General features: G+C 69.2%; 95 protein-coding genes and 4 tRNA genes (2 of these 99 cut by a window edge). 78 read left to right on the top strand and 21 right to left on the bottom strand.

Going from position 1 to position 115,343, the window contains the following annotated elements; all coding sequences use genetic code 11:
• Positions 1 to 147, top strand: the end of a protein-coding gene (locus tag MYK68_RS17905; RefSeq protein ID WP_247865094.1) for a DUF3592 domain-containing protein. It extends 342 nt beyond the left edge of the window; only the last 147 of its 489 coding nucleotides appear in the window; its start codon lies beyond the left edge, outside the window; the stop codon is at positions 145 to 147.
• Positions 144 to 851: a demethylmenaquinone methyltransferase gene (locus tag MYK68_RS17900; protein WP_247865093.1), complete on the top strand. Its 708-nt coding sequence runs from the start codon at positions 144 to 146 to the stop codon at positions 849 to 851. The genes MYK68_RS17905 and MYK68_RS17900 overlap by 4 nt, the downstream gene beginning before the upstream one ends.
• Before the next feature lie 284 nt (positions 852 to 1,135).
• Here MYK68_RS17900 and MYK68_RS17895 read toward each other — a convergent pair whose 3' ends face one another.
• Entirely contained in the window at positions 1,136 to 2,176 is a 1,041-nt protein-coding gene (locus MYK68_RS17895) for an Lrp/AsnC family transcriptional regulator (RefSeq protein WP_247865092.1), read from the bottom strand.
• Between the two features lie 98 nt (positions 2,177 to 2,274).
• On the opposite strand from MYK68_RS17895, the gene MYK68_RS17890 reads away from it, so the two are divergent.
• A complete protein-coding gene (locus MYK68_RS17890; protein ID WP_247865091.1) occupies positions 2,275 to 3,825 on the top strand; it encodes an MFS transporter in 1,551 nt (516 codons plus the stop codon).
• 121 nt (positions 3,826 to 3,946) lie between these two features.
• Here the strand turns inward: MYK68_RS17890 and MYK68_RS17885 are convergent, their stop codons facing one another.
• The gene (locus MYK68_RS17885; RefSeq protein ID WP_247865090.1) at positions 3,947 to 5,221 is read right to left on the bottom strand and encodes a geranylgeranyl reductase family protein; all 1,275 of its coding nucleotides are present in this window, start codon (positions 5,219 to 5,221) and stop codon (positions 3,947 to 3,949) included.
• A 122-nt stretch (positions 5,222 to 5,343) separates the two neighbouring features.
• Here MYK68_RS17885 and MYK68_RS17880 point away from each other — a divergent pair, with 122 nt between their 5' ends.
• The 3 genes from MYK68_RS17880 to MYK68_RS17870 all read left to right on the top strand — a co-directional run bounded on the left by MYK68_RS17880 (position 5,344) and on the right by MYK68_RS17870 (position 7,586).
• The gene (locus MYK68_RS17880) at positions 5,344 to 6,360 is read left to right on the top strand and encodes a polyprenyl synthetase family protein (protein ID WP_247865089.1); all 1,017 of its coding nucleotides are present in this window, start codon (positions 5,344 to 5,346) and stop codon (positions 6,358 to 6,360) included.
• Between the two features lie 103 nt (positions 6,361 to 6,463).
• Positions 6,464 to 7,339 (top strand): zinc metalloprotease HtpX, encoded by an 876-nt coding sequence (htpX, locus tag MYK68_RS17875; protein ID WP_247865088.1) that lies wholly within the window; start codon positions 6,464 to 6,466, stop codon positions 7,337 to 7,339.
• 103 nt (positions 7,340 to 7,442) lie between these two features.
• Complete coding sequence (locus tag MYK68_RS17870) at positions 7,443 to 7,586, top strand: hypothetical protein (protein WP_247865087.1); 144 nt, start codon at positions 7,443 to 7,445, stop codon at positions 7,584 to 7,586.
• Between the two features lie 1,228 nt (positions 7,587 to 8,814).
• On the opposite strand, the gene MYK68_RS17865 is transcribed toward MYK68_RS17870, so the two are convergent.
• Positions 8,815 to 9,306, bottom strand: coding sequence for a YajQ family cyclic di-GMP-binding protein (locus MYK68_RS17865; RefSeq protein ID WP_247865086.1), 492 nt, complete (start codon positions 9,304 to 9,306; stop codon positions 8,815 to 8,817).
• Positions 9,307 to 9,447: 141 nt separating this feature from the next.
• On the opposite strand from MYK68_RS17865, the gene MYK68_RS17860 reads away from it, so the two are divergent.
• The 10 genes from MYK68_RS17860 (at position 9,448) to rplA (ending at position 14,508) form a co-directional block, all read left to right on the top strand.
• Positions 9,448 to 9,531: transfer RNA gene (locus MYK68_RS17860), tRNA-Tyr, on the top strand.
• A gap of 112 nt (positions 9,532 to 9,643) precedes the next feature.
• Positions 9,644 to 9,716 (top strand) — tRNA-Thr (locus MYK68_RS17855).
• A 43-nt stretch (positions 9,717 to 9,759) separates the two neighbouring features.
• Positions 9,760 to 9,833: transfer RNA gene (locus tag MYK68_RS17850), tRNA-Met, on the top strand.
• Positions 9,834 to 9,924: 91 nt separating this feature from the next.
• Positions 9,925 to 10,092 (top strand): 50S ribosomal protein L33, encoded by a 168-nt coding sequence (rpmG, locus tag MYK68_RS17845; protein ID WP_246992217.1) that lies wholly within the window; start codon positions 9,925 to 9,927, stop codon positions 10,090 to 10,092.
• Positions 10,093 to 10,284: 192 nt separating this feature from the next.
• Positions 10,285 to 11,379, top strand: coding sequence for a fused (3R)-hydroxyacyl-ACP dehydratase subunits HadA/HadB (locus MYK68_RS17840; protein ID WP_247865085.1), 1,095 nt, complete (start codon positions 10,285 to 10,287; stop codon positions 11,377 to 11,379).
• Positions 11,380 to 11,698: 319 nt separating this feature from the next.
• Positions 11,699 to 11,771 (top strand) — tRNA-Trp (locus MYK68_RS17835).
• A gap of 71 nt (positions 11,772 to 11,842) precedes the next feature.
• Entirely contained in the window at positions 11,843 to 12,256 is a 414-nt protein-coding gene (secE, locus tag MYK68_RS17830) for a preprotein translocase subunit SecE (RefSeq protein ID WP_247865084.1), read from the top strand.
• Between the two features lie 70 nt (positions 12,257 to 12,326).
• Positions 12,327 to 13,133: a transcription termination/antitermination protein NusG gene (gene nusG, locus MYK68_RS17825; RefSeq protein WP_247865083.1), complete on the top strand. Its 807-nt coding sequence runs from the start codon at positions 12,327 to 12,329 to the stop codon at positions 13,131 to 13,133.
• A gap of 80 nt (positions 13,134 to 13,213) precedes the next feature.
• Positions 13,214 to 13,648, top strand: a complete 435-nt coding sequence (rplK, locus tag MYK68_RS17820) for a 50S ribosomal protein L11 (protein WP_247865082.1) — start codon at positions 13,214 to 13,216, stop codon at positions 13,646 to 13,648.
• A 143-nt stretch (positions 13,649 to 13,791) separates the two neighbouring features.
• Positions 13,792 to 14,508, top strand: coding sequence for a 50S ribosomal protein L1 (rplA, locus tag MYK68_RS17815; protein WP_247865081.1), 717 nt, complete (start codon positions 13,792 to 13,794; stop codon positions 14,506 to 14,508).
• Here the strand turns inward: rplA and MYK68_RS17810 are convergent.
• On the bottom strand, positions 14,412 to 15,176 hold the full coding sequence (locus MYK68_RS17810; protein ID WP_247865080.1) for a hypothetical protein: 765 nt from the start codon (positions 15,174 to 15,176) through the stop codon (positions 14,412 to 14,414). The genes rplA and MYK68_RS17810 overlap by 97 nt on opposite strands.
• A 66-nt stretch (positions 15,177 to 15,242) precedes the next feature.
• Here MYK68_RS17810 and MYK68_RS17805 point away from each other — a divergent pair, with 66 nt between their 5' ends.
• The 7 genes from MYK68_RS17805 to MYK68_RS17775 all read left to right on the top strand — a co-directional run bounded on the left by MYK68_RS17805 (position 15,243) and on the right by MYK68_RS17775 (position 20,370).
• Entirely contained in the window at positions 15,243 to 15,842 is a 600-nt protein-coding gene (locus MYK68_RS17805) for a TetR/AcrR family transcriptional regulator (protein WP_247865079.1), read from the top strand.
• A 26-nt stretch (positions 15,843 to 15,868) separates the two neighbouring features.
• Positions 15,869 to 16,588 carry an AzlC family ABC transporter permease gene (locus MYK68_RS17800; RefSeq protein WP_247865078.1) on the top strand — a complete coding sequence of 240 codons (720 nt, stop codon included), beginning with the start codon at positions 15,869 to 15,871 and terminating at the stop codon, positions 16,586 to 16,588.
• The gene (locus MYK68_RS17795; protein ID WP_247865077.1) at positions 16,581 to 16,904 is read left to right on the top strand and encodes a branched-chain amino acid transporter permease; all 324 of its coding nucleotides are present in this window, start codon (positions 16,581 to 16,583) and stop codon (positions 16,902 to 16,904) included. Before MYK68_RS17800 ends, MYK68_RS17795 begins: the two co-directional genes overlap by 8 nt.
• Positions 16,905 to 16,981: 77 nt before the next feature.
• Complete coding sequence (locus tag MYK68_RS17790; protein WP_247865076.1) at positions 16,982 to 17,938, top strand: L-lactate dehydrogenase; 957 nt, start codon at positions 16,982 to 16,984, stop codon at positions 17,936 to 17,938.
• Between the two features lie 122 nt (positions 17,939 to 18,060).
• Positions 18,061 to 18,888, top strand: a complete 828-nt coding sequence (locus MYK68_RS17785; protein WP_247865075.1) for a DUF2786 domain-containing protein — start codon at positions 18,061 to 18,063, stop codon at positions 18,886 to 18,888.
• A complete protein-coding gene (locus tag MYK68_RS17780) occupies positions 18,885 to 19,376 on the top strand; it encodes a TIGR04338 family metallohydrolase (protein ID WP_247865074.1) in 492 nt (163 codons plus the stop codon). The genes MYK68_RS17785 and MYK68_RS17780 overlap by 4 nt, the downstream gene beginning before the upstream one ends.
• Positions 19,377 to 19,401: 25 nt before the next feature.
• Complete coding sequence (locus MYK68_RS17775; RefSeq protein ID WP_247865073.1) at positions 19,402 to 20,370, top strand: alpha/beta hydrolase; 969 nt, start codon at positions 19,402 to 19,404, stop codon at positions 20,368 to 20,370.
• 74 nt (positions 20,371 to 20,444) lie between these two features.
• Here the strand turns inward: MYK68_RS17775 and MYK68_RS17770 are convergent, their stop codons facing one another.
• A complete protein-coding gene (locus tag MYK68_RS17770; RefSeq protein WP_502798339.1) occupies positions 20,445 to 22,478 on the bottom strand; it encodes a CocE/NonD family hydrolase in 2,034 nt (677 codons plus the stop codon).
• 545 nt (positions 22,479 to 23,023) lie between these two features.
• Here MYK68_RS17770 and rplJ point away from each other — a divergent pair.
• The 16 genes from rplJ (at position 23,024) to MYK68_RS17690 (ending at position 46,665) form a co-directional block, all read left to right on the top strand.
• Entirely contained in the window at positions 23,024 to 23,548 is a 525-nt protein-coding gene (gene rplJ / locus MYK68_RS17765; RefSeq protein ID WP_247865072.1) for a 50S ribosomal protein L10, read from the top strand.
• A gap of 99 nt (positions 23,549 to 23,647) precedes the next feature.
• Complete coding sequence (gene rplL, locus MYK68_RS17760) at positions 23,648 to 24,037, top strand: 50S ribosomal protein L7/L12 (RefSeq protein ID WP_247865071.1); 390 nt, start codon at positions 23,648 to 23,650, stop codon at positions 24,035 to 24,037.
• Positions 24,038 to 25,273: 1,236 nt separating this feature from the next.
• Positions 25,274 to 26,530, top strand: coding sequence for an ABC transporter ATP-binding protein (locus MYK68_RS17755; RefSeq protein ID WP_247865070.1), 1,257 nt, complete (start codon positions 25,274 to 25,276; stop codon positions 26,528 to 26,530).
• Entirely contained in the window at positions 26,527 to 27,333 is an 807-nt protein-coding gene (locus tag MYK68_RS17750; protein WP_247865069.1) for an MlaE family ABC transporter permease, read from the top strand. The genes MYK68_RS17755 and MYK68_RS17750 overlap by 4 nt, the downstream gene beginning before the upstream one ends.
• A 2-nt stretch (positions 27,334 to 27,335) precedes the next feature.
• Positions 27,336 to 28,208 carry an MlaE family ABC transporter permease gene (locus MYK68_RS17745; protein ID WP_247865068.1) on the top strand — a complete coding sequence of 291 codons (873 nt, stop codon included), beginning with the start codon at positions 27,336 to 27,338 and terminating at the stop codon, positions 28,206 to 28,208.
• A gap of 6 nt (positions 28,209 to 28,214) precedes the next feature.
• Positions 28,215 to 29,534, top strand: coding sequence for an MCE family protein (locus MYK68_RS17740; protein ID WP_247865067.1), 1,320 nt, complete (start codon positions 28,215 to 28,217; stop codon positions 29,532 to 29,534).
• Positions 29,531 to 30,640 carry an MCE family protein gene (locus tag MYK68_RS17735; protein ID WP_247865066.1) on the top strand — a complete coding sequence of 370 codons (1,110 nt, stop codon included), beginning with the start codon at positions 29,531 to 29,533 and terminating at the stop codon, positions 30,638 to 30,640. Before MYK68_RS17740 ends, MYK68_RS17735 begins: the two co-directional genes overlap by 4 nt.
• Before the next feature lie 3 nt (positions 30,641 to 30,643).
• Positions 30,644 to 31,726, top strand: coding sequence for an MlaD family protein (locus MYK68_RS17730; RefSeq protein WP_502798264.1), 1,083 nt, complete (start codon positions 30,644 to 30,646; stop codon positions 31,724 to 31,726).
• 20 nt (positions 31,727 to 31,746) lie between these two features.
• Positions 31,747 to 32,985, top strand: a complete 1,239-nt coding sequence (locus tag MYK68_RS17725) for an MCE family protein (protein WP_247865065.1) — start codon at positions 31,747 to 31,749, stop codon at positions 32,983 to 32,985.
• Positions 32,985 to 34,334, top strand: coding sequence for an MCE family protein (locus MYK68_RS17720; protein ID WP_247865064.1), 1,350 nt, complete (start codon positions 32,985 to 32,987; stop codon positions 34,332 to 34,334). The genes MYK68_RS17725 and MYK68_RS17720 overlap by 1 nt, the downstream gene beginning before the upstream one ends.
• Positions 34,324 to 35,577, top strand: coding sequence for an MlaD family protein (locus MYK68_RS17715; protein ID WP_247865063.1), 1,254 nt, complete (start codon positions 34,324 to 34,326; stop codon positions 35,575 to 35,577). Before MYK68_RS17720 ends, MYK68_RS17715 begins: the two co-directional genes overlap by 11 nt.
• A 102-nt stretch (positions 35,578 to 35,679) precedes the next feature.
• Positions 35,680 to 36,510 (top strand): Rv1363c family protein, encoded by an 831-nt coding sequence (locus MYK68_RS17710; protein WP_247865062.1) that lies wholly within the window; start codon positions 35,680 to 35,682, stop codon positions 36,508 to 36,510.
• Positions 36,510 to 37,496 carry a hypothetical protein gene (locus MYK68_RS17705; RefSeq protein ID WP_247865061.1) on the top strand — a complete coding sequence of 329 codons (987 nt, stop codon included), beginning with the start codon at positions 36,510 to 36,512 and terminating at the stop codon, positions 37,494 to 37,496. Before MYK68_RS17710 ends, MYK68_RS17705 begins: the two co-directional genes overlap by 1 nt.
• Positions 37,497 to 37,864: 368 nt before the next feature.
• The gene (rpoB, locus tag MYK68_RS17700) at positions 37,865 to 41,374 is read left to right on the top strand and encodes a DNA-directed RNA polymerase subunit beta (protein WP_247865060.1); all 3,510 of its coding nucleotides are present in this window, start codon (positions 37,865 to 37,867) and stop codon (positions 41,372 to 41,374) included.
• A 75-nt stretch (positions 41,375 to 41,449) separates the two neighbouring features.
• Complete coding sequence (locus MYK68_RS17695) at positions 41,450 to 45,403, top strand: DNA-directed RNA polymerase subunit beta' (protein WP_247865059.1); 3,954 nt, start codon at positions 41,450 to 41,452, stop codon at positions 45,401 to 45,403.
• A gap of 293 nt (positions 45,404 to 45,696) precedes the next feature.
• The gene (locus MYK68_RS17690; RefSeq protein ID WP_247865058.1) at positions 45,697 to 46,665 is read left to right on the top strand and encodes a type IV toxin-antitoxin system AbiEi family antitoxin domain-containing protein; all 969 of its coding nucleotides are present in this window, start codon (positions 45,697 to 45,699) and stop codon (positions 46,663 to 46,665) included.
• An 83-nt stretch (positions 46,666 to 46,748) separates the two neighbouring features.
• Here the strand turns inward: MYK68_RS17690 and MYK68_RS17685 are convergent, their stop codons facing one another.
• Entirely contained in the window at positions 46,749 to 47,723 is a 975-nt protein-coding gene (locus tag MYK68_RS17685; RefSeq protein ID WP_247865057.1) for an alpha/beta hydrolase, read from the bottom strand.
• A gap of 80 nt (positions 47,724 to 47,803) precedes the next feature.
• Here MYK68_RS17685 and MYK68_RS17680 point away from each other — a divergent pair, with 80 nt between their 5' ends.
• The 3 genes from MYK68_RS17680 (at position 47,804) to MYK68_RS17670 (ending at position 51,535) form a co-directional block, all read left to right on the top strand.
• Positions 47,804 to 48,913, top strand: a complete 1,110-nt coding sequence (locus MYK68_RS17680; protein WP_349306142.1) for a DNA polymerase IV — start codon at positions 47,804 to 47,806, stop codon at positions 48,911 to 48,913.
• Between the two features lie 307 nt (positions 48,914 to 49,220).
• Positions 49,221 to 50,057, top strand: a complete 837-nt coding sequence (locus MYK68_RS17675) for a hypothetical protein (RefSeq protein ID WP_247865055.1) — start codon at positions 49,221 to 49,223, stop codon at positions 50,055 to 50,057.
• Positions 50,054 to 51,535: a hypothetical protein gene (locus MYK68_RS17670; protein ID WP_247865054.1), complete on the top strand. Its 1,482-nt coding sequence runs from the start codon at positions 50,054 to 50,056 to the stop codon at positions 51,533 to 51,535. Before MYK68_RS17675 ends, MYK68_RS17670 begins: the two co-directional genes overlap by 4 nt.
• Positions 51,536 to 51,945: 410 nt before the next feature.
• Here the strand turns inward: MYK68_RS17670 and MYK68_RS17665 are convergent, their stop codons facing one another.
• The 3 genes from MYK68_RS17665 to MYK68_RS17655 form a co-directional block, all read right to left on the bottom strand.
• Positions 51,946 to 52,446: a SixA phosphatase family protein gene (locus MYK68_RS17665; RefSeq protein ID WP_247865053.1), complete on the bottom strand. Its 501-nt coding sequence runs from the start codon at positions 52,444 to 52,446 to the stop codon at positions 51,946 to 51,948.
• On the bottom strand, positions 52,443 to 52,679 hold the full coding sequence (locus MYK68_RS17660; RefSeq protein WP_247865052.1) for a hypothetical protein: 237 nt from the start codon (positions 52,677 to 52,679) through the stop codon (positions 52,443 to 52,445). Before MYK68_RS17660 ends, MYK68_RS17665 begins: the two co-directional genes overlap by 4 nt.
• A 432-nt stretch (positions 52,680 to 53,111) precedes the next feature.
• A complete protein-coding gene (locus MYK68_RS17655; protein WP_502798338.1) occupies positions 53,112 to 54,617 on the bottom strand; it encodes an IS1634 family transposase in 1,506 nt (501 codons plus the stop codon).
• A gap of 138 nt (positions 54,618 to 54,755) precedes the next feature.
• On the opposite strand from MYK68_RS17655, the gene MYK68_RS17650 reads away from it, so the two are divergent.
• Both MYK68_RS17650 and MYK68_RS20815 read left to right on the top strand, forming a co-directional pair.
• The gene (locus MYK68_RS17650) at positions 54,756 to 57,167 is read left to right on the top strand and encodes a hypothetical protein (RefSeq protein ID WP_247865050.1); all 2,412 of its coding nucleotides are present in this window, start codon (positions 54,756 to 54,758) and stop codon (positions 57,165 to 57,167) included.
• Positions 57,168 to 58,122: 955 nt separating this feature from the next.
• Positions 58,123 to 64,785: a beta strand repeat-containing protein gene (locus tag MYK68_RS20815; protein ID WP_283255245.1), complete on the top strand. Its 6,663-nt coding sequence runs from the start codon at positions 58,123 to 58,125 to the stop codon at positions 64,783 to 64,785.
• 26 nt (positions 64,786 to 64,811) lie between these two features.
• Here the strand turns inward: MYK68_RS20815 and MYK68_RS17630 are convergent, their stop codons facing one another.
• Complete coding sequence (locus MYK68_RS17630; RefSeq protein ID WP_247865048.1) at positions 64,812 to 65,306, bottom strand: nucleoside deaminase; 495 nt, start codon at positions 65,304 to 65,306, stop codon at positions 64,812 to 64,814.
• An 85-nt stretch (positions 65,307 to 65,391) separates the two neighbouring features.
• Between MYK68_RS17630 and MYK68_RS17625 the strand changes: the two genes are divergently transcribed.
• A complete protein-coding gene (locus tag MYK68_RS17625) occupies positions 65,392 to 66,276 on the top strand; it encodes a DMT family transporter (protein ID WP_247865047.1) in 885 nt (294 codons plus the stop codon).
• 17 nt (positions 66,277 to 66,293) lie between these two features.
• On the opposite strand, the gene MYK68_RS17620 is transcribed toward MYK68_RS17625, so the two are convergent.
• Entirely contained in the window at positions 66,294 to 66,746 is a 453-nt protein-coding gene (locus MYK68_RS17620) for a flavodoxin domain-containing protein (RefSeq protein WP_247865046.1), read from the bottom strand.
• Between the two features lie 360 nt (positions 66,747 to 67,106).
• On the opposite strand from MYK68_RS17620, the gene MYK68_RS17615 reads away from it, so the two are divergent.
• From MYK68_RS17615 to MYK68_RS17600, 4 genes are all read left to right on the top strand, one after another.
• The gene (locus tag MYK68_RS17615; RefSeq protein ID WP_247865045.1) at positions 67,107 to 67,493 is read left to right on the top strand and encodes an SHOCT domain-containing protein; all 387 of its coding nucleotides are present in this window, start codon (positions 67,107 to 67,109) and stop codon (positions 67,491 to 67,493) included.
• A gap of 193 nt (positions 67,494 to 67,686) precedes the next feature.
• Entirely contained in the window at positions 67,687 to 69,006 is a 1,320-nt protein-coding gene (locus tag MYK68_RS17610; RefSeq protein WP_247865044.1) for a hypothetical protein, read from the top strand.
• A 179-nt stretch (positions 69,007 to 69,185) separates the two neighbouring features.
• The gene (locus MYK68_RS17605; RefSeq protein WP_247865043.1) at positions 69,186 to 70,067 is read left to right on the top strand and encodes a DUF3558 family protein; all 882 of its coding nucleotides are present in this window, start codon (positions 69,186 to 69,188) and stop codon (positions 70,065 to 70,067) included.
• Positions 70,064 to 70,615, top strand: coding sequence for a DUF3558 domain-containing protein (locus MYK68_RS17600; RefSeq protein WP_247865042.1), 552 nt, complete (start codon positions 70,064 to 70,066; stop codon positions 70,613 to 70,615). Before MYK68_RS17605 ends, MYK68_RS17600 begins: the two co-directional genes overlap by 4 nt.
• A 15-nt stretch (positions 70,616 to 70,630) precedes the next feature.
• Here MYK68_RS17600 and MYK68_RS17595 read toward each other — a convergent pair whose 3' ends face one another.
• Positions 70,631 to 71,470 (bottom strand): acyl-[acyl-carrier-protein] thioesterase, encoded by an 840-nt coding sequence (locus MYK68_RS17595; protein ID WP_247865041.1) that lies wholly within the window; start codon positions 71,468 to 71,470, stop codon positions 70,631 to 70,633.
• 99 nt (positions 71,471 to 71,569) lie between these two features.
• On the opposite strand from MYK68_RS17595, the gene MYK68_RS17590 reads away from it, so the two are divergent.
• The 3 genes from MYK68_RS17590 to MYK68_RS17580 all read left to right on the top strand — a co-directional run bounded on the left by MYK68_RS17590 (position 71,570) and on the right by MYK68_RS17580 (position 75,219).
• Positions 71,570 to 73,246, top strand: coding sequence for an FAD-dependent oxidoreductase (locus MYK68_RS17590; protein ID WP_247865040.1), 1,677 nt, complete (start codon positions 71,570 to 71,572; stop codon positions 73,244 to 73,246).
• A gap of 36 nt (positions 73,247 to 73,282) precedes the next feature.
• Positions 73,283 to 74,125, top strand: coding sequence for an LLM class F420-dependent oxidoreductase (locus MYK68_RS17585; RefSeq protein WP_247865039.1), 843 nt, complete (start codon positions 73,283 to 73,285; stop codon positions 74,123 to 74,125).
• Positions 74,126 to 74,250: 125 nt separating this feature from the next.
• Positions 74,251 to 75,219, top strand: coding sequence for an NADPH:quinone oxidoreductase family protein (locus MYK68_RS17580; protein WP_247865038.1), 969 nt, complete (start codon positions 74,251 to 74,253; stop codon positions 75,217 to 75,219).
• Between the two features lie 695 nt (positions 75,220 to 75,914).
• Here MYK68_RS17580 and MYK68_RS17575 read toward each other — a convergent pair.
• Positions 75,915 to 76,823 carry an amidohydrolase family protein gene (locus MYK68_RS17575; protein ID WP_247865037.1) on the bottom strand — a complete coding sequence of 303 codons (909 nt, stop codon included), beginning with the start codon at positions 76,821 to 76,823 and terminating at the stop codon, positions 75,915 to 75,917.
• An 86-nt stretch (positions 76,824 to 76,909) separates the two neighbouring features.
• Here MYK68_RS17575 and MYK68_RS17570 point away from each other — a divergent pair, with 86 nt between their 5' ends.
• From MYK68_RS17570 to MYK68_RS17525, 10 genes are all read left to right on the top strand, one after another.
• The gene (locus MYK68_RS17570) at positions 76,910 to 77,812 is read left to right on the top strand and encodes a PaaI family thioesterase (protein WP_247865036.1); all 903 of its coding nucleotides are present in this window, start codon (positions 76,910 to 76,912) and stop codon (positions 77,810 to 77,812) included.
• Positions 77,813 to 77,864: 52 nt separating this feature from the next.
• The gene (locus MYK68_RS17565; RefSeq protein ID WP_247865035.1) at positions 77,865 to 78,671 is read left to right on the top strand and encodes a TIGR03084 family metal-binding protein; all 807 of its coding nucleotides are present in this window, start codon (positions 77,865 to 77,867) and stop codon (positions 78,669 to 78,671) included.
• Entirely contained in the window at positions 78,668 to 80,368 is a 1,701-nt protein-coding gene (locus MYK68_RS17560; protein ID WP_247865034.1) for an acyclic terpene utilization AtuA family protein, read from the top strand. The genes MYK68_RS17565 and MYK68_RS17560 overlap by 4 nt, the downstream gene beginning before the upstream one ends.
• 251 nt (positions 80,369 to 80,619) lie before the next feature.
• Positions 80,620 to 81,780, top strand: coding sequence for an acyl-CoA dehydrogenase family protein (locus MYK68_RS17555; RefSeq protein ID WP_247865033.1), 1,161 nt, complete (start codon positions 80,620 to 80,622; stop codon positions 81,778 to 81,780).
• Entirely contained in the window at positions 81,777 to 83,375 is a 1,599-nt protein-coding gene (locus MYK68_RS17550; protein WP_247865032.1) for an acyl-CoA carboxylase subunit beta, read from the top strand. Before MYK68_RS17555 ends, MYK68_RS17550 begins: the two co-directional genes overlap by 4 nt.
• Positions 83,376 to 83,382: 7 nt before the next feature.
• Positions 83,383 to 85,629: an acetyl/propionyl/methylcrotonyl-CoA carboxylase subunit alpha gene (locus MYK68_RS17545; RefSeq protein WP_502798260.1), complete on the top strand. Its 2,247-nt coding sequence runs from the start codon at positions 83,383 to 83,385 to the stop codon at positions 85,627 to 85,629.
• Positions 85,630 to 85,640: 11 nt separating this feature from the next.
• On the top strand, positions 85,641 to 86,798 hold the full coding sequence (locus tag MYK68_RS17540) for an acyl-CoA dehydrogenase family protein (protein ID WP_247865030.1): 1,158 nt from the start codon (positions 85,641 to 85,643) through the stop codon (positions 86,796 to 86,798).
• A 16-nt stretch (positions 86,799 to 86,814) separates the two neighbouring features.
• Complete coding sequence (locus tag MYK68_RS17535) at positions 86,815 to 87,615, top strand: enoyl-CoA hydratase family protein (protein WP_247865029.1); 801 nt, start codon at positions 86,815 to 86,817, stop codon at positions 87,613 to 87,615.
• Complete coding sequence (locus MYK68_RS17530; RefSeq protein WP_247865028.1) at positions 87,612 to 88,211, top strand: TetR/AcrR family transcriptional regulator; 600 nt, start codon at positions 87,612 to 87,614, stop codon at positions 88,209 to 88,211. The genes MYK68_RS17535 and MYK68_RS17530 overlap by 4 nt, the downstream gene beginning before the upstream one ends.
• 96 nt (positions 88,212 to 88,307) lie before the next feature.
• Positions 88,308 to 89,804, top strand: coding sequence for an acyl-CoA carboxylase subunit beta (locus MYK68_RS17525; protein ID WP_247865027.1), 1,497 nt, complete (start codon positions 88,308 to 88,310; stop codon positions 89,802 to 89,804).
• A gap of 7 nt (positions 89,805 to 89,811) precedes the next feature.
• Here MYK68_RS17525 and MYK68_RS17520 read toward each other — a convergent pair whose 3' ends face one another.
• A complete protein-coding gene (locus tag MYK68_RS17520) occupies positions 89,812 to 90,240 on the bottom strand; it encodes a hypothetical protein (RefSeq protein WP_247865026.1) in 429 nt (142 codons plus the stop codon).
• A gap of 157 nt (positions 90,241 to 90,397) precedes the next feature.
• On the opposite strand from MYK68_RS17520, the gene MYK68_RS17515 reads away from it, so the two are divergent.
• Together MYK68_RS17515 and MYK68_RS17510 are read left to right on the top strand one after the other, a co-directional pair.
• Positions 90,398 to 91,282 (top strand): exodeoxyribonuclease III, encoded by an 885-nt coding sequence (locus tag MYK68_RS17515; RefSeq protein WP_247865025.1) that lies wholly within the window; start codon positions 90,398 to 90,400, stop codon positions 91,280 to 91,282.
• 164 nt (positions 91,283 to 91,446) lie between these two features.
• A complete protein-coding gene (locus MYK68_RS17510) occupies positions 91,447 to 92,193 on the top strand; it encodes an SH3 domain-containing protein (protein ID WP_247865024.1) in 747 nt (248 codons plus the stop codon).
• 93 nt (positions 92,194 to 92,286) lie between these two features.
• Here the strand turns inward: MYK68_RS17510 and MYK68_RS17505 are convergent, their stop codons facing one another.
• The 5 genes from MYK68_RS17505 to MYK68_RS17485 form a co-directional block, all read right to left on the bottom strand.
• Positions 92,287 to 93,408, bottom strand: a complete 1,122-nt coding sequence (locus MYK68_RS17505; RefSeq protein ID WP_247865023.1) for an NDMA-dependent alcohol dehydrogenase — start codon at positions 93,406 to 93,408, stop codon at positions 92,287 to 92,289.
• Between the two features lie 33 nt (positions 93,409 to 93,441).
• Positions 93,442 to 94,938, bottom strand: coding sequence for an aldehyde dehydrogenase family protein (locus MYK68_RS17500; RefSeq protein ID WP_247865022.1), 1,497 nt, complete (start codon positions 94,936 to 94,938; stop codon positions 93,442 to 93,444).
• A gap of 172 nt (positions 94,939 to 95,110) precedes the next feature.
• The gene (locus tag MYK68_RS17495) at positions 95,111 to 96,715 is read right to left on the bottom strand and encodes a sigma-54-dependent Fis family transcriptional regulator (RefSeq protein ID WP_247865021.1); all 1,605 of its coding nucleotides are present in this window, start codon (positions 96,713 to 96,715) and stop codon (positions 95,111 to 95,113) included.
• Between the two features lie 240 nt (positions 96,716 to 96,955).
• The gene (locus MYK68_RS17490; RefSeq protein ID WP_247865020.1) at positions 96,956 to 98,203 is read right to left on the bottom strand and encodes an MFS transporter; all 1,248 of its coding nucleotides are present in this window, start codon (positions 98,201 to 98,203) and stop codon (positions 96,956 to 96,958) included.
• Between the two features lie 68 nt (positions 98,204 to 98,271).
• The gene (locus MYK68_RS17485) at positions 98,272 to 99,519 is read right to left on the bottom strand and encodes an MFS transporter (protein WP_247865019.1); all 1,248 of its coding nucleotides are present in this window, start codon (positions 99,517 to 99,519) and stop codon (positions 98,272 to 98,274) included.
• Positions 99,520 to 99,584: 65 nt separating this feature from the next.
• Between MYK68_RS17485 and MYK68_RS17480 the strand changes: the two genes are divergently transcribed.
• From MYK68_RS17480 to MYK68_RS17455, 6 genes are all read left to right on the top strand, one after another.
• Positions 99,585 to 100,250, top strand: coding sequence for a FadR/GntR family transcriptional regulator (locus MYK68_RS17480; protein ID WP_247865018.1), 666 nt, complete (start codon positions 99,585 to 99,587; stop codon positions 100,248 to 100,250).
• Positions 100,251 to 100,611: 361 nt separating this feature from the next.
• Positions 100,612 to 100,983, top strand: a complete 372-nt coding sequence (rpsL, locus tag MYK68_RS17475) for a 30S ribosomal protein S12 (protein ID WP_247865017.1) — start codon at positions 100,612 to 100,614, stop codon at positions 100,981 to 100,983.
• Positions 100,984 to 100,989: 6 nt separating this feature from the next.
• Positions 100,990 to 101,460, top strand: a complete 471-nt coding sequence (gene rpsG, locus MYK68_RS17470; protein ID WP_105943289.1) for a 30S ribosomal protein S7 — start codon at positions 100,990 to 100,992, stop codon at positions 101,458 to 101,460.
• Positions 101,461 to 101,596: 136 nt separating this feature from the next.
• Positions 101,597 to 103,714, top strand: coding sequence for an elongation factor G (fusA, locus tag MYK68_RS17465; protein ID WP_247865016.1), 2,118 nt, complete (start codon positions 101,597 to 101,599; stop codon positions 103,712 to 103,714).
• A gap of 104 nt (positions 103,715 to 103,818) precedes the next feature.
• Positions 103,819 to 105,009, top strand: a complete 1,191-nt coding sequence (gene tuf / locus MYK68_RS17460; protein ID WP_247865015.1) for an elongation factor Tu — start codon at positions 103,819 to 103,821, stop codon at positions 105,007 to 105,009.
• Positions 105,010 to 105,297: 288 nt separating this feature from the next.
• Positions 105,298 to 106,122, top strand: a complete 825-nt coding sequence (locus MYK68_RS17455; protein WP_247865014.1) for an SHOCT domain-containing protein — start codon at positions 105,298 to 105,300, stop codon at positions 106,120 to 106,122.
• Positions 106,123 to 106,128: 6 nt separating this feature from the next.
• Here the strand turns inward: MYK68_RS17455 and MYK68_RS17450 are convergent, their stop codons facing one another.
• Positions 106,129 to 107,079 (bottom strand): EamA family transporter, encoded by a 951-nt coding sequence (locus tag MYK68_RS17450; protein ID WP_247865013.1) that lies wholly within the window; start codon positions 107,077 to 107,079, stop codon positions 106,129 to 106,131.
• 37 nt (positions 107,080 to 107,116) lie between these two features.
• Here MYK68_RS17450 and MYK68_RS17445 point away from each other — a divergent pair, with 37 nt between their 5' ends.
• Together MYK68_RS17445 and MYK68_RS17440 are read left to right on the top strand one after the other, a co-directional pair.
• Positions 107,117 to 107,872, top strand: a complete 756-nt coding sequence (locus MYK68_RS17445) for an alpha/beta fold hydrolase (protein WP_247865012.1) — start codon at positions 107,117 to 107,119, stop codon at positions 107,870 to 107,872.
• Between the two features lie 139 nt (positions 107,873 to 108,011).
• The gene (locus MYK68_RS17440; protein ID WP_247865011.1) at positions 108,012 to 108,236 is read left to right on the top strand and encodes an endonuclease domain-containing protein; all 225 of its coding nucleotides are present in this window, start codon (positions 108,012 to 108,014) and stop codon (positions 108,234 to 108,236) included.
• A 50-nt stretch (positions 108,237 to 108,286) separates the two neighbouring features.
• Here the strand turns inward: MYK68_RS17440 and MYK68_RS17435 are convergent, their stop codons facing one another.
• Entirely contained in the window at positions 108,287 to 109,189 is a 903-nt protein-coding gene (locus MYK68_RS17435) for an oxygenase MpaB family protein (protein WP_247865010.1), read from the bottom strand.
• Between the two features lie 151 nt (positions 109,190 to 109,340).
• On the opposite strand from MYK68_RS17435, the gene MYK68_RS17430 reads away from it, so the two are divergent.
• The 6 genes from MYK68_RS17430 to MYK68_RS17405 form a co-directional block, all read left to right on the top strand.
• Entirely contained in the window at positions 109,341 to 110,324 is a 984-nt protein-coding gene (locus MYK68_RS17430; RefSeq protein ID WP_247865009.1) for a hypothetical protein, read from the top strand.
• An 8-nt stretch (positions 110,325 to 110,332) separates the two neighbouring features.
• Positions 110,333 to 111,286, top strand: a complete 954-nt coding sequence (locus MYK68_RS17425) for an esterase/lipase family protein (RefSeq protein ID WP_247865008.1) — start codon at positions 110,333 to 110,335, stop codon at positions 111,284 to 111,286.
• 94 nt (positions 111,287 to 111,380) lie between these two features.
• On the top strand, positions 111,381 to 112,418 hold the full coding sequence (locus MYK68_RS17420) for an o-succinylbenzoate synthase (protein ID WP_371307120.1): 1,038 nt from the start codon (positions 111,381 to 111,383) through the stop codon (positions 112,416 to 112,418).
• Positions 112,419 to 112,503: 85 nt separating this feature from the next.
• Positions 112,504 to 113,877 carry a cytochrome P450 gene (locus MYK68_RS17415; protein WP_247865007.1) on the top strand — a complete coding sequence of 458 codons (1,374 nt, stop codon included), beginning with the start codon at positions 112,504 to 112,506 and terminating at the stop codon, positions 113,875 to 113,877.
• A complete protein-coding gene (locus MYK68_RS17410; RefSeq protein WP_247865006.1) occupies positions 113,877 to 114,467 on the top strand; it encodes a TetR/AcrR family transcriptional regulator in 591 nt (196 codons plus the stop codon). The genes MYK68_RS17415 and MYK68_RS17410 overlap by 1 nt, the downstream gene beginning before the upstream one ends.
• Positions 114,468 to 114,471: 4 nt before the next feature.
• A protein-coding gene (locus tag MYK68_RS17405) for an SDR family oxidoreductase (RefSeq protein ID WP_247865005.1) crosses the window boundary here: on the top strand, positions 114,472 to 115,343 show its 5' portion. 1 nt of this gene lie beyond the right edge of the window; only the first 872 of its 873 coding nucleotides appear in the window; it begins with the start codon at positions 114,472 to 114,474; the stop codon is cut by the window's right edge — 2 of its three bases fall inside, at positions 115,342 to 115,343.

Raw genomic sequence — 115,343 nt, 5'->3', positions numbered from 1 at the left:
CTGTCGATCGTGGTGGCCGGCTGGGGTGTCGCGATCATCGCGATGGTCCTGGTCGCACAGGTCAGCAACCGGATCCGCCGTCGCCGGGAAGGCGAGCCAGAGCCCGGATCGGTCCGCGAGGGCGATGCCCTAAGCTCGGAACCATGACCTCGAGCGCCGATCACGGCTCCCGCGCCTCCCTGGAGAAGGACCCGTCCGAGGTCGCCGAGATGTTCGACGGCGTCGCCAAGCGCTACGACCTCACCAACACCGTGCTGTCGTTCGCGCAGGACCGGCGCTGGCGCAAGGCCACCCGCAAGGCGCTGGCGTTACGGCCCCGCGACGTCGTCCTCGACCTGGCCGCGGGCACCGCCGTCTCATCCGAGGAGCTGGCGTCGTCCGGTGCCGTCGTGATCGCCGCCGACTTCTCGCGCGGCATGCTCCGGGCCGGCGCCGAGCGCCCGGTGCCGAAGGTCGCCGCGGATGCGCTGCACCTGCCGTTCGCCGACGACAGCTTCGACGCCGCCACGATCAGCTTCGGCCTCCGCAACGTGAACGACGTGCCGCTCGCGCTGTCGGAGCTGCGCCGCGTGCTGAAGCCGGGCGGCCGCCTCGCGGTCTGCGAGTTCTCCACGCCGACCGCCCGCGCCTTCCGCACGGTGTACATGGAGTACCTGATGAAGGCGCTGCCCACGGTGGCGACCCGGGTGTCGTCGAACCCCGCGGCCTACGTCTATCTCGCCGAGTCGATCCGTGCCTGGCCCGACCAGGCCGGCCTCGCCGCACTGATCCGCGAGGCCGGGTTCGACGACGTCGCCTGGCAGAACCTCACCGGTGGCATCGCCGCGATCCACACCAGTATCGCGACGTAGTCGCTGGTCGAGCGTGTCGTTTCGACACGGTCTCGGCTAGCGCCTCGACCGGCTCAACGGGCTATCGGGGCTCGGATCGACTCGATGGGCGGCACACAGCTCGTTGAGCCGGACGGGCCCGCAGGGCCCGGCCGAGTCGAAACGACTTTCACGGCGAGGAGAGTTTCGACGGCGGCTGGCGCCTCGCCCGCTCAACGGGCGGTGGCACACAGCCCGTTGAGCCGGACGGGCCCGCAGGGCCCGGCCGAGTCGAAACGACCTTCCGCAACGGGCATGTTGCGGGCTCAGGGGAGGGGTGCGGGCGGGGCCAGGCGGTCGCCGACGGTCAGCGCGGACGCGTACTTCACCCGCCGCCAGTGCGGCACCAGCTCGTATCCGGTGATGCCGTCGATCGGGCCCAGCGTGCGGGTCAGGAAGGCGTAGATGCCGCCCTGGTTCGGCGTGATGATGGTGGCGACCAGGTTGGCCGATCCGGTGATCGCCGCGCTGAACGGGACCGCCGGATGCGCGGCGAGGGCCTCGCCGACGGCGGTCAGCCGGTCCGGCCGCACGGTCATCCAGAAGGTGGCCGCGGTTCCGGTGCCGCTGAGCGCCGGGGCGATGTCGACGTCCAGGTAGACCGCGCCGGACCGCAGCAGCGCCTCGAATCGCCGGGTCACCCGGCCCACGCTCATCCCGGTGGAGCGGGCGAGCGACGCGAACGACGTCCGGCCGTCGCGGGCCAGTTCGGCGACCAGCCGGCGGTCCGCGGCGGTCAGCGGTCGGGCCGGGCTGCCGTCGGGCACCGGCAGATCGTCGGCGTCGCGCAGCGCGCAGACCTGTGTCGGCGTCAGCGGCTCGTCGATCCAGCCCTTCCAGAAGTCGCCGGTCGAGCCGCCGGCGAAGACGTGCAGCACCTGGTACGCCGAGACGTCGAGCACGGGTGCGGCCTTCGGCAGCAGCCGCCCGAGGAGTTCGTCGGCGTGGGCGTCGTCGGTGGCCCGCAGACCGAAGCTGACCTCGGATCCGGCGTTCTGGATCACCACCCACGACACGTCCTGGCGGCGGCTGAGCGCCTCGGCGATCGACGCGGCACCCTCCGGCCGGCAGTGCACGCGGATCTGCCACGACGTCGAGTTCGCCGCCGTGGGTTCGTAGACCATCGTCACGCGCAGGAGACCCTCGCGGCGCAGTCGCCGGTACCGCCGGGCGACGGTCTGTTCGGCGAGACCCAATACGTCGCCGAGTTCGCTGAACGACGCCCGCGGCCGCACCTGCAGCGCCTGAGCGATCCGCCTGTCGATCGCGTCGGGAAAGGGGGAATCCTGTGTGAAGTCGGAATCCATGGGAGGAATCATACGGATCTGGTGCACGGAGGTGCGTGAAAGTCTCGCCAGGAGGAAGCTGTATCGCGGAATCTCGCACAGTGAAAGAGGGGTATCTCGTGGCGAAGAAATGGTGGACGCTGATCGCGGTCAGCACCGCGACCTTCATGCTGCTGCTCGACGTGACGATCGTGTCGGTGGCGCTTCCGGACATCCAGCGTGAGCTGGGGGCGTCGTTCAGTCAGCTGCAATGGGTGGCCGACATCTACGCGCTGGCGCTGGCCTCGCTGCTGCTGACCTCGGGCGCGCTGTCCGACCGGCTCGGCCGCCGCCGGGTGTTCCTGGCCGGTCTGACGCTGTTCACGGCCGCGTCGCTGCTGTGCGGCGTCGCACAGGACCCGGTGATGCTGATCGTCAGCCGGGGCATTCAGGGCATCGGCGGCGCCATGCTGTTCGCGACCTCCCTCGCGCTGCTCGCCAGCACGTTCCACGGCCGCGAGCGCGGGATGGCGTTCGGCGTCTGGGGCGCCGTCACCGGTATCGCGACGGCGCTGGGTCCGATCCTCGGCGGTCTCATCACCACCGGAATCAGCTGGCGCGGGATCTTCATGGTCAACGTGCCGATCGGGGTGATCGCCATCATCCTGACCCTGATGAAGGTCGACGAATCGCGCGCCCCGCACGCCCGCCGGATCGACTGGCTCGGCATGATCACCTTCACCCTCGGGCTCGCGGCGCTGGTGTACGGCCTCACCGAGGCGGGCGAGAAGTCGTGGGGCGACGGGCTGGTGATCGGCGCCTTCGTCGTGGCCGCGGTGCTGCTGGTCGCGTTCGTCGCCGTCGAGCTGATGATCGACGAGCCCATGTTCGACCTCTCGCTGCTGCGCGTACCCACCTTCCTGGGCGGCAGCGTCGCCGCGTTCGCGATGAACGGTTCGCTGTTCGCGATGCTCATCTACCTGGTGATCTACCTGCAGGATTCGCTCGGCTACTCGGCGATGGAGACCGGTCTGCGGCTGCTGGTGATGTCCGGCACCACGATGGTGGTCGCAACCGTGGCCGGCCGGGCGTCGAGCCACGTCCCGGTGCGCTGGCTGATCGGCCCGGGACTGCTGCTGGTCGGCGTCTCGCTGATCCTGATGGCCGGCCTGTCAGCGGACTCGTCGTGGACGCACCTGATCCCCGGGCTGATCGTCGCAGGTATCGGCAGCGGCCTGGTGAACCCGCCGCTCGCGTCGACCGCCGTCGGCGTGGTCCCGATCCACCAGTCGGGCATGGCGTCCGGCGCCAACAACACCTTCCGCCAGGTCGGCATCGCGGTCGGTATCGCCGTGTACGGGTCGATCTTCTCGTCGCGGATGAGTTCGTCCATGTCCGACGCCCTCGCGGGCTCGCCGCTCGCCGGTCGCGCGAACGAACTGAGCGGCGCGGTCCGCAGCGGCAGGATCGGCGACGTGATGGCGGCGCTCGCCCCCGCCGACCGCGGATTGCTCGCCCACGCGACGCACACCGCGATGGCGGATTCGATGAACCTGCTGCTGGTCGTGAGCGCGGTCGTCGCCCTGGTCGGCGGCGTCCTCGCGGCGGCGCTGATCCGCGGTAAGGACTTCATCGACACCACCCCGGCCCCGGCCGGCCAGACCCCGCGCACCGAACCGGCGGCGGTCTGAGCGCCGCTTCGCGGTCGGTCGAGTCGGCTTCATGCTGGTCGAGCGGAGTCGAGACCGTCCTCTTGTCATGGCGGGTGATCTCGACTTCGCTCGATCATCGTGGTGCTCCGACTCCGCGCGATCAGCTGAACGGCGGGCGCGACTCGAAACGACGCAGCCCAAGCCCCGCCGAGCGCCAGGCCCGGGCGACCAGGTCGGCGTCGTCGTCGGTCAGCAGATTGCCCATCACGCGCACGACCACTCCCATCAGCGCCGACGACCGGATTCCGGGCCGGCCGAGGACGGGGACGGTGCGCGGCATGGTGAGCAGGCCGGCGGCGCGTCGTGCGGCGGCGAACGCCGTCCCGTATTCGGCGCGCAGCAGCGCGGGCCACGCGGCGGTGTGATCCCGGCTCTCGGCCAGCAGCTCGACGGCCATGCGGCCCGTCTCCAGCGCGTAGTCGATGCCCTCGCCGTTGAGCGGGTTGACGCACGCGGCGGCGTCGCCGATCAGCATCCAGTTCGGTCCGGCCACCTGCGACACGGCGCCGCCCATCGGCAGCAGCGCCGACGCGATGTCGCGGGGCGGCGAGGTGAGCCGCCACTCGTCGCGCACCATCGCCGCGTAGTGCTCGAGTACCGGCCGCAGTTGCAGCGCGGCGGGCCGTTTGGCGGTCGCCAGCGCCCCGACGCCGACGTTGACGGTGCCGTCGCCGAGCGGGAACACCCAGCCGTAGCCGGGCAGCAGCTCGCCGTCCGGGTCGCGCAGTTCCAGGTGCGAGCCCATCCATTCGGAGTCGGCGAGGCCGGAGCCGGCGTAGCTGCGGCCGGCCACCCCGTACGCGGTGTCCCGGTGCCACTGCCGTCCCAGCACCTTCCCGAGCGTCGATCGCACCCCGTCGGCGACGATCACCTGGCCGGCCCGGATCGATCCCGTCTCGCCGCCCCGCCGCACCGTCACCGACTCGATGCGGCCGGCGGAGTCGCGCACGACGTCGACCGCCTTGGTGCCTGCGGCCATCACCGCGCCCCGCTCCAGCGCGAAGCGACGGATCGCGTCGTCCAGCTCGGTCCTGGCCACGGCACTGCCGAACGGACCGAACCGCGACGCCGGCCAGGGCACCTGCGTCGTCGCGCCCCAGCCGTGCAGGGCAAGTCCCCGGATCCGCGGTCGGCCGTCCAGGTAGGACGTCATGCCGAGCGCGCGCAGGGCGCTCACCGCTCGCGGCGTGAGACCGTCGCCACAGGTCTTGTCGCGCGGGAACTCGGCGGCGTCGAGCAGTACCGTCGACGCCCCGGAGGCCGCGGCGTGCGCGGCCGCGGCGGCGCCCGCCGGGCCCGCTCCGACCACCAGGACGTCGGCCGCGCGCGGGAACGCGGCGTCGTCGGAGAGCCGGGGGCCTGTTGGACTGGTCACCCGTCGATTATGTCCAGCCGCACTTGCCGCTACGCTTCTGGTGTCGCCGGAACACGGTGTTCGTGAGCGCCGGTGCAAGACGGTCCGCAGGTCGCGGCCCACGCAGAGACGGGATGCCACACGTGAAGTCGACATTCGCCGGACTGGACCTCGGAGACGAAGCCTTCGCCACCGATGTCGCCGACGCACTCGGACGCGTGGAGGACCTGCTGCTGGCCGAGCTGTCCTCCGGCGACGAGATCCTCACCGAGGCCGCCACCCACCTGGCGAAGGCCGGTGGCAAGCGTTTCCGCCCGATGTTCGCGATCCTGGCGTCGTACTTCGGCCCGGATCCCGCGGGGGAGGACGTGATCACCGCGGCGACCGTCGTGGAGATGATCCACCTGGCCACGCTCTACCACGACGACGTCATGGACGAGGCCCCGCTGCGCCGCGGTGCGCAGAGCGCGAACTCCCGGTGGACCAACTCGATCGCGATCCTGGCCGGCGACTTCCTGTTCGCCCGCGCCTCGCGCCTGGTGTCGACCCTCGGTCCGGACTCGGTGCGGATCATCGCCGAGACCTTCGCCGAACTGGTCACCGGCCAGATGCGGGAGACCGTCGGGGCCCGCGGCGGCGACGCCGTCGACCACTACCTGCGCGTGGTCTGGGAGAAGACCGGGTCGCTGATCGCCGCGGCCGGCCGATTCGGGTCCATGACCTCCGGCGCCGACACGGTCACCGTCGAGACCCTCGCGAAGATCGGCGACATCGTGGGCGTGGCCTTCCAGGTCTCCGACGACATCATCGACATCGCCTCGGTCACCGGCGACAGCGGCAAGACGCCCGGCACCGACCTGCGCGAGGGCGTGCACACCCTCCCGGTCCTCTACGCGCTGGCCGGCGACGGCCCCGACATGGTGCGGTTGCGCGAGCTGCTGCTCGATCCGGCCACCGGCGAGGCCCGCCCGCTCACCGACGACGCCGAGGTCGACGAGGCCCTGCACCTGCTGGTGGCCTCCGACGGGATGGCGCGCGCGCAGACCCGGCTGGCCCAGATGGCCGACGACGCGCACGCCGCACTGGCGACGCTGCCGGAGTGCCCGGCGCGCGCGGCGTTCGCCTCACTGGTCGACTACACCGTCGCCCGCGTCGGCTGACGACTGGCGCGGCTCCCCTCGGCGTGGAACCTTTCGGGTGGTTCCGGTCGTTGATGCTGCAAGATGGTCGAGCGGAGTCGAGACCACGCCACGGAGAGGTGACATGCATTCGTTCAACGGGTTGAAGACCGCGGCCCTGATGGGACTGATGTCGGCGATCATCGTCGGCATCGGTGCGGCGTTCCAGAACACGACGATCCTGGTGATCTCGGTCCTGATCGCGATCGCCACCAACGCCTACGCGTACTTCAACAGCGCCAAGCTGTCGCTGAAGGCCATGCACGCGCAGCCGGTCACCGAGGTGCAGGCGCCGCAGCTCTACGCGATGGTGCGTGAACTCGCGACCCGCGCCCAGCAGCCGATGCCCGCGCTGTACATTAGCCCCACCGAGTCGCCGAACGCCTTCGCGACCGGCCGCAACCCGAAGAACGCGGCGGTCTGCTGCACCAGCGGCATCATGGAACTGCTCGACGAGCGCGAGCTGCGCGCGGTGATCGGCCACGAACTCAGCCACGTCTACAACCGCGACATCCTGATCAGCTCCGTCGCCGGTGCGATGGCCGCGGTGATCTCCGGCCTGGCCAACTTCGCGATGTTCGCCGGCATGTTCGGCGGCGGCAACCGCGACGGCGGCGTCAACCCGCTCGCGATGATCCTGATCGCGATCCTCGGCCCGCTGTCGGCGACCGTGATCCAGATGTCGGTGTCCCGGTCGCGGGAGTACCAGGCCGACGCCTCCGGTGCCGAGCTCAGCGGCGACCCGCTCGCTCTCGCGTCCGCGCTCAACAAGATCTCCGGCGGGATCGCGATGGCGCCCCTGCCGCCGACCCCCGAGCTCACCACGCAGTCGCACATGATGATCGAGAGCCCGTTCCGCGCCGGAGAGAAGATGAGCAAGCTCTTCTCCACCCACCCGCCGACGGCCGACCGCATAGCCCGCCTGCAGGAGATGGCCCGCAACGGCGGCCAGAAGTTCTGACGTCGCCGAGACTGTCCACAACCGGCCGGTAAGGGCTTGTCCGCGCCGACCGCCGCGCGTTGAGTGATGGTCATGGGGGAGGGGCGAACTTAAGATGGCCGCTATGACCAGCGAGATCCTCGGTCTGCCGCCGGGGCCGATCACCCGCGAGACGTTCGACGCGCTGCCCGACGACGGGCACCACGCGATCCTCACGGTGGCCGCGCCTTTCCCGGTCACCGTCCCCCTGTCCGCCCTCATCCTCTGATCCGTCCCGCATACGGGCCCGGCGCGATCTGTCGCGGATCGTGCCGCCGGTCAACAGATGTCGCGGATCCTGTCGGATCCGTCGGTGTGTCCGCTACAGGTTTCAGCCCCGACACGATCCGCGACAGATCGCTCACCGCCGGCTGAGCCGTCGACGAGCCCGCCGGTGCGAGGCGAGGTATCGAAGCCGCCCTTCTCGTGTCCCGTGCTGTTCGTCGGTGGTCAGGTGGCGTGCAGTCACCGGATCCGGCTCTCATCGATTCTCGGGCACGCAGCAGCGGGTTGATACAGAAGCAGCGCGCTCGCGAGCGCTGCCTTTGCGTCTGAACGCTGCCACGCCCACCGCCGGCGGCGCTGTATCGATGCCTTCGTCTCTAGAGGCTTGGTTTCGAGGCTCCTCGCCCTAGCGGGCTCGTCGCACCTCAACCAGCGTGCGGAGCGGTCGCTTCGTCAGGTGTCGGCGACGCGGCCGCTGGCCCCCGGGTGGGTCGGCCGGGAGAGTTTTCGTCGCAGCGCCCCGGTAGCCGTAGTCTCGAAGCCCGGTCACTTCGCTGAGCGTCCACGAAGCGGACGCTGCTACGCCCACCGCCGGCGGCGTTGTATCGGCGCCGTCGTCTCTAGAGGCTTGGTTTCGAGGCTCCTCGCCCTGTGGGCTCGTCGCACCTCAACCAGCGTGCGGAGCGGTCGCTTCGTCAGGTGTCCGCGACGCGGCCGCCGGCCCTCAGGTGGGTCGGTCGGGAGAATTTTTCGTCGCAGCGCCCCGGTAGCCGCAGTCTCGAAGCCCGGTCACATCGCTGAGCGTCCACGAAGCGGACGCTGCCACGCCCGTCGCCGGCTGTGCTGTATCGGCGCCCTCGTCTCTAGAGGCTTGGTTTCGAGGCTCCTCGCCCCAGCGGGCTCGTCGCACCTCAACCAGCGTGCGGAGCGGGGTCACTTCGCCGGGCGTCCACGAAGCGGACTCTGGTCCTTGATCGGGAGGGTGGGCCGCGGAAATCTCGTCGCAGCGCCCTCCGCAGCCGCGGTCTCGAACCCCGGTCACTTCGACAGGCGTCCGCGAAGCGGCCTCTGGCCCTTGCGTGAGGGCAGGCCGGGAGAATTTTCGTCGCAGCGCCCCCCGCAGCCGCTTGTCTGGAGTCTGGCGTGCTCGCTCGCGGCGAGCGTCGTGGCGGCGAGGACAAGCAAGACAAAATTCTCCCGGCCTGCCCGCCGAACACAGGGGCAGCCGCGACCTATCGATAGTTCACGAACTGCAGAGCGATCCCGAAGTCCTCGCCCTTGAGCAGCGCGATCACGGCCTGCAGGTCGTCGCGCTTCTTGGACGAGACGCGCAGTTCGTCGCCCTGGATCTGCGCCTTGACGCCCTTGGGGCCCTCGTCGCGGATCTTCTTCGAGATCTTCTTGGCGTGCTCGGAGTCGATGCCCTGGACCAGTTCGCCGGTGATCTTGAAGGTCTTGCCGGAGGCGACGGGCTCACCGGCGTCGAACGCCTTGAGTGAGATGTCCCGGCGGATCAGCTTCTCCTTGAACACCTCGAGGCCGGCGAGCGCGCGCTCCTCGGCGTCGGAGGTGATCACGATCTTCTCCTCGCCGGACCACTCGATCCCGGTGTTGGTGCCGCGGAAGTCGTAGCGCTGCGAGAGTTCCTTGCCCGCCTGGTTGAGGGCGTTGTCGACCTCCTGGCGGTCGATCTTGCTCACCACGTCAAACGAAGAATCAGCCATGCGCCCAGCCTAGGCCATCGACGCCACCGCTCCGCACGAGGCGCCGGTCCGGTCGCCGAATGGGAGGGCCCTGACCTGCCGGTTTGGATGCACCCCGGGATCTCGTTGTATTCTGTCTCCCGTTGCCTTCACCGGCGACACGGCAGATTGCCCGAGCGGCCAAAGGGAGCGGATTGTAAATCCGTCGCGCAAGCTACGTAGGTTCGAATCCTACATCTGCCACCACGCGAAGACAGATGCGAATACCGGTCACGACCAGCGGTTTTGGTCATCCGGGGAGAGCGTGTGTAATCTCGTGAAGGCTTCTCGCCCACACCGATCGGTGCGGGAGGGATACGCCCCCTTAGCTCAGTCGGCAGAGCGTTTCCATGGTAAGGAAAAGGTCGACGGTTCGATTCCGTCAGGGGGCTCGCTTGGTGCGGGTGGTTCGCGAGGACGACCGGCACCGAACAGGGCGGTGTAGCTCAGCTGGTTAGAGCGCACGACTCATAATCGTGAGGTCCGGGGATCGAGTCCCCGCACCGCTACACAATGCGGCAGCTCCCGCGAGTCCGCCCTTGATCGGGCCGACGTGAGCAGCGGCCGTAGACAGAGTAAGACGCGAAAGAAGGCAAGGACATGGCTTCCTCAACCGACGTGCGGCCGAAGATCACCCTGGCCTGCGAGGTGTGCAAGCACCGCAACTACATCACCAAGAAGAATCGTCGCAACGATCCTGATCGCCTCGAGCTGAAGAAGTTCTGCCCGAATTGCGGTACGCACCAGGCGCACAAGGAATCGCGCTGACGCGTTCTCCCTGGTGAACGGCGCCTTCGGGCGACCGATGAACCACGATCAGCGGGCCGTCTCCCATCCGGAGACGGCCCGCTGATTTGTTTCCGGCGTCGTCCCGGTAGCAGAATCTGGCAGGCTTCGTTGCCACCAGCCGGGGCGTGAGCACAGCCCGCTCCCGCCCGGCGTCGAGCGTGAGGAGAGATGATGACCGAGCTGAACGACGAGCAGATCAAGAGCTCACTGGACGCGCTGGGATCGGGTGAGCTGACACCCGACGAGATCGCCGAGCACACGGCCTCGGTGGTGGGCTACCACTACACCGTCGACGACTACTACGAGGTCGGCCGCGAAGAGGTCCGCAAGCACGCGCTCGCCGTGCAAGACGCGCATCCCACGCATTGGAGCGAAGCCGGCGCCGCCGAGTACGGGCACGACACGCTCGTGGCTCATCCGACCTTCGTCTCGGTGATGGGCATCATCGCCCAGCGGAAGCTCTTCGAGGAGGTCGTGACCGGTTACGACCTGTGGCAGATCATGCAGACCGATCAGCGCCTCGTCTACCACCGCCCGATGAAGGTCGGCGACCGGCTGATCTGCGACGTGTCGCTGGACTCGTTCCGGCACATCACCAGCCCGGAGGTCATCGACCTCATGGTCACCAAGAACATCATCTGCGATCAGCACGACGAGCCGATCATGACGACGTACACGTCGATCGCCGCCCGCCCCGGCCTCAAGGTGCCCGAGGAACTGGAGGAGTCGATCGAGCACGTGATGATGAAGGTCGACGCCGCGGGTGACCCCGGCAAGACCGTCGACCGCGAGGGCGGCCTCTACGAAACGGCCGATCCGGCGGACCGCCCGGCCGCGTACGCCGCGATCGACTTCGACACGCTCACCGTCGGACAGGAACTGCCGGCCAAGACCTTCCTGCTGACCCGCGGCAACCTCGTCAACTATGCCGGGGTGGCCGGCGACCCGAATCCGATCCACTTCTCCGACCACGTCATCAAGGCGTCCGGCGGTATGGACGACGTCGTCGCGCACGGCATGCAGACCATGGGTCTCGGTGCCACCTACGTGTCCGAGTTCGTCGGCGATCCGGCCGCGTTCTGCGAGTACAACGTGCGGTTCACCAGCCCGGTCTACGTTCCCGAGGACCACAGTGCGACGGTCGAGTTCACCGGCAAGGTCCGTGCCCTGGACCCGGAGACGCGCCGCGGCACCATCGCGCTGACCGCCAAGCAGGGCGACCGCAAGATCTTCGGGCGAGCCACCGTCGTCGTGCAGTTCAATTAGTGTCGCGTGTCGAAAATTCATTGACGGTATGCCGCGGCCAGATGAACGCCTGGCGGCGTTGTCGTCGGTCAGGATACCTACCGGTATCCCTCCCTCCCCCGCCTTGCCAGCCGCCCATCTGACGCACGGCAACCATTCAACAATTTTCGACACGCGACACAAGGCGACGACCGCGGAGCCTCCCGGCCGTTTTGGCCTGCGCGCCGGGAGTGCTCTACACTAATCGAGTCGAGGGTTTACCTAGGCTTGCGCGCTGCCCATAGGGTGGCGCGTTGGTGTTGTTAGGCTCGAGACAGTGCCGGTCTCCGGACCGGTGCCAAGGGGCGTAGCTCAACTGGCAGAGCAGCGGTCTCCAAAACCGCAGGTTGCAGGTTCAAGTCCTGTCGCCCCTGCAACCCGACATCCGCATAGACCACGCGGACCCCCGCCTGGGGCGGAGGTAGACGAAGGGATCGGTGAGTACGTGGCCAAGCGCGATCGCAAGGCTCCGGAGAACGACGCGGAGCCGACGACCGGCGGCGACGTCGACACCACCGGTATCGACGTCGATGTGATCGAGGCCGACGAGATGCGGCCGCGCGGCAAGCGCCGCGCGCGGGAGCGCCGGACCGCCGGTGGCGACACGCTGCCGGGCAAGGTGGGCGTGGTCGACGTCGCCGCCGAAGAGGGTGACGCCGATGGCGGCCGGAACCCGTTCGTGCGGATCTGGATCTTCCTGCGGCAGGTCGTCGCCGAGCTGAAGAAGGTCATCTGGCCCACGCGGCGCGAGATGGTCGTGTACGCGATCGCCGTGCTGATCTTCGTGGCGCTGGTGACCGCGGTCATCTCGGGCCTGGACATCGGCTTCGCGAAGCTGGCGCTGCTGGTCTTCGGTTGACCGGCGCCGGTGGGCGTGAGCCCCGCGGGAACAAGGTAAGAACAGTGGCAATGAAGGAGCGTGGGCGCGCATGAGCACCCCGGAGAACGAGATCGAATCGCCGGAGACGGTTGACGCGACGGTCGAGGCCGCCCAGGCCGACGACGTCGTGGCGGACGCGGCGCCGGTCGACGTCGACGCTCCCGAGGCCGAGGAGACCCCGGCCGAGGAGGCCGCCCCGGCGGCTGAGCCCGAGGTCGAGGAAGACCCGATCGAGGCCAAGAAGCGTGAGCTGCGTCGTCAGCCCGGCGACTGGTACGTGATCCACTCGTACGCCGGCTACGAGAACAAGGTGAAGGCCAACCTCGAGACCCGTGTCCAGAACCTGGACGTGGGCGACTACATCTTCGAGGTCGTCGTGCCTGCCGAAGAGGTCACCGAGATCAAGAACGGTCAGCCCAAGAAGGTCAACCGCAAGGTGCTGCCCGGCTACATCCTGGTGCGCATGGACCTGAACGACGAGTCGTGGGGCGCGGTGCGCAACACGCCCGGCGTTACCGGCTTCGTCGGGGTGACCCCGAACGTGCCGTCGGCGCTGTCGATCAAGGAGGTGCTCCAGTTCCTGGTGCCGCGCTCCGAGGTCCGCAAGGCCGAGAAGGCCGCCGCGGCCGCCGCCGTCGGCGGGAGTGTCGAGGCCGCCGCGGCCGCCGCGTCGAACCTGGTCGAGGTCGACTTCGAGATCGGCGAGTCGGTCACCGTCATGGACGGTCCGTTCGCGACCCTGCCGGCGTCGATCAGCGAGATCAACACCGAGCAGCGCAAGGTCAAGGTCCTCGTCTCGATCTTCGGTCGCGAGACCCCGGTCGAGCTGGGCTTCAACCAGGTGGAGAAGCTGTAGCCGTTCCGGCCACCGCCGCCCACTAAGAGACTTCCGCGTATCCAGCGTGCGCGGAGTGTGAAGAAAAAGGACAAAGAGAGATGCCTCCCAAGAAGAAGAAGATCGCCGGGATCATCAAGCTCCAGATCCAGGCCGGTGCGGCCAACCCCGCCCCGCCCGTGGGTCCGGCGCTCGGTCAGCACGGCGTGAACATCATGGAGTTCTGCAAGGCGTACAACGCCGCGACCGAGAGCCAGCGCGGCAACGTGATCCCGGTCGAGATCTTCGTGTACGAAGACCGCTCGTTCGACTTCAAGCTGAAGACGCCCCCGGCTGCCAAGCTGCTGCTCAAGGCCGCGGGTCTGCAGAAGGGTTCGGGCGAGCCGCACACCAACAAGGTCGGCAAGGTCACCATGGACCAGCTTCGCGAGATCGCGAAGACCAAGGCCGAGGACCTCAACGCCAACGACGTCGAGGCCGGAGCCCGGATCATCGCCGGTACCGCCCGCTCGATGGGTATCACCGTCGAGGGCTGACCTGTCGTCGCTCCCTGCCCTTTCGCTCCCTGAGCTTGTCGAAGGGCGAAGGGCGAAGGGCGAAATCACCCGTGGGAGGGCCGCGCTCGGCCCACTAACCACTCACTCCCGGCCGGCACGGCCGAGAAGAAGGAACAGAGCACATGAGCAAGAAGAGCAAGGCCTACCAGGCCGCCGCCGAGAAGATCGATCGCGACGCGCTGTACAGCCCGCTGGAGGCTGTGACCCTCGCGAAGGAGACCTCCTCGAAGAACACCGATTCGACCGTCGAGGTCGCCGTCCGCCTGGGCGTCGATCCCCGCAAGGCCGATCAGATGGTCCGCGGCACCGTCAACCTGCCGAACGGCACCGGTAAGACCGCCAAGGTCATCGTCTTCGCCGCCGGCGACAAGGCCAATGAGGCCCTCGCCGCGGGTGCCGACGAGGTCGGCGCCGAGGATCTGATCGAGAAGATCCAGGGCGGCTGGCTCGATTTCGACGCCGCGATCGCCACCCCGGACCAGATGGCCAAGGTCGGCCGTATCGCGCGTGTCCTCGGCCCGCGCGGCCTGATGCCGAACCCGAAGACCGGCACCGTGACCGTCGACGTCACCAAGGCCGTCAACGACATCAAGGGCGGCAAGATCAACTTCCGCGTCGACAAGGCCGCGAACCTGCACTTCGTGATCGGCAAGGCCTCGTTCTCGCCGGAGCAGCTGGCCGAGAACTACGGCGCCGCGTACGACGAGATCATGCGCGCCAAGCCGTCGGCCGCCAAGGGCCGCTACCTGAAGAAGATCACGGTCTCGACCAACACGGGCCCGGGCATCCCGGTCGACCCGTCCGTGTCGCGCAACTTCACGGACGCTGAGCAGGGCTGATTTTCACCGCTCCCTGAGCCCCGTTGACGGGCCGGGAGAGACGACGAGGGGCGCCACCGCGAGGTGGTGCCCCTCGTCGTCTGTCTGGCGGTCGCCCCCGGCGGCTCCCGAGGGCAGATCGTCGGCGTGGTCTGCCGTGGCCGACGGCCCGCGACGCTCAGCGCGCGGCCGGACGCGTCCCTCGCCGCCCACAGGGTGTCGATGACCAGCACGATCCCGAATATGCGGTACGTGGACTCCAGGGCCTGTGTCGGTCCGGTGGCCACGACGGTGAGCAGCCACAGGATGCCGGAGCCGAGGGCGGCGGCGATCGCGGTGCGGCCGACGTCCTTCCAGCACGCCGTCGCGTAGGCGGTGCCGTAGAGCTTGACCGGTGGGGGACCGCTGTCGAAGCGATATGCGAACCGGACGTCGGCCCACTGGATCATCCGGTGGCCGTACGCCACCGAGAACCCGAGGTACACGGCGGCGAGGCCGTGGCTGAATTCGGCGGGGGCGCCCCGATGCAGGTCGAGGCCGGCCGCGATCAGCAGCACCAGGTCGACCACCGGTGTCAGCGCCAGCAGGGCGAGGCCGAGGCGCCGTTTCCGGAGGAGATAGCGGGTGCTCAGTCCGGCGACTATCACCATCCAGAAGGTGATCTCGCAGCCGAGGATCAGGCCGACCATGAGGACTCCTTTGATAGTACGGTCGTGCTAAATAGGAAACTAGCACGACCGTGCTAACTTGTCTTCATGCCAAGACGGATCGACCTCGATCGCCGGCGCGAGGAACTCGCGGCTGCCGTGTGGTCGGTGGTGCGCGAACGGGGCATCGGGGCGCTCTCGGTGCGGACGGTGGCCGCGCAGGCCGGTGTCGCTGTCGGGTCGCTGCGGCACGTCTTCCCGACCCGCAGCGAACTGGTCGTCTTCTCCGCGGAGCTGATGCTCCGGCGTGCGCGCGAGCGGATCGACGCGGTGGTGCGCACCGGTGACCTCGAGCACGACTACCTGGCGATCCTCTCCGAACTCCTGCCGCTCTCCCCGGATCCGCGGGCCGAACTCGAGGTGAATCTGGCGCTCATCGCGGAGGCCCCCGCGGTGCCCGAGCTGATCCCGGTGCGCGACCGGGCGACGCGGGAACTCGCCGATTTCTGCACCGCGATCGCGTCGAGCCTGGAGGCCGACGCGCGCGGCGTGGCGCAGGACGAGGTCGATGCCGTGGCGGCCGGCCGGCGCCTCCACGCACTGGTCGACGGCCTCGCTCTCCACCTGCTCGCCGACCCGGACGGCGGGGACGCCGACTGGGCCCTGGACATCCTCCGCGGAGAGATCGCCGCCCTGCATTCGGTGTGAGCGGCGAGACGTGCGAGTCTCGACGGGTGACCACCTCGCCTGTCCCGGAACGCGGTGACGCGGCCGTGCGCTCGGAGATTCTCACCGGGCTTCGGCTGTCGCTGCCCGCGGGTCTGGGCATGTTCCCGCTGGGTGTCGCCTTCGGACTGCTCGTGGTGCAGCACGGACTGTCCTGGTGGGTGGCGCCCGCGCTGTCTATCGCGGCGTACGCCGGCTCGCTCGAACTGCTGCTCGTCGGCATGATCGCGGCCCTGGCGCCGATCGCCACCATCGCGCTGACCACCCTGCTGGTGAACTTCCGGCACGTCTTCTACGCCTTCTCGTTCCCGCTGCGGGTGGTGCGCGGTCGGCTGCGACGGCTCTACTCCATGTACGCGATGACCGATGAGGCGTACGCGATCACCGCGGCGGCGCCGGGGACGTGGACGTCGCCGCGGCTGCTGGCGACCCAGGTCGCGTTCCAGTCGTACTGGGTCGGCGGCGGGCTCGCCGGTGTCCTGATCGGGAATCTGCTGCCCGGACCGATCGACGGTCTCGGCTTCGCGCTGTGCGCACTGTTCGTCACGCTGACGCTCGACGCCTGCCGCACCCGCGGACAGGTGCCCTCGCTGGTGCTGGCGGGTGCCGCTTTCGCGGTGGCCGTCGTCGCGACGCCGGGCGCGGTGCTGTTCACGGCACTGCTGGTGTTCGTCGGGTTGCTCGTCGTCCGGTACGCCCTGTCGCGGAGGGGGCCGTCCGATGCCTGAGACCGGCTATCTGATCGCGGTGCTCGCGACGGTCTTCGCGATCACCTTCGCGCTGCGCGCGCTGCCCTTCGCGGTCCTCGGGCGACTCCGACAGTCCCGGTTCGTCCTCACCCTGGCCGCATGGATGCCGGCCGGCATCCTGGCGATCCTCGCGGCCACCACGTTCTCCTCCTCGATCGACGACGACGGCCGCGTGGCGCCCGCGGTACTCGCCCTCGCAGTGACCGTCGGCGTCCATCTCGGTGCCGGACGACGCACCCTTCTCAGCGTCGGGCTGGGCACGCTCACCTACATCGCGCTCCTCGCGGTGCTCTGATGGCGGCTCGGTGAACGACCGCCCGCGGACGGTCGTATACCGGGCGCGGGCGGGTCGAGCGCGCTAGCGTCGTGGCCATGGAACCCACGGGGAGCAAGATCAGCATCATCGGCGCCGGCGCAGTCGGTACCGCCATCGCCTACGCTGCGCTGATCCGCGGGGTCGCGCGGACCGTCGCGCTGATGGACGTCAACGCCGAGAAGGTCGCGGCCGAGGTGCTCGACCTCTCGCACGGCCTCGAATTCCTGCCTCGGGCGGCGGTGATCGGCGGGGCGGATCCGTCGATCTGCGCGGACTCGGACGTGGTCATCTTCACCGCGGGCGCCAAGCAGAAGCCCGGCCAGACCCGGCTCGAACTGGCCGAGGCCACCATCGAACTGACTAAGCGGGCGCTGCCGCCGATCGTCGAGGCCGCCCCGGACGCCTGTTTCGTGATGGTCACCAATCCCGTGGACGTCATCACGTACGCCGCTCTGAAGTTCACCGGTCTGCCCCGCAACCAGCTGTTCGGATCGGGCACCGTGCTCGACTCCTCCCGTCTGCGGTTCCTGGTGTCCGAGCACTGCGGCGTCGCGGTGCAGAACGTCCACGCCTACATAGCCGGTGAGCACGGCGACTCGGAGATCCCGCTCTGGTCCTCGGCCAGCATCGGCGGCGTCCCGCTCCTCGACTGGGAGCCGATCGAGGGTTTCGACCTGCTCGACGCGCGGGCGCGTGAACGGATCCACTCCGAGGTGGTCGGCTCGGCGTACCGGATCATCCAGGGCAAGGGGGCCACCAACTACGCGATCGGGCTCGCGTCGGCGCGCATCACCGAGGCGATCATCAACGACGAGCACCGCATCCTGCCGGTCTCCTCGCTGATCGAGGACGACCTTCACGGCATCTCCGACGTGTGTCTCTCGCTGCCGACCCGGGTCGATGCGCGGGGCGCCGGGGAACGTCTCCCGATCGCGATGTCCGCCGACGAGATCGCCGGGCTGCGCGCCTCCGCCGAGACGCTGCGGGAGATGCAGGCCAAGTTCGGTCTCTGACGGCGCCGGTCGTGCCGCCGCTGTCAAGACGGCGGGCGCCGGTGCTGTGGACAACCGTCGGACCCGTCCGGCCCTGTGGACGGGGCATCGAGCGGGCCGGCGACCGCCGATACCCTGGGATCATGCGCGACGACAAGCTCCTCACCCGAATCGCCGGACTGCTGCGGCAGGCCGAGGGCACCGACAACGAGCACGAGGCGGAGGCGTTCATGGCCGCCGCCCAGCGACTCGCGACCGCATCGTCGATCGACCTGGCGGTGGCGCGCGACCACGACCCGGCACTCAAGAAGCGGTCGGCGCCGATCACCCGGCAGATCGCCATCGGGACCGCCGGTAAGCGCGGCCTCCGGACCTACGTGCAACTCTTCGTGCAGATCGGCCGCGCCAACGACCTGACCTGCGATGTCGCCGCCAACTCGACCTACGTGATCGCATACGGCTTCGCCGGTGACATCGATGCGACGGAGGCGCTGTACGCGTCGCTCGTGGTGCAGATGGTCGCGGCCAGCGACGCGTACCTGAAATCCGGGGCCTACAAGAATCAGACCGCGCGCCGAGTGGTGACGCGCGACCGCGGCCCGTGGCGGCAGCGCGTGGTCGAGGAGAAGGCGCTGTCTCCGATCACCGCGCGTCTGAATTTCCAGTCGGCCTTCGCCGAACGCATCGGCGCACGACTCGCACAGGCCCGCGACGACCAGCGGCGCAGCGCCGTCGAGGTGGAGAACGGGTCCGGTGGGCCGTCGTCGACCGCGCTGGCGCTGCGTCACAAGGAACTGGAAGTGTCCGAATTCCACCGGCGGGAGTCGACGGCGCGTGGCACCTGGCGGCCGAGCCGTGCGTCGGCCGGCTATTCGTCGGCCGCACGACAGGCCGGTGACCGCGCCGGCCGCCGCGCGAAGATCGGTGCCGACCGGGAGTTCGGCGCGCCCCGCGGGGCTCTGGAGGGATGACGCGGGATGCGCGCCGCGCCCGGTGCTACGACGCGGAGCGCCTGATCTTCCGGCTGATGGAACGGCCGGGCGGTGGCGCGCACACCGTCGAACTGGCCGGCACCACCCTCACCCTGCCCGGGGAGGCGCACTTCGGGTCCGTCGAGTCGGTCCAGCGCTACGTCGACGAGGTGCTGGCGCTGCCCGCCGTCCGGGAACGCTTCGCACGGGCGGCCCGGCCGGTCCGCGTGCGGGACCGCCGGTCGGCGGCGGCCGCCCACTATTCTCGCGACGACGCGACCATCGCCCTTCCCGCCGGGCACCCGGACCGGTGGGCGATGCGCGAACTCGCCGTCCTGCACGAGCTCGCCCACCACCTCGACGATGACGGCGTTCCCGCGCACGGGCTCGGGTTCACCGGCACCCTCACCGAACTCGCGGGCCTGGTCCTGGGGCCGGAGACCGGGCTGGTGTACCGGGTGATTCTGGGGGACGCCGGGCTGCTCTGAAATGTCCCTGTGTCAAACTGCGTACATGACCGAATCGAACGTCGTGAAGGTGGAGCGGGTCGAGTACTCGCAGCGCAGCGTCCGGAGCCGGATGGCCTGGGTCGGGCTGCGCGTCGGCGCGTACCCGGTGATCGCCGCCTGGTCGCGCCGCCCCGGGGTCGACTGGCCGTACGACCTGTTCGACAACGTCGCGGGCAAGGTGGTTCCGCCGCTGCCGAGCAACTTCCGCGAGCCGGTGCAGCTCCCGAACTGTGGTGCTGAGCTGCAGATTCCGGTCGGCGCACGACCGGACCGGGCGATCCTGTATCTGCACGGCGGCGCCTTCGTGGTCGGCGGCGTCAAGTCGCACCGCAGGCTGGCCGGATCGATCGCCGCTAAATCGCACGCCCAGGTGCTGGCCGTGGGCTACCGCAAGCTGCCCGAGCATCCGCCGTCGGTCTCCATCGAGGACTGTCTGGACGGTTACCGCTGGCTCCTCGGCCGCGGCTACACCCCCGGCCAGATCGTGATCGCGGGTGACTCGGCCGGCGGATTCCTGACCGCGATGACCGCGGTCCGGCTCCGCGACGCGGGGGAGGAGCTGCCCGCCGGGCTGATCCTGGAGAACCCGCTGATCGACCCGACGCCGTCGCGCCGCCGCGAGGGCGCCTATCGCACCGCCGATCCGCTGTTCCCGCACCGGGCGTTCAGCGAGTTCGACCGGATGATCCGGGAGAGCGAACCGGCCGGTGACACCGTCGCGCCGCTCGACGGCGACCTGAGCGATCTGCCGCCCACGCTGATCCAGGTCGGCTCGCACGAGATGCTGCGGGTGGACGCCGAGGACTTCGCGGCGGCGCTGGCCCGCGCCGGCGTGCCGGTCCGGCTGGAGATCTTCCGCGGTGCCGTCCACGTGTTCCAGGCCTTCATCGATCTGCTGCCCGAGTCCCGCCTGGCGATCGTGCGGATGGCGCGCTTCGCCGAGAAGTGCTGGGCGGCCCGGAACCCGGACTGATCCGCCGGTCGGGGGCGTGGCTTCGACACCGTCTCGCCCCTGCGGGGCTCGACGGGCTCAGCCGGCTGGGCGGGCTACTCGACGACGGCCAGCGGTGCCATCGGGTGCAGCTGCGACCGGGTGGGGACCGGGTCGGTGCCGAGCTCGCCGTCGGCCAGGAACGTCAGGTAGCTCGGCTTGTTCGGATCGAGAACCAGCTGCTGGCGGCGGCCGCGCGCCTTGATCAGGTCGGGCACGATGGTCAGGTACCGGGGCAGGCTCGCGGCGTAGACGTCGACCCGCAACCGGTGGCCCGGCGCCAGTACCGCGTCGGTCGGCACCAGATCGACGTCGATGCGCACCGGCTCGTCCGCCGGGACCGGCAGGCGCCGTTCCCGGGAGAGGAAGTGCACCGCGTCGACCAGAGTGCCGCCCTCGGCGTACGTCGACCGGGTGGTGTCCAGCGCCCGGTTCGACGCGGTCAGCGCGCCGTTGGTCAGCACCGTCGAGGTGCCGTCCGGGGCGACGTCGTTCACGGTGACCGCCCAGATCCCCTCGTGGGCCGTGGTGGAGACGTTGAGCCGCAGGTTCATCTGGCCGGAGATCTGGGTGGCCTGCGTGACCGGCTCGCTGGTGAAGCTCAGCGCGCCCTTCTCCTGGTACGACGCATCGCTGGAGAAGTGCTTGCCCAGCGCGATCGGCAGGCCGGCGAACACCTGTGAGGCATCCCGCGAGACGACGCCGCGCAGGTCGGGGCTGATGCGCAGCGACCGGCGCCGGTGCGCGGGCACCACGCTCAGCGAGCCGTCGTGCCGGGTATGCGGCGCGGTCTCCGAGGGGTCCTCGGTGAGGAAGAGGCGCTGGGGTCGCACCCCGGGCCGCGGGAACGACGGCCCGCACGACCAGCCGCCACCCTGCTGCTCCATGGTCACCGGCCCGTACTCCTCGATGCCGTTGCGGATCCCCTTGAGCCAGCGGTCGAACCAGGCGCGTTCGAGGACGTCGAGCTGCGGCGGACGGTGCTCGCGGCCGTGGTCGCAGCCGGGATCGAGGTGGTACCCGTCGGCGATGAGCGACTGTTTGCGGCCCGGCTCCATCTGCAACTGGTCGTAGACCCGGGTGGCGCTGCGGCCGAACAGGTCGTGCCATGCGCCGACGGTGAAGGTGGCGGCGGTGATGTCCTCGACCCGCGGTGAGCGCTCGTTGAAGTACGGATGATCGAAGATGCGGTGGTCGTTGGCGGTGAGGAAACCCCAGAACAGCGACGGCATCTCGGTGGCCGGGCTCTTGAGGCGGTCGCGCAGCCAGCGGTACTCGTCGCCGGTGAACAGGTCGCCGAGAAGGGTGGCCGGATTGGGCACCCACTTGGCCAGGTTCACCAGCGCCAGCCACATCGGGATGAACGCGGACGGCATGCCGCCGGTGATGTAGATGTCGCGGACGACGTCCTCGCTGCCCTCCACCGCGAACACGGCCTTGAGCGCCTCCGGCCGCAGGGCCGCGGCCTGCAGGGAGTTGATCGCCGAATAGCTCCAGCCGGCCATGCCGACCGAGCCGTCGCACCACGACTGGCGTGTCATCCACTCGATGATCTCCACCGAGTCCTGCTGCTCGCGGCGGCTGAGGATGCCCCACTTGCCGTGCGATGCCCCGGTGCCGCGGACGTCGACCAGCACCTGCACGTAGCCGGACTGCACCAGATTCCGGTTGATGCCGAAGACGTCGAACAGGCCCACACCGAAGGTGCGGGTGAGCCGGGCGGCGCCGGTCAGCGGGCCCGGACCGCGCGTCATGGTGCGCGCGGCCGTCTGCACGGTGCGGCCGATGACCGGGGCGTGCAGCAGATGGTCGAAGCCGTCGATCAGCGTGCGGTTGTACGGATTGACGTTGAGGATCGCCGGGAACGGCGCCTTGCTCGGCTGGCCGACGCGGTTGGCCGGGCGGACCACGGTCGCGCGCAGCCGCACGCCGTCGCTCATCGTGACGGTGACATTGCGGCTGATGTGCACGCGCGGGTACGGCTTGCGCCCGTAGACGGCCTCGTGCCAGGCCGCGGCCCGGTGGCCGCCGTCGGCATCGCGATAACCGCCCGGTTCGGAGGCGCGGTGCGCCCGCTCCAGGCCGTGCAGATCGAGTGGCACGCTCACGTGTCGATCCCTCGCTTCCCGCCGCGGACGCGGCGATGATCCCAGGGATTCACCGGACTGTGATCCATCCCACGGGAAAAGTCTTACGAACAATTAAGCACGGCGACGTTCCTGATCGCCACTCGTGTCCGGGATCCGTACAGTCGATCACACCGAACCGGTGTGATCGGGAGACCTCGCCGTGACCTGTCGCGCCTGGGCGACGACGGCCGATTCGACTTCGCCGGGGTGCCCGGCTACTCTGGTCTGCGGTTCAGCGGACCCCGTGCGGGTCCGAGGGAATCGAGTTCAACCAGAGACCGTCGGTCGTCGGGAGTGATCCCGATCGAAGGCCCGAGAACATCTCGGCGGCCCACGCAGGATGAACGAGGAGACTTCGCCGTGGTTCGCCGCGGCCATTCGCCCCGTGCTTCCTGCACGGGGCGTTCGTGTTTCTCCGGCCGGAACGTCGTGAACCCCTCGCGGGCGACGGGTACTGGGTCGCGACACCCACAGGGTGTCAGAGAAGACACGAGAGGAGGCGAAGTATGGCTAACCAGGAAAAGATCGATGCGGTCGCAGAGATCACCGGGCTGTTCGAGGGTGCCAATGCGGCGGTCATCACGGAATACCGTGGGCTGTCCGTTCCGCAGATCTCGGCACTCCGTCGCTCGCTCGGCGAAGGCGCGACGTACTCCGTCGCCAAGAACACCCTCGTCAAGCGTGCTGCTGCCGAAGCAGGCGTTGAGGGGCTCGACGAGCTGTTCGTGGGTCCGACCGCGATCGCCTTCATCGAAGGTGAGCCGGTCGTGGCCGCCAAGGCGATCAAGACGTTCGCCAAGGACAACAAGGCCCTGGTCATCAAGGGCGGTTACATGGACGGCCGTGTGCTGTCCATCGCCGAGGTTGAGGCCATCGCCGACCTGGAGACCCGTGAGGTCCTCCTGGCCAAGCTCGCCGGTGCCATGAAGGGCAACTTGGCAAAGGCCGCAGGGCTGTTCACCCAGCCCGCCTCGCAGGTCGCGCGTCTCGCCGCGGCCCTCGAGGAGAAGAAGGGCTCCGAAGCCGCCTGAGGCCCGGACCCGATCGCGGCCGGCACCGTCGGCCGTACCCACCGACATGGCCTGCACCGCAGGCCTCCCCCGCATAGGGATTAGAGGAAGGACGCCATCATGGCGAAGCTCACCGCTGACGAGCTCATCGAGCAGTTCAAGGAACTGACCCTGCTGGAGCTCAGCGAGTTCGTGAAGAAGTTCGAAGAGGTCTTCGAGGTCACCGCTGCCGCTCCGGTCGCCGTCGCCGCTGCCGGTGCTCCGGCCGCCGGTGGCGCCGAGGCCGCCGCCGAGCAGGACGAGTTCGACGTCGTGCTCGAGTCGGCCGGCGACAAGAAGATCCAGGTCATCAAGGTCGTCCGCGAGGTCGTCTCGGGCCTGGGCCTGAAGGAAGCCAAGGACCTCGTCGAGAGCGCTCCGAAGGCCCTCCTGGAGAAGGTCAGCAAGGAAGACGCCGAGGCCGCCAAGGCCAAGCTGGAAGAGGCCGGCGCCTCCATCTCGCTCAAGTGAGACGGGCTCGCCTCGTGCGAGCAGCCGCCTGAATCAGGCTGATCGAAGACCCGCAGGGATCTCCCTGCGGGTCTTCGTCGTCGTATCGGCCGGAGGCGAGTCCGGTCAGTCGGCGATCGCCCAGCTACGTCTTTCGTAGCGACGGGTGTCGTTTCGACTCGGTCTCGCCCTTGCGGGCTCGACCGGCTCAACGGGCTGCTGGGGGTCTCACCGCCCGTTGGACCCGGTGAGGTGGTTGGCACATAGCTCGTTGAGCCCGGCGAGGCGCTAGCCGAGTCGGTGTCGAAACGCCGTTCTGGAGTTCGGGTGTGACGCCTGGCGCGGAGCTCTTGTGGGCTTGATGGGTGAGGTCGTTTCGACTCGGTCTCGCCCTTGCGGGCTCGACTGGCTCAACGGGTTGTTGGGGGTCTCACCGCCCGTTTGACCCGGTGAGGTGGTTGGCACATAGCTCGTTGAGCCCGGCGAGGCGCTAGCCGAGTCGGTGTCGAAACGCCGTTCTGGAGTTCGGGTGTGACGCCTGGCGCGGAGCTCTTGTGGGCTCGATGGGTGAGGTCGTTTCGACTCGGTCTCGCCCTTGCGGGCTCGACCGGCTCAACGGGCTGCTGGGGGGTCTCACCGCCCGTTGGACCCGGCGAGGTGGTTCCCACACCGCCCGTTGAGCCCGGCGAGACGCTAGCCGAGTCGGTGTCGAAACTCCGTTCTGGAGTTCGTGCGCCGCGGACGGCCCCGATTCTGTCGGCGCGGCCGGGCTATTCCGGGTGTCGCCCGCACTTTCTTCTCCGGGTCGTGCCGGGCCGATTCGAGGCCCGCGGGAACGGGTGTTCACCTGGGATTTCCCCGAGTGATCGCTCGGTCACTACCCGACGCGGTACCGGCGACCAGCGTCGATCGGCGTTCATCGCACCGGCTCACCGGCCGGGACTAAAGTCCCTGCCCGGGTATGGCCCGATGGCACTGTGCGGTACGTCACGGTGGGCCGTCGATGTGGACCCGGATCTCACTTTGTGGCGGCCGTGTTCTTTGGGTATTCTCAGCGAACCGGGAAGTTACCAATAGGTAAGTTCGCAGGACGACTACGACTTCGCATCCATCGAGGTCGAGGTGTTTGCAGATGGTGCGGTGGGTTAGGGTGACCCCAGCCACAATTGGCGGCACCGCGTGGGGGGTTCCTCCGCGAAGTGGTCGGGACCGGCGCGACGACGTCTCGGTGCGGAAGAATACGTCTGGAGGGACGCAGTGGGAGTTGAGGTTGCAGTCGAGGGCTTGACCAAGTCTTTCGGCTCACAGAACATCTGGCGCGACGTGACGCTCACCCTGCCGGCAGGCGAGGTGAACGCGCTTCTCGGCCCGTCGGGCACCGGTAAGTCGGTGTTCCTGAAGACACTGATCGGTCTGCTCCATCCGGAGCAGGGCTCGGTGATCATCGACGGCACCGACATCACCCAGTGCTCGGCCAAGGAACTCTATGAGATCCGTAAGCTCTTCGGCGTCCTCTTTCAGGACGGTGCGCTCTTCGGCTCGATGAGCCTCTACGACAACATCGCCTTCCCGCTTCGTGAGCACACGAAGAAGAAGGAAGACGAGATCCGCCGCATCGTCATGGACAAGGTGGAGCTGGTCGGTCTGGCCGGCGCCGAGGACAAGCTCCCCGGCGAGATCTCCGGCGGTATGCGCAAGCGCGCCGGCCTGGCCCGCGCCCTGGTGCTCGACCCCGAGATCATCCTCTGCGACGAGCCGGACTCCGGTCTGGACCCGGTCCGTACCGCGTACATCTCGCAGCTGCTGATCGACATCAACGCCGAGATCGACGCCACGATCCTGATCGTGACGCACAACATCAACATCGCCCGCACCATCCCGGACAACATCGGCATGCTCTTCCGCAAGGAACTGGTCATGTTCGGCCCGCGCGAAGTGCTGCTGACCTCCGAGCAGCCCGTCGTCAAGCAGTTCCTGTCGGGCGATCGTTTCGGCCCCATCGGCATGTCCGAGGAGAAGGACGAGGCCGTCGCCGCGCAGGAGGCCGCCATGCAGGCCGCCGGTATCTCCGGCGGTGGCACCAAGGACGACTTCAGCGAGATCATCCCGCAGGTCCAGCCGAACCCGGGCATGCCGGTCCGGCAGGCGGCGATCCGCCACCGGCAGAACGTCCTCAACATCATCAACGACCTCCCGCCGAACGCGCAGGCCGCGATCCGCGCCTCGATCGCCGAGGAGGACCGCCGCGCGGCGGAGAGCCCGGACACCTCCGCCACGCTCGTCGCGATGTCGAACCACCAGTTCGAGTACCCGACCGGGGTCGCGCAGCGCTACGACGGTGCCACCGAGGTCATCACCTCGGCCGGCGGCGTCACCGAGGTCATCGAATCGCCCACCCAGACGATCACCCTCGACGACGGCGCCGAGGGCGTCACCGAGACGATCCGCACCGTGGGTGAGGACACCGAAGAGATCACCGTCGTTCGCGACGGGCAGGGGAGCACCCGAGAATGACCAGTGCCACTCAGCGTGGCGTCGCGAAGATTCAGAAGGCCGGCGACGGGGCTCTCACCCAGACCGGCAACATCGTTCAACTCTTCGTCGACGTCGCACGCCAGCTGTTCGTACGCCCGTTCCAATGGCGCGAATTCATCCAGCAAGCCTGGTTCATCGCCAGCGTCACGATCCTGCCGACCGCGCTCATCGCGATCCCGTTCGGCGCGATCGTCTCGATGCAGACCGGTTCGCTGATCAAGCAGCTCGGCGCTGAGTCGTTCACAGGCGCGGCGAGCGTGCTCGTCGTCGTCCAGCAGGGTTCTCCGTTGGTGACCTCGCTGCTGGTGGCCGGCGCGGCCGGATCGGCGGTCGCCGCCGACCTGGGCTCGCGCACCATCCGCGAGGAGATCGACGCGATGGAGGTGCTGGGCATCAACCCGGTGCAGCGCCTCGTCGTGCCCCGCGTGCTCGCCATGGTGCTGGTCGCCATGCTGCTCAACGGCCTGGTCGCCGTCGTCGGCATCGTCGGCGGCTACTTCTTCAACGTGATCGTGCAGGGCGGAACGCCCGGTGCGTATCTGGCCTCGTTCGGCGCCCTCGCGCAGCTCCCCGACCTGTACGTCTCGACGTTCAAGGCCGCGATCTTCGGCATCATCGCCGGTGTGATCGCCGCCTACAAGGGCCTCAACCCGAAGGGCGGCCCGAAGGGCGTCGGTGACGCGGTCAACCAGTCCGTGGTCGTGACGTTCCTGCTGCTGTTCTTCGCGAACCTGATCATCACGGCGGTCTTCATCCAGATCGTCCCGCCGAAGGTAGGTTAGTCGTGACCCGTGGTGTGACGATCGCCAAGAGCCGTCCCGAATACCTGGCCTACGAGGCCAAGAAGATCGCGGGCAAGCCGCTCAAGCTGCTCGACGGCGCCGGCGAGCAGATGTCCTTCTACGCCCGCACGATGGCGTGGATTCCGAAGACGCTGGTCCACTACCAGCGCGAGGTCCTCCGGATCCTCGCCGAGGTGGCCTTCGGCTCCGGCGGCCTCGCCGTGATCGCCGGCACGGTCGGCGTCATGGTCCTGATGTCCGGCTTCACCGGCGTCGTCGTCGGCATGCAGGGTTACGCGGCTCTGAGCCAGATCGGCGCCGAGGCGCTCTCCGGCTTCCTATCGGCCTACGTCAACACCCGCGAGGTGGCGCCCCTGGTGGCCGGCCTCGCACTCAGCGCGACGGTCGGCTGCGGCTTCACCGCGCAGCTCGGCGCCATGCGGATCTCCGAGGAGATCGACGCCCTCGAGGTGATGGCGGTCCCGTCGGTGCCGTTCCTGGTGTCGACCCGCGTGATCGCCGGCTTCGTCGCCGTCATCCCGCTGTACGTGCTCGGCCTGATGGCCGCGTATCTGGCGTCACGGTTCATCAACACCGTGTTCAATGGTCAGTCGTCCGGCTCGTACGACCACTACTTCAATCTGTTCCTGCCGCCGGTGGACGTGCTCTGGAGCTTCCTGAAGGTGCTGATATTCGCCTTCGTGATCATCCTGGTCCACTGCTATTACGGCTACTTCGCCAGCGGCGGTCCCGCCGGTGTGGGCGTGGCCGTGGGACACGCCGTTCGCGCCGCACTGGTGCTGATCGCGGTTCTGGACTTCTTCCTGAGCCTGGCCATCTGGGGCACCAGCACGTCGATCCGGGTCGGAGGTTAGCCGCACGTGAATGCGACTCTTAAACGCCGTTTGCTGGGTCTGGTCTTTTACGTCGTCGTCATCGGACTGCTCGCGACGTCGGTCCTGATCTTCATGGGCACCTTCAAGTCGACGACCGATGTGACCCTCGAGGCCAGCAGCGTCGGCAACGCACTGACGCAGCACTCCGACGTCAAGGCGCGCGGCGTCGTCGTCGGTTCGGTCGACAAGGTCAACGTGCACAGCGACGGCACCGTCGCCGTCACGCTGGCCCTCGATCCGAAGCTTGCCGACCAGCTGCCCGCCAACAGCACCGCCCGGATCCTGCCGAAGACCCTCTTCGGCGAGCGCTACGTCGCGCTGCAGATTCCGGACGACCCCGAGGGCAACCTCGGCAAGGGCGGCACCATCCACATCGACGCCAAGGGCAACGCCCCCGAGGTCGAGGATCTGTTCGACGCGTTGCTGCCGATTCTGCAGGCCGTGCCGCCGGAGGATCTGAACGCCACCCTGACGTCGATCAACTCGGCGCTCGCCGGGCGTGGTCCGCAGCTGAAGAAGGCCATCGAGCAGCTCAACGACATCTTCGGTGCGCTGAACAAGAACATGCCCGCGCTGCAGGGGACGCTCGAGGGGCTCGCCAGCTTCTCGCAGACCTACTCCCAGGCGCTGCCGGACGTGATCGACGCGCTGGACAACTTCCGGGTGACCAACCGGACGATCGTCGATCGCCAGGGCGACCTGCGAAACACCATCGCGACGCTGGGCGTGGCCTCGGTCGACGCCACCAAGTTCCTCAAGACCAACAAGAAGGACGTGGTGAACCTGTTCGTCGACTCGGAGACGCTGCTGGTCCAGCTGGCCCGCCAGTCTCCGGTGTTCGGGTGCACGTTCAAGAACTTCGCCGAGATCGTCCCGAAGGTGGGTCCGATCGTCGGCAAGGGCACCGAGAACCCGGGCGTGCACGTGAACGTGCAGTTCGTGAACCCGCGGGGCCGCTACCTGCCGAACCAGGACGAGCCGCGCATGTGGTGGCGCGATCCGCCTGCCCGCTGCTATGACAAGGCGACCAACGGCCGCCCGTTCGGGCAGTACCCGGGCGGCAGCGTCCCGGACGGCTCCTACCAGCCGCCGTCGCGCAACCCCGGTCCGGCCACCATCAAGGACCTGCCGCAGCCGCAGTTCAGCGCGCAGCCGCAGGGCGCCGGGATGACCGATAGCGAGTATGTGACCAAGATGAAGATGATCTACGGCGCCGACAGCGGCCAGTACCCGGCGCAGGTCCCGACCTGGGTCACCTACATCGGTGGCGGCGCGGTCAAGGGAGCGGAGGTGACCATCAAGTGAGAGGCATGTGGGCACCCCTGATCAAGCTGATCGTGTTCGCCGTGGTCACCATCCTGGCGACCACCGTCCTGGCCCTGCTGATCGGCAACGCCGGTGCGTCGGGCAAGGACAGCTACAAGGCCATCTTCACTGACGCGGCCATGCTGAACCCGGGCGACGACGTCCGGATCGCCGGCGTGCGCGTCGGCCAGGTGGAGTCGGTCGAGATCGTCGACCACAACCGCGCGGAGGTCTCGTTCAACGTCAACCGCGCCCGGCTCCCCAAGAGCACCCAGGTCTACATCCGCTACCGCAATCTCGCGGGCCTGCGGTACGTGGCGCTGGAGCGGGGACCGGCCGACGACACCCAGATGGTCTCCCCGGGGCACGTGTTCCCGTACAACGAGAACCGTTTCCTGTCGAACACCCATCCGGCGGTGAACCTGACCGAGCTGTTCAACGGCTTCCGGCCGCTGTTCCGTCAGATCACGCCGGACGACATGAACAAGCTGGCGGAGACGGTGATCAACGTCTTCCAGAACGGTGACGGCACCGACATGGGCCAGACGATCCAGTCGTTGCTGACCCAAACTGCGCAGCTGACCAACACCATCGCGGACAAGGACCAGGTGATCGGCGAGATGATCACCAACCTGACCAAGGTGCTGGAGACGGTGAACAAGAACGACAAGCAGTTCACCGCGCTCCTGGACAACACCGAGAAGCTGGTGGTCGGTCTGGCCGCCCAGCGTGACTCGGTGGGCTCGGCCATCACCTCGGTGTCGAACCTGACCACCCTGACCGGCGAGGTACTGAGCAAGACGCGCCCGTCCATCCAGGGTTCGCTGGCCAACCTCAAGGTGCTGTCGGACAAGATCGACGCCCGCAGCGCCGACGTGGAGAAGGCGCTGACCAATCTCCCGGTGAAACTGGAGAAGCTGGGCCGCTCGGCCACCTTCGGCTCGTGGTTCCAGTTCTACCTGTGCGGTATCGACATCACCGCGGGTAACGGCAAGTCGACGCTGCTGACGCAGCCGCTGGTGCCGCTGCCCGACATCAATCACGTGCTCTACACCAGCGCGGCGACGCGCTGCTGGGCCGACGGCAAGATCAACGGGGAGGGGTGAGCCGTGTCCAATCCACAGAACACCCCCGCGGGTGACGAGATCGACGTCACCAAGCTGCCGCCGAAGAAGTCGCGCCGGTTCGCCGGCAAGCGCAGCGCGCGCAGCGTTGGCGTGCTCGGCATCGTCGTGCTCCTGATGCTGACCCTGTCGGCCTTCTACCTGAAGGACCTGCCGATGGTCGGTGCGGCACCGCAGTACACGGTGCAGTTCTCCGAGGCGGCGGGCGTCAAGGCCGGCAACGAGGTCCGGGTCGCCGGCGTGAAGGTCGGCGAGGTGACCGACGTCCGGCTCGACGGCGACAAGGTCCTCATGCGGATGCGCGTCGAGAACACCTGGATCGGCGACAAGACCCAGGCCACCATCCAGATCAAGACCGTCCTGGGCCAGAAGTACATCGCGCTGAACCCGAAGGGCACCAAGCTCGCCAATCCGCGCGACACCCTCACCGACACGGTGGCCCCGTACGACGTCCTCGAGGCGTTCGGCGATGCCGCCAATCAGATCGAGAACGTCAACACCGATCAGGTGGCGAAGGCGCTCGGTCAGCTGTCCGATGTGTTCACCGCGAACGCCGACGACATCGGGCCGGCCATGGACGGGATCTCCCGGCTGTCGAAGACCATCGCCAGCCGCGACGACGAGGTCCAGCGGCTGCTCGAGGCGACCAAGGGCAGCTCCAAGATCCTCGCCGATCGCAACGACGAGTTCGTGAAGCTGATCGCCGGCGCCGGGGTGCTGCTCAAGGAGCTGAACACGCGCCAGCAGAGCATTTCGGCGCTCCTCGCCAGCACCGAGACGCTGTCGACCTCGCTGACCGGCATCGTCCGTGACAACGAGAAGCAGATCGGCCCGGTGCTCGACTCACTGTCCAAGGTGACGGCCCTGCTGACCAGGCAGAACTCGAATCTGCGTAAGTCGATCCAGAACCTGGCGCCGTTCTACAAGCTGTACGCCAACGTGCTGGGCAACGGTCGCTGGTTCGAGGCGACGGTCACCAACCTGCTGCCGCCGGCGCTGCCCGCGCAGAACACGCACCGACCGCCCAATATGCAAAAGAACCTGACTAACGGCGGGACGGGCGGCTGATGACGACTCCGGATACGACTGTGAACGAGACGAAGTTCTTCAACGCCAAGAACAATCTGATCATCGCCGTGGTGGTGATCGTCGCCGTGATCCTCGGCATCATCGGCTGGTGGGCCTTCAACGTCCTCACCGCGACCACAGTGAAGGCGCGATTCACCAGCGCGGTGGGCATCTACGAGGGCTCCAACGTCAAGATCCTCGGCGTGGACGTCGGCAAGGTCACCAAGGTCACCCCGCGAGGCAAGACCGTCGAGGTGGACATGCGGGTGAACCGCGGGGTCAAGCTGCCGGCCGATGTGCAGGCCGTGCAGATCATCCCGTCGCTGGTCGCCGACCGCTTCGTGCAGTTGGTGCCCGCCTATTCCGGTGGTCCCAAGGCCGGTTCGAACGTGACGCTGGGCACCGATCGCACCGGGGTTCCGGTGGAGATCGACGCGATCTACGCCAACCTGCAGAAGCTGTCGAAGTCGCTGGGCCCGGGCACCGACGAGGTGAATGAGAAGGGCGCGCTGAGTAACTTCGTGTCCGCAGGCGCCAAGGCGCTCGACGGCAACGGTGAGAAGCTCGGCAACGCGATCACCAACCTGTCGCAGGCGGCGTCGACGCTGGCGAACTCCCGCGGCGACATCGCCAGCACCATCGCGAACCTCGACGTGTTCGTCGGGGCGCTGAAGGAGAACGACGCGCAGGTGCGCCAGTTCAACACGCAGATGGCGTCGTTCAACACCTTCCTGGCCGGGGAGCGCGACCAACTCGGAAAGGCGCTCGACACCCTGTCGTACGCGCTGGGCGACGTCGCCGGCTTCCTCGCCGACAACGAGGACAAGCTCGGCAAGGCGGTGCGCGACCTGGAACCGACGGCCGACGCGCTGTACGACAACAAGAAGGATCTCCTGGAGATCCTGACCGTGTTGCCGGTGACGGTCAGCAACCTGATCAACGCCTACGACGCGGAGTCGGGCACGGTCGACATGCGCGTGAACATCACGCAGCTGCAGAACCCGGCCGGCGCGCTGTGCAAGATGCTCGACCTGGGCAAGCTCCTGCCGGGCAACCCGCAGGCCGTCCAGTTCAGCAAGATCATGGCTCCGCTGGTCAACAACTGCACCGAGGTCGGTGAGCAGATCCAGAACAACGTGCTGGAGCCGCTGCTGCCGATCCTGCCGTTCGGCATCATGAGCGGCAAGAAGCTGCAGGACATGTACCACCCGGGCCAGAACGCCGGTAACCCCGATCCTGCACTCCCGGGAGGCAACTGATGAACCTCAGCAGGTCAGGCCGCATCAAGGCGGCCGGCGTGGCCGTGGCGATGAGCGCGGTGATGGTCGGCGTGTCGGGCTGCGGGATCAACGTTCAGCAGATGCCGTTGCCCGGTGGTGTCGACCTGGGCGACCATCCGCGCGAATACATGATCGAGTTCGCGAACATCCTCGACCTGGTGCCGCAGTCCGTCGTCAAGATGGACGGCACTCCGGTGGGCAAGGTCACCAAGATCGAGGTGCCCGCCGACTCGTGGAACGCGCGCGTCCACATCAAGGTGAAGAACCAGGTCGATCTCTCCGATGAGTCCCGGGCTGCGGTCCAGCAGACCAACCTGCTGGGTGAGAAGTTCGTCAGCCTGAGCGACCCGAAGGACGCGGCCGGCGCCCCACGGCAGAATCCGAAGGTGCCGATCCCGACCGATCGGACCAAGACCACGACGGACATCGAGGAACTCCTCGGCGCGCTGTCGCTGCTGCTCAACGGCGGCGGAATCAACCAGCTAGAGCCGATCGTCACCGCCCTGAACGAGTCGATGGGCGGTACCGAGGGCAGCAAGCAGACCCGAGAGTTGCTGATCAACTCCGAGAAGCTGATCCGCGGTCTCAACCAGCAGCGCGACAACATCGTGCGTGCGGTCGACGGCGTCGCGGTGCTGTCGGACCGGGCCGCTCAGCAGACCCAACAGATCGACCGGATCCTCGACGAGTTGCCGGCCGGTATCGCGGTGCTCGAACAGCAGCGTCCGCAGTTCGTCGACCTGCTGACCAAGCTCGACCAGCTGGGTCAGGTGGGCACCGACATCCTGGCGAAGTCGCACACGCAGATGATCAACGATCTGAAGGCGCTGCGGCCGATCCTCACGGAGCTGGCGAAGTCGGTCGACGACGCCATCACGGCGACGCCGCTGATGCTGACCCATCCGTTCCCGGACGACATCCTGCCCGCCGTGCACGGCGACTCGACCAACCTGTTCCTGAACGTCGACCTGCGGCTGCTCAACCAGCTCGAGGCACTCGGCGTCGGACAGGGCACCCCGCACTACCGGGCGCCGTCGGTCAACCCGCCGCCGATCTACAAGGGCAATCCGTACGTCAACGGCAACGGCCCGCGCTGGGGCTGGCCGACGATCTCGTTGCTGCCGCCGGCACCGAACTCGAAGCTGGGGCCGAACACTCCGCCGTCGGGTGGCACGTACCCGATGAACCCGACTCCGCCGGCCAAGAAGAAGCCGGCCAAGAAGAAGCCGGCCGGCGGCAACCAGTACGGTCCGCTGCCCGCCGACGCGAAGAGCACCAACTTCCTGGACGCTTCGCTCGCATTCCCGGGAGGCTCCGATGCTCAGTAGGCTCGTCAAGATTCAGCTGGTGGTCTTCGCGATAATCGGTGTGGCCGCGATCGTCTTCGTGGGTGCCAACTACGCGCAGCTCGACAAGATGGTCGGTCTGTCGCAGTACAAGGTGACCCTCCGGATGGGGGAGAGCGCGGGCGGCATCTTCCAGAATGCCGAGGTCACCTACCGGGGCGTGCCGGTGGGCCGCGTCGGCACCATGAAACTGACCGAAAAGGGCGTCGACGTCGAGCTGCGGCTGGACTCGCGCGGCCCGAAGATCCCGGAGTCGGCCACCGCGGTGATCGCCAACCGGTCGGCCATCGGTGAGCAGTTCGTGGATCTGCAGCCGACGACCGGTGCGGGTCCGTACCTGAAAAAGGGCGACGTGATCACCAAGTACACGCTGCCCCCGGTGCTGCAAGACGTCATGACCGACACCATCAAGCTCACCGAGGCGGTACCGGTCAAGGACCTGACCACTGTCGTCCACGAGCTCGGTCTGGCCTTCAACGGGCAGTCGGAGAACATGAACCGGCTGGTCGACTCGCTGACCAAGCTCGCGCAGACCGGGCACGACAATCTGGGCCAGACCATCTCGCTGATCCAGAACGCGGACGTCGTCCTCGGCACGCAGGCCGACCAGTCCGATGAGATCCTGGCCTGGTCCAAGAGCCTCGATCAGATCACCGCGACGCTTGCGTCGTCGGACCCGGCCGTCCGCCGGATCCTGACCAACGCGCCGATGACGGCGACGCAGCTCTCGTCGTTCATTCAGAAGAACGGCACGGACGCCACCACGCTGATCCACAAGCTCGGCGACACCATGGACACGATCGAGCCGGCCACCTTCTCGACCGGTGCCCTGTTAGCCATGCTGTCGGCGCTATCGGCAGGCTCGCACACGCCGGCGCCGGGTGACGGGCAGATCCACTTCGGTATCGTCCTGGAGACCGAGAACCCGCCGGCCTGCACCGTGGGTTACGAGAGCACCCAGAAGATGATCGCGGACATCAAGAAGAAGAACCCGTCCTTCGACATCAACTACGACGACTTCCCGTTCAACAAGGACGCGAACTGTGATGTCGCCGTGGGCAATCCGACCGGTGTCCGAAGCGCGAACCGCGCTGCGCTGGCCAATCCGGACTTCCCGCAGCCGTGGGACAAGACCCCGAAGAAGATGCCGGACACTCTCAACCTGAACCCGCTGGCCACCCAGCTGGCGTGGCTCATGGGAGTGCACCCGACGAAGTACAACTAGCCGCAGTGCGCTGCCGCCGCCGGCGGTCCCTGAGCGATGACGCAGGGCACCACTGACGGCGGCAGTCGCATGTGCGGCCCCGAGTAGATACAGTGGCGCCCGATGACTTCTGAGCAGAACTCCGCGACCGACGAGCCCGAGGGCGCGGCGGACGGGAACGACACTACGCCGATCGAATCCGACACCGCAGACACAGTGGTCGAAGAGCCTGAAACGGCGGTGAAGGACACCGAATCCGCGGGGATCGATACCGATTCCCCGGACGCGGCGGCGTCGGAGTCGAAGGCCGACCGCAAGGCTGCGCGGAAGGCGGAGAAGGCGGCCGCCCGCGCCGCCCGCTCCGGCGGATCGGCGCCGGGGGAGTCGCGGCACTGGCTCGCCTCACTGCTGCTGTCCACCGGTGTGGCCGCTCTCGCCGCAGCGGTGGCCTGCCTCGGCTACTTCGGCTACGTCGGCATCCACGCCTACCTCAGTGATGACGGCTCGATCACCGCGCTGCGCGATGATTCGGTCGACGCCGCCGAACAGGCGGTGGTGAACGTGACCACGATCGATCCGAACGATCTCGACGGCTGGGACAAGCGGGTCAAGGACACGCTGACCGGGGATGCGCTCAAGCAGGCCAACGGGAGTGACCTGCGGAAGATGGTCGAGCAGGCCAAGCAGGCCAGTAACGGGTCGGCCGGTTTCACTATCACCTCGCGGATCACCGGTGCGGCGCCGACCGAAGTCGACCTCGGCGGCGACACTGCCAAGGTTCTCGTCTTCGGTATCGCGACTCAGGCGATCAAGGCGAACAACCAGCAGCAGGCGAAGCCCATTGCCTTCCTGGTGACCGTGGTGAAGGCGGACGGTAAGCGGAAGGCCTCGGTGATGGTGCCCCTCGACGGGATCCAGTATTCGGACGACGGTTCGCAGGGAGGCGGCAACTGATGAGCGACGAGCAGATGAGTGACAGGACGCCCACCGATCCGGCCCCGGCCGACCAGGATACCGCGGACGACGTGACCGTCGCGGCGAGCGGTGCCGAGCCGCGCGACGACGCCGCGGGTGTGGCGACCGTCGTGGTGAGCGCTGCCTCGAACGTGCCGAAGATGGTGATCCGGCGATCCGGCGACCCGCTTCCCGAGGACGCCCCGTCCGCCGGTGCCGCGAACGGTCCGGCCCCGGCCGGCGCAGACACCGCGATCGTGGAGACCGCCGTCTCGCTCACTCGGCCCGGCGGCGACGACACCGCGTCGCCGGACGCCAAGCGGGATTCGGCGGCCGCCACCGCGAAGATCCGCGAGGCCCGGGGCAGCAACGCGCCGACGTCGCGGATCCGCGAGGAGACCGTGGATCTGACGGCGGCCCGCGCCGAGGCCCGCGACGCGGCGGACCAGGCCGCCGAGCGCGCGGCGAAGCAGCCGCCGACCCGTGACAACGAGAAGTCGGTGTCGCTCGCCGTCACGTTCTGGCTGGTCGCGGCCGTGGTCGGGGCGATCGCGGCGGTACTGGCGTTCCATCCGGGCTCGCCGCCGGTCAACAGCAACAAGGCGTTCCTCGACAACGGCGAGACCAGTGAGCTGATGTCGCAGGCCGCGAAACGTGCCTGCGCCCCGTTCACCTATCAGTGGGACAAGTACGACGACAGCCTGAAGAACGCGCGCGCCGCGCTCACCGGGACCGCACTGAAGAACCTGAACGACTACGCGGCCACCAGCCGCAAGCTGGTGACCCAGGGCAAGGCGGGCATGGACTGCCATGCCGACACCCTCGGCGTCGAGAACCTGTCCGGGGACAAGGCGACGGTTCTGATCGGCTTCATCATGAGCAGTACGTCCGACGGCACGCCGACCGGCAGCGACACGCCGCGCATGCGGATGAACTTCGTGAAGCACGGCGATCAGTGGCTGATCAGCGAGTACGACACGGTCTGACGGGTGCCGCGCGGGCGCCGAACTCGATGTGATTCGGCGCCAAAGTGCGCGTTCTGCTTGACGAGCGCGCCTCGGCGGTACAGTCTGGTCCCAATGAAAACCTCATCCGGCACCAGCGCCGAGGTTTTCCCGGGGCGCCGTCACGCACCGTCGATTTGACGGGGTTGACACATGCTGCCCATCTTCTGATACAGTAGGACGTTGCGCTGGCTGCACCCTGTCCACTGATCGTCCTTTCCGAGCGAGCATCACTATCGTGCCGTGGGAAAACCGCAGGTGAACTCAGGTATTCCAGTCCACGCAGCGGCCCCAAGGCCAAATGGCTAAAAACGCCACATAGTGAACACCACGCGAGAGAAGGACGCATCTTGGCACTCGACCGCCAGTCCACCTCAACCACCTCGACCGGCAGCATCCCCGGAGCCCCGCGCCGCGTCTCTTTTGCCAAGATCGACGAGCCGCTGGAAGTACCCGGCCTCCTGGATCTGCAGCTGGACTCGTTCGAGTGGCTGATCGGCTCGCCGGAATGGCGGGCGAAGGCGATCGCCCGGGGCGAGGAGAACCCCGCCGGCGGACTCGAAGAGGTCCTCCGCGAACTGTCTCCCATCGAGGACTTCTCGTCGTCGATGTCTCTGTCGTTCTCCGAGCCGCACTTCGACGAGGTCAAGGCCTCGATCGATGAGTGCAAGGACAAGGACATGACCTACTCGGCGCCGCTGTTCGTCACCGCCGAGTTCATCAACAACAACACCGGTGAGATCAAGTCTCAGACGGTCTTCATGGGCGAGTTCCCGATGATGACCGACAAGGGCAGCTTCATCATCAACGGCACCGAGCGCGTCGTGGTCAGCCAGTTGGTCCGCAGCCCGGGCGTCTACTTCGACGAGACCATCGACAAGGCCACCGAGAAGACCCTGCACGCGGTCAAGGTGATCCCGAGCCGCGGTGCGTGGCTCGAGTTCGACATCGACAAGCGCGATTCGGTCGGTGTCCGCATCGACCGCAAGCGCCGCCAGTCGGTCACCATGCTGCTGCAGGCCCTCGGCCTCACCCGCGAGGAGATCACCGAGCGCTTCGGCTTCTCCGAGATCATGATGTCGACCCTGGAGAAGGATCACACCAACAACCAGGACGAGGCGCTGCTGGAGGTCTACCGCAAGCTGCGTCCGGGCGAGCCGCCGACCAAGGAGTCCGCCGAGAGCCTCCTGGAGAACATGTTCTTCAAGGAGAAGCGCTACGACCTGGCGCGCGTCGGCCGCTACAAGATCAACAAGAAGCTCGGTCTCACCGACAACCCGATGTTCGGCGAGTCGGTGCTGACCCGCGAGGACATCGTCGCGACCGTCGAGTACCTGGTGCGCCTGCACGAGACCGACCCGCGCAGCGCCACCGTGCCGATGATGATGGGCCCGGGCGGCGTCGAGGTGCCGGTCGAGGTCGACGACATCGACCACTTCGGCAACCGTCGCCTGCGTACCGTCGGCGAGCTGATCCAGAACCAGATCCGGCTGGGTCTCTCGCGCATGGAGCGCGTCGTCCGCGAGCGGATGACCACCCAGGACGCCGAGGCCATCACCCCGCAGACCCTGATCAACATCCGTCCCGTCGTGGCGGCGATCAAGGAGTTCTTCGGCACCAGCCAGCTGTCGCAGTTCATGGACCAGAACAACCCGCTGTCGGGTCTCACCCACAAGCGCCGCCTGTCGGCGCTGGGCCCGGGTGGTCTGAGCCGTGAGCGCGCCGGCCTCGAGGTGCGCGACGTGCACCCGTCGCACTACGGCCGCATGTGCCCCATCGAGACCCCGGAAGGCCCGAACATCGGCCTGATCGGCTCGCTCTCGGTGTACGCGCGGGTCAACCCGTTCGGCTTCATCGAGACGCCGTACCGCAAGGTCGTCGACGGCAAGGTCACCGACCAGATCGAGTACATGACCGCCGATGAGGAGGATCGCTACCTGATCGGTCAGGCCAACACGTCGTACGACGCCGACGGCCGCATCACCGACGAGCGCGTCCTGGTCCGTATCAAGGGCGCCGAGGTGGAGTTCGTGCCGGCCGACGCCGTCCAGTACCTGGACGTCAGCCCGCGCCAGATGGTGTCCGTCGCGACCGCGATGATCCCGTTCCTGGAGCACGACGACGCCAACCGTGCCCTGATGGGCGCCAACATGCAGCGTCAGGCGGTGCCGCTGGTCCGCAGCGAGTCGCCGCTGGTCGGTACCGGCATGGAGCTGCGCGCCGCGGTCGACGCCGGTGACGTGATCGTCACCACCGAGACCGGTGTGGTGGAGGAGGTCTCGGCCGACTACATCACCGTGATGGCCGACGACGGCACCCGCCAGAGCTACCGTCTGCGCAAGTTCGAGCGGTCCAACCACGGCACCTGCGCCAACCAGGTCCCGATCGTGGACGAGGGACAGCGTGTCGAGGCCGGCCAGGTGCTGGCCGACGGCCCCTGCACCGACCAGGGCGAGATGGCGCTGGGCAAGAACCTGCTCGTGGCGATCATGCCGTGGGAGGGTCACAACTACGAGGACGCGATCATCCTGTCGCAGCGCCTCGTGGAGGAGGACACCCTCACCTCGATCCACATCGAGGAGTACGAGATCGACGCCCGCGACACCAAGCTCGGTGCCGAGGAGATCACCCGGGACATCCCGAACGTCTCCGACGAGGTGCTGGCCGATCTCGACGAGCGCGGCATCGTCCGCATCGGTGCCGAGGTCCGCGACGGCGACATCCTGGTCGGCAAGGTCACCCCGAAGGGCGAGACCGAGCTGACCCCGGAGGAGCGGCTGCTCCGCGCGATCTTCGGTGAGAAGGCGCGCGAGGTCCGCGACACGTCGCTCAAGGTGCCCCACGGCGAGACCGGCAAGGTGATCGGTGTCCGCGTGTTCAGCCGCGACGACGACGATGACCTGGCGCCCGGCGTCAACGAGCTGGTCCGCGTCTACGTGGCCCAGAAGCGCAAGATCCAGGACGGCGACAAGCTCGCCGGCCGGCACGGCAACAAGGGCGTCATCGGCAAGATCCTCCCGCAGGAGGACATGCCGTTCCTGCCCGACGGCACCCCGGTCGACATCATCCTGAACACCCACGGTGTCCCGCGTCGTATGAACATCGGCCAGATCCTGGAGACCCACCTCGGGTGGGTCGCCAAGGCCGGCTGGAACATCGACGTCGCGGGCGGCGTGCCGGAGTGGGCCGAGCGCCTGCCGGAGGAGCTGTACTCGGTGGAGCCCGACACCAACACCGCCACCCCGGTGTTCGACGGTGCCCGCGACACCGAGCTCGCCGGCATCCTCGGGTCGACGCTGCCCAACCGTGACGGCGACGTCATGGTGAACGGCGACGGCAAGGCGATCCTGTTCGACGGCCGCTCCGGCGAGCCGTTCCCGTACCCGGTGTCGGTCGGCTACATGTACATCATCAAGCTGCACCACCTGGTGGACGACAAGATCCACGCCCGTTCGACCGGTCCGTACTCGATGATCACCCAGCAGCCGCTCGGTGGTAAGGCGCAGTTCGGTGGTCAGCGTTTCGGTGAGATGGAGTGCTGGGCCATGCAGGCCTACGGCGCGGCCTACACGCTGCAGGAGCTCCTGACCATCAAGTCCGACGACGTCGTCGGCCGCGTGAAGGTCTACGAGGCCATCGTCAAGGGCGAGAACATCCCGGAGCCGGGTATCCCGGAGTCGTTCAAGGTGCTCCTCAAGGAACTCCAGTCGCTCTGCCTGAACGTGGAGGTGCTGTCGTCCGACGGCGCCGCCATCGCGATGGCCGACGACGATGACGAGGACCTGGAGCGCGCCGCGGCCAACCTGGGTATCAACCTCTCGCGCAACGAGAGTGCGACGCTCGACGACCTCGCCAACTAATCGCACGGGGGGACTCCGTCCCCCCGTGTACCCCCCTAAAACGACTTAGAGAAAACTCCTCTGGAGGGGCATAACGTGCTCGACGTCAACTTTTTCGACGAACTGAAGATCGGTCTGGCAACGGCCGATGACATCCACAACTGGTCGTACGGCGAGGTCAAGAAGCCGGAGACCATCAACTACCGCACCCTGAAGCCGGAGAAGGACGGACTCTTCTGCGAGAAGATCTTCGGCCCCACCCGGGACTGGGAGTGCTACTGCGGCAAGTACAAGCGCGTGCGCTTCAAGGGCATCATCTGTGAGCGCTGCGGCGTCGAGGTGACCAAGGCCAAGGTGCGCCGTGAGCGCATGGGCCACATCGAGCTCGCCGCTCCGGTCACCCACATCTGGTACTTCAAGGGTGTGCCCAGCCGGCTCGGCTACCTGCTCGACCTGGCGCCGAAGGATCTCGAGAAGATCATCTACTTCGCCGCCTGGGTCATCACCTCGGTGGACGACGAGCTGCGCCACGCGGAGCTCTCCACCCGCGAGGCGGAGATCGTCGTCGAGCGCAAGGCCATCATGGACGACCTCGAGGCCGCGCTGGCCGAGCGCCAGCAGAAGCTGGAGGCCGACCTGGCCGAGCTCGAGGCCGAGGGTGCCAAGGCCGACGCGAAGCGCAAGGTCCGCGACGGCGCCGAGCGCGAGCTCAAGCGCATGCGCGACCACGCGAACCGCGAGGTCGAGAGCCTGGACGAGATCTGGGACAAGTTCACCAAGCTGACGCCGGGTGAGCTGATCCTCGACGAGCGCATCTACCGCGAGCTGGAGGACCGCTTCGGCGAGTACTTCAGCGGCGCCATGGGCGCCGAGGCGATCAAGAAGCTCCTGGAGAACTTCGACATCGACGCCGAGGCCGAGTCGCTGCGCGAGACCATCCGCAGCGGCAAGGGCCAGAAGAAGCTGCGTGCGCTCAAGCGACTGAAGGTCGTGGCCGCGTTCCAGCAGTCCGGCAACAGCCCGCGCGCCATGGTGCTCGACGCCGTGCCGGTGATCCCGCCGGAGCTGCGCCCGATGGTGCAGCTCGACGGTGGCCGTTTCGCCACGTCGGACCTGAACGACCTGTACCGCCGCGTGATCAACCGCAACAACCGCCTCAAGCGACTGATCGATCTGGGTGCGCCCGAGATCATCGTCAACAACGAGAAGCGGATGCTGCAGGAGTCGGTGGACGCGCTCTTCGACAACGGCCGTCGTGGCCGTCCGGTCAACGGCCCGGGCAACCGGCCGCTGAAGTCGCTGAGCGATCTGCTGAAGGGCAAGCAGGGCCGGTTCCGCCAGAACCTGCTCGGCAAGCGCGTCGACTACTCGGGCCGCTCGGTGATCGTCGTCGGTCCGCAGCTCAAGCTGCACCAGTGCGGTCTGCCGAAGCTGATGGCGCTCGAGCTGTTCAAGCCGTTCGTGATGAAGCGTCTGGTCGACCTGAACCAGGCGCAGAACATCAAGTCGGCCAAGCGCATGGTGGAGCGGCAGCGGCCGCAGGTGTGGGACGTCCTCGAAGAGGTCATCGCCGAGCACCCGGTGCTGCTGAACCGCGCACCGACGCTGCACCGCCTCGGCATCCAGGCCTTCGAGCCGCAGCTGGTGGAGGGCAAGGCCATCCAGCTGCACCCGCTGGTGTGTGAGGCCTTCAACGCCGACTTCGACGGTGACCAGATGGCCGTGCACCTTCCGCTGTCCGCGGAGGCGCAGGCCGAGGCGCGGATCCTGATGCTCTCGAGCAACAACATCCTGTCGCCGGCGTCGGGCCGCCCGCTCGCCATGCCGCGTCTGGACATGGTGACCGGTCTGTACTACCTGACCACCGAGAAGGACGACGCCATCGGCGCGTACCGCCCGGCCACGAAGGACGACGTCGAGCGCGGCGTCTACTCGAGCCCGGCCGAGGCCATCATGGCCGTCGACCGCGGTGTGCTGAGCGTGCAGGCCCCGATCCGGGTCCGGCTGACCGATCTGCGTCCGCCGGCCGACATCGAGGCCGCCGAGTTCGACGGCAAGTGGCACAAGGGCCAGGAGTGGGAACTCGAGACCACGCTGGGCCGCGTGCTCTTCAACGAGCTGCTGCCGAAGGACTACCCCTTCGTCAACGATCAGATGCCGAAGAAGCGTCAGGCCGTGATCATCAACGACCTCGCCGAGCGGTACCCGATGATCGTCGTCGCGCAGACCGTCGACAAGCTCAAGGACGTGGGCTTCCACTGGGCGACCCGTTCGGGCGTCACCGTGGCCATGTCCGACGTGCTGGTGCCGCCGGCCAAGGCGGAGATCCTCGATCGCTACGAGACCCAGGCCGACGCGCTGGAGAAGAAGTACCAGCGCGGTGGTCTGACCAAGGACGAGCGTCGCGACGCACTGGTCGAGCTGTGGCAGGCCGCCACCGAAGAGGTCGGTAAGGCCCTGGAGGAGTTCTACCCGGACGACAACCCGATCACGATGATCCCGAAGTCGGGTGCGACGGGCAACATGACCCAGGTCCGCAACCTGTCGGGCATGAAGGGTCTGGTGACCAACCCGAAGGGTGAGTTCATCCCGCGCCCGATCAAGTCCTCGTTCCGCGAGGGCCTGACCGTCGCCGAGTACTTCATCAACACGCACGGCGCCCGCAAGGGTCTGGCCGACACCGCGCTGCGCACCGCCGACTCGGGTTACCTGACCCGTCGTCTGGTGGACGTGTCGCAGGACGTCATCGTGCGCGAGCTGGACTGTGGCGTGGAGCGCGGCATCGTGGTGCCGATCGGTGTGAAGCACGGCGATCAGCTGATCCGCGACCAGCACGTGGAGACCGCGGCGTACGCCCGGACCCTGGCCGCCGACGCGATCGACGCCGACGGCAACGTCGTCATCGAGCGCGGTCACGACCTGGGCGATCCGGCGATCGAGAAGCTGCTCGCCGCCGGTATCACCGAGGTCAAGGTCCGCTCGGTCCTCACCTGCGGCACCGGCACCGGGGTCTGCGCCATGTGCTACGGCCGCTCGATGGCCACCGGCAAGCTGGTCGACATCGGCGAGGCCGTGGGCATCATCGCCGCCCAGTCGATCGGTGAGCCCGGCACGCAGCTGACCATGCGTACCTTCCACCAGGGTGGCGTCGGTGACGACATCACCGGCGGTCTGCCCCGTGTCACCGAGCTCTTCGAGGCTCGCGTGCCCAAGGGCAAGGCGCCCATCGCCGAGGTGGCCGGTCGTATCCGTCTGGAGGAGGGTGAGCGGTTCTACAAGATCACGATCATCCCCGATGACGGATCCGAGGAGCTGGTCTACGACAAGCTGTCCAAGCGTCAGCGTCTGCACTCGGTGGTCCAGCCGGACGGCTCCGAGCGTCCGCTGGCCGACGGCGATCACGTCGAGGTCGGCGAGCCGCTCATGGAGGGCCCGGCCGATCCGCACGAGGTGCTCCGCGTGATGGGCCCGCGTCAGGTGCAGATCCACCTGGTCAACGAGGTGCAGGAGGTCTACCGCCGACAGGGTGTGTCGATCCACGACAAGCACATCGAGACCATCGTGCGCCAGATGCTGCGTCGCGTGACCATCATCGACTCCGGTGCCACCGAGTTCCTGCCCGGTTCGCTCACCGAGCGCGCCGAGTTCGAGGCGGCCAACCGCCAGGTCGTGTCCGAGGGCGGCGAGCCCGCGTCGGGCCGTCCGGTGCTCATGGGTATCACCAAGGCCTCGCTGGCCACCGAGTCGTGGCTGTCGGCGGCATCGTTCCAGGAGACCACGCGTGTCCTGACCGACGCGGCCATCAACAGCCGCAGCGACAAGCTGGTGGGCCTGAAGGAGAACGTGATCATCGGTAAGCTCATCCCGGCCGGTACCGGTATCAACCGCTACCGGAACATCCAGGTGGAGCCGACCGAGGAGGCGCGCGCCGCGGCGTACGCGCTCCCGTCGTACGACGACACGTACTACAGCCCGGACGGCACCTTCGGCGCCCCCTCCGGTGCTGCGGTTCCGCTGGACGACTTCGACTACGGCGGCGATTACCGCTAAAGTGGTCGACGAGGCCCCCGATCCATCCCCCGGATCGGGGGCCTCCTCGTGTCCGGGGGTCGTCGGCCCCTCGAGCCATCCGCGGCCCGCTCGTCGAGCCGCCCCATGTAGCCCGTTGAGCCCGGCCGAGGCGCTAGCCGAGGCCGGTGTCGAAACGCCGTCCTAGAACCCACGAAGCAGCGTTCCGCTACAGAAGCAGCGCTCGCGAACGCTGCTTCCGTATCGAAGCGCTGCTACGGCGACCGGAGCGGTGAAACGGGGAACCGGATCGGTGCCTGTTGCGTCCAATCTTCATGTGGACGTACGACGATCACGGGCTCATCTACCGGAAGACGGTCCTGGAATCGGGTGTCACGCCGCGCGAGTTCGACGCCGCGGTGCGGGCCGGGGTGCTCGTTCGCGTCGCCCGTGGCGTGTACCTCGACGCCCTGGCGCTGCGCGGACTGCCCGGATACCGGCAGCGACAGGCGATCTATCGGGCCAAGTGCCTCGCCGCGGCGGCCGCGGGCCCCGGCGACAGAGTGCTCAGCCACCAGTCGGCGGCCGCGCTCCACGGCCTCGAGCTCCTGTCACCCGATCGACGCTGCGTGCACGCGATCACCGGCCACAGTTCGCACGGATACGTCCGGAACAGGCGGTTCCTGATCCACGCGTGTCCCGTCGACGACGCGGACATCGTGGTGATCGAGGGTGTCCGGGTGACCGGTCTGGCCCGGACGGCGGCCGACATCGCCCGGTCCGCGGGCTTCCCGAGGGCACTGGCGGCGCTCGACTCGGCTCTGCACGCGGGGGTGACCCGAGAAGAACTCGATGAGCTGGTGAAGCCGAGCCGGCGGGGCGCGGCGGGCGCGCGATACGCGTTGCGCCACGCCGACGGCCTGGCGGCGAATCCGGGGGAGTCGTGGAGCCGCGCACTGATGATCACGGCCGGGTTCCCGGTGCCGAAACTGCAGGTGCGGTACATCCTAGGCAGCGGCGATGCGGCCGTCGTCGACTGTGACTGGGACGGCAAGGTGGTCGGCGAGTTCGACGGCGTCGTGAAGTATTCCGGCGAATTCAGTGGTCCGGGGGAGGCCCCCGCGGAGGTCGTCGTCGCCGAGAAGATCCGGGAAGACGGCCTGCGGGATCTCGGTCTGGACGTGGTGCGCTGGGTGTACCGGGACCTGCGGGACGGAAGCATGCTGGAGCGGGTGAGGCAACGCTTGCGGGCGGCCGGCCTCGTCGTGCCCGACGCGCGACCGCTGCCGCCGAGCGACCTCTGAGGTCGCGGCAGCGCTTCGTCACCGAAGCAGCGCTCGCGACCGCTGCCTTTGTGACGAGGCGCTGCTACGTCGGCGAAACGCTGTTACGCCCCGATGGCCCGCGCGATCATCGGCCACGACAGGCGCATGTCCGCGGAGAACAGGCCCCAGCTGTGGGTGCCGTCGGGGCGGTGGCTGAAGCGATAGGGGATGCCGAGTGCGCTGAGGCGGTTCGCCATGTTCGTGGTGCACTGCAGGGCGATGGCCTCCAGCACGTTGCCGCCGAAGAGGCCGCCGATGGTCTCGACGGGGCCGCCGTCGATCGGTCCGGGCAGGCCCGACCCGGCCGACAGGAAGATGGTCTTGCCGCGGAGCCGGCCGGCGTTGATCACCGGGTCGTGCGCGAGCCAGGCGGGATTGTCGTAGGCGCCCCACATGTTGAACGGGTTGGCGCCGCCGCGCATCGGGATCGCCGTGGCCGCGAGCCGCCCGAGGGGATCGGTGGTGCCGGGGCAGCCGCTGTAGGCGGCGACGGCGCGGAAACGGTTAGGGGCCTGGATCGCCAGGTCGAGGGCGGGGCCGGCGGACATCGAGACGCCGCCGAGCGCGTTCGCGCCGGAGGTGCGGAAGTGCTTGTCGACGGCGTCGGGCAGCTCCCGGGTGTAGAAGGTCTGCCACTTGTTGACGCCGAGCATCGGGTCGGCCTGCTGCCAGTTGGTCATCATCGAGAAGCGGCCGCCGATCGGCAGCACCACGTTGACGCGCTTACCGGCGAAGAACCGCTTGACGCCGCCGTTGTTGTACCAGCTGATGCCGTCCTCCGCGCCGCCCGCGCCGGGGAGCAGGTAGAAGCTCGGTAGGCCGGCGGGCTTGCCCGGCGGGTGCAGCACGTGACTGCGGATCACCCGGTTCATCGCGGGGGAGTACACCGACAGGAGCGTGACGCGCGGCGACAGCTCGCGGACGCCGACCACCCGCGCGGCCGCCTCGCCGGTCGCCGGGGTGACGACGAGCGCGATCAGCGCGAGCGCCGCCGCGAGGATCAGGGTGGACAGTCGTACCGTTGCGCTGCGAGTCATAACGTCTCCGACCCTACTGGGCGGTACCGCGGATCGGTCAAAACGGCCGCCGCATGTCGGGGTCTCCTACTCTTGACCACGTGGCCCCCGAGCGCTTCCACTGGTTGCTCCACCTCGATCTGGATCAGTTCCAGGTGGCGGTGGAACGACGCCGCCGGCCCGACCTCCGGGACCGGCAGGTGGTGGTCGGCGGCGACGGTGACCCCACCCGGGCGCGTCAGGTGGTGACGTGCGCGTCGTACGAGGCGCGGGCGCTCGGGGTGCGTGCCGGCATGCCGCTGCGGGTCGCCCTGCGCAAGGCGCCGGATGCGTCGTACCTGCCACTCGACATGGAGCTGTACGGCGACGCCTCCGCGCAGGTGTGGGACGCGGTCCGGGGCCTCGGTCTCCCGGTGGAGGTCTGGGGCGCGGACGAGGGCTACGTCGGATTCGGCCCGCGGGACGGGGAACGACCACCGGCGCCGGCCGCGCTCGAGCTGGCGGACCGGCTCCGCGCGACGGTGCGCGAGGCGACCGGCCTGCTGTGCTGCGTCGGTATCTCGGACAACAAACAGCGCGCCAAGATCGCCGCAGGCTTCGCCAAGCGGGCGGTCCGGGAGGGCGGGGACGACGACGCCCGGTGCTTTCTGATCGACGACGGGAACTGGCATCGGCTGATGGGGGACCGCCCGGCCGACGCGCTGTGGAGCGTCGGCTCGCGAACTGCGAAAGCTCTTGCCGCCCAGGGTGTCACGACCGTCGATGAGCTGGCCGCCGTGCCATTCGAGAGCCTCGTCGAGTGGTTCGGTCCCCACAAGGGCAACTGGCTGTACGTCCTCTCGCGGGGCGGGGGTGACGACTCGATCACCGTCGAGCCGCCGCCCGCGCGGTCGCACTCGCGGTCGTGCACCTATCCCGAAGACCTCACCACCAGCCGGCAGGTGCACGACGCGGCTCGCGCGCTCGCGCGGGAGGTCCTGGATCAGGTGCTCGGCGAGGGCCGCACCGTGGTCCGGGTGGGCGTGACCCTCCGCACCGCCACGTTCTTCACCCGCACCACGCTCCGGAAGCTGCCTACGCCGGGGACCTCGTACGACGCCATCGCGTCGCTGGTCGATACTTCGGTGGACGCGCTCCTCGAGCCGTCCTCGGACGAGGCGGTGGCGATCAGACCGATCCGGCTCGTCGCCGTCCGTCTGGAACTGGCCTGAGTCCTCTCCTTCGCGGTTGGAGCGTGGCCTCGACCTCGGGTGGCCGCTGCGCGCACACTTCGGCTTCAGGTCATTTTCCGGTCACGCAAAGCAAATTCTTGGTGTCACATTAACTAGTGTCACGAAAGCGGTGATATCTGACACAGTGGTCTGTCACAGTGAAGTCCGATTTGAATCTAGTGGTGGATTCAACCGGTTCCTGTGGAGAAGCCTCTATGTCGAAATCATCCCTTCGCCAACTCGGCCTGACCCGGCGCGTCGTCGCGTCGTCGGGGACGCCAAGTACGGCATCGCGATCGCCGCCGGCATGGATCTGAACGACATCACGTTCACCTGGTTCGGGCAGAAGGTCGACTTCAGCAACCTGAAGCCGTTGCTGGAGTCGCAGATGGCGCAGGACGCCGGTGCCGGTGACATGGCGCCGATGCTCGACAGCATCAACGGCAACATCCCGGCACTCAAGGAGGTCTTCTGCTTCGGGGTGAACGCGAAGGCGACGGCCGAGTCGTTCGGCAGCTGCTCCAACTTCCTGGGCACCTTCGACACCTATCAGGATCTGCGTCCGGCCAACGCGACCGATCTGGCGAACGGCTCCATGAATCGTCAGGAGTCACAGGCCATCATGGACCTGTCGTCGCTGGTCTTCGGCAACGACGCGCTGCTGAAGAGCTTCCTCCCGATGCTCTCCGGCGGCGGCGACGGTCTCGATCTGGGGAGCCTGCTGAGCAACCCGGCCGTCGCGAAGATCCTCGCCGGGGTGCTCGACGAGAACACGCGGGTCAAGCTCACCAAGGACTTCATCCGCTACACCAAGAACGTCGAGACCACCTTAGACAAGGAGCAGGCCACCGACTCGAGCGGAAACCTGCTCTGGGATAAGGTCATCGTCAAGGTGCAGCAGAAGGACGACGCCGGCCGGCTCCTGTACGTGCTCGACGGCCACGATGTGACCGCCGACGAGGACGGCAACATTCCGGCCGGGGCGGTCCCGAAGACCAAGGACGTCGTCAAGCAGCAGCAGTCCAGGAAGGACGGCGCGCTCCTGTTCACGGATGCGTCGGGCCACGAGTTCACCAGGCGGCCGACGGTACCTGGCGCGACGCCGATGGCGAGGTCGTCGGCACCGTCGACACCGACACGATGAATCCGGTGATGGAGGACGTCGTCACACCGAGGATGAAGAACAAGACGGCCGCGCGGATGGTCGGTGTCACGCAGGACGCGTGGGAGACGTACACCTCCGACGAGCCGGTGTGGCTGACCCGGATCAAGCAGGAGCAGGCCAAGGACGCCGGCGGCAACCTGCTGTGGGACGACGCGGACAAGACCGTCCCGACGATGGTCAACGCCAAGACCCAGGCCACCAACGGCGGCAAGCCGGTGTGGATCGTCGACGGCAGCGAGGTCGCGTCGTGGGACAAGCCGTCCGGTGAAGGCATCACCGATGTCGCGCCGAAGATGGTCGACGCCACCGAGCAGGTCGCCAAGCGCGACGACAACGGGCAGATCGTCTATCAGCAGAAGGTCCGGTACTACAAGAAGCCGGTGATGATCCAGCAGGTCGACGCCGACAACAAGCCGGTCTACCGTGATCCCACCGCCGCGGACGCGGCGAGCGATGTGGTGTGGCTCGATGCCGACGGCAACAAGATCACCGTCGCCGACGGCGAGGAGGCGCCGGAGGGGGCGGTGAAGAAGGTCCCGGTCATGGTCCAGAAGACGGAGCAGGCCCGCGACGATCAGGGCCGGTTGATCTGGGACCCGGTGGTCAAGAGCACGACCACCGCGTACTGGCTGACCAGCGACTACGGCCTGCGCGAGCCGCTGGTGATCGAGTGGCTGGGCCATCAGATCGTGCTCTTCCCGAGCGTCGACCTGAACGACGGAACCACCCGTCCAAACCTGATCGGGGCCCCGCAGATCACCCGGATCATCGACGACGCGAACGTCGGCCTGCTGCCGAAGATCAACCTGGTGCACTGGGACAACCCGCTCGGTCTCGGCACCTGGACCTTCGACCGGCCGTGGGACCCCTTCCACACGATCGGCGACTTCAAGTCCTCGATCACGCTCGACGACGACCTGAAGATGCTCGACAAACTGCTCGGACCCATGCTCTTCCCCGGCTCCGAGCGTCTCTCGTGGGGACTGCTGGAACAGCTCGGCCTGGACCCGGTGAAGCTCGGCCTCAAGAAGAACCCGGCTCCGGTCGAGCCGACCTGCGTCCCGGCGGACGCGACCGAGACGAGTGCGGCCGTCGTCTGCCCGGACGACGAGCAGACGGACACTCCGCCGCCCGCGGCGGCACGTCTCTCCCTGCCCGTCGGCGATGACGACGGTAGCGGCGGTTCGAAGGCCGGTGCTACCGAGCCCGGGCTCGCCGCCGCCGAACCCGATGCCGGCGAGACCGAGCCCGCTGTCACCGTCACCGAACCGGAGAGCCCGCAGATCGATACCACGCCGAGCGGATCGACCGGCGACGACACGTCCGCGGTCACTCCGCCGGCCGGCGATGCCGGGACCGCAGATCCGGCACCGGAGCCGGAGACTCCGGCTCAGACGGAGCCGTCCACCGAGTCGGACTCTTCCGGCGATCTGGTCGGAGCCGGCCTGGGCGAGTGAGCTGATCTGCTTCCCGGCGACGTGCCGGCCGTCCCTCCGGGGCGGCCGGCACGTCGTCATCTGGCCGGGCCCGCGGGCTCGAGCCATGCCGATCGAGCCCCCGTGCCGGTCGGGGTCACCATGGTGGTCGGACGAAGTCGAACCTCGCCGGGCGCGATGGTGGCGGTGAATCGGTCGCCCGTGGCGTCGCTGTCCGCGGCGGCACGCTCGACACTGTTGTTCGGGGTGTGGTCCAGCGGCTGGTCGCGCCGTCACGGTGCCGTGAGCGGGGACGGCGAAGACGGCAGCGGTCCTGTGAATAGCCGTTAGGCGGCGGACTATCGCGGGGCTCGCGGCATGGCAGAGCGGAAGAAGCCCGGGTGGTGAGACCGTGGCGATACGAGTGGATCGGCCTTCCGGGGTCCCCCGGGTCAGTCCGCGTTCCGCGGAACGCGGAGGGCGGTCATCCGGGCGGCGGGGTCGACGTCGAGCCCGAGCCGGGACCACGGCACGCCGATGGTGAGCACCGCGTACGCCGAAGTGGGGAAACGTTCGATCTCGGCGGCGTCGTCGAGGGTGAGAGCGGTACCGGGAAGTCCGGGGAAGTGGCCGACGACGAGCAGGGTGCCGGCATCCTCGGGGGCGTAGGTGCGGATCGCCTCGAGGATGTTGTCCGGGGTGTTCTCGTAGATGTCTTCGGTGTAGACGACGGGTGCGTCGATCCCCGTGCGCTCGAGAGTCTGGCGGGTGCGCTCGGCCGTCGAGCAGATGACGGCGTCGATCTCGAGGCCGTCGGCCGCCATCCATTCGCCGGCGAGGGCGCCCTCGCGCCGTCCGCGATCGGCGAGCGGTCGGTCGTGATCCCAGACGCCGGCGGGGTAGCCGGATTTGCCGTGCCGCATCAGCACGAGGGTGCGCGGAGCGTCGGTCATGCCGAGCGGGTCTGTCCGGTGACGGCCTCCGGGCCGGCGGCGATCTCCCGCAGCACTCGCGCGGTGTCACGCCAGGCGGATGCCTCCTGCATGTAGAAGTCGAAGCGCTCGGTGCCGCGGGCTTCCTCGGCGAGTTCGCGGAGTTCGAGGTACTCGTCGTAGCAGAGGGTCACGAGCGCGTTGATCCGCTGGCCGGCGCAGGCCTGGGCGATCTGCTCCGCGGTGAGCGTCATGAGGCTTTCCAACTGTGTCCGGTACTCCATGTTCCAAAGGTAGAGCGTGGGTACGACAATCCGGTGGAGGCACGTCGGGAGTGCGGGGTGCGTGCGGGGAGTCGATGGCGGGCCGATCGACCCCGGGCGCGCCCCGGCCCTCCGGTGGTCCGGTCATTCCGATTCGAATACGAGGATGTATTCAGTGCATTAGTGTTTTGCGAGTGCGTATACGTTGAGAGTCGCGGCCACGCATTCAGTGACGCCGATGCCGCTGACATTTTGAACCGCCACCTCGGTGCGAGAATTTCACCGTTATTACTGGTACGAGCGGTTTCCGGGGGATTCCGCCGATCGGGTCATCTACCACAGGACGACAATGGCGGCTGCTCCGCTCGCGAATTTTCGTCTGTTTGAGGGATTTATCGCTTCTCCGGCCTGACTCGTGCCACTTTAGTGCCCTGCTGACTCTCGGAGCTTGGCGACGATGTCGGCGGCGTCGCCCTCGAGCGGTGTTTCGGCCATGACGTGCTGGCCGCGGATCCGGATCATGACATCCCGGACTGGGCGTAGCGCGGTGATGATGCGTTTGATCGAGTAGCCGGAAGTCTCGGTCAGGTGTCGGGTGACTGCGAGTGCGGCGAACACGATTGTCAGGTGTGCCTCGATCGAGTCACGCTCGTGATGGAACATCGGCCGCGCTTTCAGGTCGGTCTTGGCCATCCGAAACGACGCCTCGACCTTGAACAGATCATGATAGGCGGCCATGACCTTGTCACCAGCGAGTTTCTCAGTGGAGATGCTGGTGACGTAGCCCTTCAGCCCGAGGTACTCGCGGGCCTTCTCCACGGCATCCCAGTTCACGCCGGGTCGGGTGCCGAGGGAGACGAACCGGTCCTTCTTCGGCGGCCGTCGTCCTTCGGCGATGTCTTGCGCGCGCTCGATCTGCTTGTTGAGGGTGATGTTGTCGCGGCGTTCGCGGGCCCGCGAGTAGTGCCACACGACGCGCCGAGTCCGCTTCGCCTGGCCGGTTCCCATCTCCCGGGTGGTCTCGACGGTGGCGCCATCGGCGAAGAAGTTCCCGACCCGGTCGTAGTGGTCGGCCAGATCCCTTGGGGCTGAACCGGTTCGGGATCCGACGATGAAGTCGAACCCGGCTTCCTCGAGCGCGTTGAGGTTCGCTGCCGAAAGCATGCCGGCGTCAGCGACAACGACCACGTCGGCTCGTCCGTGCCGTTCGCGGAACCCGTTCAACACAGGAAGCAGGGTCGTCGTCTCACCGCGGTTGCCGGCGAAGGCGTGTACTTCCAGCGGGAACCCGGTCGGGTCGACCAACAACCCGATGAGGATCTGCGGATCGACTCGCCGTTCCTTGCTCATCCCGACCTTGCGGAGCCGGTCTTCGTTCTCGGCCTCGAAGTACAAGGTGGTCACGTCGTACATCACGATCGACAGCGCGCCGTCGGCGGTGACGTGCGCGAACGCTGCCGCGGCGAGCTGGCTGCGCCAGTCCTCGGCGATGCTGCGATTGAGCGTGCGCCAGATCGTCCGCAGCGACGGCGACCGAACGCCGAGATCGGCCAGGACGCGGATCGTGTCGGCTTTGCTGGTCGGCTCGACGATCCGCGCCAACACCAACTGCTTGAACGTCTCGGTACCGACCTGGTCGAACCCGAGATCACGGTAGGCGTTGTCGAGGACTTCCCACAGGACACGCGACTGCGAACCGGCGACCTCCGGAATGGAAGAAACCTTAGCCGGCGACAGCGAGTTCAGATCGAATGCGAGCTGACCTGCGTGGATCTTCGTATCGGCGACCTCGAGTAGGGCAGCGAGCTCGTCGTCGGTGTGCGCCGAGCCGATGTGCTCGACGATCCGGCGCACGCCGCGTTCCTTCGACACGATCTGCACCGCAGTCGCACCCGACGCGGTACGTACCTTCCGGACGAACAGGCCCACACCGACGATCGTAGACACCTGATTTAGTGACCCAAAATGACACTAAATCAGAACGAAACCCCAGGTAGCGAGAGCCCGCCGATCCAACTCACCCGAAAGTGGCACGAGTCAGGTCCGGTAACCCGCGCCACTCCCGCCGTGGATATTCTGTGTGAAGGTCGCACAATTCGGAGGGGATTTCAGATGGCCCAGAGGTACATGAATCGCGCCGCACGACGCCGGGCGCACAAGGATCGACGACGGACCGGGCGGGCGACACGCACTGCGGTGACGCTGGGTGCGACGACCGCGCTGGGGCTCGGCCTCCTCGGCGGCGTCGGCGCCGCGCGCGCCGAGAGCCCACTCGACGCGCTGGGCGATCTCGGCGGGATCACCGCCCTGCTCGACAACGACATGATCAAGGACTTCATCGAGGTCTGCCAGAATCCCGACGGCTCGACGCCGGTCCCCGGCGTCGAGCACCCGCCGGTGGCGGTCGCCGATTGCAGCCAGTCGACGGGCGGGACCGGCGTCGCTGTGGTGCTGCCGGACAGCGTGGAGATCGCGCCGCTGCTGGAGAACTACAAGGTTCCGGACGGCACTGTGCTCGTCGGCGGCAAGAACATGATCGAGATGATCAGCGGTCTGGCGATCGGTGGCAACAATGTTGTGGCGGTAGGGCTGGCACTCGGCGAATTCAAGACGTTCGATGAGGTCCTTGACGCGGCCACCCGGGCGCCGGAGATGGTCACCGTCGATACGTGTAACTACTTGGGCGTTGTAACGGATGGCAAGTGCGCGAAGGTCTTTGGGGTGACACTCGGTACGCCGGGTACGCGAACGTACGACAAGAACGCGGACCGGCGCGACAAGGCGGTCAAAGTCGCCGAATACCTGACTAACGGCAAGTTCGATCCGGCCGCGCTCGGACAGGGGGCGCCCAGCGGTACCGCGACCGTCAAGGGCGATGGTATGAAGGTCGCCCTCGCCATGCGCGGCGGCCACGCGACCGCCGTGGCGGACACCCTCTTCGGTCTCCCCGGCGTCGCCCTCGCGGGAGCGGATCACGGCCAGACGTCGACCGCGACGTCCCAGCTCGGTTTCGCGACCGCGCTCAACATGGACACCGACCAGATCAAACTGACCTACTTCGGCCAGGAACTGGACTTCACCAAGCTGAAGAGCAACGACCTGGTCAGCGGCCTCGCGGGTGACCAGCTGGGTGAGCTCGACGAGATCGAGAAGCTGCAGAAGTCGATCCCTGCTCTCAAGGAGGTCAGCTGCTACGGCGTCAACACCACGGCGACCGCCGAGGGGCTCGGAACGTGCAGCAACTACCTGGGCACATTCGACTACTACCAGGATCTGCGCGCCGCGAAGGCGGGCGAGAGCAGGCAGACGCAGTACGGACTGACCGATGTCAGTTCGCTGGTCTTCGGCAACGACGCGCTCCTGAAGCAGTTCGGGCTGCTCGGCGGTTCCGAGAGCACCGCGTTCATGGACAGCCTTCTTCCCGCGCTCACCTCGGAGGATCAGCGGTTGAAGTTCGCCAAGGACTTCGTCAGATTCACCCAGGACGTCCGCACCGAGAACGTCATGGAGCAGGCGGCCGACGCCGACGGCAATCTGCTCTGGGTCGACGCGGACGGCCGGCCGGTGGCGAAGGACGCGACCGGCGCCCTGCCGAAGATGCAGGTCAAGCAGCGTCCGGTCATGATCCCGGTGATGGTGCAGGCCAAGAACGACGACGGTTCCGGCAAGGTCGACGAGAACGGGAAGCCGGTCATGGTCCAAGACAAGAACGCGGACGGATCGCTCAAGTTCGAGGAGAAGAAGGACTCCACCGGCACGACGGTGATGGAGAACGTCACCGAGACGGTCACCGCCGCCTGGCTGACCAGCGACTACGGTCTGCGTGAGCCGATCACCATCGAGTGGATGGGCCAGAAGATCGTGCTGTTCCCGGCCGTCGAGGTGAACGGCACGACCCGCCCCAACCTCATCGGCGCGCCGGAGATCACCAAGATCGTGAACGACTCCGGCAAGGGCCTGCTCCCGAAGGTGAGCCTGGTCCAGATCGACAACGCGTTCGGCCTCGGCACCCTCTCGCTGGACAACCCGTTCGACCCGATCACCACCATCAAGAGCTACCTGAAGACCGTCACTCTCGACGACGACCTGAAGGAGATCAACAAGCTGGTCCAGCCGGTGATCGAGGATGCCGCGTCGGGGCTGGTCGACGACGCCAAGAGCGGACTGAAGGATATCCCGAACACGGTCACCGACAGCCTGTCCGGCCTGGGCGGCACGACGCCGCCGTCGGGCGCCGGTGATCAGGAGCAGCGTCCGACCGCCCTCACGTCGGGTGTCCTGGGCAACCGGGGCTCGCTGAACGGCCAGAGCGGTCAAGACAGTCAGGATGATCAGGACGGCCAGGCCGGTACCCGGGGACTGGAGGATTCCGCCGGAGACCAGTCCGGAGCGCCGACCGAACCGCTCGGCACGCCGAGCGATTCGGGCAGCCAGGACGAGAACAAGACCGAGTCGGCGCAGACCGGAACGTCCGAGTAGCACGCCGACACCGGGGTCGTGGCCGTCGCACCAGCGGCGGCCGCGACGTCGTCGTTCGGGACGGGCGGCCGCGGGTCTAAAGTCCCTGCCTGGCGCCAGATTCATCCGAACGAGTGATGGCCGAAACCTCACGGTCTCGTCACGGTTCTGAAACAGTCGAAGCGACATATCTGGCTCGGCCCGGGAGGCTCCATGTCCAAATCGTCCATTCGCAAGATCGGGCTGACCCGCCGCGTCGTCGCCTCGTCGGGTATCGCCGCCGCGATGTTCGCGGCGGGCCCGGTCGCCATCGCGGCCGCGACACCGGACGACACCGGGGTCACCCAAGATGCGGAACCCTCCGGAACCGAGCAACAGGAGCCGGAACCGTCGGGGGCCGCGGACACCGGGCCGACGGACTCGGACACGGCCGGCTCGGACGCGACCGGCTCGGGTACGGCCGGCTCGGGTGCGGCCGACGGGAGTGCGGATCAGACTCCGTCCGCCGGCTCCACGCCCGATACCGGCGCGTCGAGTTCGACGGCGCCGAAGACCGACGACGACACGGACCCCGCGCCGACGACGAACACGGCACCCACGACGGAGCGTGGCCCGTCTGACGCGAAGCTCCCGGGCTTCTCGTTCCCTGCGGACCGGTCGAGCGGGGCGACCGGCGACCTGACTACTCCGGGCAGGCACAGCCAGGAGCGTTTCGACCGGTCGCGGGACCTGGGGGCGATCATCTCCAACGAGAAGATCCGCGCGATGTCCCTCGACAACGCCGCACCGGACCAGGGTGATTCGGTTCAGCCGCTCGCGGTGTCGACCGGCGCCGCCAAGCCCGTCTCGCTCTCGGCGCCCGAGCCGGCGGGAATCACCGGCCTCCTCCAATCGCTGGTCCGCGGACCGAGCGGCGAGAGCCTGGTGCTGTTCAACCAGTCGGCGGTGTTGCTCGCCGTCCTGGATCCGCGGCGTCGTGCCGGGGGGCAAGCTGTTCGGTCAGCCCGAAGACCTCCGGACCGCGGCGACACCGGCGGTCGCGACGGCCTCGCTGCTCGGCGGCGACGGAGCCCAGACCGTGGCCCCTGCTGCCGTTCCGGCGATCGTGACCGCGTTCGTTGCCGACGATCAGACGCAGGTTCTGACGCGCACGCTCTTGGCGCCGACGCAGACGGCGGACGGCACCACGCAGCTGCTGCCGTACCTGGTCCAGCAGTTCGTCTACGACCCGATTCACGACCTCGGTCAGGCCTGGGTCGTCTACGCCGCGCCGATCAACACCGTGATCAACTATCCGTTCCAGCTGCTTGTCGGGCGCGATCTGATCGGCAACGGAAAGGATGGCTACACCGGCGGCCACGCCTCCTTGATCGGCGGCCTGCTGCCAGAACTGTTTGGTGACGCCGGTGACGGCGGCTTCCTGTTCGGTGACGGCGGCACCGGCGCGGCCGGGCAGGCCGGCGGCATGGCGGGCATGTTCGGTAACGGTGGTGCGGGCGGTGCCGGCGCCGACGGCGGCCAGGGCGGCTGGCTCGCGGGCGTCGGCGGCCAGGGCGGCTCGGCGGTCACCGGTACCGGCGGCGACGGCGGCGCCGCGATCGGCGTGCTGTTCGGCATCGGTGGCACCGGTGGCGACGGCGGCGTCGGGGGGAACGGCGGCGACGGCGGCGCTGCGGGCGGCTGGTTCGGTATCGGCAGCCTGATCGGCGCCGGTGGCAACGGTGGGGCGGGTGGTGCCGGTCTGGACGGTGCCGACGGTGTCCCGGTCCTGGTGGGCGATGGCAGCGCCGGAACTGGCGGTGGCGCGGGCGGCCACGGCGGCGCCGGGGGCAGCGGCGGATTCCTCTTCGGTACCGGCGGCAACGGGGGATCCGGCGGACAGGGCGGCCACGGCGGTGACGGCAGCGACGGCGCCGACGCGACCATCCCGGGCGGTGCCGGTGGCGTCGGCGGCGCGGGCGGCCACGGCGGCGACTCCGGTGTCGCGGGTCGTGCGGGGACCGGAAGCCTGTTCGGCCCGAACGGCAGCGCCGGTTTCGGCGGCAGCGCGGGCCAGGGTGGCGACGGCGGACACGGAGGCGACGGCCTGGCCGGTGCCGACGGCACGACCCCCGGCGCCGACGGGCTCGCGGGCGGCGCGGGTGGCGCAGGCGGCGCCGCGGGCGCGGGCGGCCGGAACGCCGACGGTACCCTCAGCGACCTCGGCGGTGCCGCGGGTAGCGGTGGTGACGGCGGTGCCGGCGGCCGGGGTGCGGACGGCGCGAATGGTACGACGCCGGGCGCCGACGGACAGCAGGGTGGCGACGGCGGCCGGGGCGGCGATGCGGGTGGTGCCGGTACGACGGCCCCGGGCGGCGCGGCCGGTACGGGCGGCGCGGCTGGATCCGGTGGCGCCGCCGGTCGTGGCGGCGACGGCGGAACCGGTGGCGCGGGGGTTCACGGCGCCGACGGCGCCGATGGCGTCGTGGGTGCGCCGAACGGTGGCAACGGCACCTCTGGCGGCAACGGTGGCGCCGGTGGCAACGCCGGCCGCGGCGGTGGCCATGACGGGGTGGACGGCAGCTCTGGGTCCGGTGGCGCCGGCGGAGACGGCGGCAACGGCGGAACCGGTGCGGACGGAACCCTCGGTGCGCCGAACGGCGGCAACGGCGGCAACGCGGGCAATGGCGGTGCCGGTGGGCTCGCCGGTATCGGTTCGGGCGGTACGCGGGGCGCCGACGGGCTGGGCGGCGATGGTGGCGACGGTGGTGCGGGCCAGGGCGGCGTCGACGGCGCCGACGGCAGCGTGCCCGGCGGTGACGGCGGCGATGGCACGAACGGCGGCAACGGGGGCAACGGCGGTAACGCCGGACTCGGCGGCGGCCACAGCACCCAGATCGGTACCGCCGGATCCGGCGGTGCGGGCGGCAGCGGCGGCAACGGCGGTGCCGGTGCCGACGGGGGCGTCGGACATGCGGACGGCGGTGACGGCGGCAACGCGGGCAGCGGCGGTGCCGGTGGCCGGGCCGGTGCCGGACTCGGCGGATCGAACGGCGCCGACGGTCTGGGTGGCGACGGCGGTGACGGCGGTGCGGGCCGGACCGGATCCGACGGTGCCGTCGCGTCGGAACCCGGCGCGGACGGCGGCTCCGGAACGAGCGGCGGAAACGGGGGCAACGGCGGCAACGCCGGACTCGGCGGCGGCCACAGCACGCAGGTCGGGACGGCCGGAGCCGGTGGCGACGGCGGCAACGGTGGCAACGGCGCGGACGGCGCCGACGGCTGGGACTACGGCCAGGCCGGCGGGCGCGGCGGCGACGGTGGGAACGGCGGCGCGGGCGGCAGCGCGGGCGCGGGGCTCGACCAGGTCGCCGGGACCGACGGCCGCGGCGGCAACGGTGGGAACGGCGGTGCGGGGCAGGTCGGTGCGGACGGTACCGCCGCGACCGGGCCGGGTCTCGACGGTGGCGACGGCCAGGACGGCGGCGCCGGTGGTGCGGGTGGTAACGCGGGCTTCGGCGGCGGGCATACCGGGACGGCGGGTTCGGCCGGATCCGGTGGCGCGGGCGGTGCCGGTGGCAGCGGCGCGGACGGTGCGAACGGCTGGGACTGGGGCCAGAGCGGCGGTGCCGGTGGCGACGGCGGTGCCGGTGGTGCCGGCGGCACCGGCGGCCTGCAGACGGGCGGCGGCCGCGCGGCGTCGGGCGCCGACGGCGACGGCGGGAACGGCGGAAACGGTGGTATCGGACAAGACGGTGAGGACGGCGCTCCCGGCTATCCGGCCGGTGTGGCCGGCGGTGACGGGCAGCGCGGCGGCGACGGCGGAGCGGGCGGTAACGCCGGTGCCGCGGGCGGCGCCGGCGCCCAGGCCGGGCTGGGCGGCGCCGGTGGTGCCGCCGGAAACGGTGGTGCGGGCGGAGCCGGTGCGGACGGCTGGGAGTACGGCGAGGCCGGCGGTGACGGCGGCACCGGTGGAGCCGGTGGCACGGGCGGCGCCGGCGGCCTGAACGGCGACGGCAGCGCCGCGCAGTCCGGTGCCGGGGGCGACGGCGGCGCGGGCGGCTCCGGTGGTGACGGCGCCTCCGGCTCGTGGACGAACATCGAAGGCATCGACGGCGGTACCGGTGGTGCGGGCGGTAACGGTGGCGGCGGCGGAGCCGCGGGCGCTGCCGGAGGAGCCGACGCGAGCAACGGACTCGGCGGTGCGGGCGGATCGGCCGGTGACGGTGGTGTGGGCGGCGCCGGTGCGGACGGCTGGAGTGCCGGAACCGCGGGTGCGGCGGGCGGCACCGGCGGCGCCGGAGGCACGGGCGGTACCGGTGGATCGAATCTCGACGGGTCGTACGCGGCGGCCGGCGACGGCGGAAGCGGCGGCGCCGGTGGGACCGGTGGTCAGGGTGCGGCCGGATGGGACACCATCGTCGACGGCGCCGCGGGCGGAACCGGCGGCACCGGCGGTGCGGCCGGGGCGGGCGGCTCGAACGCCGACGGCGGCCACGGTGCGAACGGCGCGGGCGGTGACGGCGGAACAGGCGGAACCGGTGGCACCGGCGTCAGCGGCGGCGACGGTGCCGCCGCGGGCAACGGCGGAGCCGGCGGCCAGGGCGGCGTGGGCGGAGCGGGTATCGGTGGCACCGGCGGCGGTTCGGGTGGTGCCGGTGGCGCGGGTGGTGCCGGCGGTGCCGGTGACGGATGGGCCGTGCGGGGCGGTAGCGCCGAGCCGCAAGCGGGTGGCACCGGCGGTACCGGTGGCGCGGGCGGTGCCGGAACCGACGGCGGATCTTACGGAGACGGCGGTGCGGGTGGCGCCGGCGGCACGGGGGCGAGTGTGCTCGACGGCGACCCGGCCGCCGGAGCCACCGCGACCGCTGGACAGGGCGGCGCGGGCGGTGCCGGTAGCGCGGGCACGACGACCGCGGCCGGACTCGGTGGCGGTGGCGGCGGTGGCGGTGGCGGCGCCGCGGTCGTCGGCATGTCCGGCGGCACGGCCGGTGGTTCGGCGATCGGCGGCGCGGGCGGCCAGGGCGGCGATGCGTCGTCGACCCTGACCGGCGGCCACGGCGGAACCGGCGGCAGCGGTGTGATCGAAGCGAACGGCGCGGGCAGTGAAGCGACCGGGACCGCGACCGGCGGTGCCGGTGGCAATGCGATCGGCGCGGGTACCGGCGGAAACGCCGGAGAGGGCGACATCCTGGCACTTGATCCGGGCGACAATGCCTCCGGCGCGGCCACCGGCGGCGCCGGCGGCACGGGTGACGGATCGGGCAGGGTCGGCGGCCACGGCGGTGACGCCTGGATCCAGGCCCAATACGGGAACAGCGAGGCGACCGGCACCGCGACCGGCGGCGCCGGCGGCGACGCGTCGAACGGCGGCACCGGCGGTGACGGCGACTACGGGCTGGTCCTCTCCCGCTGGGGCGGCTCGGCGTCCGGCACGTCGACCGGCGGTGCCGGTGGCGACGCGGTCGTCGCGGGCGCGAAGGGCGGAAACGGCGGCAGCGCCCAGGTGACCGACCTCCAAGGCGGCACGACGACCGGTACCGCGGTCGGTGGCGCCGGCGGTGTCGGACGCGGCGGTGACGGCGGCAACGGCGCGCAGGGCTGGGTCGACACCCCCGACTACACCGCGCCGCACGGCAGCACCGTGAACAACGGCACGGCGATCGGTGGCGCAGGCGGCGACGGCGGCCTCAACGCCGCCGACGGCACGCGCGGCGGCACCGGCGGTGCGGGTGGCCAGGCCGAGGTCGGCGCCAACGGCGGCGGCACCGCCTCCGGCACGGCGACCGGCGGCGACGGCGCTACCGGCGGCGACGGTTCGGCGCTCGGTGTCGGCGGCACCGGTGGCGCAGGCGGCGACGCGCAGATCTTCGCGTCCGGCTCCGACGTCGCGGGGACGACGGCCGGCGGTGTTGCGACGGGCGGGGCGGGCGGCACCGCGACTGCCACCGGCACCGGCGGCGCCGGTGGCAAGGGCATCGTCTTCGCGCAGAGCGGTGGCTCGGCGACCGGTACGGACACCGGTGCGGTCGGCGGTGTCGGCGGCGCGGGTGTCGACGGCGGCAAGGGCGGTGTGGGCGAGGTCGACGCCTCCGGGGTCGGCAGTACCGCGACCGGTTCGGCGACCGGCGGCCAGGGCGGCGACGGCACCGATGTCACCGGTCACGGCAGTGTCGGCGGCGCAGGCGGGCTCGGTGAGGTGCATGCGACCGCGGCCGGGGCGACGGCGACCGGTTCGGCACGTGGCGGCGCGGGCGGTGCCGCGACCGACGGTGGCCACGGCGGTGCCGGCGGCTTCGCCGAGGTGTACGCCAGCGGCGTGAACAGCACCGCGACCAGCGGAACCGACGTCCACGGTGCGACGCAGACCTCGATCGGCGGCGCCGGCGGTACGGCCGGCGATCCGGTGAGTCAGGGCGGGACCGGCGGCGCCGGACGCGTCTGGGCGAGCAACACCGCCGCCTCGGCGACCGGCGTGGGCTACGGCGAGGCCGGCGGCAACGCCCGACTCGGCGGCACCGGTGGCAACGGAGCCAACGGCGGGTCGTTCGCCTTCGTCGCTGGCAGCACCTCGAACGGCACCGCGACCGGCGGCAGCGGCGGCAACGCCAGCGGGCCGAACAGCCGGGGCGGCGACGGCGGCGGGGGATCGGTCCAGGTCGGTTACGTGAACAACACCGGCACGGGCGCCGACTCCGGAGGACAGGCGTCGGGATCGGCCACGGGCGGCAACGGCGGTGACGCGTACGACGGCAACAGCACCGGTGGGAGCGGCGGACAGGGATCGATCCTGGTCGGTTCGAGCTACCCGGGCGTGTCCGTCGTCAACGGGTTCGCGGCCGGCACTGCGACCGGCGGGCGGGGCGGTGACGCCCACGGCGGCGGTATCGGTGGTGGCGGCTCCACCGGACAGGTCTACAGCGGGGTCAGCGGCGGCACCGCGCTGGGAACCGGGACCGGCGGAAACGGCGGCACGGGCACCGGCGCCGGGGTCAAGGGCGGCAACGGCGCGTCGGGTGTGGTGTCGGTGAACCGGGTCGGCAGCGCCGACGTCGGCGGCCTGAACGCTTCGGCGCAGGGGTCGGCGACCGGCGGCAGCGGCGGCGACAGCGTCGGCAGTACCAACGGCGGCAACGGTGGGGCCGCGACGGTCAGCGCACGCGGGGCCGGCGATCAGATCGTGAACTCGACCGCTGTCGGTGGGAACGCGGTCGGCACGATGGCCGGCCAGTCCGCCCAGATCCTGACGAGTACGGCCGCGACGAACGGCAACCACGTGCAGGACAGCACTGCGACGGCGGGCACCGGCAACGCGACCGCTCGGGGCGGCGCCGCCGCGATCAACGTCACCGGGGACGGCACGCTCGTCAACAGCAGCGCGACCGGCGGCAACGCGGGCTCGGCGCCCGCCGGAAGCAAGGGCGGAGCCGGCGGCTCCGGGACCATCACCGTCACCGGCGGCTCGGTCGGGAGCAGTTCGATCACCGGCGGATCGGGCGGTCAGGGCGTGAACGGCGGCACCGGTGGCGCGGGTGGCAACGCCACCCTGAACGCGTCGCATCCGGTGTCCGGAACCGTCGCGGCCGGTGCGAACGGCGGCACCGGAAACGGTGCCGGGAACACCGGCACCGCGGGCTCGAACACGACGATCACCGTCTAGGAGACATCGCCCAGGCGCGTCCGCGGTCAGTCCAGTTCGACGCCCGCCGCCCGGGCGTGCAGGGCGCGGATCTCGTCGATCAGCTCCGGCGCCGGCCCGGCGACGACGACACCCGGCGCGACGGCGCTGATCGGCAGCGGCGCCACCGGGGCGTCGTCCAATCCCCACTCGCGGCGCCACTGCAACAACTGGATGGCGCCGGCGGCGTATACGATCCGCCCGAGTCCGACCCACCCGTGTGCCGCCGCGCACATCGGGCAGTGTTCGCCGGAGGTGTAGACGACGGCGGCGCGCCGCTGATCCGCCGAAAGGTTCTCGGCGGCCCACCGGGCGATCGCGAACTCGGGATGGCGGGTGTCGCCGCCGCCGGAGACGTGGTTGAAGTCCTCGAAGAGCACGTCGCCGTCGAGCACGAGGAGAGACCCGAACGGTTCGTCGCCGACCTTCACCGCGTGCCGCGCGAGCGCGACGCAGCGGCGCAGGTGAGTGAGGTCGCCGGGCTCGGGTGTGCGCACGATCACACCTCGACCGTATCCCACCGCACGGGGTGCGTAGTGGGGCGTCGCGCCGACGAAAGCGACGTTCGGCCGATATTCTGGAAGGACCATGCATTCCTGGGTTCCGGCGCTTCTCGCTGTGCTCGCCGCGGCGATGATCGCGACGGGCACTGTGCTGCGCCAGCGTGCGTCCGCGCGCAACGGGTCCATCACCAAGGGCTGGTGGCTGGGTGCGGTGGTCGCGATCGTCGGCTTCGGTTTCCAGGCGTGGGCGCTCGGTCTCGGATCCATTCTGCTGGTTCAGCCGCTCGTGGTGCTCGCGGTGCTGTTCGCGCTGCCGCTGGAGGCGCGCGTCGATCACCGGAAGCCGTCACGGATGGACTGGGTGTGGGGCGGTGTCCTGGTCGCGGCCGTGGTGTTGTTCCTGGTCATCGCGCGTCCGCACCCGTCCGATCGTCGCGCGGCGCCGACGCTGCTCGCCGTCACGGTGACCGTGCTGGTGATGGTGCTGATCGCGCTGGTGATCCTGGCCGAGCGCTGCCACAACGCTCACCACCGTGCACTCTGCTACGGCATCACGGCGGGCGCCCTGTTCGGTGTCGCGGCGCTGCTGATCAAATCGGTGGCACTGCACGTGATCGCGTCGCCGACGGAGGTGTTCCGGCACCCCGACCTGTATCTGCTGGTGGTCGTGGCCGCGCTGGCCGTCGTCGCGCAGCAGCGGGCCTTCGGCGCCGGCGACATCCAGACGTCGTTCCCGGCGATGAACGTGATGGAACCGGCCGTCTCGATGGCCCTCGGGGTGATCCTGCTCGGTGAGAACCTCAAGGTCGGGATCGGCACCGTGACGCTGCTGATCCTTATTCTGCTGGTGGCGGCGGTGGCCGTCGTCAAACTGGCTCAGCACGCGGCGATCCGCGGCGATGCCGGATCGCACGACGACCGGAGTCGTCGCGGCGTGGGTGTGACGGCCGAATCGGCCGCGGAGTCGTAGGTACGACGCGCCGGGACTCAGCCCTCGGCGATGACGTCCTTGAGGCGCTCGGCCCAGCCCTCGGCGGCCGCGGTCGGCTTCTCGGTGGAGCTGGCGTCGTGGCGGTAGTGCTCGCCGACCTCGGTGGCGCCGAGCTTGGTCAGCATCTCGGCCATGATCTCGCCGCCGCGGTTGAAGGTGTCGTCGTACACGGAGTCGCCCATGCCGAACACGGCGAAGCGCAGGCCCGACAGGTCCGGCTTCACGTCGTCGAGTTCATCGGCGAACGGCAGCGCACCGGAGGGGAGTTCGCCCTCGCCGTAGGTGGAGCAGACCACGACCAGGAAGTCGTCGGTGTCCAGATCCTCGGCGGCGTAGTCGGTCATGTCGTAGATCGACGGATCGAAGTCAGCGGCCAGAACGTCGGCGATCGCATCGGCGACCAGCTCGCCGGTGCCGGTCTCGGTACCGTAAAGAATGACTGCTGCCATGATCGGTGACTCTCCTACCTTGGGGAATGACGAAAGTACGGTAGCGTAACCCGTTCGATCGCGTCCAATCCCACGCCGGGACTTTGGGCCCCGGACGATCCGGCTTCCGGAGACGGCGACGGGGCCGGGCACCTGCGGGAACGTCGCTCCGGCCGGCGGCCCCCGTGTCGCGGAAATCACCCCTGCCGGGGGATGTGCCGGGCGGGTCGGGTGATCGTCGGCGTCGACAGTTTTGCGGTGTCGTGTTTGTCGCCGTGACCATGGCGTTTGTCCCCTGTTGACCAGCGGCCCGAACTGTGGTGCGGTTGCTTGCGGCCGCACGCTGTGAGGCGGCCCGGTAAGAGATTGAGGAGGTCCCACATGGATTGGGGCAACTGGTGGAATGTTCTCTGGTACACGATCGTGGTCTTCGCGTTCATCGCGTACCTGATCGTCCTGTTCATGGTCCTGACGGATCTGTTCCGTGACCGTAAGCTCGCCACCGGCTGGAAGTGTGTCTGGATCTTCTTCCTGGTGGTCTTCCCGTATCTGACGGCGTTCGTGTACATCATCGCGCGCGGCCCCGGTATGGCTGAGCGCTCGGCGGCCGCGCAGCACGCGGCCGACGCGCAGGCCCGCGAGTACATCCGCGACGCTGCGGGCACTGCGACCCCGGCCGATCAGATCGCGACGGCCAAGGCGCTGCTCGACGCCGGCACCATCACCGAGGACGAGTTCGCGGCCATCAAGGCCAAGGCTCTGGCCTGATCCTCAGCGGTACGACGCCCGGTGGCCCCTCGTGGGTCACCGGGCGTCGTGCATCCGGCGGTCGATCGCGTGGCGAGCGGTTCCGTCGGGCCGGCGCTACCGGCGAGTTGCACCGGCGCCTCGCTCTGTGATCTAGTGACGCGGTTGTCCGATATGTGACACGTCGCACTGCCAGATTGTGAGGGGTCTGTTCATGGTTTCCGTTTCTTCGGTATCGCCGAGAGCTCGTGCTCTGCGGCTCGGAGCCGTCGCCGCGACGGCGTCGGTCGTTCTCGGCGCCGGAATGGTCGCGGCCCCCGCCCCGGCTCATGCCGATGTCCTCGGCGATATCGCGGGGGCGATCCTGAACAACGGAGCCGCACAGGGTGTCTTGTCCACGTGGGGCATCGATGCGTGCGGAAACGGCGCCAAGGGATCGGCAGGCAAAGCTGACTGCACGCAAGGTACCGGCAATGGCGTCGCGGTTGTTCTGCCGGGGACCATCAAGGTCGTCCCGCTCAACCAGGCGAAGCCGGAGGGGTCGGCCAAGGTGATCGGGTCGGGCACTCAGTTCGCACTGGCACAGACGGGTGGCAATGCGACGGCGATCTCCTATCTGCCGCTCAGCCTGGCGACCGCCGGCGCCAGCGGTGGCCGGACGGCGATGTCGTTCGCCCTGATCGGAATGGCCAATGCCTGGACCACGGATTCGACGACGGTGTCGGACGGCGTGCTCAACGTCGTGAAGATCACCGTTCCCGGTATCAAATCGGTGAGCTGCTTCGGCATGCTCACCGCCGCGTACGCGGAGGATGCGGGTGCCTGCGTCAATGTGCTCGGCACCTTCGACGGCAAGCTGAACCTGACCAAGAGTCTCCCGGAGCTGCAGCTCGGCCTCACGAATCCGGTCGGCGCCTTCATGAATCCGCAGGATGTCCTGACCGAGTTCATCGGCAACGTCTTCAGCGGTAACGAGTTCAACCCCGCGACCCTCTTCACCGACGACATCGCGCGGCTGTCGATCGGCGGAGACAATCTCCTCGCCCTCACGAGTGACTACGGGCTGCAGCCGATCTCGAACACCTCCGGCGCCATCGCACTCAGCTGGCTGGGCGGCACGATCTACCTGATGCCGGCCGTGACCGTGAACGGGAAGATCGCTGCCAACGCCCTCGGCCTGCCGAAGTTCGACCTGGACGGTCTCGGCGACATGAACAAGATCGTGCCGACCCTGCGGACCGGCAAGATCAAGACCCCGGTGCTCGGCACCACGGTCGACGGTCTCGACACCGGCAGCGTCACCTCGGGCCTCGGCACCCAGCAGCTGACCTCGTCCTCGCTGGCCTCGCCGTCGACGGCGACGTCGTCACCGGCGACGCGGAGTCGCGGTACCGGAGCGGATCTGGACGGGGCCGCATCCTCGGACGAGGTGACGACGGACCCGGTGACGACGGACCCGGTGAAGGTGGACCCGGTGACGGAAGGCGGGACGTCGTCGGAGAAGGCGCCGTCGGATGACGCGGTCGTGAACTGACCTCGCGTCGACGCACAACGGCAGGACCTCCCGGATCTCCGGGAGGTCCTGCCGCATCCCGGTGTCGTGCCGGGCATCTCGACCGGCGCGGCTCCTGGGGTCCCCGGACCCGTGGCGATCGGTGCGGCTCGACCGCGAGGCCGGACCGCTAGAGTGAACCCAGACCATGAGGAGGCTCGATGGGGACGCGTGTCGACAGCTGGATCTGGGGCATCCGGCTGACCAAGACACGTTCCGCCGCGGGCGCGGCGTGCCGGGCCGGACACGTCCAGGTCAACGGGGTCACCGCGAAATCCGCGACCACCGTGGCGGTCGGCGACGAGGTCCGGGTGCGCCTGGACGGGCGGGAACGGATCGTCGAGGTCACCAAGCTGATCAGTAAGCGCACCTCGGCGCCGCTCGCGGCCGAGTGCTACATCGATCGCAGCCCGCCGCCCCCGCCGCGCGAGGTGATCGCCAGCATTCCGCGGCGCGATCCCGGCGCGGGCCGGCCGACCAAGCGGGAGCGCCGCCAGATCGACAAGCTCCGCGGGAGCGCCACGCTGGTGCTCGCCGCCGCGCTGATGCTCACCCTCGGCGCATGCGGCGGATCGGATGACGACGGCGCGGCGCCGGCGTCGGCCACACCGAAGGCGGGCACCGGGCCGAAATTCCAGCGCTGCGGTGGTCTCACCCTCGAGGAGGTGGAGCAGGCCACCGGCCTCCACAACCTCAAGCTCCGCATCGACAACCCATCGGTCTGCGAATGGCGGTCGGGCTCGGTCCGGAACGACGGCCAGGTGGCGTCGTTCAACTGGTACCGCGGCTCGCCGATCGGCCGCGAGCGCGGGCACGAACAGCTCTCCCGCGAGTACATGCCCGTCGACATCAAGATCGCGGGCTACCCCGGCTTCCTCGCCAAGATGGACCCGATCTGCGAGGTCGGCGTCCAATTCGAGAACGACTTCATCGAGATCTCGGTGACCGACGACCAGCGCCAGGGCATGCAGACGGTACCGATGGACACGATGTGCAACGGTGCGCAGAAGCTCGCCACCGACTCGATCGAGCGCGCGTCATGAGGCCTGTCCGGCCGCGCGCCCTGGCGGCGGCGACGTCGTGCGTGGCGATGCTCGCCGTCGCCGGGTGCTCGTCGACCGTGGACGGTCACCCGACCCGGGTCGACGGCGGGGGCGGACAGGAAGGCGCGGTCGACACCAGCAAGTTCGAGGGCCTGCTGACCGAGTGTCAGATCGTGACCCCCAAGCAGCTCGCCGAGGCGGTCGGCGGCACGTCGGTCGACGGCACCTTCAACGGCGCGATCTGCCGCTGGGTGGTGCGCGGTACGTCGATCATCGACGTGACCCTCGCCTGGTACGAGTGGGGCGACTTCAACCTGGAGAAGCAGACCACCCGGCGGATGGGCTTCACCACCGAGAACATCCAGGTCAACAGTGTCGCGGCGTTCACCGCGACGGACCCGAAGCGGCCCAGTGTCTGCGGCGTCACAGCGAAGTCGCCGGGCCGCGGCACCATCACCTGGTGGGTCGAGCCGCAGGGCGCGGTCACCGGCGACCCCTGCCAGGGCCCCATCAAACTCATGGAGCTGGTCATCAGCCGCGCGAGCTGACCCGCCTCACGCCGGTCAGGCGTCCGGGATCTTCGACACCGACACCGACGCGGCGGTCACCGGGCCGTCGTCCGAACCGATCAGCATCCAGACGTACAGGCAGTCGTCGATCCGCTTCCGGCGCAGGGTGATCGGGGTGCCGGGCGTGATCGGCCGCAGGTACTCGATCACCAGGCGGTGCGGCGCGTCGAGAAGATCGGGGTGATCGACCAGCTCGTCCTCGATCGCCTCCAGGTACGCGGCGTTGTTGACGTGCCGGAACGGGTCGAAGTCCGTCGACCGCAGCACGTGCTCGCGGTCGGGGAGTTCCACCTCGTCGGCGGCGGGAGCCTGCTCCGGATTCAACGACTTCCAGCGCAGCCGGTGCTCGTCGGTCATCTCCGACAGGATTTTCAGCGCCTCATCGCTGATGCGCGACGGCATGCCCTGATCGTTCACGTTGATCCAGAATCCGACGGACTCGATCAGCCCGTTCGGCCGCGGCTCGGGATTGAACCGGTTGGTCTCGCTGGTCGACGTCAGCCGCACCCGCATGTCGGTCCAGCGCGTGGACAGTGCGCCGCACCAGCGTTCGGCGTGGAAGTCGGCGGGCCACGTGATCGGCTCGAGCACATCGATGACGGTCCGCCGGACGATCCAGAACGGATCGGAGCCGTCGAAGTCGGTCATGTCGATGTTGTCGTTCGCGACGTCCTGCAGGTAGCGCGCGAGGCCGTCGAGCCGGACTCGCATCTCCTGGTCGACGTCGCCGGTGCGCACGCGATAGTCCGCGTCGAAGAACCGTGCGCCCACTTTGCGGTCGGGGAGCGGCGTGTACACGGGCGGGGCTGACGGCGTCGGCTTCTCGGCGGGCATGCGGCGCCTTTCCTCGGCGGGTGAAAGTGACCGGGATTACGATACTCTGGACCAGAAACTAGAACGTGTTCTTATATTCGTGAGGAGAGGGAGCCGGCCATGGCGCACGTGATCACCCGCCCCTGCTGCAACGACGGCAGCTGTGTCGAGGTCTGCCCGGTCAACTGCATCCACCCCACGCCCGACGAGGACGACTTCCTCACCGCCGAGATGCTCTACATCGACCCGGCGACCTGTATCGACTGCGGCGCCTGCATCGACGAATGCCCGGTGAGCGCGATCTACCCCGACGATCAGCTCGACGCCTGCGACGAGCCCTTCCTGCAGATCAACGCCGACTACTACCGCGACCACGACGTGGACGGCGGCCTCGCCCACCCGGCTCGCACCCCCAGACTCCCCGAGGACCGCGCCCTGTCGGTCGCGGTGATCGGCGCCGGGCCGGCCGCGTTCTACGCCGCGGGAGAACTGACCAAGCGGCCCCAGATCTCCGTCGACATGTACGACAGGCTGCCCACTCCCTACGGCCTCGTCCGCGCCGGCGTCGCACCCGACCATGCCAAGACCAAGGGTGTCGAGGGCACCTTCGCCGCGGCCGAGCGGCGCGCCAACTTCACCTACCATCTCAACGTCGACGTCGGCACCCACATCACGCACGACGAGCTCGCCGCCCGCTACGGCGCCATCCTCTACGCGGTCGGCGCACCGCACGACCGTCATCTCGACATCCCCGGTGAGGAGCTGCCCGGGTCGTTTCCGGCGACCGAGTTCGTCGCCTGGTACAACGGTCATCCCGCCTACGCCGACCGTGTGTTCGCCCTGACCGGCGACCGCGCGGTGGTGGTCGGCAACGGCAACGTCGCGCTCGACGTCGCCCGCATCCTGGTCGAGGACGAGGCCATCCTCGCCACGACCGACATCGCCGACCACGCCCTTGCGGCGCTTCGGGATTCGTCGATCCGCGAGGTGGTCGTCCTCGGCCGGCGGGGGATCGAGCACGCCGCGTTCACCAACTCGGAGTTCCTCTCCCTGGGCGACCTCGACGGCGTCGACATCGTCATCGAACCGGAGGAGCTGGCGCTGTCGGAGGCCGCGCGGGCTGCGCTCGACGACGGCTCACTCGACTCCACGATCGCCACCAAGATCCGGCTCGCCCGCGAATTCTCCACGCGCCCAAGGCATGACGAGAACAAGCGGATCATCTTCCGGTTCCTCACCGCGCCGCTGGAGATCATGGGCGACGGGGAAGTGACCTCCCTGCGCTGCCTGCGCAACGCCTACACGGCGTCGGGAGCAGCGGCCCCGACCTCGGAGACCTTCGACATCGACACCTCCGTGGTCGTCCGCTCGGTGGGATACCGAGGCAGGCCGATCCCCGGAATCCCGTTCGATCCGGAACGAAATGTGGTGCCCAGCAAGGACTCCCGGGTCACCGACGGGCCGGGCGGACCCGTCGTTCCCGGGCTCTACGTGGCCGGCTGGATCCGGCGTGGGCCGACCGGCGGGATCGGCCGCAACCGGATGTGCGGTGAGCAGGCCGCCGCGGCGATCATCGCCGACTTCGCCGACGACGTCCTGCCGGTCCCGGAGCTCGACGCCGGTGACGTCGCCGATCTGGTGGCGTCGCGCGGCGCGCAGCGGGTCGACCTCGCCGGCTGGCGGCGCATCGACGCCGCCGAACGAGCCGCCGGGCGGGCGCAGGGCCGCCGTCGGGCGAAGTTCGTGAGCGTCGAGGCGCTGCTGGCCGCCTCGGCGGAGTCCGGTGCGGCCGGATGAGGCGCTGAGAGACCACGCACAGAACGAGGAGACGTCATGGATTTCGGGATCGTGCAGTTCACCAGTGATCGCGGCCTGAAGCCGCAGATACTCGCGCCGCTGATCGAGCGGGCCGGCTTCGCGTCGTACTTCGTCCCCGAGCACGGGCACATTCCGACCAAGCGCAAGGCCGCGCACCCGGGGACCGGCACCGCCGAACTGCCCGACGACCGCTACCTGCGCACGCTCGACCCGTGGACCACCCTCGCCGCCGCGGCCGCGGTCACCGAGCGGATCCGGCTCGCGACCGCCGTCGCCCTGCCGGTGCAGTCCGACCCGATCACTCTCGCCAAGACCATCGCCACGCTCGACCACCTCTCCGGCGGCCGGGTGACCCTCGGTGTCGGCTTCGGCTGGAACCTCGACGAGCTGGCCGACCATCACGTGCCGCCGGCGCGGCGCCGGACCATGCTGCGCGAATACCTCGAGGCCATGCGCGCGCTGTGGACGCAGGAGGAGGCCGAGTACCACGGCGAGTTCGTCGACTTCGGGTCCAGCTGGGCCTGGCCCAAGCCGGTGACGCCGCCGCCGGTCCTCGTCGGCGCCGCGGGTACCGAGAAGAACTTCCGGTGGATCGCGCGCAGCGCGGACGGCTGGATCACCACGCCGCGCGAGACCGACATCGAGGGCTCCGTCGAACTGCTGCAACGGATGTGGCGAGATGCCGGGCGCCGGGGCGCGCCGCAGATCGTGGTGCTCGACCTTAAACCGGTGCCGGAACGGCTCGCCGCCTGGCGTGAACTCGGGGTCACCGAGGTGCTGTACGGCCTGCCCGACGACACCGTCGACCGCGCATCGGGCTATCTCGACAGGCTCGCAGGCAAACTCGGTCTCGGCTGACCTGCGACGGAGCCGCGCGGACGCGCCGCCACCGGGGCGACGGCGCCCAGACCGGGTGCCCGGGAGCCTGGCACAAGCCCCGAATCGAGGTCGCGCCCGGCGATCCGGGACGTACGCTGGGGGCCATGAAAGCACAGGTGTTGACCGCGGAATCCGGCCCGTCGGGGCTCGAATTGCAGGACCTTCCGGCCCTCGAACCGGGACCGGGGCAGGTGCTGATCGACGTCAAGTCGTGCGGCGTCTGCTTCCCGGACGTACTGATGAGTCAGGGCAAGTATCAGATGCGCCCGCCGGTGCCGTTCACGCCGGGCACCGAGGTGGCCGGCGTCGTCGCCAGCGCGCCCGAGGGCTCCGGATACGCCGCGGGCGACCGCGTTCTCGTCACCTCGTGGCTCGGCGGTTTCGCGGAGCAGGTGCTCGCCGTTCCCGAGATGCTGTTCCGCATGCCCGACTCGCTGAGCTTCGACGAGGGCGCCGCGATGGGCATCAACTTCCAGACCGCGCTCTTCGCGCTGAAGATGCGTGCGCAGACCGCGCCCGGTGAGGTGGTCGCGGTCCTCGGCTCCGCCGGCGGGGTCGGCGTCGCGTCGATCCTGGTGGCGAAGGCCATGGGCGCCACCGTGATCGCCGTGGTGCACCGGACCGGTGCGGAGGAGATGCTGCGCGGGCTCGGCGCCGACGAGGTGGTCCAGCTGACCGACGGCTGGAAAGACCGCGTCCTCGAACTGTCCGGCGGCGGCGTCGACGTGCTGATCGACCCGGTGGGCGGCGAGGTGTTCGACGAGGCGCTGCGCACCGTGGCGCCGGACGGCCGCTACGTGGTGATCGGTTTCGCCGCCGGGGGCATCCCGACCGTCAAGCTCAACCGCGTGCTCTTCCGCAACATCGCCGTCGTCGGCGCCGCGTGGGGCGAATACATCCGCACGCACCCGGACGTCCCGGGCCTCCTGCACGACGAGCTCGTCGAGATGATCGACGCCGGCCTGCGCCCGCCCGTCAACGTGACCTATCCGCTCGCCGACCTCCCCACCGCGCTCGCCGACCTGGCCGAGGGCCGCGTCCGCGGCAAGGCGGTCATCAAAATCGCCGACTGACCCGGCTACGGCCGCCGCACCGGCCGAACCGCCCGTTGGCGAGCCGCGAGGTGCCGGCCACCGCACAGCCCGTTGGCCAGCCGCGAGGTGCCGGCCACCGCACAGCCCGTTGGCCAGCCGCGAGGTGCCGGCCACCGCACAGCCCGTTGGCCAGCCGCGAGGTGCCGGCCACCGCACAGCCCGTTGGCCAGCCGCGCGGCGCCGGCCACCGCACAGCCCGTTGAGCAGCCCCGAGGCGCCAGCCGAGGGGCTTGTCGAAACGACCCCATGACCCGCGAGCGGTCTTGTCGCTGCGCCGGGCACCGGACCCATCCCGAAACTGTCCGTTTTGTCGGTCGCCGACCGACAAAACGGACAGTCTCGCGCGACCCGCGGTCGGTGCAGCCCGGCACGACGAGCTCGCCGGCCCGGCGGACGGCCGCGTCCGCGGCAAGGCGTCATCAAGATCGCCGACTGACCCGCCGTGTCCCGGCGGTCGAGCGTCGCCACCGCCGCACCGCCCGTTAAGCAGCCACAAGCCGCCATCGACCGCCCGTTGAGCAGCCACCAGCCGCCATCGACCGCCCGTTGAGCAGCCACGAAACGATAGCGACCGCCCGTTGAGCAGCCACGAGGCGCCAGCCGAGGGGCTTGTCGAAACGACCCCCTGACAAGCGGGCCGTCCCGCCGCCAAGCCGCGCACGAGACGAACTGGGTCAGTCCAGCCCGAACAGGGCGGCGGCGTTGTCGTGCACGACCGACCGCAGCCACCGATCGCCCAGACCCAGCCGCTCGCACGATTCCAGCGCGTGCAGGTAGCCGTAGGGGATGTTCGGGAAATCCGAGCCGAAGAGGATCTTCTCCTCGAGTGCCGCGAGCCTGGGCAGCAGGGCCGGGGGATAGGGCGCCTCGCGCTCGCAGAAGTCGGTGAAGTTCATCGTGGTGTCGAGGCGGACCTCGTCGTAGGTCTCGGCGAGTTCGACGAAGTCCGCGTACTCGGGCATCCCCATGTGCGCGATGATCAGCGGGAGCGACGGGAAACGCCGCAACACGTCGCGGATCGGCTCGGGGCCGGTGAAGCGGCCCGCGGCGGGACCGGATCCGCAGTGGATGACGATCGGGATCCGGGCCTGCGCCAGGATGTCCCAGACCTCGTCGAGCAGCGGATCGACCGGTGAGTAGTCGCCGACCTGAATGTGCGACTTGAAGATCCGCGCGCCACTCTCGATCGCGGCCGCGACGTATCGCGGCGCCGAGGGCTCGGGGTAGAAGGTGGCCGTCCGCAGACAGTCGGGGTGGTGGGCGGCGAAGTCGGCTCCCCATCCGTTGAGCCATTCGGCCATGTCGGGCTTGTGCGGGTACAGCATCGACGAGTACGTCCGCACCCCGAACGACCGGAGCGCGGCGACGCGGCGTTCCTCGTCGGCGCGGTAGGCGATCGGCCACTCGCGGCCGATCATCGGCCCCGCCGAATCGAAGTAGGCCCATACCTTGTCGAGGACCGGTTTGGGCATGAAGTGCGTGTGCACGTCGATCAGGCCGTCGAGGCCGAGCCGCGCGGTGAACGCGCGGACCGCCGCCGCCTCGTCGTCGCTGAACGGCACGTTGCGGTGGGTGTCACACATCGGCGCATTCCGGGGATCGGTTCACATCTCGCACAATAGGTCACGGCGCCGGGTCCGACGTACGGCGCGGTTGGTAGGACTGAGGAATGACGACCCCCTCCCCGCACGATCCGTTCTCCGCGTTCGCCGTCGGCCGCCGGCCGGGGGCGGCACCGGCCGAAATGGTCCAGTATCTCGGTCCCGGACTCACCGATCACCGCGGCCTGATCGACCTCCCGGCGCTGACCGTGCTCTTCGATGACATCGGCGGACTCCCGTTCTTCGCCGCCGGACCCGGCTCGGCCATCCAGGCACGGCTCTCGATGTCGATGAACAGCCGTCCGGGGATCGACGAGATCCTCCGGGCCACCGCGGAACTGGTGATGAACGACGACGGATTCGGCGTCACGACGGTGAGGATCTCGGGCGACGGCGGCCGCGCGGTGTGCGTCGGGGAGGCCCACAACGTGCGCGTCGACCGCGATCTGGTCACCGGCGACGATGGCGTCGAGATCGGCGAACCGACTCGGCCGGAGTCCGTCGCCGTGGCCCGCGCGGTCGTCGATCCGAACCGGTCCGGCCGCGACATCGTCGGCGAACTGGTCGCGGACGGCGCCGGTCTCGGTCCCTTCGCGCGTCTGCTCGGCGGCGCGGTCGAGTTCGACGGGGAAGGCGATGTGCTCTTCAGCGCGGCGGCCGATCCGTGGACCGCCAATCTCATGGGCACCATGCACGGCGGCGTGATCGCCGCGATCGCCGCCCAGGGGCTGTCGCTGGCGGCGCAGGCCGCGGCACCGGCCGGTGCCGACTATCAGCTGACCGCGTTCACCATCGCGTTCCTGCGCTCGCCGGCGGTCGACGGCCGTCGACTCACCGCCCGGACCCGGCCGGTCCGGGTCGGGCGGCGTCTCGGTGTGTTCGACGCCGACCTGTACGACGGCGACCGCCTGCTGGCCCACGCCGTCGCGGATGCGCGGTATCTGACCTCGCCGAATGGCTCGTCCGGCTAAGAAACAATCAATCACGCTTGATTTTTCTTCGCGGTCGTGTGAGGCTCGCCATATGGCTCTCGTGGACACGGTCGTGGCCGATCTGATCGCCGAAGGCGACGCGCTGGACGATCTCGTAGCCGGGCTCGGCCCGGAGGAATGGGCGACGCTCACGCCCGCCGCGGGCTGGACCATCGCCCATCAGATCGGTCATCTGACGTGGACCGACCGGACCAGCCTCACCGCGATCACCGATGCGGAGGGCTTTCAGCGTGCGCTGAAGGAGGCGTGGACCGATCCGGGCGGCTTCGTCGACGCCGCCGCGGATGCCGAAGCGGCCCGTCCGCCGAGCGAGCTTCTCGCCGATTGGCGCGAATACCGGGCACGGCTGGCCGGAGCGCTGGTCGCCGTGCCGGACGGCACCAAACTCCCGTGGTTCGGGCCGCCGATGTCCGCGGCGTCGATGGCCTCGGCGCGGCTGATGGAGACGTGGGCGCACGGCCTCGACATCGCCGACGCGCTCGGCGCCGCGGCGTCGGCGACCGACCGGATCCGCAACGTCGCGCACCTCGGCGTGCGCACCCGCGACTTCGCCTACCAGGTGAATCAGGAACAGCCGCCGGCCGCGCCGTTCCGCTACGAACTGACCGCGCCCTCCGGCGACCTCTGGGTCTGGGGGCCCGAGGACGCCACGGACGTGGTGCGCGGCCCGGCCCTGGACTTCTGCGAACTGGTCACCCAGCGGCGGCACCTCGACGACCTCGCGCTGGACTTCACCGGTGACGACGCCCGGCACTGGTCGACGATCGCCCAGTGCTTCGCGGGGCCGCCCGGCGGTGGCCGCGGACCCCTCGCCCCGACCTCATCGAAGGAACAATGATGCGCGACGTCGTACGGATCGGTAACGCCTCCGGCTTCTACGGAGACCGCTTCAGCGCGGTCCAGGAGATGCTGGAGGGCGGTGAACTGGACTACCTCACCGGCGACTACCTGGCCGAGCTGACCATGCTGATCCTCGGCCGCGACCGCATGAAGGACCCGGCCACCGGCTACGCCAAGACCTTCCTGAAGCAGATGAAGGAGAACCTGGCGCTCGCGCTCGACCGCGGCGTCAAGATCGTCACCAACGCCGGTGGACTCAACCCGCACGGGCTGGCCGTCGCACTGCGCGAACTCGCCGCCGAACAAGGACTGGACGCGCAGATCGCGTTCGTCTCCGGCGACGACCTGGCCAAGCGGGCCGGTGAACTCGGCCTGGGCACCCCGCTCACCGCGAACGCCTACCTCGGTGCCTTCGGAATCAAGACGGCGCTGACCCGCGGGGCCGACATCGTCGTCACCGGCCGGGTCACCGATGCCTCGCTGACCGTCGGTCCGGCCGCCGCCGCGTTCGACTGGAAGCACGACGACCTCGACGCGCTCGCCGGCGCGGTGGTCGCCGGGCACGTGATCGAATGCGGCGCGCAGGCGACCGGTGGAAACTACGCGTTCTTCACCGAGATCCCGATGGGGCACTTGGGCTTTCCGATCGCCGAACTGCGCGCCGACGGGTCGTCGGTGATCACCAAGCACGACGGCACCGGCGGTGCGGTCACGGTCGGCACGGTCACCTCCCAGTTGCTCTACGAGGTGGGTGGGCCGCGCTACTTCAACCCCGACGTGACCGCGCGCCTGGACTCGGTGCAGCTGACTCAGGAGGCCACCGACCGAGTCGCGATCTCGGCGGCCACCGGTGAGGCGCCCCCGAACACGCTCAAGGTGTCGCTGAACCATCTCGCGGGCCTCCGCAACGAGATCACGGTGATCCTGACCGGCCTGGACATCGAGGCGAAGGCGGCGCTCTTCCAGGAGCAGTTCGAGGCGGCGCTGCCGCAACGGCCCGCGGAGCTCGAGTGGCGGCTGGTCCGGCACGACCGGACCGACGCCGACAACGAGGAGCAGGCCAGTGCGGTGCTCCACGTCGTCGCCCGCGATCAGGATCCGGCCAAGGTCGGCCGGGCGTTCTCCAACGTCGCCGTCGAACTCGCCCTCGCCACGTATCCCGGCTTCACCCTCACCGGACCGCCCGCGAGCGGCTCGCCGTACGGCGTCTACGAACCCGGCTACGTCGACGCCGCCCTCGTCGAACACCGGGTGACCCAGCCCGACGGGGTCACCGTCCGCATCGAGCCGTCGCCGCTCGCCGGCCCGCCGACGTACGACGCCGACGACCCCGCCCCCGAGCCGGCCACCGACTGGGGCCCGACCCGGACCGTGCCGCTCGGATCGATCGCCGGTGCCCGGAGCGGCGACAAGGGCGGCAGCGCGAACATCGGGCTCTGGGCGCGCAGCGACGACGAATACGCGTGGCTCGACGCGTTCCTGTCCACCGAGCGCCTGAAGGAACTGCTTCCGGAGATCGCCGCGCTCGACGTCCACCGGTACCGACTGCCGAACCTGCGCGCGGTGAACTTCGTGATCGAGGGCATCCTCGGCCGCGGGGTCGCCGAACAGGTCCGCTTCGACCCGCAGGCGAAGGGCCTGGGCGAGTGGCTGCGCTCGCGCCACGTCCCGATCCCGGAACGCTTCCTCGATTAGGGAGGCGGGCGGGGCCTGAGCATGCGTGGCGGAGCCTGCGACGACACGCGGTCGAAGGGTCGACACGGTTCGTCACTTCGTTCCTCACCGGCTCAGCCGGCTGTCGTTGGCCGCCGCTAGCAGCCGTCAATAGCCGGCTGAGCCGGGCGAGGCGCTAGCCGAGCCCGTGTCGAAGCCACACCCCCAGCCAAACGAAGCCAACCCCCGGACCCACCAACGAAACCCGAAGTCGTACGCACGCAAGGAGATTCATGTCCATCCCCAACACCGGCTGGGACACCGCGGAGCGGAAAGCCCTGCGCGAGACCGTCGCCGGATTCGCCGAGCGCCACATCCTGCCGTTCCAGGACGAGTGGGAACGCACGGGCCTCATCCCGCGCGAGCTGCACAAGCAGGCGGCGGAACTCGGGCTGATCGGGCTGAGCTACCCGGAGTCCGCGGGCGGCGCCGGCGGCACCGCCGTCGACACCTGCGTGATGACCGAGGAACTGCACTACCGCGGGGTGGCCGGCGGCGTGTTCGCCTCGCTGTTCACCAGCGGGATCTCGCTCCCGCATCTGATCCGCGCCGGCGACCCCGGGCAGATCGAGCGGTGGGTCCGGCCCACCATCGCCGGCGAGAAGATCGGCAGCCTCGCGATCACCGAACCCAGCGGCGGCAGTGACGTCGGGCATCTGCGGACGACCGCGGTCCGCGACGGCGACCACTACGTGGTCAACGGCGCCAAGACCTTCATCACGTCCGCGGTCCGGGCCGATTTCGTCGTCACCGCGGTGCGCACCGGCGGACCGGGAGCGGCCGGCGTGTCCCTGCTGGTGGTCGAGAAGGGCACGCCCGGGTTCACGGTCTCCCGCAAGCTCGACAAGATGGGCTGGCTGAGTTCGGACACCGCTGAGCTGTCGTACGAGGATGTCCGTGTCCCGGTGGAGAACCTGGTGGGTGCGGAGAATTCGGGCTTCTTCCAGATCGCGCAGGCCTTCGTCACCGAACGCGCCGGGCTCGCCGTGCAGGCCTACTCGCAGGCGCAGCGCTGCCTCGACCTCACCCTCGCGTGGGTGCGGAACCGGGAGACCTTCGGCAAGCCGCTGATCGCCCGCCAGAACGTTCAGGACGCCGTCACCGAGATGGCCCAGCGCATCGACGTCTCCCGGGTCTACACGCGGGCCCTGGTGGATCAGTACGAGGCGGGCAACGAGGACCTGATCGCCGAGGTCTGCTTCGCGAAGAACAACGCCGTCGAGACGGGGGAGTGGGTCGCGAACAAGGCGGTGCAGCTCTTCGGCGGCATGGGATACATGCGCGAGTCGGAGATCGAGCGCCAGTACCGCGACATGCGGATCATCGGTATCGGCGGCGGTACGACGGAGATCCTGCGCACTCTCGCGGCCAACCGATTGGGGTACCAGAAATGACGATCCTGGCCAGCAAGGTCGACACCGCGGCGCCGGAGTTCCAGGCCAACGTGGAGGCGATGAACGCGAAGCTCGCCGAGCTCGACCTCGAGTTCCGGAAGGTGCTCGACGGTGGCGGTGAGCGCTCCGTCGCGCGGCATCGCAAGCGCGGCAAACTGCTTCCGCGCGAGCGCATCGAGCTGCTGATCGACCAGGACTCGCCGTTCCTCGAGCTGTGCCCGCTCGCGGCCTACGGCTCCCAGTTCGCGGTGGGTGCGTCGATCGTCGTCGGCATCGGCGTGGTCGAGGGGGTCGAGTGCCTCATCGTCGCCAACGACCCGACCATCAAGGGCGGCACGTCGAACCCGTGGACCCTGCGGAAGATCCTGCGGTGCAACAGCATCGCGATGGAGAACCGGCTTCCGGTGATCTCCCTGGTCGAGTCCGGCGGCGCCGATCTGCCGACCCAGAAAGAGGTCTTCGTACCCGGCGGACGGATGTTCCGCGATCTCACGCGGCTGTCCGCGGCGGGTATCCCGACCATCGCGCTGGTCTTCGGCAACTCGACCGCGGGCGGCGCCTACGTGCCGGGCATGAGCGATCACGTGGTGATGATCAAGGAACGCTCCAAGGTGTTCCTCGGTGGTCCGCCCCTGGTCAAGATGGCCACCGGTGAGGAGAGCGACGACGAGGAGCTCGGCGGCGCCGAGATGCACGCCCGGGTCTCCGGCCTCGGCGACTATCTGGCCGCCGACGAGCAGGATGCGGTCCGTATCGGCCGGCGCATCGTCGCCCGGCTCAACTGGCGGAAGAAGGGGCCTGCGCCGCACGCCGTGGTCGCCGAGCCGCGCTACGACGCGGAGGAACTGCTCGGCATCGTGCCGCCGGATCTGAAGATCCCGTTCGATCCGCGCGAGGTGATCGCCCGGATCGTCGACGACAGCGACTTCGACGAGTTCAAGCCCGAGTACGGCACCTCGCTGTGCACGGGCTGGGCCCGCATCCACGGCTACCCGGTCGGCATCCTCGCCAACGCTCAGGGTGTGCTGTTCAGCGCGGAGTCGCAGAAGGCCACCCAGTTCATCCAGCTCGCGAACCGGGCGGACACGCCGCTGCTGTTCCTGCACAACACCACCGGCTACATGGTCGGCAAGGAGTACGAGCAGAACGGCATCATCAAGCACGGCTCGATGATGATCAACGCCGTCTCGAACTCGACGGTGCCGCACATCTCGGTGCTGATGGGCGCCAGCTACGGCGCCGGGCACTACGGCATGTGCGGTCGGGCCTACGACCCGCGGTTCCTGTTCGCCTGGCCCAGCGCCAAGTCCGCCGTGATGGGCGGCGCCCAGCTCGCCGGTGTCATCTCGATCGTCTCCCGCGCGGCCACCGAGGCTCGCGGCGGCACGGTCGACGAGGAAGCCGACGCCGGTCTGCGCGCCATGATCGAGGCACAGATCGAAGCCGAATCCGTCCCGATGTTCCTCTCCGGAATGCTCTACGACGACGGCGTGATCGATCCCCGGGACACCCGCTCGGTGCTCGGAATGTCCCTGTCCGCGATTGCTGGAGCCCCGATCGAGGGCACCGGCAACTTCGGCGTCTTCCGGATGTGAGGCAATCATGACGACGACCCTTCGACAGGCTCAGGGAGCGGACGGTGCTCAGGGAGCGGACGGTGCTCAGGGAGCGGACGGCGCTCAGGGAGCGAATGTGATCACGTCCGTCCTGGTGGCCAACCGCGGCGAGATCGCCCGCCGCGTCTTCGCGACCTGCCGCGCGATGGGCTTGGGCACCGTCGCGGTGTACTCCGACCCGGACGCCGACGCCCCGCACGTGCGGGCCGCCGATGCGGCCGTCCGGCTGCCCGGGTCGACGTCCGCGGAGACCTACCTGCGCGGTGATCTGGTGATCGCCGCGGCCCGCTCCGCCGGTGCCGACGCGATCCACCCCGGATACGGATTCCTGTCCGAGAACGCCGAATTCGCGCAGGCGGTGATCGATGCGGGACTCACCTGGATCGGCCCGCCGCCCGCGGCGATCACCGCGATGGGCTCCAAGGTCAACGCCAAGGAGGCGATGAAGGCCGCCGGTGTGCCGGTGCTGTCCGATCTCGATCCGGCCTCAGTGACCGAGGCCGACCTTCCACTGCTCATCAAGGCCTCGGCCGGCGGCGGCGGTCGCGGCATGCGGATCGTCCGGGAACTCGGCGAACTCGACGACGCCGTCGCCGCGGCGGCCCGCGAGGCGCAGTCCGCGTTCGGCGATCCCACGGTCTTCTGCGAGCCGTACATCGAGCGCGGGCACCACATCGAGGTGCAGATCATGGCCGATGCGCACGGCACGGTCTGGGCGGTCGGGGAGCGCGAATGCTCCATCCAGCGCCGCCACCAGAAGGTGATCGAGGAGGCACCGGCACCGCTGGTGGAACGGCTCACGCCCCCCGGTCCGATCCCTGAGCCGTCGAGGAGCGAAGCGACGAGACGTGTCGAAGGGATGCGCGACGCGCTGTACGACGCCGCGCGCACCGCGGCGTCGTCGATCGGCTACGTAGGGGCGGGAACCGTGGAGTTCCTGGCCGACGCAACGGGCCGGTTCTTCTTCCTGGAGACCAACACCCGGTTGCAGGTGGAACATCCGGTCACCGAGCTGACGACCGGTGTCGACCTGGTGGCGTGGCAGCTGCGCGTGGCGCAGGGGGAGCCGCTGGACGGCGACGAGCCGCGCAGCACGGGGCATTCGATCGAGGTGCGGCTGTACGCCGAGGACCCGGCGAACGACTGGCAGCCGCAGTCGGGCACCGTGCACACCATCGACATCCCGGCCGACGTGCGCTTCGCTCTGCTGGACCGCCCGGGGATCCGCGTCGACTCGGGTATCGCCGACGGCAGCGAGATCTCCACCTACTACGACCCGATGCTCGCCAAGGTGATCTCCTGGGCGCCGACGCGGCGCCGGGCGGCGGCGATGCTGGCGCGGGCGCTCGCCGATGCGCGGATCCACGGCCTGGTGACCAACCGTGATCTGCTGGTGAACATCCTGCGCGAGGAGCGGTACCTCAGCGGCGACACGGACACGGCCTACCTGGACTCGGTGGGCCTGGAACGACTTTCCGCGCCGCTCGCCGATGACCGGGCGACGGTCGTCGCCGCGGTCGCGGCGGCACTGGCACAGTCGGCGGCCGATCGCGCCGGTGCGACGGTGCTCGGTGGCCTCCCCTCGGGATGGCGCAACCTTCCCTCCGGCTACCAGAGCCGGACGTTTGCGGCGCAGCGCCGGATCGACACGCCTCCTTCGCCGGCGGCTCAGGGAGCGGATGACGACCCACAGGCCGCGTCGGCCCTTCGACCGCGTGCCGACGCGGCCTCCGGCACGCATACTCAGGACCCGCCCACCTCCGACATCGAGATCCGGTACCGGATCGTGCGCGGGGCCGTCGAACTGCCCGACCTCGACGATGTCGAGGCGGTGTCGTGGACCCCGGACGAGGTGGTGCTCCGCACCGGCGGTGTGGCGCGCCGATTCTCGGTGGCCGTCGCCGGTGACGAGGTCTTCGTCGACTGGCCGGGGGCGTCGGCGTCATTCCGGCGGCTCCCGCGCTACGTCGATCCGTCGACCGCCGCGCGCCCGGGCTCGCTGCTCGCGCCGATGCCGGGATCGGTGATCCGGGTGGCCGTCGCCGAGGGCGACCGGGTGACCGCCGGCCAGCCGCTGCTGTGGCTGGAGGCCATGAAGATGGAGCACACGATCAGTGCGCCGAGCGACGGCATCGTCTCCGTACTCGCCGTCACCGAGGGCAGGCAACTCTCCGTCGGTGACGTCCTCGCCGTCATCTCCGACGAATCCGAACTCGCAAACGCAGCCGAATAGAAAGAGCCGCAATGAACTTCACCGAGACCGCCGAGCAGACCGAGCTCCGGGCCGCCGTTGCGGCGCTGGGCGCCAAGTACGGGCCGCAGTACTTCCAGGACTGCGCCCGGCAGGGGCGCAAGACCGATGAACTCTGGAAGGAGGCCGGTGATCTCGGCTTCATCGGCGTCAACCTTCCGGAGGAGTACGGCGGCGGTGGCGCCGGCATGTACGAGCTCGCGATCGTGATGGAAGAACTCGCCGCATCGGGCACCGGCCTGCTGATGCTGGTGGTGTCCCCGGCGATCTGCGGCAACATCATCGCGCGCTTCGGCACCGACGAGCAGAAGCAGCGCTGGATCCCCGGTCTGGCCGACGGCTCCATCACCATGGCCTTCGGCATCACCGAGCCCGACGCCGGATCCAACTCGCACATGATCACCACGACCGCGCGCCGCGACGGTGACGAGTGGATCCTCAGCGGGCAGAAGGTGTTCATCTCCGGCGTCGACCAGGCCGAGGCCGTGCTGATCGTCGCCCGGACCGAGGATGCGAAGACCGGCAAGCTCAAGCCGGCGCTGTTCATCGTGCCGACCGACGCGCCCGGCTTCTCCCGGACGCTGATCGAGATGGAACTGGTGAACCCGGAGAAGCAGTTCTCGCTCTTCCTCGACGACGTCCGGCTCCCCGCCGACGCGCTCGTCGGCTCCGAGGATGCCGGCCTGAGCCAGCTCTTCGCCGGCCTGAACCCCGAGCGCATCATGGCGTCGGCGTCGGCGGTCGGCATGGCGCGCTACGCTCTGCAGAAGGCCGTCGCCTACGTCAACGACCGCACCGTGTGGAAGGCGCCGATCGCGACGCATCAGGCGATCTCGCATCCGCTCGCGAAGATCAAGATCGACCTCGAGATGGCCAAGCTGATGATGCTGAAGGCCGCCACCCTGTACGACGAGGGGAACGACTGGGGCGCGGCCGAGGCGGCGAACATGGCGAAGCTGGCCGCCGCCGACGCGGCGGTCGCGGCGGTGGACCAGGCGGTGCACTCGATGGGCGGCAACGGCCTCACCGTCGAATACGGGGTGGCGCCGATGATCGCGCTGTCCCGGATCGCCAAGATCGCCCCGGTCAGCCGCGAGATGATCCTCAACTTCGTCGCCCAGGCCAGCCTGGGTCTCCCGAAGTCGTACTGAGAAAGCCGGTTTCGCGATGAGTGACGAACAGATACTGGTGCGCGCGGCGACCGAGTCCGCGGTCTGCACCATCACGCTCGATTCGCCGCACAACCGCAACGCCCTCAGCTCCACGCTGGTGCGCGAGCTGCGGGAGGCCGTCGACGCCGCGAGTACCGACCCCGCCGTGCGCGCGGTGGTGCTCACCCACACCGGTGGAACCTTCTGCGCCGGAGCCGATCTCGGCGAGGCGCTGCAGCGCGGGCTCACCCCGGAGGAGGCCACCGCGGAAGTGGGCGCGGCGATGTCCGGTCTGATGCGGTCGTTCATCGACCTGCCCAAGCCGATGATCGTGGTGCTCGACGGGCACGTGCGTGCCGGCGGCTTCGGTCTGGTCGGCGCCGCCGACATCGCCCTGGCGGGACCGAAATCGACCTTCGCGCTGACCGAGTCGCGACTCGGCCTGGCACCGTCGATCATCTCCGTGGTGCTGCTGGCGAAGATGACCGCGCGTTCGGCCGGCCGCTACTTCCTCACCGGGGAGAAGTTCGGCGGCCCGGCCGCGGTGGAGGCCGGACTGCTCACCGCCGCCGCCGATTCCGGTGAGGGCCTGCGGGCGGAGCTGGACGCGATCCTCGAGGGTGTGCGGAGGGCATCGCCGCAGGGGCTGGCCGCGTCGAAGCGGCTCACGACGGCGGCGCTCCTCGCCGGGTTCGACGAGGCCACGGCGGCACGCGCCGCCGAATCGGCCGCACTGTTCTCGTCGGAGGAGGCGCGCGAGGGCATGACGGCCTTCCTGAGTAAGCGTCCACCGGCCTGGGACGCGAGCAGCTCGTGACCGTCGGTGCCCGGGAGCCCCGGCAGCAGCGCTCACGGCAGACCCGCGAGCGGCTGCTGACGGCGACCGTCGACATGCTGGCCGCCAAGGGCTGGTCGGCGACGACGGTCGCCGCGGTCGCCGAGGCGGCCGGGGTGTCCCGGGGTGCGGCGCAGCATCACTTCCCGACCCGCGAGGACCTGATCACCGCGGTGCTGGACCAGATGTTCGAGCAGATGACCCAGACCGCCGCCGAGACCGGCCTGCCGGCCGGTCCGGACCGTATCGCCGCGGTCGTCGAGCAGGCGGTCTCCATCTACATCGGGGTGCCGTTCAAGGCGGCCCTGCAGGTCTGGGCCGCCGCCGCATCCGATGAGGCGCTCCGCGAGCTGATCCTGCCGCGGGAGGCCAAGCTGGCCCGCGCCGCCCACCGGCTGACCGTGCAGGGGCTCGATCCCACGGGTGTCCACGGCGAGCACGCGCATCGATTGGCGCAGATCACCCTGGACCTGGCCCGTGGTCTCGGGCTGGCGGACACGCTCTCCGACGATTCCCGGCGCCGTTCCCAGGTGGTCGCCGCCTGGGTGGAGCAGGTCAAACTCGCACTCGCCGACTGAGTGGGTGCGGACGCCGATGATGTGTGCTGTTCGGTGGTCGTCCGACAACCACGGAACAACAGACGAGCTTCGGTTTCGACCGATAGCGTCGAGCAGATGGCCATTCGAGATGATCTGCTCCAGGTGCTCGCGCGTCGTGCGCTGACCGAGGACTCGGCACGGCCAGAGGCCGTCGAGAAACTGCACGCGCGCGGTGGCCGGACCGCCCGCGAACACATCGCGGCGGTGGTCGATCCGGGATCGTTCGTCGAGTACGGACGGTTCGTGACGGCGGCGCAGGCGAACCGCAGATCCGACGACGAACTGCTCGACCGCACCGTCGCCGACGGCATCGTCGGGGGACTGGCGACGATCGACGGCCGGTCGTGCGCGGTGCTCTCGTACGACTACCTCGTGATGGCCGGGACGCAGGGCATGCGCGGGCACATCAAGAGCGACCGGCTGATCGACGTGATCGAGCGGCTCGCGCTGCCGACGCTCTTCTTTGCCGCGGGCGGTGGTGGACGGCCGGGCGACAGCGACCTGCCGCTGGTGTCGGCGCTCGACGTGACCACGTTCGCGGCGTGGGCCCGGCTCGCCGGACGGGTGCCGCGGATCGCCGTGGTTGACGACAACTGCTTCGCGGGCAACGCGGTGATCGCCGGGTGCGCCGACCTGATCGTCGCGTGCGACGGCAGCTCGCTCGGCATGGGCGGCCCGGCGATGATCGCCGGCGGCGGACTCGGCGAGGTGGCCGCCGCCGACGTCGGACCGCTCGAGACTATGGCCGCCGCGGGGGTGGTCGACGTGGCGGTGGATCGCGACGACGTCGACGATGCCGCGCGCGACCTGCTCGGATACTCCCTCGGCCCGCGGGAGCACTGGACGGCCGCGGACCAGTCCGTGCTGCGCGACGTGGTCCCCGAACGGGAACAGGTCGCGTACGACCCGGGGCCGATCGTGGAGGCGCTGTGCGACGCCGGTTCGGTGACCATGCTGGGGCCCGACTTCGCGCCGGAGCTGTTCACGGCGCTCGGCCGCGTCGAGGGCCGGGTGGTGGGGCTGTTCGGGAACGACACCCGGCACGTGGCCGGCGCGATCACCGCGGCGGCCGGCGACAAGGCGGCGCGGTTCCTGCGGCTCTGCGACTCGGCCGGCTTCCCGGTGGTGTCGCTGGTCGATACCCCGGGCATGATGGTCGGCCCGGACGCGGAGGCCACCGGTATGGTGCGGCGGACATCGGCGCTGCTCATCGCCGGGGCTCAGCTGTCGGTGCCGATGATCGGCGTCGTGCTGCGGCGCGGCTACGGGCTTGGTGCGCAGGCGATGCTCGGCGGCAGCACGCGGGAGCCGCTGATGACGCTCGCCTGGCCCGGTGCGCACATGGGAGCGATGGGACTGGAGGGCGCCGTCCGGCTGTCGCTGCGGGTCGAGCTGGCCGCGATCGAGGATCCGGCGGAGCGGGAGCGAACCGTCGCGGAACTGACCGCGGCCATGCGGAAGCACTCCGACGTGCTCAACGTGGCCAGGCACTTCGAGATCGACGACGTGATCGACCCCGCGGAGACCCGGGGCCTGATCGCGTGCCTTCTCGCCGCGGCCGCGGCGGGGTGACCGCCGCTCAGGAACCGAACAGGTTCTTGGTGTCGATGCTGAACTGTGTGCGGAGATCGTTGAGCTGATTGCGCGGTGCGTACACGGTCACCACATCGGACTTGCCGCCGTCGTCGCACTCGACCCACAGCGTGTTGGCTCCCGACTGGAGCTCATGTGGGTCGATCGGCCACGTGTACACGCTCGCGACGAGTTCGGATCGGACGTCGTTCGGGACGGGGAAGCCACTCTTCTTGTGGAAATAGCACTTCCCGGTGTTATGGCTGATGTCCCAGTGGTTGATCCAGTTCGGGGAGCCGGCCGGCAGGGTGATCTCGTAGGTCGGTTTCGCCGGCGCGGCGGCTGCGGTGCCGCTGCCGACGGCGACGACGCTCCCGGCGGCGAGGCAGAGCGCGCCCCCGACGGTCAGGAGCCTGTGGGCGGGGATGCGGGTCATGGTGTCCTCCTCGGTGGGTGAGACGGGCGTTCGGCCCGCCGCCATCGTCACCCCGTGGGACGCCGGTGATTGAGGTAGTGCACCACTCGTTTTCCGGGGTCCTTCGGCACCGAGCATGCTCCCGAACCCGGCCGGGCGGCCCCGATAGGCTGGGACCATGCGTGTCGCGACCTGGAATGTGAACTCGGTGAAGCAGCGGATCCCGCGCCTGCTGCCCTGGCTCGACGAGCGGGCGCCGGACGTCGTCTGTCTCCAGGAGACCAAGGTCTCCGACGACGCCTTCGCCGCCGAACTCGGCGACGAACTGTCCTCGCGCGGTTACGAATTCGCGCACGTGGGGCAGGGGCAGTGGAACGGGGTCGCGGTCTTGTCGAGGGTGGGGCTCGACGATGTGCGCGCCGCGTTCCCGGACGCGCCGGGCTTCCCCGATCCCGCGGGGCCGCCGGAGGGCCGGGCCGTGTCGGCGGTGTGCGACGGGATCCGCATCTGGTCGGTCTACGTGCCGAACGGTCGCGAGGTGGACTCCGACCACTACCGGTACAAGCTGGCCTGGCTCGACAAGCTGCGCGCGGCCGTCGCCCCGGACGCCGCCGACAGCATGGTCTGCGGCGACTTCAACATCATCCCGGCCGACGCCGATGTGTTCGACCCGGCGGCGCTGGAGGGGCACACGCACGTGACCGCGCCGGAGCGGGCGGAGCTGCAAGGTCTGCTCGACCTCGGGATGGCCGACACCGGCCGTGCGCACTGGCCGGACGCGCGCATGTACTCGTACTGGGACTACCGGGCCGGGATGTTCCACAAGGACCTCGGCATGCGGATCGATCTGATCGTCGCGGGTGACCCGATCGCGCGGCGCGTGCAGGCCGCCTGGGTCGACCGCCAGGCGCGCAAGGGCACCAAGCCGAGCGATCACGCGCCGGTGATCGTCGACCTCGACGTCGCCCCCGACGGGAACTGCGGCCCGATGGTGCCGCCGCCGTCCCGCCCCGCGAAGGTGGCCCCGGGCTCGGTGAAGCTGCCGCATTCGGTGGCCGACTGAGAAGCTCTCCCGGCCTGGCGGTGAGGGCCTTCGCGCTTACGCCGTACGGGGGATTCTCCGTCCGGTATGCCGCATTTACGGCATGTGTCCCGTGACAGGGATCGTGCCGGGTGTCACGGTTGGGCTCCGCACCGACCTGGTGCGCTGACACCGAGAGGATCGGCATGAAGATCAACCGACTGGGCCGCGTGCTCACCGCGACACTCGTCGTCGCCGCGGCGGGTGCCGCGACCGTGGCCGGAGCGGGCGCTGCGGACGCGGCCACCGGCACCGTGCATACCGGCGGTATCACCCTGAACGTGCGGAGCGCGCCGAACACCACCGCGCCGATCGTCGCCCGGCTGAACGACAAGACGCGGGTCACCATCGACTGCACCACCACCGGGCCCGCGGTGAAGGGCGACTACGGCACCTCGACCATCTGGGACCACATCGCCGGCTCGGGCTACGTCGCCGACGCGTGGATCTACACCGGCACCAACAACGCCGTGGCGCCGCGCTGCGGTGGTCAGCCGGCGCCGGCCCCCGCTCCGTCGGGCAACCGGGAGGCCAAGGCCGTCTCGTGGGCGCTCTCACAGGTCGGGTCGAACTCGTACAACTTCGCGTGCGAGCGCTTCGTCGAGAACGCATACGGCACCAGCGGACGTTCGGGCAGTGCCATCGCCACGTTCAACAACCTGCGCTCGCGCGGGATGATCCACACCTCGTCGTCGGGCATCCCGAAGGGCGCGCTGGTGTTCAGCTCCAACCCGACCTATGACCAGGGCTACGGCCACGTGATGATCGCGGTGGGGGACGGCACCTACGTGTCCGGCGGTGCTGTCAACGGCCCGACGGTGCAGCGGTACAACCGCCTGCTCAGCACCTACCTCGGCTGGTCGTACGCGCCGCCGGAGTGGGGCTCGCGGTAGCCGCCGGCGCTGAACGCACCATAGCGACGACGAGCGGAGCCGGGACCGTCATGGTCCCGGCTCCGCTCGGTCCCGAGGGTCGCTGGGGAGGGACTACTCGGCGTGGTCGATCACGCCGCGCAGGTTGACCCCGGCGCGGAGATCCTCGTAGCCCTTGTTGACCTCGTCGAGCGTGTACCGCTGGGTGATCAGCTCATCGAGCTTGAGCTCCCCGGCGTCGTACATGCGGAGCAGCTTGACGATGTCGTACTGCGGGTTCATCGAGCCGAAGAGGGTGCCCTGGACGGTCTTCTGCATGAGGGCCATCTCGGCGCCGGAGACGTGGACCGTCTTCTTGGCCGGGTCGGCGAGACCGGTGATGACCACGCGCCCGCCCTTGCCGATGATGGCGAAGGCATTGCTCACCACGTCCTCGTCGACCGTGCCGACCAGGATCAGCGCGGCGTCGGCGCCCTGGCCCCAGGTGAGTTCGGTGACCTTCTCCTGCGCCTCGGCGGCGCTCTCGAAGGCGTGCGTCGCGCCGAACTTGAGCGCGGCGTCGCGCTTCATGGCGACCGGGTCGACCACCACGACGTACTTGCAGCCGGCCGCGACGGCACCCTGCACCGCGTTGATACCGAGGCCGCCGATGCCGTAGATCACGCAGGTGTCGCCGGGGCGGAGATTGCCCGCCCGCTCATCGACGGCGGTGCCCCAGCCGGACGGCACGCCGCAGCCGACCAGGACGGCGGTCCCGAGCGGCAGCCAGTCGTCGACCTTGACCACCGAATGCTCGGAGATGGTCGAGTACTCGGAGAAGGTGCCGAGCATGCACATCGCGCCGAAGTCCTCGCCGTCCGGCCCGTGGAAGCGGAAGGTGCCGTCGGGCATCGAGCCCTCGAGGATGGTGGCGCCCATGTCGCACAGGTTCTGGCGGCCGGTGGAACAGTAGCGGCAGTGGCCGCAGTTCGGGATGAAGCTGCAGACCACGTGGTCGCCGACCTTCACCTTGGTCACGCCGGGGCCGATCTCCTGGATGATGCCCGCGCCCTCGTGGCCGCCCACGATCGGGTAGCGCGGCGGCAGATCGCCGTCGGTCAGGTGCAGGTCCGAGTGGCACAGGCCGGCGTTGGTGTACTTGATCAGCACTTCACCGGGGCCGGGCGGATCCAGCTCCAGCTCCATGATCTTGAACGGCTCGCCGGGGGCGAGGAGGACTGCTGCCTTGGTCTTCATGGGAACTCCTAAAGGGGTGAGGGTGAAGCGGGGTCAGAGGGCGATGTTGACGGATTTGACCTGGGTGTAGAGGTCGACGGCGGAGTCGCCGAGTTCGCGGCCCCAGCCGGACTGCTTGAAGCCGCCGAAGGGGAGGGCGGTGTCGAAGCCGTTGTACTGGTTCACCCACACCGACCCGGCCTGGACGGCGGCCGCGGTGCGGTGCGCCTTCGAGATGTCCTTGGTCCAGATGCCCGCGGCCAGACCATAGATCGAGTTGTTCGCGGCGCGGGCCACGTCGTCCTCGCCGTCGAACGGCAGTGCGGCGACGACCGGGCCGAAGATCTCCTCCTCGACGATCGAGTAGCTCGGTTCGACGTCGACGAAGACCGTCGGCTCGATGAAGTAGCCCTGCTCGCCCCAGCGGCCGCCACCGGTCAGGGCCCGGGCGCCGGAGGCGAGGCCCTGCTGGATGTAGCCGTTCACGCGGTCGAACTGCTCCTGGGACACCAGCGGGCCGAGCTCGGTGGTGGGATCGAGGCCGGGGCCGATCTTGGCCTGCGCGGCGGCGTCGGCGACGGCCTGGGTGAAGTCGTCGAAGATCTCCCGCTGCACGAACATGCGGGTGCCGGCCACGCAGCACTGGCCGTGGTTGAACATCCACGCGGCGACGCTGCCGGCGACGGCGGCCTCCAGATCGGCGTCGGCGAAGACGATGTTCGGGCTCTTGCCGCCGAGTTCCAGCGAGACCTTCTTCAGGTTGCCGGTGGCCGCCTGCACGATCTTCTTGCCGACCTCGGTGGAGCCGGTGAACGCCACCTTGTCGACGTCCATGTGCGCCGAGAGGGCGGCGCCGGCGTCGCCGAAGCCGGGCACGATGTTGACCACGCCGGGCGGGAAGCCGGCCTCTTCGAAGACCTCGCCGAGCATGAGTGCCGACAGCGGCGTCTGCTCGGCCGGCTTGAGGACGACGGTGTTGCCCGCGGCGAGCGCGGGTGCGAGCTTCCACGTCGCCATCAGGATCGGGAAGTTCCACGGCACGATCTGCCCGCACACCCCGAGCGATTCGCGCCGCGTGTAGGCGTGGAACTGGCCGTCGGGGGAGAACGGCATGGACGGGGTGATCGACGAGCCGGTGATCTTGGTGGCCAGGCCGGCGTTGTAGCGCCAGACGTCGGCCGACCACCCGACGTCGACCGCGGTGGCGATGGCGACCGACTTGCCGTTGTCGAGGGCTTCGAGCTGGCCGAAGACCTCGGCGCGTTCGGAGAGGATGTCGCCGACGCGCCAGATCAGGCGCTCACGTTCGTTCGGCTTCATCCGCGACCAGGGGCCCTCGTAGGCGGCGCGCGCGGCGGCGACGGCCCGGTCGATGTCGGCGGCCTCACCCTTGGCGACCCGGGTGATCACCTGGCCGGTGGCGGGGTCGAGCGTCTCGAAGGTCTCGCCGGAGGCGGCGTCGACCCATGCGCCGCCGATCAGCATCTTGCGGTCGGAAGCGACGAACTCGGCGACCGCGGGAAGCAGCGCCGGAGTCAAGGAGGTGGTCATCGGAACCTCTTCTCTCGCCCGATGTGAACCGGGCGATGCGTTCGATGGAGTATGAACCACGCCACTGTCTGTGACGTACTTCATTTGTCGCATGAATCGAGGCCGACGGCTTGTCCGGAAAGTGGACAGACTGCGTGGACAGTCGAAACGGCGGAGGTGATGCCGCCGGGGATCAGCGGATACCGAGTGCCCGGATCCGCGCGTACAGCGTGGTGCGGCTGATGCCGAGACGCTTGGCGGCATGGCTCTTGTTGCCGCTCGCGGCGTCGAGCGCTTCGACGATCGCGAGGCGCTCGGCCTGCTCCAGGCCGAGGAGCCGGGAGACCCGGGAGGTACTGCGGTAGCCGTCGGGCAGATCGGCCACGTCGACGGTCCGGGCGCCGCGGGCGCGGGCCGCGTCGGCGGCCTCGCTCAGTACGGTCGCGAACTCGCGCAGGTTGCCCGGCCACTCCTGGGAGACGAGGGCATCGGAGGCGTCGGTGCTCAGCGTGAGCCGCACGTCCCGGGCCCGCAGGATCTCCTGGCCGAGCGCGGCGAGTTCGGTGGGTCGCTGGCGCAACGGGGGCAGGGTGGTGCGCCGGCGGCAGCGCGCGACCAGCGCCGAGGCGCTCGGCGACAGCGAGTCGGGCGGGCCGGTCACCACGACCAGCGCCGGATCGGCGGCCGAGCGGCCGGCGACCGCGGCGAGGAGGAGCTGAAGAGACCGCTCATCGAGCAGATCGGCGGCGTCGATCACCACGCCCTCCCCGCGTGCTTGCGCCTCCCGGAGTGTCGCCGCCAGATCGAGGGGAGTGCCCGCGAGCAGGGTCGCGGCGACGTCGACCACCGTCGACCGCTCGCGCGGGGCGATACCGAAGGCGCGGGTGGTGCGCCCGGTGCCGGGTTCGCCGCAGATCGCGACGGTGGTGGCCGTCGGTGTGCCCGCGGCGACGCCGCCGGACGGCAACCGGTCGATCCGGGGACGCAAGCGGAAGATGGCGGCGTGTCGTACTCCGGGGATCCGGTCGGCCTCCACCGCGGCCGTCACCCCGGACACCAGCGTGACGGTGGGCGGGATGTCGTTCTGTTCGAGGAGTAGCCGCAGGGTGCCGAAGTCGGCCGGCGCCAAGAGCTGGGCGGCGAGGGCGTTGGTGAGCTGCAGGTTGTCGCCGAGGGCCGCGAGGGCGATGTCGCGCCGGTCGGCGGCGTCACCGAAAGCGGCGATCACCCGCTGGTGGTCGGAATGGCTGCGAGTCAGCAGGCGCTCGCCGATGTCGTGCGCGATGCCGCGCACCAGCGGAAGGGACAGCGGGTTGATCCGCTGAGCTTCCTCGGTCATGCAGAGGATGCCTGCCACCCGGCGTGTGCCCGGATGGATGATCGGGCGGCCGAAACAGCTCAGCGAACGGAACTGTTCCAGGTAGTGCTCGCTGCTGTTGATCACGGTGTCGCCGCGGACCTCCGCGGTGGTGCCGAGTGCGGTGGTGCCCATCGCGGCCTCGGTGAAGTCGGCGCCGGTCACCACACCGGCGTCGGCCAGACGACGTTCCAGGGTGCCGTCGCCGGAGACCCGGGCGACCATCCGGCTGGCGTTGTCGACCAGGAGCAGTGCGGTCGGCGTGCCGTCGAGCATCTCCGCGGCGCGCTGCAGGACCGGGCGGGCGGCGTCGAGCAGCGGGTCGGCGCTGTCGACATCGCTCAGGATCGGATCGGGACGGTGGTCGTGCTCCAGGCCCGTCGAGCGCACGCGCTGCCAGGACGCGGCGATGACCGGTCGGTGCGGCAGCGAAGAAGCCATGATTCCCACTCTGACACGGACGGCGGCGCAAAGGAAAGGGTCTGGACATGGAACAGGCCCACCGGCCGAGTCGGGGGTTTCGGCCGGTGGGCCTGCACGACACTCCGGAGCGCGCGAGCGGCAGCGCTTCGGAGTGCGGTCCACGCGCATCAGGGACCAAAGTCCTGATGCGTGAGAATCATCCTCACACACCGCAAGGGGTGATGAGTGTCCGGATTCTGGACACCCGAAATGTTCTGCTCAGGGGCCGGGGCGGAGCACGTCTTCCAGCAGACGCGGCCGGCACACGATCCGCCCGCCGGCGACCATCACCAGGCACGCGATCGCGAGCAGTCCGAACGGGACGTCCCAGCCGTCGGTCGCGTCGTGCAGGACACCGAACAGGAGAGGGCCGGCGCAGGCCAGGAGATAGCCGATGCCCTGACCGAAGCCGGACAGCGACGACGACCCCGAACTGGTTCGGGTGCGCACGTTGATCAGGGTCAGTGACATCGGGAACGAGGTCGCGCCGATGCCGGTGAGCACGATCCAGATCATGGTGCCGTCGAGCGGCGCCCAGCGCAGGCCGGCCAGACCGCCGAGCATGCATGCGGCGAAGAGTACGACGAAGCCGAACGGGTCGGTGAAGCGGATGCACAGCCACGGCGCGACAAAGGTGGCGAGGAAGCCGACGCCGGAGAACACCGCCACGGCCGTCCCGCCCAGGGCGTCACTGCCGCCGGCGGAGGTCAGGACGGTGGGGACCCAGGTGAACAGGGAGTAGGTCATCAACGAGGTCATCCCGAAGAGCATCACCAGGCCCCAGGTGATCGACGACCGCCAGACGGGCAACCGCGTGGTGGCGACGTCGTTCGCCGGCCGTGTCCGGCGACGGCGGACGACCGCCAGCCATGGCGGCAGCGCGATCAGCGGGATCAGCGCCCAGACGGCGAGTGCGGCGCGCCAGCCCGCGGCGTCGGCGAGGGGGACCGCGGCGGCCGCCGGGACCGTGGTGCCCAGCTGGACGCACAGGATGTACGTCGTCGACGCCGTGGCGATCCGCGCCGGGAAGTAGCGCTTGACCAGGGGTGGGATCAGGACATTGCCCAGGCCCATGCCGAAGAGGGCCACCGCGGACAGGAGAATCAGCGCGCCCGCGCCACCCGCGAGGCCGCGCAATCCGGTGCCGGCGGCGGTCAGGATCACCGCGCCGACGGTGGCGATCTCCAATCCGGCACGACGACCCAGTGCCGGCCCGACCAGACCGGCGATGCCGAACAGCAGCGTCGGCAGCATGCCGAGCACCCCGGTGACGGCGTCGCCGAAATGCAGTTCCTCGGAGATGCGTCCGAGCAGCGGGGTGAGCGAGGTGACCGCCGCCCGCAGCGAGAACGAGAACGTCACGATCGCGGCGAGCACCAGAAGCTGCCCGCCGCGGCCGTGCACCGCCTCTCTCAGGCGGGCGGTGGCGGTGTCGGAGGCGGATGGAAGCGGGGGCACGCGAGCCATGGTGGCAGCGTGCGGGCGGACCCCACAAACCGGTCGGAGTCGTGCTCGGCGCCGGACCGACGACGGCGTCATGCGAGCCGCTCCTCGACGTGGCCCGGTCGGCACGCGACCCACGAGCCGCACATCATGAGTGCCGCGGCCCCGGCGAGGAAGGCGACGGCGGCACCCCACGAGTGCGTCGCGCCGTAGAGGAGCCCGACGACGACCGGCCCGGAACTCGCGATCAGATAGCCGATGCCCTGCGCGAAGCCGGACAGGGCGGCGGAGCCCTCGCTCGTGCGGGTCCGCAGGTTGGTCAGGGTGATCGCCATCGGGAAGATGTTCGGGCCGAGCCCGGCGATCGCCGGCCACAGCCAGGGAACGGTCAGCGGCGCCCAGAGCAGACCGCCGAGGCCGACGAGGGCGCAGATGCAGAAGAACGCGGCGAGGGGGAAGGGATTGGCGAGCCGGGTGGTCAGCATGGGGGTCAGCAGTGTTCCGGCGAAGCCGCCGAGCGAGTAGATCGCGACCATGGCGCCGCCGGAGGCCTCGCTGCTGCCGGCGCTCGTGTAGATCGCCGGTATCCAGGTCGTCAGTGTGTAGGCGAGCAGGGAGGTCATCGCGAACATCAACGTCAGACCCCAGGTGTAGCGGAGTCGCCACACCGGAAGCCGCGGCGGGGCCGCGGGCGTCGGCGGAGCGCTCGCGCCGGTGCCGTGGCGGCCGGCGGGCCGGTTCCGGCGGAGCACCGCGATCCAGGGCAGCAGCGCGGCGAAGGGGACCGCCGCCCACATGGCGAGTCCGGCCCGCCAGCCGACGGCGTCGGCGACGGGTACCGCGACCGCCGCCGGGATCACGGTGGAGAGCTGCACGAAGGTGATGTAGACGGTGCTGACGACGACGATGCGATCGCCGAAGTAGCGCTTCACCAGGGGTGGCAACAGAGCGTTGCCGAAGCCGATGCCGAGCAGCGCGACCCCGGTCAGGGCCAGCAGCGGTGCGATGCCGTCGGCGAACGAGCGTGCGGTGGTGCCGGCGCCGATCAGGGCGAGCGCGACGAGCGAGAGCCGCTCGTATCCCAGTCGTCGTCCCAGCGCCGGAGCGACGATCCCGGCGATGCCGAACATCACCGTCGGGAGGGTGCCGATCAGGCCGATGCCGCCGCTGCCGAAACCCAGGTCGCCGGCGATGCGGCCGAGCAGCGGCGTGATCGACGACACCGTCGCGCGCAGGCTGAACGCGTACAGGACGATCGCGACCAGGACGAGGGCCCGGCCGCCGCCGCGACCCCAGCGGGTGTCGTGCGGGATCGGCTCGGTGAAGGGCAGGACGGACATCGACAAATCATAGGATGAATGGATGTATTGAGGGAAGAGGGCCGTGGGCATGTGAGAATGAGGGCATGCGGGAGGTGAAGCGTGGCACCCTGATCGCCCAGGTCACTGAGCAGCTCCGCGAGGAGATCGCCCGGGGGCGCTGGGTCGTCGGGCAGCGGATCCCGACCGAACCCGAGCTGTGTGAGATGACGGGTACGGCGCGCAACACGGTGCGCGAGGCCGTGCAGTCGCTGGTGCATGCCGGTCTGCTGGAGCGGCGGCAGGGGTCGGGCACCTATGTCGTCGCGCGTGATGAGCGGGAGGTCGCGTTCGGCGGCTTCTTCGCTGCCGCGCGCCGGCGCGATCTGCTGGAACTGCGCGAGGCCCTGGAAGTGACCGCCGCCGGGCTGGCGGCCGAGCGCCGCAGTGATGCCGACGTCGCCGAACTCCGGAGGCTGCTGGCCCTCCGGAACCGGGACTGGCCCGAGCAGGAGCCGCCGGTCGACTGGCCGGCCGCCGTCGAGGCCGACGCCCGACTGCACCGGGCGATCGTCGCGGCCAGTCACAACGCCGTGTATCTGGAGTTCTACGACTCGCTGCTGCCCGCGCTGCGAGAGGTGATCGTCCATCAGGCGGGCGGCGCGGGGCCGTCGAACACCGCGGCTCACGAGCTGCTGGTGGACGCGGTGATCGCGCGGGACGCCGGGGCGGCGCGGACGGCGGCATCGACCCTGATCAATGCCGACGCGTAGGGCGATCCGCGCGGCGTGTCGCCGGCGTGTTCGGGATGCGTTCGGCCGCCCCGTCAAGAGTTTTGACCTGTCGAAACCAGGCCGGTAGAGTAGTACGTCGGCGTCCGGCCCAGGCTGGATGCTGCCCGTCTGGCGTCCGGAGATCCGGGCGGCGAGCGGGGAGTCGTGACCACGTCGTACCTGCTGCGACACGCCCGACAACGGGTGCACGATTATCCCACTGACCAGGGTTAATAGCCCTGGTGGGGCGAGTTGCGGAAACCGTTCGAGGCGCCTGAAACGCCGCGAGCGACCTGCCCGGAGCACCAACCGCGACACGATGAACGACCGGCGCCCGCCGGTCACGAGGAGAAAGAACTCAGTGCCAACTATTAACCAGCTGGTCCGCAAGGGCCGCAAGGACAAGGTCTCCGTCAAGAAGACCGCCGCTCTGAAGGGCAGCCCGCAGCGCCGCGGCGTGTGCACCCGCGTGTACACCACCACCCCGAAGAAGCCGAACTCCGCTCTGCGTAAGGTCGCCCGCGTGCGCCTCACCAGCGGCGTCGAGGTCACCGCATACATCCCCGGTGAGGGTCACAACCTGCAGGAGCACTCGATGGTGCTCGTCCGCGGTGGCCGTGTGAAGGACCTCCCGGGTGTTCGTTACCGCATCATCCGCGGCTCGCTCGACACCCAGGGTGTCAAGGACCGCAAGCAGGCTCGCAGCCGCTACGGCGCCAAGAAGGGGAACTGATAAGTCATGCCACGTAAAGGACCCGCACCCAAGCGCCCCCTCGTCAACGACCCGGTCTACGGTTCGACGCTGGTCACCCAGCTGGTGAACAAGATCCTGCTCGACGGCAAGAAGTCGACCGCCGAGCGGATCGTGTACGAGGCCCTCGAGGCCACCCGCGAGAAGACCGGCACCGATCCGGTCATCACCCTCAAGCGTGCGCTCGACAACGTCAAGCCCACCCTCGAGGTCAAGAGCCGCCGCGTCGGCGGTGCCACCTACCAGGTGCCGATCGAGGTCAAGCCGGGCCGCGCCAACACGCTGGCCCTGCGCTGGCTGGTCACCTTCAGCCGGCAGCGCCGCGAGAAGACCATGGTCGAGCGCCTCGCCAACGAGCTGCTGGACGCCTCCAACGGCCTGGGCGCCTCCGTCAAGCGACGCGAGGACACCCACAAGATGGCCGAGGCCAACCGCGCCTTCGCCCACTACCGCTGGTGACCTTCTAGTCTGAGCGGCCGCCGCGGCGGCATCCGCAGTTCAGCGGATGTCGCCACGGCCCGCCAGACTTGTTTCGGCGGCGCGAGCGCCCCGAGATGAAGACAGCCTCAAGTCCTCTAACTTCCGAAGGAACCCAATGGCACAGGAAGTGCTGAACGACCTCACCAAGGTCCGCAACATCGGCATCATGGCGCACATCGATGCCGGCAAGACCACCACCACCGAGCGCATCCTGTTCTACACGGGTGTCAACTACAAGATCGGTGAGACCCACGACGGTGCGTCGACCACCGACTGGATGGAGCAGGAGAAGGAGCGGGGTATCACCATCACCTCCGCCGCCGTCACCTGTTTCTGGAACAAGAACCAGATCAACATCATCGACACCCCGGGTCACGTCGACTTCACCGTCGAGGTGGAGCGCAGCCTCCGCGTGCTCGACGGTGCCGTCGCCGTCTTCGACGGCAAGGAGGGCGTCGAGCCCCAGTCGGAGCAGGTCTGGCGCCAGGCCGCCAAGTACGACGTCCCGCGCATCTGCTTCGTCAACAAGATGGACAAGATGGGCGCGGACTTCTACTTCACCGTGCAGACGATCATCGATCGCCTGGGCGCGAAGCCGCTGGTCGTGCAGCTCCCGATCGGTGCCGAGGACGACTTCGTCGGCGTCGTCGACCTCGTCGAGATGCGCGCGCTGGTCTGGCCGGGCGACGCCAAGGGCGACGTGACGATGGGTGCCTCGTACGAGGTGCAGGAGATCCCCGCCGATCTCGCCGACCGGGCCGCCGAGTACCGCGAGCAGCTGCTCGAGACCGTCGCCGAGTCCGACGAGTCCCTCATGGAGAAGTACTTCTCCGGCGAGGAGCTCACGGTCGAGGAGATCAAGGGCGCCATCCGCAAGATGACCGTCAACTCCGAGCTGTACCCGGTGCTGTGTGGTTCCGCGTTCAAGAACCGCGGCGTGCAGCCGATGCTCGACGCCGTGATCGACTACCTGCCGAGTCCGCTGGACATCGGTGAGGTGCACGGTCACGCCCTCGGCAACGAGGAAGAGCAGCTGGTTCGCAAGCCCAGCAAGGACGAGCCGTTCTCGGCTCTGGCCTTCAAGATCGCCGCGCACCCGTTCTTCGGCAAGCTGACCTTCGTCCGCGTCTACTCGGGCAAGGTCGAACCCGGCACCCAGGTCCTGAATGCCACCAAGGGCAAGAAGGAGCGCATCGGCAAGCTCTTCCAGATGCATGCCAACAAGGAGATGCCGGTCGACGACGCCGTCGCGGGCCACATCTACGCGATGATCGGCCTGAAGGACACCACCACGGGCGACACCCTGTGCGATCCGGCCAACCCGATCGTCCTGGAGTCCATGACCTTCCCGGACCCGGTCATCAACGTCTCGATCGAGCCGAAGACCAAGTCCGATCAGGAGAAGCTGGGCGTCGCGATCCAGAAGCTCGCCGAAGAGGATCCGACCTTCTCGGTGCAGCTCGACGAGGAGACCGGCCAGACCGTCATCGGCGGTATGGGCGAGCTCCACCTCGACATCCTCGTCGATCGCATGCGTCGCGAGTTCAAGGTCGAGGCGAACGTCGGCAAGCCGCAGGTCGCCTACCGTGAGACGATCCGCAAGACCGTCGAGAAGCACGATTACACCCACAAGAAGCAGACGGGTGGATCGGGCCAGTTCGCGAAGGTCCAGATCAAGCTCGAGCCGCTGGTCGACGCCGAGGAAGGCGCCACCTACGCGTTCGAGAACGCCGTCACCGGCGGTCGTGTCCCGCGCGAGTACATCCCGTCGGTGGATGCCGGTGCGCAGGACGCGATGCAGTACGGCGTGCTGGCTGGCTACCCGCTGGTCAACCTGAAGGTCACCCTGCTCGACGGTCAGTACCACGACGTCGACTCCTCGGAGATGGCCTTCAAGATCGCCGGTTCGCAGGCTCTCAAAGAGGCTGCACGCATGGCACAGCCCGTCATTCTGGAGCCGATCATGGCCGTCGAGGTCACTACTCCGGAGGACTACATGGGCGACGTCATCGGCGACCTGAACTCCCGCCGTGGCCAGATCCAGGCCATGGAGGAGCGCAGCGGTGCTCGAGTCGTCAAGGCTCAGGTTCCGCTGTCGGAGATGTTCGGCTACATCGGAGACCTGCGGTCGAAGACTCAGGGCCGAGCTAACTACTCCATGGTTTTCGACTCGTACGCCGAGGTTCCGGCGAACGTGTCGAAGGAGATCATCGCGAAGGCGACCGGAGAGTAACTTCTCCGGCCCGCCCGGGCGGACCCGCGCTGCGGCGCAATAAACTAGTAAACACAGACCTCTGCCGGGAACGCCCCGGTAGACCCGAGTCCAGGAGGACACAAGTGGGCAAGGCGAAGTTCGAGCGGACCAAGCCGCACGTGAACATCGGCACCATCGGTCACGTCGACCACGGCAAGACCACCACCACGGCCGCCATCACCAAGGTGCTGGCCGACAAGTACCCGGACCTGAACGAGAGCTTCGCTTTCGATCAGATCGACAAGGCTCCGGAGGAGAAGGCTCGTGGTATCACGATCAACATCTCCCACGTCGAGTACCAGACCGAGAAGCGTCACTACGCTCACGTCGACGCTCCGGGTCACGCCGACTACATCAAGAACATGATCACCGGTGCCGCCCAGATGGACGGCGCGATCCTGGTCGTGGCCGCCACCGACGGCCCGATGCCGCAGACCCGTGAGCACGTGCTGCTCGCCCGCCAGGTCGGCGTGCCCTACATCCTGGTCGCTCTCAACAAGGCCGACATGGTCGACGATGAGGAGATCATGGAGCTCGTCGAGATGGAGGTCCGCGAACTGCTGGCCGCCCAGGAGTTCGACGAGGACGCCCCGGTCATCCCGATCTCGGCGCTGAAGGCGCTCGAGGGTGACCCGAAGTGGGTCAAGTCGGTCGAGGACCTCATGCAGGCCGTCGACGACTCGGTGCCGGACCCGGTCCGCGAGACCGACAAGCCGTTCCTGATGCCCGTCGAGGACGTCTTCACCATCACCGGCCGCGGCACCGTGGTCACCGGTCGTGTGGAGCGCGGCGAGGTCCACGTGAACGAGGAAGTCGAGATCGTCGGCATCCGCGAGAAGAGCACCAAGACCACCGTCACCGGTATCGAGATGTTCCACAAGCTGCTCGACTCGGCCCAGGCCGGCGACAACGCCGGTCTGCTGCTGCGCGGCCTCAAGCGTGAGGACGTGGAGCGCGGTCAGGTCATCGTGAAGCCGGGTACCACCACCCCGCACACCGAGTTCGAGGGCCAGGCGTACATCCTGTCGAAGGACGAGGGCGGCCGCCACACCCCGTTCTTCAACAACTACCGTCCGCAGTTCTACTTCCGTACCACGGACGTGACCGGCGTCGTGACCCTCCCCGAGGGCACCGAGATGGTCATGCCGGGCGACAACACCGAGATGACCGTGAAGCTCATCCAGCCGGTCGCCATGGACGAGGGCCTGCGCTTCGCCATCCGCGAGGGTGGCCGCACCGTCGGTGCCGGCCGCGTCACCAAGATCATCAAGTGAGTCTGACTCTCTGAGGTCTTTCTCGAAGTGCCCGTTCCGGTTCGTCCGGGGCGGGCACTTCGTGTTTCGTCCGCCTGTCCTGAGCATGCGTGGCGGAGCCTGCGACGACACGCGGTCGAAGGGTTCCGGTTCGTCCGGGGCGGGCACTTCGTGCATCCGTGACACCGTCGCCGCGGCACTCGAGCACGGGCGAGTCGGCGGTGAGGGTCGTGGACACCGCGGAATGCCGCATTTCCGGAACGGCCGCGGGCGTCGCGCTCGCGGCGTGCGGTCGCTAGGCTCCCGCTCATGGACGGTGCCGACTTCATCAAGACGTTTCTGAAGTACTTCGCTTTCATGCTCGTCGCCGGGATCGTCGGACCGATCTTCCTGATCGGCTACTTCGCGATCGGCAGCGACGACGCCCGGTGGATGCTGTGGGCGGGCCTGGGGATCACGGTCGTCGACGTCCTGATCGCGCTGGGCCTCACGACGGCGACCGTCCGGGGCCGCGCGGAGTCGTCCCGGCTGGCGGTCTCCGGCTGCCCGGCCGTCGCCGAGGTCACGTCGCTGCAGGAGACCGGCATGGAGATCAACGACCGGCGGGTGATCGCCTTCGACCTGCGGATCCACGGGCCGCGCGTGCCGTCGTTCACCGCGACCAAGCGGATGACCGTCCCGACGATCGCCGTCGGACTCCTGCCGAGCCGGGTGCTGGCCGTACAGGTCGATCCGGAGACGCAGAAGTTCGAGGTCGACTGGGACCTGACCCAGCTCTACGCCGGTTCGGTCCCCGCCGTGATGACCTCGACCGAGGACGGCGTCGACTACGACCTCACCGGCAACCGCGAGGCGCTCGTCCAGGTGCTGGACATCCTGTCGCGCAACGGTATCCCCGTCCAGGGCACGCTGGATCTGCGTGGCGATCCGCAGGTGCGCGGCGAGGTCCTGGAGATCGCTCGCCGATACGGGAAGACGCGCGGCCCGGCCGGATCGCCGGAACCGGCGGCCGCGGCCCCGGACGGGCGCACCGTGACGCAGCGGCTCAACGAGATCGACGGCCTGTTCGCGGGCGGCCGGATCTCACGAGCCGAGTACGACGACCTCCGCGCCAAGATCCTCGGCAGCCTCTGAGCCACGTCACGGATCGACCAGGTCGAGTTCGTCGGGGCGGATCGGCTCGCGCTCGCCCAGCTTCACGACGATGACGCCGATCAGGATCAGCGCACCGCCGGCGAGCTGCACCGCGGTCGGCACCTCGCCGATCAGCGCCCAGGCGAAGATCACCGCGGCGACCACCTCGGACAGTGCGACGAAGGAGGCGAGACGGGCGCCGAGCCGCCGGGTGGCGGCGATCCCGGTGACGTAGGCGAGCGCCGCGGTGACCAGTGCGAGCAGGGCCACGGCCGCCCACCAGGGCAGCGGCGCACCGGCCAGCTCGACGTCGTCCGTCGATTCCGCCATCGGCAGCACCCCGAGCAGCCCGGCCAGGCCGAGTCCGAGCCCGGCGGCGAGAAGACCGCCCGACGCGAGTGCGATGCCGGGCAGGTCGGGTGCGGTGTGCGCGGACAGGATGAAGAAGCCCGCCGCGCCCAGCATCGCGCCGAGCGCCCACGCGACACCGACCGCGTCGAGGCTGACACCGCCGAATACCTGAAGGATCAGCGCGAGGCCGATGGCCGCGATCACCGCGCCCGCGGCGGTCAGCCACGTCGGGCGCTGGCCGTGCCGCGCCCACATCCAGACGACCACGGCGACCGGCGCGATGTACTCGATCAGCAGGGCGACCGCGACCTGCAGCGTCATCACGGAGTAGAAGTAGCAGAGTTGGGGGATGGCGACCGCGACCAGGCCGTATGTCACTATCGCGCCCCAGACCCGGCCGTTCGCGAGGGTATGCCACCGGCCGCGCAGGCTCCACACCGCAGGGAGCAGCAGCACCAGTCCGGCGATCGTGATCCGCGCGGTCACCGCCGCCCCGGCCGACCAGCCGATCTCGAGCAGGGACCGGGCGACGGTGCCCGACAGGCCGAACGACGCCGCCGACACCGCGGCGAAGGCCAAGCCACTGGTGAATCGTGAGTCTCGCACCCGGTCACGCTAGCGCCTCCGCCTACACTGGATACCCGTGCGGGTGATTCAGCGGGACGGCGAGGCGCCGGATCTCGCCCTCGAGGTGCGACGGCGGCCGTCCGGGGACGACGAGCGACCGGTCCTGCTGGTGCACGGCATGGGCGGCGACCACGGAACGTGGCGGCGCGTGGCGTCGGTACTGCGCGCCGCCGGGCGGAGCACCATCGCCGTCGACCTGCGCGGACACGGCCACAGTCAGCGCGCCCGCCGTTACGGGCTCGGCGACTTCGCGGACGATCTCGGCGCGGTCCTCGATGACCTCGCCGTGCCCCGGGTGGATGTGGTCGCGCATTCGCTGGGTGCGCACTCCGCGCTGCGGCTCGCGATGACCCGGCCCGACCGGGTGGGGCGGCTGGTGCTGGAGGAACCGCCGCCCATGCCGCAGAGCGCGGCGGATCTGGAGGAGAAGGTCGTGCCGGCGTTCGCCGGGCTGGGGGATCGGCTCCGCGGGATCCGCGCGGTGGTGACCAGCCCGATGACCCTGGTCCGGTTCGACCGCACCGTGCCGGACCAGGTGGGCCGGCAGTTCGAGCGGGTCGATACGGACTGGTGGGACGGACTCGGGGCGTTGTCGGCGCCCGTGCTCGTGGTGTCCGGCGGGGAGCGGAGCTTCCTCGCGCCGCGGCATCTGCGCCGGATCGCCGACGTGCTGCCGAACGGGGAGTTCACGACCATCCCGTCCAGCCACAGCGTGCACCGCGACCGTCCGCGCGAGTTCACCGTCGCCGTGCGGCGCCACCTGCTGGGGTGAACCGGGGCTCGACCGGGGACGGCCGCGAGACCGGACGTTTCTACGGTCGCCGACCGTAGAAACGTCCGGTTCCAGGAATCTGGTCAGGACGGAGGCGCTCGAAGGCCGTGTGCAGCAGTATCCGTTCCATGGCTGGGTCGTGGACTTCGCTTGGCCGGAGCTGAAGGTCGCGGTCGAGATTGACGGGTGGGCACATCACCGGGACCACAAGGCGTTCTCGCGGGACATGCGCAAGCGCAACGCCCTCGCCACCGCCGGAGGGGTCACCCTGAGCTTCAGCCGGCACGACCTCACCGGCGATCCGGCGGGCTGCCTGGAACCGGTGATCGGTCTTCTCCGGGACAGGATGTTCCTGGCCGGTTGACGACGCGACGGAGCGATGAGGTCCGAACGCCGCGGCCGGCGCCCCGTGGTTCAGTTGTGGATACGCCGGGGGTCGGCACCGGTGCGGGTCCAGCCCTCGAAGGCCCACGGCACGTAGAGCCACCGCAGGGGGAGCCGGTTGAACAGCGGGTTGGCCGCGCGCATCAGCGCCGCGAACCTGTCGAACCGGCGTTGCCTGCGTGGTGACCAGTCCAGGTCGCAGACCTCGCGCATCTCCGGGGGAAGGGTGCCGATCACGACCAGCCGCAGCGCGGCGTTCAACGGCGCCGACGTCATCCGCCACAGCGGTCCGGGGATCCGCCGCGGCCGGGGCAGTCCCTTCCGGAGATAGCCGGTCGCGTACACGATCGTCCGCGTCGGGACGAATCGCTCGCACATCGACTGCCAGTACGCGCGGAACTCCTCGTACGTCTGCGGCTGGCTCCGGTCGCTGACGCCGTACAGCTGATACCAGACCTTGCTCTCGTCGAAGATCTGCACCTTCTCCTCGTACGAGAGTCGCCGGATGAAGGTGTCGGTGATGTACAGGACCTGGTCGACGAAGGTCGCGTGCGCCCAATAGAACAGTTCGGGGTTGAGCGCGTGGTAGCGGGAACCGTCGGCGATGGTGCCCTTGATCTCGCGATGGAAGTCGCGGACCCGGTGGCCCCACGCGTACGGGTCGTCGGAGTAGATGGTGCGCATCACCGGCGGCCCGGTCCGGCGCGCACGGCCGAGGAAGTCGCTGAAGATCACCGAATGGTCCTCGACCCCCTGGGCGAGCTGCTCGATGCAGTTCTCCGTGCCGGCGAGCCGCTGGAATCCGAACACCATGCGCACGTCCCCGGCGAATTTCCACAGCAGCGAGTCGGCGCCGAGCCGGAGTTCGGGTTCATCGGTGCCCAGGATGCTCGGCTCCGCCTCGCGCACCCCCGTGGAGAAGTCGGTGGTCATGGGATCCAGTGTAACGCGAGATTGAAACAGAACTCAGTAATTGTGCCAATCTGGGGTGGGTATGCCGGATTGTTCCCATCTGTCCGATGATCGTGAGGTGGCGATCCCGCTCGCTCCGGCGGTCGGGCCAGGGACGGGATACTGTCGCCCCATGAGTCAGCCGCATGCGCCCCGCCATGCCGCACCGGGGCCGCCGCCCACGTACGGTGCGCTCGACGACGCGTCCGGCCGCCCGCGGACGGCCGCGCCGGGCCTTGCGCCCGCCGGAATGCCCGCACACGCCGGGTATCCGGCCCCGCCGCCCGGGTACCCGGCGCCCGCTCATCCGCCCGCCGCACCCGGCTACCGCGCGCCGGGCTATCCGCCCTCGGCGCCCGCCTACCCCGGGCCGGGTTATCCGCCCTCGGCGCCCGGCTACCTTCCGCAGACCCCCGTGCCCGCGCGATCCGGTGGGAACGGGGGAACTGTCGCCGGATTCGTCTGCGGCATCCTCGCCGCGGTGGCCTATCTCGGCCTCGGCTTCCTGGCGACGTTCGGGGCATCGCTGCTCTCGGAACACGCCTCGCTGTCCGCGATGCAGTGGGGATTCCTCCGCGGGCTGTGGGTGCTTCCGCCGCTCGTCGCCGCACTGTTCGTGATTCCCGCGGTCGATACCCGGCTGCGCTCACGGACCGGTACGGTGCTGTTCGCGCTGGGTGCCGTCGGTGTGGTCTTCGCCTGGAATCTCCTGGTCGCCCTGCACCTCTGGCTGCCGCACAACGGCGCGCTGAGGTCCGTCGTCGGCTCGGAGGCCACGTTTCCGGTCTCCATCTTCGTCGCGGTGACGCTGATCGTGTGCGCCTGGTTCCGGGCCCGGCGGAGGTCGGCGGCGACGCTGCTCCTCGCGCCGGTCGCGGGGCTGATCGCCGCGGTGGCGTGCTGGCTCCTCGGGAAGCTGGAGTGGCGCCCGGCCTACACGCCGATCGGGAACGCGGTGAGCGACCTGGTGATCTATGCGCTGCCCGTCGTCGTGGTGGTGGTCGTCTTCGCCTGGATCGGCGTGCTGGTCGACAAGCTCGTCGCCGGGAACGACCGATCCGCGCCCGTGCACGCCGCGGGGCCGGTGTACGGCTCTCCGGCCGGCCGGCCGCAGTAGGGTCGGGCATGGCTGCGTCCGCGGTTCGCCGCACCCTCGCGGTATGGGTCACCGTGGCGTCGTGCCTCGTCGTGACGATCCTGGGCGCGCCGGGGGCGGCACGGGCGCACGACACGCTGCCCGTCTCGCACGACTTCTTCGACGGTGCCCGGGCCGAGCTGCGGAATCCCGGCGGGTCGTTGCCCGGCTCCAACGACTGGCATTGCACGCCGAGCGCCGCACATCCGAACCCGGTGATCCTGGTCCACGGCACCGGCGGCAACCGGCAGACCAACTGGGCGACGATGGTGCCGGCGCTGCACAACGAGGGCTACTGCGTCTTCGCGCTGACCTACGGGGTGCGGCCGGGCACGACCTGGCCGGTGAGCGCGCTCGGCGGCCTGAACGACATGCGCACCAGCGCCGTCGAGCTGCAGCGATTCGTCGCGCGAGTGCGTGCGGCGACCGGCTCGCGGCAGGTCGACATCGTCGGCCACTCCGAGGGCACCCTGATGCCCGCCTACTGGGTCAAATACCTGGGCGGCGCGCACGAGGTCGACAAGTACATCTCGCTGGCGCCGTACTGGAAGGGCCAGGACAGCAGCGCGTGCAACGGCGCCGCGGCGTTCCTGGACTCCGTGGGCGCGGGTGGCCTGTGGCCCTATCCCGAGTGCAACCAGGAGCAGTACGGCTCGGCCTTCATGAATCAGATCAACGCCGGCGGCGGCCCCTACGTTCCGGGCATCGCCTACACCAACGTGATGACGAGGCACGACGGCATCGTCGAGCCGTACACCGACGGCGACGTGCCCGGCCCGCGCACCACCAACATCGTGCTGCAGGACACCTGTCCGGCCGACCGCTCCGACCATCTCTCGATCGTCGCGTCGCCGCGGTCGGTGGCGGTGGTGCTGAACGCTCTCGATCCGGCGCATCCCCGGCCGGTGCCGTGCGTGCCGGTCGCACCCGGGCTCGGCGGGTAAGGGCCTGTCTCCCGAGTCTCTTTCCGGTCCTCGGAGAAGACTCGGGAGACACGCCTCGGCCGGCTGAACCGGTCCCGCTCGGTAGGCTCGCAGCATGGTCTATCAGCCCGGCGCCAACAATCCGTTCGCCATCCCCGGCAAGCAGGGGGAGATGCCGATCTTCACCGTCCGGGCGAGCAAACCGCAACTGCCGCCGCTCGACGTGATCGAAGAGTCCGCGCTGGTGGTGGCCCTGCCGATGCGCACCCGTTTCCGCGGAATCACCGTGCGCGAGGCGATGATCTTCCGCGGCCTCAAGGGCTGGGGCGAGTTCTCGCCGTTCGTCGAGTACGACGACGTCGAGTCCGCGAACTGGCTCGCCGCCGGGATCGAGGCCGCCTGGCAGGGGCCGCCGCCGGCCGTCCGCGACACCGTGCCGGTCAACGCGACGGTGCCCGCCGTGCCCGCCGACCAGGTGGCCGAGGTCCTTGCCCGTTACCCCGGCGCGACGACCGCCAAGGTCAAGGTCGCCGAGGCCGGCCAGACTCTGGACGACGATGTGCAGCGCGTCGCCGCGGCGCGCGAGGTGATCCCCCGGGTGCGGATCGACGCGAACGGGGCGTGGGACGTGCCCACGGCGATCGAGGCCATCGAAGCGATCGGCGACGTGGAATACGTCGAGCAGCCGTGCGCGACCATTAAGGAGCTGGCCGCGGTGCGTCGCGTGGTGGACGTGCCGATCGCCGCCGACGAGTCGATCCGCCGTTCCGAGGATCCGCTGCTGGTGGCCAAGGCCGATGCGGCCGACATCGCGGTGCTGAAGGTGGCGCCGCTCGGCGGCATGCGCAAGGTGCTGGCACTCGCGAGCGGCCTCAAGATGGACGTGGTGATCTCCAGTGCGCTCGACACCGCGATCGGCATGTCGGCGTCGGTCTCCGCCGCGGCCGCCCTCCCGGTGCTCGACCACGCCTGCGGACTCGGCACGGCGGTGCTCTTCGAGGAGGACACGGCGCCGTCGTTCATCCCGCGTAAGGGCGTGGTGAAGCCGAAGATCGTGCAGCCCTTCGACGACCTGCCGCTCGCCTCGCCCGAGCGCACCGCCTGGTGGATCGAACGCCTGCGGCGCTGCCACGCCGTCTTGATGGCGCGCTGACCTCGTCAGCCGGATCCTAGAAACAGATGGCGAAATCTGTTTCAATGGAGTGAGCTGCTTCATAGTTCGCGCTCCAGGAGGAATCATGGCCGTGCCGCTGCTCGCCACGCCCGACGCCGAGAGCGGTCTGCGGCCCGTTCCGGTCAGCACCCGCAACGGGGTCCTGGAGGTGCTGTCCATGCGGCGCGATCCGTTCGCGTTCGCCGACCGTCGTCGTGCCGAATACGGCGACGTCTCCGCCCTCAACGCCTTCGGGGTCCGGATGGTGATCGCGAGCGGCGCCGAGGCGGCGAGCGAGATCCTGATGAACCGGGACCGGGCGTTCGCGAACGCCCCCGCGTGGAGCTTCTTCATCGGGCCGTTCTTCAACCGCGGAATCATGCTGCTCGACTTCGACGAGCACCGCCACCACCGGCACATCATGCAGCAGGCGTTCTCGCCGAACGTGCTCAAGGGCTACTTCGCGGAGATGCAGCCGGTGATCGTCGACCGGGTCGCGCGGTTCCCGACCAGCGGGAGCGGAGCGAGCGGGCTGGACCGACACGGGCGAGTGCTGCTGATGGAGGAGTTCAAGAAGCTCACCCTCGACGTCGCCCTGGAGATATTCCTCGGCCTGGAACTGAGCAAGGCCGAGGCGGACCGCCTCAACAAGGCGTTCATCGAGACGGTCCGCGCGGGTGTCGCTCTCGTGCGCAAACCGGTCCCCGGCGGGCGGTGGTGGAAGGGCCTGCGATCCCGCAAGATCCTCGAAGAATTCTTCTACCAGCATCTCCCGGCGAAACGTGCCACGGCGACGCCCGACCTGTTCTCGGTGCTGTGCCACGCCGAGAGCGACGACGGCCACCGGTTCAGCGACGACGATGTGGTGAACCACATGATCTTCGTGCTCATGGCCGCGCACGACACGTCGACCATCACGATGACCCAGATGGCGTACCGCATGGCGCAGCACCCGGAGTGGCAGGCCACCGCGCGGGCGCAGTCGATGGAACTGGGTCCGGAGCTCACCTACGACGGCCTCGCCGACCTGACCGTGCTCGACGCGGTGATGAAGGAGTCGCTGCGGATGTGTCCGCCGGTGCCCGCGCAGCCTCGGATGGCCATCAAGGACACGCAGGTGCTGGGCCGCTTCATCCCGGAGGGCACCATGGTGTGCGTGCCGCAGATGGCCAATCACCGGGACCGGAAGTACTACACCGATCCCGGCCGGTTCGACCCCGAGCGCTTCTCGCCGGAGCGCGCCGAGGACAAGGGGCACCGCATGGCGTGGATGCCGTTCGGCGGCGGGGTCCATAAGTGCATCGGCCTGTACTTCGGCCAGATGGAGATCAAGACGATCATGCACAATCTGCTGCGCGACTACGAGTGGTCGGTGCCCGCGGGATACCGTCTACCCATGGATTACAGTGCGCTCCCGGTACCCAAGGATCGTCTGCCCGTCACCCTGGTGCGACGCTGATGCCGGGCTCTCGTAAGGCACGCGTCACCGCGTCGACGGAGGAACAGGAGGCCGCGATCCTGCGGGCCGCGGCGCGGGAGTTCACCGACGTCGGCGTGCGCCAGGCGAACATGGACTCCATCGCGAAGACCGCGGGCGTCAGTCGTTCGACGCTGTACCGCCGCTTCCCGAACAAGGACAACCTTCTCATCGCGCTGGCGAACCACACCTTCGAGCGCGGCATGGCCGACCTCGAGCGGACCGTCGAGGGCCTCAGCCCCGCGGACGCCGTGGTCGAGGCGTTCGCCCGCGGTGCCGAGATGATCGAGAACGACCCGCTGCTCAACCGGATGGTCGTACAGGACGCGGAGATCCGCGGGCTCACCTCGGCGATGAGCGGGCTCTTCATCGACATGGTGACCGATCGCGTCGCCGGGTCGCTCCGCAAGGCCGGCGCCACCATGGCCGACGATCTGCTGCACCGCGCCGTGGAGATCCACGTCCGCCTGGTGATCTCGTACCTGGAGATCCCGGCGAGCGACGAATCGCAGCGCACCCCCGAGGCGGTCCGCGAGTTCGCGGCCACCTTCCTGGCCCCGATGATCCACTGATCCGATGACGCTGTCTCCATCGGCGATACGCCGTGCCCGTGCCGACCGCAGGCTCGCCCAGACCCGGGAAGCGCTTCGTGACAAGGTCATCGCTGTCACCGGTGGTGCGCGCGGGATCGGCTTCGAGACCGCGACGCAGTTGCTGTCTGCGGGAGCGCGGGTCGCGATCGGCGACATCGACGCCGATGCCGTGGGGAAGGCCGCCGCGGACCTGGGCGTGGAGGGACTGGAACTCGACGTCACCGAGTCGTCGTCGTTCGAGGCCTTCCTCGACGAGGTCGAGCGCCGCCTCGGCCCGGTCGACGTCCTGATCAACAACGCCGGGATCATGCCGGTCGGCCCCTTCCTCGACTACTCGGAAGCGCTGATCCGCCGCACCGTCGAGATCGATCTGGTCGGCGTGATGCTGGGCAGCCGGGCCGCGGCGCGCCGGATGGTGCCGGCCGGGCGCGGGCAGATCGTGAACGTGTCGTCGGTGGCCGGCCGGTTGCCGAACCCCGGGCTCACCATCTACAACGGCGCCAAGGCCGGCGTGATCGAGTTCTCCGAGGCGCTCGACGCCGAGCTCACCCCGCACGGAGTCCGGGTGTCCGCGGTGCTCCCGACGTTCACCCGCACCGCACTGATCGACGGCCTGACGACGGGCTCGCTCGTCGCCACGGTCACGCCCGAACAGGTGGCCGCCCGCGTGATCGAGGTGATCGCCCGGCCTCGGGTGCGGGTCACGGCGCCGTCGTCGATGGGCTGGGTCGGGGTCAACACTGTCCTCCCGCACGGGCTGAAGAACCGGCTGCGGCGCCTCACCGGCACCGACAGCATCTTCCTGCACCCGGACGAGCGGGCCCGCGCCGACTACAACGCCCGGATCGGGCGCTA

It is taken from the genome of Gordonia sp. PP30 (assembly GCF_023100845.1).
In the GTDB taxonomy this organism is placed as follows: Bacteria; Actinomycetota; Actinomycetes; order Mycobacteriales; family Mycobacteriaceae; genus Gordonia.
Note: the sequence above shows the minus strand (reverse complement) of the source record. Positions and strands in the feature narration are given on the sequence as shown.

Coding starts and splice junctions, on each gene's coding strand:
- MYK68_RS17420 (WP_371307120.1), top strand. CDS start 111,381: ATGGTCTATCAGCCCGGCGCCAACAATCCGTTCGCCATCCCCGGCAAG.
- MYK68_RS17665 (WP_247865053.1), bottom strand. CDS start 52,446: ATGACCGACGCTCCGCGCACCCTCGTGCTGATGCGGCACGGCAAATCC.
- htpX (WP_247865088.1), top strand. CDS start 6,464: ATGCATTCGTTCAACGGGTTGAAGACCGCGGCCCTGATGGGACTGATG.
- MYK68_RS17560 (WP_247865034.1), top strand. CDS start 78,668: ATGATGCGCGACGTCGTACGGATCGGTAACGCCTCCGGCTTCTACGGA.
- MYK68_RS17435 (WP_247865010.1), bottom strand. CDS start 109,189: ATGACCACCGACTTCTCCACGGGGGTGCGCGAGGCGGAGCCGAGCATC.
- MYK68_RS17715 (WP_247865063.1), top strand. CDS start 34,324: ATGCTCAGTAGGCTCGTCAAGATTCAGCTGGTGGTCTTCGCGATAATC.
- MYK68_RS17780 (WP_247865074.1), top strand. CDS start 18,885: ATGACGCGGGATGCGCGCCGCGCCCGGTGCTACGACGCGGAGCGCCTG.
- MYK68_RS17775 (WP_247865073.1), top strand. CDS start 19,402: ATGACCGAATCGAACGTCGTGAAGGTGGAGCGGGTCGAGTACTCGCAG.
- MYK68_RS17865 (WP_247865086.1), bottom strand. CDS start 9,306: ATGGCTGATTCTTCGTTTGACGTGGTGAGCAAGATCGACCGCCAGGAG.
- MYK68_RS17570 (WP_247865036.1), top strand. CDS start 76,910: ATGACGACCCCCTCCCCGCACGATCCGTTCTCCGCGTTCGCCGTCGGC.
- fusA (WP_247865016.1), top strand. CDS start 101,597: ATGGCACAGGAAGTGCTGAACGACCTCACCAAGGTCCGCAACATCGGC.
- MYK68_RS17790 (WP_247865076.1), top strand. CDS start 16,982: ATGGAACCCACGGGGAGCAAGATCAGCATCATCGGCGCCGGCGCAGTC.
- MYK68_RS17810 (WP_247865080.1), bottom strand. CDS start 15,176: ATGGTCGGCCTGATCCTCGGCTGCGAGATCACCTTCTGGATGGTGATA.
- rpmG (WP_246992217.1), top strand. CDS start 9,925: ATGGCTTCCTCAACCGACGTGCGGCCGAAGATCACCCTGGCCTGCGAG.
- MYK68_RS17625 (WP_247865047.1), top strand. CDS start 65,392: ATGCATTCCTGGGTTCCGGCGCTTCTCGCTGTGCTCGCCGCGGCGATG.
- MYK68_RS17690 (WP_247865058.1), top strand. CDS start 45,697: ATGTGGACGTACGACGATCACGGGCTCATCTACCGGAAGACGGTCCTG.
- MYK68_RS17685 (WP_247865057.1), bottom strand. CDS start 47,723: ATGACTCGCAGCGCAACGGTACGACTGTCCACCCTGATCCTCGCGGCG.
- MYK68_RS17535 (WP_247865029.1), top strand. CDS start 86,815: ATGAGTGACGAACAGATACTGGTGCGCGCGGCGACCGAGTCCGCGGTC.
- MYK68_RS17505 (WP_247865023.1), bottom strand. CDS start 93,408: ATGAAGACCAAGGCAGCAGTCCTCCTCGCCCCCGGCGAGCCGTTCAAG.
- MYK68_RS17545 (WP_502798260.1), top strand. CDS start 83,383: ATGACGACGACCCTTCGACAGGCTCAGGGAGCGGACGGTGCTCAGGGA.
- MYK68_RS17600 (WP_247865042.1), top strand. CDS start 70,064: ATGAGGCCTGTCCGGCCGCGCGCCCTGGCGGCGGCGACGTCGTGCGTG.
- MYK68_RS17510 (WP_247865024.1), top strand. CDS start 91,447: ATGAAGATCAACCGACTGGGCCGCGTGCTCACCGCGACACTCGTCGTC.
- MYK68_RS17485 (WP_247865019.1), bottom strand. CDS start 99,519: ATGTCCGTCCTGCCCTTCACCGAGCCGATCCCGCACGACACCCGCTGG.
- MYK68_RS17490 (WP_247865020.1), bottom strand. CDS start 98,203: ATGGCTCGCGTGCCCCCGCTTCCATCCGCCTCCGACACCGCCACCGCC.
- MYK68_RS17750 (WP_247865069.1), top strand. CDS start 26,527: ATGACCAGTGCCACTCAGCGTGGCGTCGCGAAGATTCAGAAGGCCGGC.
- MYK68_RS17795 (WP_247865077.1), top strand. CDS start 16,581: ATGCCTGAGACCGGCTATCTGATCGCGGTGCTCGCGACGGTCTTCGCG.
- MYK68_RS17670 (WP_247865054.1), top strand. CDS start 50,054: ATGAATCCGGTGATGGAGGACGTCGTCACACCGAGGATGAAGAACAAG.
- MYK68_RS17515 (WP_247865025.1), top strand. CDS start 90,398: ATGCGTGTCGCGACCTGGAATGTGAACTCGGTGAAGCAGCGGATCCCG.
- MYK68_RS17585 (WP_247865039.1), top strand. CDS start 73,283: ATGGATTTCGGGATCGTGCAGTTCACCAGTGATCGCGGCCTGAAGCCG.
- MYK68_RS17500 (WP_247865022.1), bottom strand. CDS start 94,938: ATGACCACCTCCTTGACTCCGGCGCTGCTTCCCGCGGTCGCCGAGTTC.
- MYK68_RS17410 (WP_247865006.1), top strand. CDS start 113,877: ATGCCGGGCTCTCGTAAGGCACGCGTCACCGCGTCGACGGAGGAACAG.
- MYK68_RS17705 (WP_247865061.1), top strand. CDS start 36,510: ATGAGCGACGAGCAGATGAGTGACAGGACGCCCACCGATCCGGCCCCG.
- MYK68_RS17425 (WP_247865008.1), top strand. CDS start 110,333: ATGGCTGCGTCCGCGGTTCGCCGCACCCTCGCGGTATGGGTCACCGTG.
- MYK68_RS17675 (WP_247865055.1), top strand. CDS start 49,221: ATGGATCTGAACGACATCACGTTCACCTGGTTCGGGCAGAAGGTCGAC.
- MYK68_RS17605 (WP_247865043.1), top strand. CDS start 69,186: ATGGGGACGCGTGTCGACAGCTGGATCTGGGGCATCCGGCTGACCAAG.
- MYK68_RS17615 (WP_247865045.1), top strand. CDS start 67,107: ATGGATTGGGGCAACTGGTGGAATGTTCTCTGGTACACGATCGTGGTC.
- MYK68_RS17580 (WP_247865038.1), top strand. CDS start 74,251: ATGAAAGCACAGGTGTTGACCGCGGAATCCGGCCCGTCGGGGCTCGAA.
- rplJ (WP_247865072.1), top strand. CDS start 23,024: ATGGCTAACCAGGAAAAGATCGATGCGGTCGCAGAGATCACCGGGCTG.
- MYK68_RS17590 (WP_247865040.1), top strand. CDS start 71,570: ATGGCGCACGTGATCACCCGCCCCTGCTGCAACGACGGCAGCTGTGTC.
- MYK68_RS17525 (WP_247865027.1), top strand. CDS start 88,308: ATGGCCATTCGAGATGATCTGCTCCAGGTGCTCGCGCGTCGTGCGCTG.
- MYK68_RS17720 (WP_247865064.1), top strand. CDS start 32,985: ATGAACCTCAGCAGGTCAGGCCGCATCAAGGCGGCCGGCGTGGCCGTG.
- rpsG (WP_105943289.1), top strand. CDS start 100,990: ATGCCACGTAAAGGACCCGCACCCAAGCGCCCCCTCGTCAACGACCCG.
- MYK68_RS17840 (WP_247865085.1), top strand. CDS start 10,285: ATGACCGAGCTGAACGACGAGCAGATCAAGAGCTCACTGGACGCGCTG.
- MYK68_RS17455 (WP_247865014.1), top strand. CDS start 105,298: ATGGACGGTGCCGACTTCATCAAGACGTTTCTGAAGTACTTCGCTTTC.
- MYK68_RS17595 (WP_247865041.1), bottom strand. CDS start 71,470: ATGCCCGCCGAGAAGCCGACGCCGTCAGCCCCGCCCGTGTACACGCCG.
- MYK68_RS17495 (WP_247865021.1), bottom strand. CDS start 96,715: ATGGCTTCTTCGCTGCCGCACCGACCGGTCATCGCCGCGTCCTGGCAG.
- MYK68_RS17895 (WP_247865092.1), bottom strand. CDS start 2,176: ATGGATTCCGACTTCACACAGGATTCCCCCTTTCCCGACGCGATCGAC.
- MYK68_RS17415 (WP_247865007.1), top strand. CDS start 112,504: ATGGCCGTGCCGCTGCTCGCCACGCCCGACGCCGAGAGCGGTCTGCGG.
- MYK68_RS17540 (WP_247865030.1), top strand. CDS start 85,641: ATGAACTTCACCGAGACCGCCGAGCAGACCGAGCTCCGGGCCGCCGTT.
- MYK68_RS17430 (WP_247865009.1), top strand. CDS start 109,341: ATGAGTCAGCCGCATGCGCCCCGCCATGCCGCACCGGGGCCGCCGCCC.
- MYK68_RS17620 (WP_247865046.1), bottom strand. CDS start 66,746: ATGGCAGCAGTCATTCTTTACGGTACCGAGACCGGCACCGGCGAGCTG.
- MYK68_RS17870 (WP_247865087.1), top strand. CDS start 7,443: ATGACCAGCGAGATCCTCGGTCTGCCGCCGGGGCCGATCACCCGCGAG.
- MYK68_RS17900 (WP_247865093.1), top strand. CDS start 144: ATGACCTCGAGCGCCGATCACGGCTCCCGCGCCTCCCTGGAGAAGGAC.
- MYK68_RS17710 (WP_247865062.1), top strand. CDS start 35,680: ATGACTTCTGAGCAGAACTCCGCGACCGACGAGCCCGAGGGCGCGGCG.
- MYK68_RS17805 (WP_247865079.1), top strand. CDS start 15,243: ATGCCAAGACGGATCGACCTCGATCGCCGGCGCGAGGAACTCGCGGCT.
- MYK68_RS17550 (WP_247865032.1), top strand. CDS start 81,777: ATGACGATCCTGGCCAGCAAGGTCGACACCGCGGCGCCGGAGTTCCAG.
- MYK68_RS17660 (WP_247865052.1), bottom strand. CDS start 52,679: ATGACGCTCACCGCGGAGCAGATCGCCCAGGCCTGCGCCGGCCAGCGG.
- MYK68_RS17555 (WP_247865033.1), top strand. CDS start 80,620: ATGTCCATCCCCAACACCGGCTGGGACACCGCGGAGCGGAAAGCCCTG.
- nusG (WP_247865083.1), top strand. CDS start 12,327: ATGAGCACCCCGGAGAACGAGATCGAATCGCCGGAGACGGTTGACGCG.
- MYK68_RS17520 (WP_247865026.1), bottom strand. CDS start 90,240: ATGACCCGCATCCCCGCCCACAGGCTCCTGACCGTCGGGGGCGCGCTC.
- MYK68_RS17575 (WP_247865037.1), bottom strand. CDS start 76,823: ATGTGTGACACCCACCGCAACGTGCCGTTCAGCGACGACGAGGCGGCG.
- MYK68_RS17480 (WP_247865018.1), top strand. CDS start 99,585: ATGCGGGAGGTGAAGCGTGGCACCCTGATCGCCCAGGTCACTGAGCAG.
- MYK68_RS17610 (WP_247865044.1), top strand. CDS start 67,687: ATGGTTTCCGTTTCTTCGGTATCGCCGAGAGCTCGTGCTCTGCGGCTC.
- rplL (WP_247865071.1), top strand. CDS start 23,648: ATGGCGAAGCTCACCGCTGACGAGCTCATCGAGCAGTTCAAGGAACTG.
- MYK68_RS17565 (WP_247865035.1), top strand. CDS start 77,865: ATGGCTCTCGTGGACACGGTCGTGGCCGATCTGATCGCCGAAGGCGAC.
- rplK (WP_247865082.1), top strand. CDS start 13,214: ATGCCTCCCAAGAAGAAGAAGATCGCCGGGATCATCAAGCTCCAGATC.
- rplA (WP_247865081.1), top strand. CDS start 13,792: ATGAGCAAGAAGAGCAAGGCCTACCAGGCCGCCGCCGAGAAGATCGAT.
- MYK68_RS17785 (WP_247865075.1), top strand. CDS start 18,061: ATGCGCGACGACAAGCTCCTCACCCGAATCGCCGGACTGCTGCGGCAG.